The following is an 85,586-nucleotide window of genomic DNA, read 5'->3' as shown; positions in this document are numbered from 1 at the left end:
ACAAAAAATGCTGCTTTCTCCTGATCCGAGTACCTCCGATGGCACTTCGATTCACCACTTAAACGCGACACGGTCGTTGCAACTCCCAATAACGGGTGTTGCAACGACCGCTAGAAGCCGCCCACGCAGGGGAGCGGCCGCCGTCGTCGTTGTACCGCTTGTGGCGGACGCACTCCTGGCCCCGGGTCCTGGTAGCGTGCCTAGACTGGGGCCATGACCCCGGCCGAGAAAGACTTGCATACCCTGCTCGCCTCGATGCATCCGGCGGTCCGCGAAGGCGAGTATGTCTACGTCCGCTGGCCCGAGGGCAGGCCGCTGAGCGGCCACATCGCCGCCGCCGTCCGCGAGGCCGACGGGCTCACCGTGGTGCTGCCCCGCGCAGACGCCGACGCCCAGGACCTGCCCCATGACCATGCGGCGGCCTGGATCACCGCCCAGACCCCATCCGCGGACGGGGCCGCCGGGCTGACCGCCGCCATCAGTGCCGCCCTGGCCGAGGCGAAGATCGGCGTCAAAGTCCTGGCCGGTTTCCACCACGACCACCTGCTCGTCCCGGTCCCCGACGCCGAACGTGCCCTCGAGGTGCTCCACGAACTGTCCGCCGCCAGCCGGTCCGCCAGCGGCGGCACCCCGGCCCCGGAACCGCGGCTGGTGCTGCGCGACGAGCAGCCGGGGGACCGCCCGGCCCTGCTCGAGCTGACCCGCGCGGCGTTCGCGATCTCGCCGGTCACCGGGGAGCCGGTCGAGGGCGAACCCGAGGAGGTGGGGCTGCTGGCGGCCCTCTTCGAGTGCGCGGAGTACCTTCCGGCGTTCAGCGTTGTCGCCGAGCTCGACGGCGAGATCGTGGGCCACGTGATCAGCACCCGCGGCCGGGTGGGGGAGCTGGAGCTGCTGGGGCTAGGCCCGCTGGGGGTGACGCCGCGGCTGCAGCGGCACGGCATCGGCTCGGCCCTGATGAAAGAGACCATCAGCCGGGCCAACGCCGCGGGGGAGCGGGGCATCGCCCTCCTCGGCAGCCCCGGGTACTACGCCCGGTTCGGCTTCGTTCCCTCCACCTCCCTCGGCGTGCAGGCGCCGGACCCGGCCTGGGGCGAGTACTTCCAGCTGCTGCCGCTGGCGCTCTGGCCCGGGGGAGTGAACGGCACCTTCCGGTACGCGGCGCCCTTCGACGCCGCCGGCGGCCACGGCTGAGGGGTGCCGGCGCGATACGATTGTCCGGCGCCCCAGTAGCCCAATTGGCAGAGGCATCGGACTTAAAATCCGCGTGTTGTGGGTTCGAGTCCCACCTGGGGTACCCCGTCGCCGCCCCGGCCCTTCCTTTGTGAAGGGCCGGGGCGGTTTTGTGTCATCCGGGAGCGTCCTCTCGGGTGCTCTTTGCGGCCCGGGGAGAGGTTTGGGGGCGGTTTGGGGCCCTGATTCCCCCTAGGCAACGAGTGTTATAAGGATGTGACCGTAGTCACTTATTTTCGGGCTGAAATTGCACTAGCTTGAAGCTAAATCAGGAACACCTGATCTTTCGCGTCAAAGGCCGTTCGCACCTTTCGATCGAGGAGACCTCTCTATGACTTCACTCCCCCAGGCGGCGCCGCGCATTGCCAAGCTCACCGCGCTTAGCATCGGCGTCGCCCTTCTGGCTACGGCTTGTGGCGGATCGTCCACGCCCTCGTCCAGCGGCTCCGGCTCGGCTTCGGCCTCCAGCCAGGCCGGCGGCATTTCCTGCCCGGCTCCCAGCGCCTCCGCAGCTGCCAGCAGCTCGGCCAGCGCCGCAGGCTCCGTGCCCGCTTCCTCGACCACCACGGATACCCCGCTGAAGATCGGTTCGCTGCTGCCGACCACCGGTTCGCTCGCCTTCCTCGGCCCGCCGGAAATCGCCGGCGTCAACCTCGGCATCAAGGAAATCAACGATGCCGGCGGCGTCCTGGGCAAGCCGGTCGAGGTCATCCACCGCGACTCCGGCGACACCAAGACCGACATCGCCACGCAGTCCACCACCGCCCTCCTCGGCCAGGGTGTCAGCGCCATCATCGGCGCCGCCTCCTCCGGTGTCTCCAAGACCGTGATCAACCAGATCACCGGCGCGGGCGTCATCCAGTTCTCCCCGGCCAACACCTCGCCGGACTTCACCACCTGGGACGACAAGGGCCTCTACTGGCGCACCGCTCCCTCCGACGTCCTGCAGGGCAAGGTCCTGGGCAACTACATGACCACCTGTGGCGCCCAGACCGTCGGCATGATCGTCCTCAATGACGCCTACGGCACCGGCCTGGCCAAGAACATCCAGTCCGCAGTTGAGGCCGCCGGCGGCAAGGTTGTGGCCCAGGAACTCTTCAACGAGGGTGACTCGCAGTTCAGCAGCCAGGTGGACAAGGTCCTCGCCGCCAAGCCGGACGCGATCGCACTGATCACCTTTGACCAGGCCAAGAGCATCGTTCCGCTGATCACCGGCAAGGGCGTCAAGCCCACGCAGATCTTCATGGTGGACGGCAACATGTCCGACTACAGCAAGGACTTCAAGGCAGGCACCCTCAAGGGCGCCCAGGGCACCATCCCCGGTACCTTCGCCAAGGATGACTTCAAGAAGAAGCTGCTCGGCATCGACCCGGCGCTGAAGGATTACAGCTACGCAGGCGAGTCCTACGACGCCGTGAACCTGATCGCCCTGGCCGCTGAGGAAGCCAAGAGCACCAAGGGCACGGAGATCGCCAAGCACCTCAAGGACGTCTCCGAAGGCGGCGAGAAGTGCAACAGCTTCGCCACCTGCGTCACCCTGCTCCGCAACGGCAAGGACATCGACTACGACGGCCAGTCCGGCCCCGTAACGTTCTCCGACGCCGGTGACCCGACGGAAGCCTACATCGGCATTTACGAGTACCAGGATGACAACAGCTACAAGCCCGTCAAGGAAGAGTTCGGCAAGCTCTAAGCCCCGCCTCTGACTGACACACAGGAAACCCCCGTCCATCTGGGCGGGGGTTTCCTGCGTTTGCGGGCGGGTGCTGCCTGGACTCTCCGCAGCGGTTCTGGACTTGCGCTGCGGTTCCGGACTCGGGCACGCCGGATCCGGGGTGCGCAGGTCCGATTCCGCCGCGGAATCCTCGACGCCGGGCGGAAACGGCTGCGCGGAGGGGTGTGGGCACGGGGTAGGCGGGATAAGCGCGGAGCGTCCGGTTCGGCACAGTCGGCTCCTAGGCCGAGACCGAGGCGAATAATTGGTCCGGCTGGGGCGACGGTTCCAGATTTTCGCTACGGTTCCGGACAGGGGCATCGCGGGCCCGGGGTGCGGAAGTCCCAAACCTGCGCGGAAACCTACCGGTGGGTCCGTCAACGCGCAGGCGCCGAGCAAGCGCCTGCGTCCGGAGTCGGAGCCGGGAGAGGAGACACCCGGAGCACGGCGAAGGGCCGCCACCGGTGCGGTGACGACCCTTCGGAGGGGGTGAGCCTGGAACTACTCGACGGTGTCTGCCAGGGTGCCCAGGTAGAGCTGGATGACCTTGGGATCCTTCATCAGCTCCCGGCCGGTGCCGGTGTACGCGTCCTTGCCCTGGTCCAGGACGTAGCCGCGGTCGCAGATCTGCAGGCAGCGCCGGGCGTTCTGCTCGACCATGATCACGGAGACGCCGGCCCGGTTGATCTCGTGGACCCGCAGGAAGGTCTCGTCCTGCTTGACGGGGGAGAGGCCGGCCGAGGGCTCATCGAGAAGCAGCACCGCCGGGTCCATCATCAGGGCCCGGCCCATGGCGACCATCTGGCGTTCGCCGCCGGAGAGGGAACCGGCGCGCTGGGCCCGCCGCTTCGCCAGCTCCGGGAAGAGGTCCGCCACGAACTCGAACCGCTTGGCGAAGTCCTTGGGCCGCTGGAACATGCCCATCTGCAGGTTCTCTTCGATGGTCAGGGCCGCGAAGACGTTGTTGGTCTGCGGGACGAAACCGACGCCCTTGGTGACCAGCTTGTTCGCCTTCAGCCCGGTGATGTCCTGGCCGCGGACCACCACGGAGCCGGAGTGGACCTTGACCAGGCCGAACATGGCCTTGAGCAGGGTCGACTTGCCGGCGCCGTTGGGCCCGATGATGCCGATCAGTTCACCCTTGCGGGCCTCGATGCTGCACCCGTTGAGGATGTTGACGCCCGGGATATAACCGGCCACCAGGTTGGTGACCTTGACGACCGAGTCGCCGTCGAATCCGCTCTGGGCGGCGGGGGCGGGGCTCGTGGCGCTCATTCTGCGTCCTTCACTGTGCTGGGCGGCTGTTCGCCATGGTTCGGCTCCTCGGCGCTCCGCCGCCCGTGCGCCGCACCCGTGGCGGGCGCGGTTCCGGCGTCGGCGGTTTCCGTCGCGATCACATCGGAGGAGATGATGCCGGCGTTCTCGGTGCCGACGATCGATTCGTCGTCGGCCTCGAGCTCGGCGGCGAGCTCCTTGATGCCCTCGGAGTCGCCGAGGTCGACGTCGTGGTGGGCGCCCAAGTAGGCGTCGATCACGGCCGGGTTCTTCATCACCTCGGCGGGCGGGCCCTCGGCGACGATCTTGCCCTCGGCCATGACCACCACCCAGTCGGCGATGTGGCGGACCATGTGCATGTCGTGCTCGACGAACAACACGGTCATGCCCTCGGCCTTGAGGTTCTTGATGTGGTCCAGCAGCGACTGCGTCAGCGCCGGGTTCACGCCTGCCATCGGCTCGTCCAGCATGACCAGCTTGGGCCGGACCATGAGGGAACGGGCCATCTCCAGGAGCTTGCGCTGGCCGCCGGAGAGGGACGCCGCGTAGTCGTCCTTCTTGGCGTCGAGCTTGAACTTCTGCAGCAGCACCTCGGCCTGCTCGGTGATGCGCTTCTCCTCGCCGCCCCAGATTCCCTTGAACAGCGCCTTGTAGAGCTTCTCGCCGGACTGGTTGGAGGCGCCGAGGCGCATGTTCTCCATCACGGTGAGCTTGCCCATGACCTTGGTCAGCTGGAAGGTGCGGACCATGCCCATCCGCGCCACCTTGTAGGAGGAGACGCCGGCCAGGCTGTTGCCCTCGAACTGCCACTTGCCGGTGTTCGGGGTATCGAAACCGGTCAGCAGGTTGAAGAGGGTGGTCTTGCCGGCACCGTTCGGGCCGATCAGGGCGGTGATCTTGTGCCGCGGGATTTCCAGGTATTCGACGTCGACGGCGTTGATGCCGCCGAAGCTGCGGGTGACGTTCTCCGCCACCACGATCGGGTCCCGCTTCTTGCAGCCGGGCGCGATCTCCCCGGCCGCGATCGGACGGGAGTCCGTCATGTAGTCGATGGTCTCGGCGTCGGCCGTGGTGCCGGCGCCGGCCTTGGGTTCTTGGCTGTGCATGCTCATGCGAACGCCAGCTCCTTCTTATTGCCAAAGACGCCCTGCGGCCTGAAGATCATCAGCAGCATCAGGGCGATGCCTACCAGGATGTAGCGCAGCTGACCGGCCTGGACCGTGTTCAGCCAGGTGACGGCGCCGGACTCGATCAGCCCGTAGAGCACGCCCTGGGTCAGGGACAGCACCACCCAGAAGATCATGGCGCCGACGACCGGTCCCAACACGGTGCCGAGGCCGCCGAGCAGCAGGCAGGTGTACAGGAAGAACGTCAGCTCGGTGCCGTAGTTGGCCGGCTGCACCGCACCGCGGGGGAGGGTGAAGACCATACCGGCGAGGGCGCCGAGGACGCCGCCGATGACCAGGGCCTGCATCTTGTAGGCGTAGACGTTCTTGCCGAGGGAGCGGACGGCGTTCTCGTCCTCACGGATGCCCTTGAGGACGCGGCCCCACGGGCTGCGCATCAGCAGCCAGACGAGGACGCAGCACACGATCACGAGGGCCCAGCCGGCGACCCGGATGAAGAAGTCGCGGTTGTTCATGCCGAAGTAGGAGCCCTCGGGGAACGGGTTCATGGCGTAGAAGTCGCCCTCGAAGGCGGCCAGGCCGTTGGCCGAACCGGTGACCGAGGTCAGCTGGTTGGTGGTGACGATGTAACGGACAATTTCCGCGGCCGCGATCGTGACGATGGCCAGGTAGTCGGCCCGCAGCCGCAGGGTGGGGATGCCGAGCAGCAGGGCGAAGATGGCCGAGCAGACGACGGCGATCAGCAGGCCCACGAAGAACGGCACGTGGAAGCTCAGGGTGGAGATGGCGAAACCGTAGGCTCCCACCGCCATGAAGCCGGCCTGGCCGAAGTTCAGCAGGCCCGAGTAGCCGAAGTGCACCGCCAGGCCGAGCGCGGCGAGTGCGTACGCCGCCGTCGTCGGGCTGAAGATTTCTCCGGCAGCGCTGGAAAGAATGAATCCGAAGTCCATGTTTGTCTCCTAACCCACGCGCTCGCGGCGGCCCAGGATGCCCTGGGGCCGGAACAAGAGGACAACGATCATGATGAAGAGGGCTCCCACGTACTTGAGGTCGGCGGCGAGGCCGAACACGGTGGTGAGCTCCACGAAGATACCGACGATGATGGAGCCGAAGAGGGCGCCCCACACGGTGCCGAGGCCGCCCAGGGTGACGCCGGCGAAGATGAGCAGCAGGATCTGGGATCCCATGTCGAACGTGACGCCCGGCCGGTAGTAGGCCCAGAGGATGCCGCCAAGGGAGGCCAGCATGCCGCCGGTGACCCAGACGATGCGGATCACGGAGTCGACGTCGATGCCGGAGGCCGCGGCGAGGGCGGGGTTGTCGGCCACCGCGCGGGTGGCCTTGCCCAGGCGGGTCTTCAGCAGCACGACGCCGAGGACGGCGATGACGATCACGCTGATCAGCAGGGACCAGAGGTTGTTCGGCGAGATGGAGATCGGGCCGATCTGGATCTCGGCGCTCTGCGCGAACGGCAGCTGCTGGGTGGCGCCGCCGAAGTAGAACTGGATGACGTAACGGACCGCCAGGGCCAGACCGATGCTGACGATCATCATCGGCACCAGGCCGGTCCCGCGGCGGCGCAGCGGCTTCCAGAGCCCGGCGTCCTGGACGTAGCCGAAGAGGCCGCCGCCGAGGAGAGCCAGGATGATCGCGAGCCAGAACGGCAGGTTCATGGCGTTGAAGGCGAAGACCAGGACGGCCCCGAGGGTGACCATCTCGCCGTGGGCGAAGTTGGTCAGGCCGGTGGTGCCGAAGATCAGCGACAGGCCAACGGACGCCAGGGCCAGCAGCAGGCCGAAGCTCAGGCCGGCGACGAGGCGGTTGATCAGGTTCTGGCCGAAGTCCTGCTGCTGGACCACGATGCCCTTACCGAAGGCGAAGACCACGGAGAGGTTGGAGGTCTGGCTGAAGGTGACCTTGCGGGGGTTTTCCTGGCCCTCGGCGAGCTTGACGCCCTCCGGCAGGGTCTTGGTGTCCAGCTCGACTTCGTAGGTGCCCTGGGTGGGGACGCCGATGTTCCAGGATCCGTTGGCGGCCGACTTGGTGGTGCCGGTGAAGTTCTCGCCCTTGGCGGTGATGGTGACGCCGGCCAGCGGCGCCCTGTCGTCACCGCGGAGGAAGCCGCTGATGCTGTTCTGGAAGTTGGTGCTCGACGGGGATGGTGTCGGCGATGGGGTCGTGGCCTGCGATGCCGGCGCGACGATGAGCAGAAGGGCTGCGACGGCGGCGAAGACCGCGCCTACAGCTGTCATGATTCTGCCGCGGCGCCGCGGGGGCAGGCCTCGTGTTGTGCTTCTCAAAGGTGAAAACCTCCACGTGGGGATGGTCTGGGTTGCGCCGTTGCAACCGCTGCGAACGTTCGGGGGACGGGTGGAGCCGGTGGTGCGATGCGATGGAGCTGATGGTGAAGCTGGTTGTGATGTCCGTCACCCCGTTGGCCTCATGTTACCGCCCCGGCGGGACGCTAATTACCGCTCCGAGCAGGTATTACGTCGCGATCACATAACAACCGTGAAGCTGGACGCAGGTATCCAATTAGTTCAGCTAATGAAAACTTTTGTTGATCGCCATGCGTCCTAAACAATCCCCGTGCGGGGCGGGCGGGGGAGGTCACGGTTGGGTTGCGACGCCCGACGGCGGGAACTAACCCTGCCCGCGGGCCGTGGGAATTGGTAGCGTGGAAACTACCGAACTCCACCGCAGTTCATCACTCAACCCCCTTATTTGGAGGACACCAGCAATGGCACTTGGCGGAAATCCGATCTTCAACGGAAAGAACTTCCGTGGAGCCACCCAGGCACCGCCGGCCCCGCAGGCGTACGGCCAGGGTTATGGCCAGAACTACGGCCAGGCACCCTATGGCCAGAACTACGGACAGCCCCAGTACGGCCAGAACCAGTTTGGCCGGCCCCAGTACGGCCAGCAGGCCGGCTGGAACGCGGGCCAGCAGGCCATGAGCAGCGAGCAGCTGCAGGACCTGTACAACCGTCCGGCGGCCGGGCCCGCCGATGCGGGCCGGATGACGTTCGACGACGTGATTATGAAGACCGCCGCATGCCTCGGCGCCGTGATCGTCGGCGCCGCCGTGACGCTCGTCGTCGCGCAGGGGCTGGCCTCGATGCTGATGCTGGTCGGCGCGCTGGGCGGATTCGTCCTGGCGATGGTCAACACCTTCAAGAAGCAGCCCTCCCCGGCGCTGATCCTGGCCTACGCCGCCCTCGAGGGCCTGTTCCTCGGCGGCCTGACCCGCATCCTTGACGGCATGTTCCCCGGCGTCGGCCTGCAGGCCGTCATCGGCACCCTCTCCGTCTTCGCCGTGACCCTGGTGCTGTTCAAGAGCGGCAAGGTTCGCGCCACGCCCAGGGCCATGCGCTTCTTCATGATCGCCCTGATCGGCTACGCCGTCTTCGCGCTGATCAACATGGTGATGATGTGGACCGGCGCCGTGCAGTCCCCGTTCGGTCTCCGCACCTCGGTCGAGATCTTCGGCATCCCGCTGGGTGTCTTCATCGGCTTGCTGGCCATCGGCCTGGCCGCGTTCTCGCTGATCATGGACTTCACCAGCATCGAGGCCGGCGTCCGCGCCGGTGCCCCGCAGCGTTTCTCCTGGACCGCCGCCTTCGGCCTGACGGTCACCCTGGTGTGGCTGTACGTGGAGATCATCCGCCTGCTGGCCATCCTGCGCGGCGACGACTGACACGACGCTGGCTTCGGCCGACAGGGCCGACAGGCCACGATGTTTTAGGAAACGGGCCCCGCCTCACGGCGGGGCCCGTTTCGTCTGTCGGCGGTTATCCGCCGCCCGAAGGCCGCGCTAGGAGGGGAGCGCGCGGGTTGGGTACGGTGGTGCCCATGGAACCGACCGCCTCCGCCCCCGCCGACACCTCCTCTGCCGCTGGCTCCGCCGCTGGCCCCGCAGCAACCAGCCCCGCAGCAACCGACTCCGAGGCCCGCCGCTACGCCACCGGCCGGCAGTATGAACTGCGGCGCGGCGACGCGCTCGCCGTCATCACCGAACTCGCCGGCGGCGTGCGGCTCTACAGCCGCGCGGGCGTCGCGCTGACCGAGACCTACGCCGACGACGAGATCGCCCCGGGCGCCGCCGGCATCATGCTCGCCCCGTGGGCCAACCGGATCGAGGACGGGATCTGGTACCTTGACGGCAAGAAACTCCAGCTGGACATCACCGAGGTCAGCTTCAACAACGCCAGCCACGGCCTGCTCCGGAACACCGGCTACGCCCTGGTGGATGAGGACGAATTCTCCGTCACGCTCGAGGCCGCTGTCTTCCCGCAGCACGGCTATCCGTTCCTTCTCCGGCACCGGGTCCGGTACTCCCTCGGCGAGGACCTGGGACTGACCGTCCGGCAGACCCTCATCAACGACGGCCGCGACTCCGCCCCGTTCGTGCTGGGCGCCCACCCCTATCTGCGGATCAGCGACGTGCCCACCGAGGACCTCACCGTCACCGTCTCCGGCGTCACCCGCCTGGTCACCGACGAACGCCAGATCCCGCGCGATACCGAGCCCGTGGCCGGCGACTACGACCTTCGCTCCGGGCGCCGCGCCGGAGACCTGGACCTGGACAGCGCCTACACGGACCTGGAGTTCGACGGCGGCGAGGCCGGCAGCACGCTGCACGCCCCCGACGGGCGCAGCGTCACGCTCTGGCAGGACGAGCACTGCGGCTACGTCCACGTCTTCGTCACCGACCGGCTGCCCGGGCTGAACCGGGCCGTGGCCCTGGAACCGATGACCGGTCCGGCAAACGCGTTCAACAGCGGTGACGGGCTGCGCTGGCTCGCCGCCGGCGAGGAGTTCTCCATGACCTGGGGGATCCGCGCCACGCTGAACGGCTAGCGTTTCCTTTCCTAGGCAAGCTAGGGAATTATGGGGTAATGACGCCAGCTGATGACGCCCGCCCCACCCTCCCGACCGACACCACCGGTCCCGACGACCGGCCCGGAATCACCGTCCCGGGCTACGCAGATCCCGCACTGTCCGCCGCGCCGGCGGGAGTGCCGGTCACGACGGGAACCCCGGGGGAGGGGACCGCCCCGTCCGGAACCGGGCCCCGCGTGCGCACCGACCGCGAACTGGACGAGGACATCCCCTACGGCATCCGGATCGCCGCGTCCTGGGCCTGGCGGGTCGGCCTGATCCTGCTGGTCTCCGGCGCGATGATCTGGCTGCTGAGCAAGATCAGCTTCCTCATCATCCCGATCATGGTCGCCGCCCTGCTCGCCGGCCTGCTCAGCCCGGTCACCCGGTGGCTCCGGCGGCGCAAGGTGCCCAACGGCCTCGCCGTCGCCATCACCCTCCTTGGCTTCATCGGCGTGATCGCCGGCGCCCTGGCCCTGGTCGGCCGCCAGCTGACCTCCGGCTTCGGCGAACTCTGGGGCCAGGCGCTCACCGGCGTCCAGCAGGTCCAGACCTGGCTCTCCGAGGGCCCGCTGCACCTGACCGCCGCCCAGATCGACACCTACATCGAGGAAGCCACCGCCGCGCTGCAGAAAAACAGCAGCAGCATCGTCAGCGGCGCCCTGACCTTCGGAAGCACCGCCGGCCACTTCGCCGCGGGGATGCTGATCGCCCTCTTCGTCACCATCTTCTTCCTGCTCGAAGGCGAGCGGATCTGGCGGTTCCTGGTCCGGCTGATGCCGCGGAAGGCCCGCCCGGCGGTCAACGGGGCCGGGCGGCGCGGCTGGGGCTCCATGGTCAGCTACACCCGGATCCAGATGTTCGTCGCCTTCGTCGATGCCCTCGGCATCGGCGTCGGCGCCGCGATCATCGGCGTGCCGCTGGCCCTGCCGCTGGGCGTCCTGGTCTTCATCGGCTCCTTCATCCCAGTCGTCGGCGCGCTGGTCACCGGTGCCATCGCCGTGCTGCTGGCCCTGGTGGCCAACGGCCTGGTCAACGCGCTGATCATGATCGGCATCGTGCTGCTGGTCCAGCAGCTCGAAGGCCACATCCTGCAGCCGCTGGTGATGGGCAAGGCCGTCTCCCTGCACCCCGTGGCCGTCATCCTCTCCGTCGCCGCCGGTTCCTACCTGGCCGGCATCCCCGGCGCGCTGTTCTCCGTCCCGATCCTCGCCGTAGCAAACTCGGCCGTTCGGTACATCGCGGCCAGAACGTGGGAACATGATGGAGAGCTGGCAGCCGCCAACCAACCGGGCGTTTCCGCCCCGGCCGGCGCCGGCAACACCCCGGGCGACGGGTAGGAAAGCCACCCTCGCGCCGACGCAGGAACCCTAAAAGGAGACTAGTTCGTGAATACCCTCGAGACCCTTCCCGTCACATTGGACGATGTCCTGGAGGCGCAGAAGCTGCTCGACGGGATTATTACCCGGACCCCGGTGGAGTCCTCCCGGGCCCTCGGCGGCCTGGTGGGCGGCGAGGTCTACTTCAAGTGCGAAAACCTGCAGCGTGCGGGTTCGTTCAAGGTCCGCGGCGCCTACGTCCGGATGGCCAAGCTCTCCGCGGCCGAGAAGCAGCGGGGCGTCGTGGCGGCCTCAGCCGGCAACCACGCCCAGGGCGTGGCCGTCGCCGCGAAGGCCCTCGGCATCAAGGCCCGGATCTACATGCCGCTGGGCGTCGCGCTGCCCAAGCTCGCCGCCACCCGCAGCCACGGCGCGGAGGTGGTGCTCCACGGCCACAACGTCGACGAGGCACTCGCCGAGGCCAAGCGCTACGCGGACGAATCGGGCGCCGTGTTCGTGCACCCGTTCGACGACGTCGACGTCGTGGCCGGGCAGGGCACCGTGGGGCTGGAGATCCTCGAACAGATCCCGCACGTGGACACCATCCTGATGGGCGTCGGCGGCGGCGGCCTGCTCGCCGGCGTGGCCGTCGCCGTCAAGGCCCGCGCCAAGGAACTGGGCCGAACCATCCGCATCATCGGCGTGCAGGCCGAGAACGCCGCCGCCTACCCGCCCTCCCTCGCCGCGGACGCCCTGGTGCCGCTGAAACGGGTCTCCACCATGGCGGACGGCATCGCCGTCGGCCGCCCCGGCCAGCTGCCCTTCAGCATCATCCGGGAACTGGTGGACGACGTCGTCACCGTCAGCGAGGACGCCCTCGCCCGGGCCCTGATCTTCCTACTGGAACGGGCCAAGATGGTCGTCGAACCGGCCGGCGCCGTGGGCGTCGCCGCGCTGATGGAAGGGAAGATCGAGAACCCCGGCACCACCGCCGTCGTGCTCTCAGGCGGCAACATCGACCCTATGCTCATGCTCAAGGTCATCCAGCGCGGCCTCTCCGCCGCCGGCCGGTACATGACCGTGCGGATGATGCTGGACGACCGGCCCGGTTCGCTGGCCACCATCGCCCGGATCATCGCCGAGAATGACGCGAACGTCACCGGCCTGGACCACACCCGGGTGGGCGGATCGATCAGCATGGGCGACGTCTCCATCACGGTCAACCTGGAAACCAAGGGCCACGAGCACGGCGAGCAGGTCCTGGCCGCGCTCCGGGCCGAGGGGTTCCAGCCGATCGTGGTGCACTAGGCAGCCGCCGTGCTGGAAGCGCCCGAGGGGGAGCAGCGCCGGGGCACCACCGCGGCCCGCGCCCGGCAGGGACTGGCGGTGGTGGGGTCCTTCGTGGCGTTCCTCTACGCGGTGGAGTTCGTCAACACCCTCATGCTGCATTCCCTGAACCGGGTGTTCGGGCTCCGGCCGCGCACGCCCGAGGGCCTGGTGGACATCCTCACCTTCCCGCTGCTGCACGCCAGCCTGGCCCACCTGTTCTCCAACACCCTGCCGCTGATCATCTTCGGCTTCCTGGTGTTCCTCTCCGGGCTGCGGGTCTTCCTCACCGCACTGGCTGCGAGTTGGTTCGGCTCCGGGCTGACGGTGTGGCTGATCGGCGGCTACAACATCACGGTGGGCGCGTCCGGGCTGGTGTTCGGGCTGTTCGCCTTCCTGCTGGTGCGCGGCTTCCTGAACCGGCACTGGGGGCAGATCCTGCTCTCCGTGGTGCTGTTCCTGGCCTACGGCGGCATCCTCTTCGGGGTGCTCCCCACGGTGGCCGGCTATGTTTCCTGGCAGGCGCACCTGGGCGGTGCCGCCGGCGGGGTGGTGGCGGCGCTGCTGCTGCGCCGGCGCGCCACGTCGAAACCCTGAATCCTGAATACCGTCGCCTTAATCGCCGGCGCGTTAAACGCCGACGCCGGCCCGTCCCCGGGAGGGGAGGGCCGGCGTCGTCCGTTGGTGGCTAGCCGACGTACGGCTTCGCGGAGAGGATCTCCACGGTGATGTCCTTGCCGTTCGGGGCGGTGTAGCTGAGCTTGTCGCCCTCCTTGTGGCCGACGATGGCCGAGCCCAGCGGGGACTTCTCGCTGAAGACATCCAGGTCCGAGTCGCCGGCGATCTCGCGGGAGCCCAGCAGGAAGGTTTCCTCGTCGCCGGCGATCTTCGCGACGACGATCATGCCCGGTTCGACGATTCCGTCGTCGGCGGGAGCCTCGCCCACGTGGGCGTCGCGGAGCAGGACGGTCAGCTGGCGGATGCGGGCCTCGATCTTGCCCTGTTCCTCCTTGGCGGCGTGGTATCCACCGTTCTCCTTGAGGTCGCCCTCCTGGCGGGCGGCTTCGATCTTCTGAACGATTTCCGCCCGGCCGGCGCCGGAGAGGTGGTCCAGCTCTGCCTTCAGGCGGTCAAAAGCTTCCTGGGTAAGCCAAGCTGCAGTTGCGCTGTTGGTGGTCGACACGGACTTCTCCTTTGGTGGATAAACAAGCTGGTCAAACAAAACGGGTCAAACGAACTGGTCAAACAAGCAAAGACCCCGCCACGGTGGCCACTTATGGAACTCAGCAACCAGCTCAGCGGGGTTAAGGTTTTGATCCATTGTAGTCAATGCTGTGGATAAACCAAAGAACCTGAGCGGCGCAGGTCACACCGTGTTACGCGTTGCGTCACACGCTTGGGGCGGTCGTTACTTGTTGGCGGAGGGCAGCCAGCAGTTGTCGACGACGGCGGAGACCGCCTGAGATTCGGTCCGCAGCGTCACCCGCTGGGCGGTGGTGTGGCCGCCGTCGGTCCCGGCCGAGGCGTCGTTCGGGCCGATGGTGACGACCTTCCAGCCGACCACCGCGAACTTCGAATCAAGGGCCTTCACGGCGCATGCGGCGGTGCTGTCCGGGTTCTTCGTGACCTGGAAGTCCAGCTGGGCGAGGGTGGCGTCCGGGGTGCTGTAGCCGATGTCCTTGAAGCTGACGGACCCGGTGGCTGCGGAGGTTGCCACCCAGGCGAGGAAGGCCACCGCGACGGCCAGGGCCGCGATCAGGAGGTTGCGCCTGCGCTTGCGTCCGTCGGTGGTCCCGCCGGTGCTTCGGGCCCTGCCGAAGCTGCCGCCCATGGCGCGCTTTTGACCGCCGTAGCGATTGGCTAGGCTGGTGGGTGCCGGCGCGGGTGCTGCAGGCTGCTCCTCGGAAGTCACCAGTCCAGTTTAGTGTGGATCGGTCAGCCCGAAATCACCCGGCTCGAACCACCCAGAGAAGAAAGAGGAGCCGTCCGACGATGACAGCGTCCCCCAGCCCGTCCGCCCCGCTTCGGCTCCTCGCCGTCCACGCCCACCCCGACGACGAATCCAGCAAGGGCGCGGCGACCATGGCCATGTACGCCGCGGCCGGCGTCGACGTCCTGGTGGCCACTTGCACCGATGGCTCCCGCGGCGACATCCAGAACCCGCAGATGGAGTCCGCGCCGCACCCCAAGCGGGACATGGCCGGCGCCCGCCGGCTGGAGATGGCTAACGCGGCCAAGGTGCTGGGCATCCGGCAGCGCTGGCTGGGCTTCGTGGACTCCGGCCTGCCCGAGGGCGACCCGCTGCCGCCGCTGCCGGCCGGATCCTTCGCGACGCTGCCGCTGGAGCGCGCCGCCGCGCCGTTGGTCCGCCTGGTCCGGTCCTTCAAGCCGCACGTGATCCTCAGCTACGACGAGAACGGCGGCTACCCGCACCCGGACCACATCATGGCCCACCGCGTCGCCGTCGAGGCCTTCGAGGCCGCCGGCAGCCCGGACCGCTACCCGGGCACCGGGGAGGCCTGGACCCCCAGCAAGCTCTACTACGATCGTGCCTTCAGCCCGGAACGGTTCAAGGCCCTGCACTACGCCCTCGAGGAGGCCGGCCTGCAGTCGCCGTACGCCGAGCGGATCGCCGCCTGGCTTGAGGCCGACGCCGAGGGCCACACCCCGCCGGCGCCCACCCACGAAACCACCACCCAGATCCAGTGCGGGGACTACTTCGAAGCCCGGGACAACGCCCTGCGCGCGCACCGGACGCAGATCGACCCGGAAGGCTTCTTCTTCGCCGTCTCCCCGGCGATGCAGCGGCAGACCTGGCCGTGGGAGGACTACTCGCTGATCACCTCCCGCGTCCCCGCAGAACTGCCGGAAACGGACTTCTTCGCCGGGCTAAGATAGACCCAGCAGAGACTTCTATGCCGCGTAGAAAAGCGGCGTCGGAGCCCTGACCCCCAGTTCCTCACAGAAGGTTTACCCGTGCACTCCTTGTTCATTGCCCTGGCCACCGCCCCGGCGCCTTCCCCGACGCCGTCACTGCGCCCCGGGCTCGACCAGGACCAGGTCAGCCCGGGCCTGCTGGGATTCGTGCTCACCGCCTTCATCGTCATCCTCAGCGCCCTGCTGATCGTGGACATGGTGCGCCGGATCCGGCGGGTCCGCTACCGGGCCCAGGTGGAGGAAGAACGCGCCGCGGCCGAGGGCGGAGCTGACAAGGGAGCCGACGTTACTCCCGGCGCCGGGACCCTCGACGGCGGAACCCTCAACGGCGGCAGGGACGGATCCGGACCGGCCCGCCCGGAGGCCAACGGTGACGCGGGACCCGGAAGCCGCTGACACCCCCTCGGCGGGGGAGCCACCGGTGACGGGCAACGCCCTGGCCGGCGAGCCCTCCGCCTACCTGCGCCAGCACGCCGGCAACCCGATGCACTGGCAACCCTTCGGCGACGCGGCCTTCGCCGCCGCCGCGGACCGGGACGTGCCGGTCTTCCTCTCCATCGGCTACGCGGCCTGCCACTGGTGCCACGTCATGGCCGGTGAGTCCTTCGAGGACCCGGAGACCGCCCGGTACCTGAACGAGCACTTCGTCTCCGTCAAGGTGGACCGGGAGGAACGCCCCGACGTCGACGCCGCCTACATGGCCGCCACCCAGGCGCTCACCGGCGAGGGCGGCTGGCCGATGTCCGTGTTCCTGCTCCCCGACGGCCGGGCCTTCCACGCCGGAACCTACTTCCCGCCCCGGCCCATGCCGGGCCGGCCCTCCTTCCGGCAGGTGCTGGAAGCGGTCCACGAGGCCTGGGCGGAGCGCCGGGAAGCCGTGGAAGCCAACGCCGCGGCACTGGCCCGCGGGCTGGCGGACCTGCACGCCCGCTCCGCCGTGCGCCTGCAGCCCCCCGGCACGGGCAGCGACGCGGCAGATGCCGGGCCGGGCACCCCGGACCCGGAGGTGCTCGCCGACGCCGTCCGCGCGCTGGCGGCGGCCGAGGACGCCGGGGGCGGCTTCGGCGCCGCCCCGAAGTTCCCGCCGTCGGCCGTCCTGGAGTTCCTCATCAGGCACGCCGCGGTCCCGTCCGCGACAGCAGACACGGCCCGCGGGATCGCCGGGCGCACCCTGGCCGCCATGGCCCGCTCCGCGCTCTACGACCAGCTCGACGGCGGGTTCGCCCGGTATTCGGTCACCCGGGACTGGTCCCTCCCGCACTTCGAGAAGATGCTCTACGACAACGCCCTGCTGCTGCGCGCCTGCGCACACTGGGTCCGGCTGGGCGGCTCGGCCGAGTACCCCGCCGCGGAGGCCGCCGAGGCCACCGCCGGGACCGCGGACTGGATGCTGGCGGCCCTGGGCCTGACCGGCCCCGACGGCGGACTGGCCGCCCTCGCCTCCTCCCTGGACGCCGACACGGTGGTGGACGGCGTCCATCACGAGGGCGGAACCTACCTCTGGACCGCGGCGGAACTCGCCGATGTCCTGGGCCGGGAGGACGGCGCCGCCGTCGCCCGGCTCATGCATGTCGGCCCGTCCGGGGCTCCGCTGCACCCCGGCGGGGCCGCCGGCGACGGCCTCGCCGGGGAGGACCGCCGGCTCTGGCAGCGGGTGCGCCCGGCGCTGCGTGCTGCACGTTCGGCGCGGCCGCAGCCGGCCCGGGACGAGAAGGTGGTGGCCGGCTGGAACGGCCTGGCCCTCGGCGCCCTGGCCGACGCCGCCGCCGTGCTGGACGGAACCGAACTGGGAACCGAACTGAACCGGGCAGAGCTCCTGGCCGCCGGCGAGCGGATCGCGGAGTATCTGGAACGGGTGCACTGGACGCCGGGGACGGATGGGGAGCCGGGGTTGCTGGTCCGGGTCTCTCACGACGGGCGGGCCCGCGGCATTGGCGGCCTGCTGGAGGACTACGCGTTCTGCAGCGAGGGCCTCTTCGCGCTCTACGCCGCAACGGGACAGACCCGCTGGTACGCCCTGGCCGAGGGGATCCTCCTGGCCGCCTGCGAACGCTTTGCCGCCGGCGGAACCCTGCGCGACGCCGCCGGGGAGTCCGCCCAGGTGGGCAACGCCCAGGGTGGCGGCGCCGGGGCTGACCCGTTCGACGACGCCACCCCCAGCGGCGCGGCGGCTTTCGCCGGTGCGCTGCTCAGCTACGCCGCCCTCACCGGCTCCACCGGGCACCGCAGCCTCGCCGAACAGATCCTGGCCCTCCTGCCCCCGCTGGCCCGGCAGGCGCCCCGGGCCGCCGGCGGCCTGCTCGCCGCCGCCCAGGCCGCCGTCGCCGGTCCCGTGGAAGCCGCGGTCGCCGGTCCGCCGTCGGCCGCCCGCTCCGCGCTGCACCGCGAACTGCTCCGCTCGCCCAGCCCCGGCCTGGTCATCGCCGTCCAGGATGCCGAGCCGGGACCTGGCACCGCGCCGGGCCCGGTCCCGCTGCTGCACGGCCGCGAGACCAAGGGGGACCCGGTGGTGTACCTCTGCCGCGCCATGGTCTGCCACGCCCCGGCGGTGTCCGCCGCCCAGGTGCGGGAGCAACTGGCTAGCATGGCGGGATGACCCCAACCCCCGCTCAGCCAGGTCCCTTCGAGCTCGTCGTCTTCGACTGCGACGGCGTCCTGGTGGACTCCGAGGTAATCTCCGTCCACGTCGACCAGCGGGTCCTGGCGGACCTCGGCTGGGAACTGGAGCGGGAGGAAATCGTCGCCCGCTTCGTCGGCAAGAGCGAGGCCAACTTCGTCTCGAGCATCGAGAACCACCTCGGCATCGAACTGGCCGAGGGCTGGGACAGCGTCTACCAGCACTGGTACCGCGAGGCCTTCGAACGGGACCTCACCGCGGTGGACGGCATCGAGGAGGCCCTGGACCTGCTGGAGCTGCCGCACTGCGTGGCCTCCAGCGGCAGCCACGAGAAGATGCGGCGGACCCTGGGCCAGACCGGGCTGCTGAACCGCTTCGCCGGGCGCATCTTCAGCGCCACCGAGGTCCGCAACGGCAAGCCGGCCCCGGACCTGTTCCTGCACGCGGCGAGGACCCTCGGCGTGGACCCGGCCCGCTGCGCCGTCGTAGAGGACAGCGCCTACGGGGTGCAGGCGGCCCGGGCCGCCGGCATGCACGCCTTCGCCTACGCCGGGGGAGTGACCCCCGCGGAACGGCTGGCCGGCCCCGGAACCACCGTGTTCGAGGACATGCGTCTGCTGCCGGAACTGATCGCCGCCGGCCGCCCCTGACCGGCACCCGGCGGGGGGATGGGCCGCGCGGTCCGGCACCCGCCGGGGAAATTCCCCACGTACGGCGGCGGTGACCGGCGCGCCCGGGCCGCGAACCCGCCGTCGTGCTCCAAAAATGAAGAGATCCGGCGGCCGGGCCAGGCTAGACCCGGTCAGCCCAGGACGGCCATCGCGATGGCGATGTAGTGCGCTGCGAAGGCGAAGACCGTGAAGGCGTGGAACAGCTCGTGGAAGCCGAAGTGGCTGTAGCTGAAGTTGGGCTTCTTGAGGGCGTAGAACACCGCGCCGGTGATGTAGAAGGCACCGCCCACGCAGATCAGGACGGCGGCGGGGATGCTGGCGGCGAAGAAGTCGGGCAGGTAGAACAGGGCCGCGCAGCCCAAGGCAATGTAGATCGGCACGTAGAGCCAGCGCGGCGCGTGCGTCCAGAGCAGCCGGAACAACACACCCAGCACCGCCCCGGTCCAGATCAGCCAGAGCAGGAACACCGCCTTGGGCCGGTCCAGCAGGGCCCACGCCAGCGGGGTGTAGCTGCCGGCAATCACCAGCATGATGTTGGTGTGGTCGAGACGCTTCAGCACGATCTTCACGCCCGGGGACCAGTTGCCGCGGTGGTAAACCGCGCTCACGCCGAACAGCAGCACCCCGGTGAAGGCGTAGACGGCGGAGGCGATCTTCAGTTCGGTTGTGGGGGCCAGCAGCACCAGGACCAGGCCGGCGGCAAACGCCAGCGGGGCGGTGACGGTGTGGATCCAGCCGCGCCACTTGGGCTTGATCATGAGCAGCCCGGCGATCCGGACGGCCGCCTCGTCGACGGCGCCGCCCTTGCCCCGCGGGGCGCCTGCTGGGGGTGCCGGCTCCGCGGCGCGGTCGCCGTGCGGAGACAGGCTCGGTCCGGGTTCCGCTGAGTTGCGTTCCATACGGCAATAATATTCGACGCGCGGATAAGTTACCGACGGGTAGCAAGCGGGCTGGGGTAAATCGCCCGGCCCGGGTGCGCGGCCCGGCCCGCGCGGCGGGTAGCCTAGGAATGCACTCCCGTCAGACCCAAGGAAGCCAGGTGAATCCCCGGATGGAACTGCCCGGATTCCTCTATGGCTTCTACGAGCGCAGCCTGCAGCGCTCGCTGGACCCGGAACGGATCCCCCGGCACATCGGCGTGATGGTCGACGGAAACCGCCGCTGGGCCCGGCAGTTCAACGCCCCCACCAGCCAGGGCCACCAGGCAGGAGCGGACAAGATCCACGAATTCCTCGGCTGGTGCCAGGAGCTCGGGATCAAGGTGGTCACGCTCTACATGCTCTCCACGGACAACATGAACCGCTCCGGCGAAGAGCTTGAGCTGCTGATGGGCATCATCGCCAACACCCTCGACCGCCTGGACGAGGACGAGGACGTCTCGGTCCACGCCATGGGCGCCCCCGAACTGCTCCCGGACTACCTGGCCGAGCGGCTGAACAAGCTCACCGCCCGCACCCCGGCGCACGAGAAGATCCACGTCAACGTCGCCGTCGGCTACGGCGGCCGGCGCGAAATCGTCGACGCCGTCCGCGAACTGCTGCACGACGCCGTCGCCCGCGGCGCCGACATCGGCAAGCTCGCCGACGAGCTCACTGTTGACGACATCTCCCGCTTCCTCTACACCCGTGGCCAGCCCGACCCTGACCTGGTCATCCGCACCTCCGGCGAGCAGCGGCTCTCCGGGTTCCTGATGTGGCAGAGCGCCTACAGCGAGTTCTACTTCTGCGAGGCCCTCTGGCCCGCCTTCCGCAAGGTCGACTTCCTGCGCGCCCTGCGCGACTACGCCGGCCGGCAGCGCCGCTTCGGGGCCTGAAGCGTTCACCCGCCTGTCACCTGATGTCCGCAAGAATCGCCGAAAAATAATCCGGCAATCGACGCGCGGTGGAAGTACGTTAATCCCATCAGCGGGCAAACCGCCGGCTGATCGGGGAGGCCAGTACATGGAGCGGACGTCCGCACCGGGTGTATGGGAGGCCGCGTCCGGCCTCAGGGCCGAACCGCCTCACCACTAACCTTTCCGGGCCTGGGGGCCCGGGGCTGGAGTCGATGTGGCTATTTCCGAAGCACTGCCCACCGTCAGTTCCACCGAGGGCACGCAAGCTACCTCTCGCACCACGCGAGCCAAATCCACCGCCGGCGCGGCCGCCCCGCAGGGCGCGACCACCCGAAGCTACGTCATCGACACCTCCGTCCTGCTCTCGGATCCGCGGGCGCTGCTGCGCTTCGCCGAACACGAGGTGATCGTGCCGATCGTGGTGATCACGGAACTGGAAAGCAAACGGCACGACCCGGAACTGGGCTACTTCGCCCGCAAGGCCCTCCGCCTCCTCGACGACCTGAGGGTGGAGCACGGCGGCCTGGACCGCCCTATTCCGCTGGGGGCCGACGGCGGCACCCTGATGGTGGAGATGAACCACATCTCCGCCGAGGTGCTCCCGGCCGGCTTCCGCGGCGGTGACAACGACAGCCGGATCCTGGCCGTCGCCAAGAACCTCTCCAACGAAGGCCGGGACGTTACCGTGGTGTCCAAGGACCTGCCGATGCGCGTCAAGGCCTCCGCCATGGGCCTGCTGGCCGACGAGTACCGCAACGAGCTCGTCAAGGACTCCGGCTGGACCGGCCTGGCCGAGATCGACGCCGCCGAGGAGGACGTGGCCACGCTCTACGGCCACGAACCGGTCTTCATCCCGGCCGCCGGCGAACTGCCCGTCAACACCGGCCTGGTGCTGCTCTCCAGCCGTGGTTCGGCCCTGGGCCGGGTGGGCTCCGACAAGCAGGTCCGGCTGGTCAAGGGCGACCGGGACGTCTTCGGCCTGCACGGCCGCTCCGCCGAGCAGCGCCTCGCAATCGACCTGCTGCTGGACCCCTCCGTCGGGATCGTCTCCCTCGGCGGCCGCGCCGGCACCGGCAAGTCCGCCCTCGCCCTCTGCGCCGGCCTCGAGGCCGTCCTGGAGCGCCGGGAACACCGCAAGGTGATCGTCTTCCGCCCGCTCTACGCCGTCGGCGGCCAGGAACTGGGCTACCTGCCCGGATCAGAGGCGGAGAAAATGAACCCGTGGGCGCAGGCGGTCTTCGACACCCTCGGCGCGCTGGTCAGCCAGGAGGTGGTCGAAGAGGTGATGGACCGCGGCATGCTCGAGGTCATGCCGCTGACCCACATCCGCGGCCGCTCCCTGCACGACGCCTTCGTGATCGTCGACGAGGCACAGTCCCTGGAGAAGAACGTCCTGCTCACGGTCATGAGCCGGATCGGCCAGAACTCCAAGATCGTCCTCACCCACGACGTCGCCCAGCGCGACAACCTCCGCGTCGGCCGGCACGACGGCGTCGCCGCCGTCGTCGAAACCCTCAAGGGCCACCCGCTCTTCGGCCACATCACCCTCACCCGCTCCGAGCGCTCGCCGATCGCCGCCCTCGTAACGGACCTGCTCGAGGGGGCTGAGATCTAGGCGCACCTGTCGAAGGGGCCGTGGCTCGGTTCGCCGGGCCACGGCCCCTTCGTTTGTCGGCGTGGCCGGGTTCGCCGGGCCACGGCCCCTTCGTTTGTCGGCGTGGCCGGGTTCGCCGGGCCACGGCCCCTTCGCCGTCGCTTAGACACGTCCCATTGGCCCCCGCCGGTCGCTGGGCGACCTCTGGAGGCCAATGTACCGCGATGCGCGACTACGCGAAGAGCCCGCGGCGCGGCTTGTGCGTCAGTCGCCCACGCGTCAGTGGGACCCCCGGATGCGTGGGTCGCGCACGCATCGCTGCGCTACCCGTTCAGGCTTGTGCGTCCACCACCCGCGCGGGGCTGCGGTGGCCCGCTAAGGAGCGCATCGCCGACCAGAGCGAAGCGAAGGTCGCCCAGCGACCGCAGCGCAGCGACGGGAGGTGTCTAAGCGACGGCGGGGCGCCGCCGCCCCGCACCCGACGTGCCTGCAAAATCCAGCCCCTAGACGTCCCGCCAAAGCCAGCCACGGCGGACGGGGACGGCAACCTACGAGATGCCGAGGAACCGGGCGGTGGGTTCGTGGCCATGGACCGTGAGGGTCCAGTCGGGGCGCTTGAACGTGGCGGGGGTGAGGCGGACGCGCTGGGAGTCCTGGAAGTCGCCGCCCCAGTTGACCCGGACGGTGCCGTTCAGTTCGTAGCCGAGCGAGCGAGAGACGCCCAGGGACTGCTGGTTCCAGGCGGCCGCCTCGGACTCGGCCACCTCGGCGCCCAGCCAGTCGAAGGCGTAGAGGGCGACGGCGGCGCGCATCTCCTTGCCGAAGCCCTGGCCGTGGACGCTGCGCTTCAGCCAGGAGCCGGTGCCGACGGTCTTCAGCGTGGCGAAGTCCTTGGCCGCGATGTCCTGGCAGCCGATGAATTCGCCGTCGTGCCAGATGCCCAGCAGCATCGTCCATTCCTCCGGGGTCATGCCGGCCCGGCAGCGCCAGTACCACTTCGCCATGTTCGGGCCCAGTTCCTCGGCGGGCTTCTCGGCCCATGGCGAGCTGAACGGGTTCCGCCCCGGCTCGTGCACGCCGGAGAGGGCCGCATCGATGGCTGCCGGGATGTCGGCGTCCTGTATGGGGCGCAGGGTCAGGCGCGGGGTGTGGAGGCTCAGGGCGAAGGGCGGCCAGAACGCGGCGGTATCGGTCATCGGGGAAGCCTACCCATGCCGGCGGAGTCACACCAGTCACACCAATGCACCGCATCCGCAGCGCCCGCCGGGCAGCATCGAGTAGCATCCGAGGGTGATCCAACGATTGGGCGAGCTGGGAGCGGCGGCGCCGGCCTTCTGGCTGGCGGCCCTGGCGTGCCTCTACTTCCTGGTCCTGGCGGTGCGGCTGACCGTGATCGACGTCCGCCACCACTTGCTGCCCAACCGGATCGTCTTCCCCGCCTACCTGGTGGCCGGGGTGCTGCTGCTGGGTGCGGCGCTGCTGGCGGCGGTGAACGGGCACGACGGCGGGACCTCCGCCGCCCTGTTCGGGGTCCCCGGCCTGCGGGTCTTGGCCGGCGCGGCCGCGCTGTGGCTGTTCTACTTCCTGCTGCGCGCCGTGTACCCGGCCGGGATGGGCTTCGGGGACGTGAAACTGGCCGGGGTGCTCGGCCTGTACCTGGGCTTCCTGGGCTGGGGGCACCTGTTCGCCGCCACCTTCGCGGCCTTCCTCTTCGGCGGGCTCTGGGGCGTGGCCCTGCTGGCCTCCCGGCGCGGGACCCTGAAGTCGGACATCCCTTTCGGGCCCTTCATGCTGGCCGGCGCCGCGGCCGCCATGCTGCTCCTGCCCGCAGGATAGGCTGGCAGGCATGGCCACCCCCGACTTCATCCTGACCCTGCGCGAAAAAGTCGGCCACGACATGCTCTGGATTCCCGGCGCCCGCGCGGTGGTGTTCGACGACGCCGGCCGGGTGTTGCTGGGCCAGCGCGCGGACAACGGCCGCTGGGGCCTGATCACCGGCATCCTGGAACCGGGCGAGGAACCGGCGCCCGGGATGCTCCGCGAGGTGTTGGAGGAAACGGGCGTCGTGGCCGAGGCCGAGCGGCTGGTCTCGGTGGACACCGTGGGCCCCACGGTCTACCCGAACGGGGACAGTTGCCACTTTCTGACCCTGGTGTTCCGCTGCCGTTACGTCTCCGGGGAGGCCCGGGTCAACGACGACGAATCCCTCGCCGTGGGCTGGTTCCACGCGGAAGACTTCCCGGAGCTGCTGCCGGGACACCTGAAGGACATCGAGCGGGCCCGTGAGGCCGACGGCGCCGCTTATTTCCGCCGATAGTCCACGTCCGCCGGTAGGTCCGGGCACTCCAGACACCGCACACGACGGCGGCCGGCACCTTCGCGGGAAGGTGCCGGCCGCCGTCGTCGTTCTACCCCTGCGGGGCCCTCTTGCTGGCCCTGGGCCCTAAGCTTTGTGCGGCGGACGGGTCATGGACATGACGTCCAGGGCGGTGTCCAGCTGCTCCTCGGTCAGTTCGCCGCGCTCCAGGAAGCCCATGGCCACCACGGTCTCGCGGATGGTCAGGCCCTCGGCGACGGCCTTCTTGGCGATCTTGGCGGCGTTCTCGTAGCCGATGAACTTGTTCAGCGGGGTCACGATCGAGGGGGAGGCCTCGGCCAGGAAGCGGGCACGCTCGACGTTGGCGGTGATGCCGTCGATCATCTTGTCGGCCATGACGCGGCTGGTGTTGGCCAGCAGGCGGACGGACTCGAGCAGGTTGGCGGCCATGACGGGGATGCCGACGTTGAGTTCGAAGGCGCCGTTGGTGCCGGACCAGGCGATGGCGGTGTCGTTGCCGATGACCTGCGCGGCGACCATGATGGAGGCCTCGCAGATGACCGGGTTGACCTTGCCCGGCATGATCGAGGAGCCCGGCTGCAGGTCCGGGATGGCGATCTCGCCGAGGCCGGTGTTGGGGCCGGAACCCATCCAGCGCAGGTCGTTGTTGATCTTCATGAAGGAGATCGCGATATTGCGCAGCTGGCTGGAGGCCTCGATCAGGCCGTCACGGTTGGCCTGGGCCTCAAAGTGGTCACGGGCCTCGGTCAGCGGCAGGCCGGTGTCCGCGGCGAGCAGCTCGATCACGCGCTCCGGGAAGCCGGCCGGGGTGTTGATGCCGGTGCCGACGGCGGTGCCGCCCAGGGGGACCTCGGCGACGCGGGGGAGGGAGGCGTTGATCCGCTCGATGCCGTAGCGGACCTGCGCGGCGTAGCCGCCGAACTCCTGGCCCAGGGTGACGGGGGTGGCGTCCATCAGGTGGGTGCGGCCGGACTTCACGACGTCCTTGAACTCGACCGACTTCCGCTCCAGGGACTCGGCCAGGTAGCCCAGGGCCGGGATCAGGTCGTTGATCAGCGCGGAGGTTGCGGCGACGTGGACGGAGGTGGGGAACACGTCGTTGGAGGACTGCGAGGCGTTGACGTGGTCGTTCGGGTGGACCACCTTGTCGCTGCCGCCGGCCTTCAGCGCACGGGAGGCGAGCTCGGCGATGACCTCGTTGGTGTTCATGTTCGAGGAGGTACCGGAACCGGTCTGGAACACGTCGATCGGGAAGTGGCCGTCGTACTTGCCCGCGGCGACCTCGTCGGCGGCGTCGGCGATCGCCTGGGCCAGCTCGCCGTCGAGCACCCCCAGCTCCGCGTTGGCCTGCGCCGCTGCCTTCTTAACCCGGGCGAGGGCCTCGATGTGGGCGCGCTCCAGGGTCTTGCCGGAGATCGGGAAGTTTTCGACTGCACGCTGCGTCTGCGCACGGTACAGGGCGTTGGCCGGGACGCGGACCTCGCCCATCGTGTCGTGCTCGATGCGGAATTCTTCGTTGGTCAAATCTGCTGTGGAAGTCATGGGGCTAGCTTATTGGGCCGGGGCGCCGCTTCGAAAACCGTGAACCGGCGCCACCGGACCCCATGAGGTGCACGCGGAGGACCCTAGAGCTCGCCGATCCCGGAGACCCGGTCGGCCCGGCCCTCGGCGAGGCGGTAGGTCACGCCCAGCACCGCGGTGCTGCCGTTGGCTACGGCGTCGGAAATGGTGCGCGAGCTGTCCACCAGCCGCTGAGCGATCTGCTTGACGTTTTCCTCGACCATGTCGTTGACCTCGGTGTGGCCGTTGCGCAGCGAGGTCAGGACGGCCGGGGTGATGCGCTCGACCAGGCTGCGGACGAAGCCGCCGGGCATCTCGCCCGATTCGACGGCGTCCTTGGTGGCGATGACGGCGCCGCAGCTGTCGTGGCCCAGGACCACGATCAGCGGCACGCCGAGCACGCCGATGCTGTACTCGAGCGAGCCGAGGACGGCGTCGTCGATCACCTGGCCGGCGGTGCGGACGACGAACGCGTCCCCCAGGCCCAGGTCGAAGATGATCTCGGCGGCGAGCCGGGAGTCGGCGCAGCCGAAGATGACGGCGAACGGGTGCTGGTTCTCCACCAGGGAGGACCGGCGCGAGGCGTCCTGGTTCGGGTGCGAGGATTCACCGGCAACGAAGCGCTGGTTGCCTTCCTGCAGGCGGCGCCAGGCGAGGGCGGGAGTCAGTTGAGTGGTCACCCTGCTTACTTTACGTCGAGGGTGCCGCCGTCGCAGAAACTGTTGCGGCGGGGTTGCTGTCCAGCGCCGCGACCACGGCCGCGCCCAGGGTGGAGAACTCGGCCAGGGTCGCCGGTCCGCTGAGCACCACAGTGGTACCGCGGTAGTTCAGGACCATGCTCTTTTCGCCCTTGCCGGTGTCACGCAGTTCCCAGTCCTTGCCGCCGGCGTTCCGGGTGCCGGTGACCGGGGCGCTCTTGGTCTGGTCCCGCAGCCAGGTGGGGTTGGACTGCCTGGTCTGGACCAGGCCGATGAAGGAGTCCTTGGGCGTCAGGTAGCCGACCTCCCAGGTGGCGACGCCGGTGGCGATGCCGGACTCCCAGCGGGCGTAGTTGGCCCGGTACCCGTCGCCGGCCTGCGGGGCGACCGGTGTGAATCCTGCCACTCCGGCGGCGTTGGCGGCGATGCCGGCGACGTCGATGCTGGGACGGTAGCCGTCGCTCTTGGGCGCCGGGTTCATCAGCACCACCGGAAGGAACGCCGCGATGCTCAGCACCAGGGCGATGATCATGCCGATTACCGACGCGTTGGCCCGTTTGGCCGCGGCGGCGCGGATGACGGGTTTGACGGGCTGGTCCGCCGGGGCCGGCGTTCGGGGGGCCTCGGACGGCGTTTCCTGCAATTCATTCACCCTTCTATAGTCGCCCATGGCGCACCGATCTCCCATTCCGCGGCGGCCTTCCGGCGGCCCCCGGCCGCACCCTGCCGGGACCGTACCGGGCAGTAGGTTGAGGTAAGGGTCCGTCATCCTCTGACCGAAGGACGCGGCCGTGACTATGATCGGTAAGAGACGAACGACCGTTGCGGCCGCCACCCGGCCGGGCGGGTTCGATGATTGCCACTCGAAGAAGAGGTTCACGTGTCACCTGCGTCCATCACCCAGCAGTACTCCACGCTTTCCCCGTCGCTTGCCGTCGGCATCGACGAGCCTGACCGCAACCTTGCCCTGGAACTGGTCCGCGTCACCGAGGCCGCGGCCATCGCCGGCGGCCACTGGGTGGGCTTCGGCGACAAGAACAAGGCCGACGGCGCCGCCGTCGACGCCATGCGCTCCTTCCTCCAGACCGTCCACTTCAACGGCGTCGTGGTCATCGGTGAGGGCGAAAAGGACGAAGCCCCGATGCTGTTCAACGGCGAACGCGTCGGCGACGGCACCGGCCCCGAGGTCGACGTCGCCGTCGACCCCATCGACGGCACCCGGCTGACCGCCCTCGGCATCAACAACGCCCTGGCCGTCCTGGCCGTCGCCGAGCGCGGTTCGATGTTCGACCCCTCCGCCGTCTTCTACATGGAGAAGCTCGTGACCGGCCCCGAGGCCGCCGACATGGTGGACCTGCGCCTGCCGGTCAAGCAGAACCTGCACCTGATCGCCAAGGCCAAGGGCGTCAAGGTCAACCAGCTCAACGTCATGATCCTGGACCGCGACCGGCACCGCCCGCTGGTGGACGAGATCCGCGAGGCCGGCGCGCGCACCAAGTTCATCATGGACGGCGACGTCGCCGGCGCCATCGCCGCGGCCCGCTCCGGCACCGGCGTCGACGCCCTGATGGGCATCGGCGGCACCCCCGAAGGCATCGTCGCGGCCTGTGCGATCAAGTCCCTCGGCGGCGTCATCCAGGGCCGCCTCTGGCCCACCAGCGACGAGGAAAAGCAGAAGGCGATCGACGCCGGCCACGACCTGGACCGGGTGCTCTCCACCAACGACCTCGTCTCCAGCGACAACTGCTACTTCGCCGCCACCGGCATCACCGACGGCGACCTGCTCAAGGGCGTGCGCTACTCCAAGGACAAGGTCCTCACCCAGTCCATCGTGATGCGCTCCAAGTCCGGCACCATCCGCTTCGTCGACGGCGAGCACCAGGCCAGCAAGTGGGAGGGCTACGCCCGCAAGCACTAGCGGCCACCCGCTTCGTCATTTCCTGATCCCGGTACGCGCCCGCGTGCCGGGATCAGCTTTACCCCGATAGGGTGGTGCCATGACTTGGCTTGTAACCGGCGGTGCAGGATATATCGGCTCCCACGTGGTCGCGGCGTTGCGCGCGGCCTCGATCCCTTCCCTGGTGGTGGACTCGCTCTCCAGCGGCCACCGCGAATTCGTCCCGGAGGACGTGCCGTTCGTGCACGCCAGCATCCTGGACACCGAGGTGGTGGCCCGCAGCATGGTGGACCACGGCGTCACCGGCGTCATCCACCTGGCCGGCTTCAAGTACGCCGGCGTCTCGGTGCAGGAACCCCTGCTCACCTACGAACAGAACGTCACCGGCACGGCCAACCTGCTCAAGGCGATGGAACTGGCCGACGTGGACAAGCTGGTGTTCTCCTCCTCGGCCGCCACCTACGGCACGCCGCGGGTGGACATCGTCACGGAAGACACGGCCACCTCGCCCGAGTCCCCGTACGGCGAAAGCAAGTTGATCGGCGAGTGGCTGATCCGGGACCAGGGCGTGGCCCGTGGCCTGAAGCACACCTCGTTGCGCTACTTCAACGTGGTGGGCTCCGGCTCGCCGGAACTCTACGACACGAGCCCCCACAACTTGTTCCCGATCGTTCTCCGGGCGCTGACCTCGGGTAAGACGCCGAAGATCAACGGCACCGACTACAACACCGAGGACGGCACCTGCGTCCGCGACTACGTCCACGTCGCCGACCTCGCCGCCTCGCACGTCGCCGCCGCGCAGGCACTGGCCGCTGGCAAGCCGCTGGAGCGGGTCTACAACCTGGGCTCCGGCGACGGCCTGTCCGTGAAGCAGATCATGACCGCCATGGCCACCGTGACCGGCATCGACTTCGAACCGGAGATCGGCCCGCGCCGCCCCGGCGACCCGGACCGGATCGTGGCGGACGGCACCCGCGCCGCCCGGGACCTGGACTGGAAGATGCGGCACACGGTGGAGGACATGGTGGCCAGCGCCTACGAGGCGCAGAAGCGCGCCGGGGCTCAGTAACGGCGCCCTGCGGCCTGGCGACACGCAAAAACGCCCGCGCCCCGGACATTCCGGGGGCGCGGGCGTTTTTGCGTGTCGCACGGCGAAACCCGCCGCGGGGGGTTACTTCCGCAGCCTGCGGAGCAGCCCCTTCAGGACCTGGGCGCCCTTCCGGGCCAGCTGGTAGCCGCCGTAGCGCAGCTTGTTCACCGGCAGGTCCCAGGTGCCCGGGTAGGCGACCTCCCGGCCGCCGAAGGACTTCTTGAAGGCGGTGAACCCGGCCCACTTGTGGTCCGGCTGGTCCGCCGGCGCGACGCCCCAGAGGTCCACGTGCTTCAGGCCCTTGTCCTTGGCGTCCGCCATCAGGGTCACCACCAGCGGGATGCCGGCGCTGAGCTTGCGGTGGGTGTCATCCAGCGCCGCGTGGGCGTAGGTGCGGGTGTCCGCCGAGTCGTACGTCAGGGCCGCCGCGATCGGTGATCCCTCCAGCTCGGCGATGAACAGGGTCGCGGCGCCCGAGGGCATCAGCGTCCGCGCCACCTGCGTCAGGTACTCATCGCTCTGCGGCTTGAAGCCGTTGCGGGCCGCCGTCTGGTGCAGGAATCCCAGCAGGACCGAAATCTCGGCGGGGTCCTGGCTGGCCCGGAAGGTCACGCCCTTCTTGTGGATGTTGCGGTAGAGGTTCCGGTTGACCGGCTTCATCCCGGCCAGGACCTCCTTGAAGTCCTGCTCAAGATCCACGATCCAGCTCAGCTCCGGCTGCAGGTTCGCCGGTGCCGGGCGCAGGCCGCGGCTGCGCAGGACCGCGTCGGCCTCCGCGGCGGAGAACCCGGCGCTGACCGGCTCGACCCGGATGAAGACCGCGCCGGACGCCTTGGCGCGGTCCGTCAGCGAGGCCAGTGCGGCGTCGAAGGCGGCCACCGACCCAGCCACCGGGCCGTAGGGGACGTAGAGGAGCTTGCCGGCTGGGTTGCTTTCCTCGATGGCGAGGTAGCTCCAGCCGTCGCCGGACTCCTCGTGGACGGTGCGGCCCAGGTCGCGCTGGACGCGGGCCCAGTCCGGGCCCTGCAGGAAGTGGTCCATGATCAGGCCTTCATTCCGGTGGTCACGGCAAAGACGACGGCCGGTTCGGCGGTGTCCCCGGCCGGGTGGACGTTCACCGGCGCCTCGGCGGCGGGCACGAAGGCGCTGCCGCCGCGGTCCAGCCGGAGGTCGCCCTTGGGCGAATCGAGCATCACGGACCCGGCCACCACGATCAGCACCGCGGCGCCCGATTGGGCCAGCGGAACGGCCTCGCCGCCCGGGGCGAGTTCGATGCGCTGCAGCGCGAATTCCTGGAACGGCGGCCGGTACAGCTCCTGGCCCAGCATGGTCTGCTCGGCGCGCAGCTCCGGGACGCCCACGGCCTCGAAGGCGATGGTCTGCAACAGCTCGGGCACGTCCACGAACTTGGGGGTAAGGCCGCCGCGCAGCACGTTGTCCGAGGAGGCCATCACCTCGATCCCGAGTCCGTGCAAGTAGGCGTGCACGTTGCCGGCGGGCAGGTAGACGGCCTCGCCGGGGGCCAGGGAAATCCGGTTCAGCAGCAGCGAGATCAGCACGCCAGGGTCGCCGGGGTACTCGGCGTTGAGGGTGCCGACGGTGTCGAGGGCGGTGGCGTCCGGTCCCTCCGGGGTGCCGGCGGCCAGCAGCTCGACGACGGCGGCCGTCGCGGCGGCCACGTCGTCGCCCCCGCCGATCAGCCGTTCGAACGCGGCGCGCAGGGCCTGGTCCTCCTCCGGCCGGGCGAGGTCACCGACCAGTTGCGGCAGCAGGGCCGGCACCTCGCGGCCGGCCTGCTCGAAGGCCCGGGCCAGGTCCTCGAACACGGCGCGGGACGCGGCCGCCGGCCTGAAGCCGCAGAGCGCGTCGAACGGGGTGAGCGCGAAGATCATCTCCGGCTTGTGGTTGTCGTCCTTGTAGTTGCGGGTCGCCGCGGACCGGTCCACGCCGGCGGCCTCCTCGCGCGCGAAGCCTGCCCGCGCTTGTTCAAGGGTGGGGTGCACCTGAAGGGAGAGCGGGTGGTCGGCGGCGAGGACCTTCAGCAGGAAGGGCAGCCGCGGGCCGAACGCGGCGATGCTCTCACTGCCCAGGAAGTGGTCCGGGTCGCCGGCGATCAGCGCGTCCAGTGCCAGCGGTCCGCCGTCGTCCGCTCCCGCCGCGGTGGAGGGGGAGTCCGGGTGCGCCCCGATCCACAGCTCGGCTTCCGGGCCGCCGGAGGCCGGGCGGCCCAGCAGGCCGGCGATCGCGGTGGGGGAGCCCCAGGCGTAGGGGCGGAGGACGTTCTCGAGTGCGTACATGGATCCTTATCCTAAAGCGGGGCGCACTGGCCGTTGGTGGCGACCAGGTTGCGGATCGACTGCTCGTCGCCCTGGCGCTTGAAGTCGTTGAGCATCTCCTCGGTGATGGGTTCACCGTCCGGCGTCGTGGTCACCGGGATGAAATCCGAGGACGACGGCGACGGCGCCGGCGACGTTCCGGGCACCGTGCGGGATGCGGTCTGAGTCGACAGCCCGGCCCCGGCGCCGGCGGCGGAGAGCGGTCCGGGGACCGCGGCCGGGCGCAGCAGCTCATCGGTGCCGGCGGCCGCCTGCGGGGCCGGGCCGAGGAGCTTGTCCACGGCCTGGTGGATCCGGTCGAAGTCCGGGACGGTGGAGAAGTACGCCTCGAAGTCCGGCGGCCCGACGGTCAGGCGGCGGACCGGCTGGCCCTTGGACTTCATGGCGAGGTCCACGAAGCTGCCCAGCTGCCCGGCGGAGACGTTGGAGTCCACCACCTTGGTGCCGGCCTTGACGATGTCCTCGAACTTTGTCAGCAGGGTGCCCGGGTCGAGCTGCTTGAGCATGGCCTGCTGGACGCACTGCTGCCGGGCGATGCGGGCGTAATCGTCGACGAATTCGCGCGAACGGCCGTACCAGAGGGCGTGGTAGCCGTCCAGGGTGTTGTCCCCGGCGGGGATCCAGCCCAGCGGCATGCCGTGGATGCCGTTGGCCTCGTCGATGGTCTCGCCGCTGATGGGGACCCAGCCGCCGGCCTTGATCCGAATCCCGCCCATCGCGTCGATGAGCTTGGCGAAGCCGTCCATGTCCACCAGGACGTAGGCCTGGACCTTGATGCCCAGCGTGCCGGAGACGGCCTCGAGCGTGGCCTGCGCCCCGGGATCCTCGACGCCGGGGTAGAGGTCCTGGTGTTCGTTGGTGACCTCGGTGTTGATCGCGTTGATCAGGCATTCGTCGCCGCAGTTGTAGCCGTCCGGGTAGATCTTCCGCATCGGCGAATCGTCGCTGAACCTGGCGTTTTGCAGGTTGCGGGGGATCGAGATGATCGCGGAGGCGCCGGTCTTGGCGTCCACGCTGATCACCGAGAGGCTGTCCGGGCGGCGGCCGGTCCGGTCCGCGCCGGCGTCGCCGCCCATCATGAGGAAGTTGTAGCGGCCTTCGGAGGGTTCCATCGCGGGGCCGTCGGCGAAGATGGTGCCGATCGCCTCGCGGCCGACATTCAGCAGGTAGGCGGTGTAGCCGAGCCCGCCGGCGCTGAGCACCATCGCGACGACCAGGCCGAGGACGACGGCGGCGCGGGTGCGGGCCGCGGGCAGCAGCACCGGCCGGATCAGCCGGAGCGTGTTCAGGAACAGGGCCGCCCAGCCGACGGCGAGGGCCGCGAGCACGATCACGAGGATCAGCGAGGTGATCGGGTTGGCGACGAGGTTGATCAGCGTGGGCCGTGCGACGGCCAGCAGGATCAGCCCCAGCAGCACCAGGGCCCAGACGGTGAGGGTGACGCGCAGGGCGGCGCGTCCCAGCCGCCGGTCGCCGGCCACCAGCTGCGCGCTGCCGGGAACCAGGAGGGTCAGCAGGATCAGCAGGATCCCACGGCGGGTCAGGGTGGCGGGCGCGGCTCCCCGCGGATACCGGACCGGGTCCGTCAGCCGGGTCCGCCCGGGCCGGGCAGTGTCCGGCGCGCCGGCGGATCCTTCGCTCATGGTGGGAATCCTTACCGGCCGCCCCGCGGCTCGGTGTTCTCGGCGGAGAACACCTCGGCCACCTTGGCGCGCAGGCTGGCGCCCTTGGCGGTGGCGGCGTCGTTGAGGTCCTGGGCGAAGCGCAGCAACTCGGCGCGCAGCTCCGCGGCGAACGCGTCCGTCCCGGCGGCCAGCATGCGCACGGCCAGCAGGCCGGCGTTGCGGGCGCCGCCGATGGAGACGGTGGCCACCGGCACGCCTGCGGGCATCTGAACGATCGAGAGGAGCGAGTCCATGCCGTCGAGGGTCTTCAGCGGCACGGGCACCCCGACCACCGGCAGCGGCGTCACCGAGGCGAGCATCCCGGGCAGGTGGGCCGCGCCGCCGGCGCCGGCGATGATGACCCGGATGCCGCGCTCGTGGGCGGTCTGCCCGTAGCGGATCATCTCGGTAGGCATCCGGTGGGCGGAGACGACGTCGGCCTCGAAGGGGATGCCGAACTCGGCCAGCGCCTCCGCGGCGGCCTCCATGACCGGCCAGTCCGAGTCGGAGCCCATGACGAGCCCGACGAGCGGGGCGGCGGTGGTGTCAGTGGTGGTGGTCATTCGGTCTCCCCGGTGGTCTCGGGCGCGGCGGCCTGGGGCCGGCCGTCCCGGATGATGGCGGCGACGGCGCCGGCGCGCTGCCGGACGGAGTCGACGTCGGCGGTGGAGCCGCCGACAAGGTTGACGTGGCCGATCTTCCGGCCCGGCCGCACGGCCTTGCCGTAGCTGTGGACCTTGGCGGCCGGCTCGGTGGCCAGCGCCGCGGGGTAGGCCGAGTAGAGGTTCTGGTTGGCGCCGCCGAGGAAGTTCTTCATGACCACCACCGGACCCAGCAGGTCGGTGGCACCCAGCGGCAGGTTCAGGATGGCGCGCAGGTGCTGTTCGAACTGGCTGGTGACGGAGCCGTCCTGGGTCCAGTGGCCGGTGTTATGCGGGCGCATGGCCAGTTCGTTGATCAGGAAGCCGGAGCCGACGCCGGGGGTTTCGAACATCTCCACGGCCATGACGCCGGTGACGCCGAGTTCGTTGGCGATCCGCACGGCGGCGTCCTCCGCCGCGGCGGCGACCTCCAGCGGGATCTCCAGGGCGGGGGCGATCACCTCGTCGCAGACGCCGTCGACCTGGATGGTGTGCACGACGGGCCAGGCGCGGCACTCGCCGTCCGGGGTGCGGGCCACCATGGCGGAGAGTTCGCGGCTGAACTCGACCTTGGCCTCGGCCAGCAGCGGGGACATCGACTCGAACCAGTCGGCCGACGCGGCGGCGTCCCCGGCCGAGGCGATGACGCGCACGCCCTTGCCGTCGTAGCCGCCACGCGGGGTCTTCAGCACCACAGGCCAGCCGGCGTCGTCGCCGAACGCCACGAGGGCGTCGACGTCGTCCACCGCGGCCCAGCGCGGGTTCGGCAGTTCCAGCCGGTCGATCGCGGCGCGCATCACGAGCTTGTCCTGGGCGTTGACCAGGGCGTCGGGGCCCGGGTGGACATTGACGCCGGCATCGATCAGGGCGCGCAGGTGGTCGGTGGGCACGTGCTCGTGGTCGAAGGTGAGGACGTCCAGCCCGCGGGAGAACTCCAGCAGGTGGTCCAGGTCCTTGTAGTCACCGACCGGGGCTTTCGCCACCGCGGCCACCGCGGAGACGTCCTCAGCCTCGGCGAGGACACGGAGTTCGAAGCCGAGAGCGGTCGCGGCTGGGGCCATCATGCGGGCTAGTTGGCCGCCGCCAACCACGCCGATTACTGGAAAAGTCACATCGACCAGCCTACCGAACCCGGCGCCGGACGAGGCCCCGGACCCGTGATTTGGGCCGGTGAGTCCCCGTGGCGGGGCAATCTCCGGGGAAACGGCGCTAAAATGGGCCGTCGGCCACCCGGCCCACAGACAGCAACGCCCTCGGAGGGTCATGATCACCACACTTGCAGACCGGATCCGCGGGCTCGCCTCGCTCTTTTGGCGCGAAGTAGCGAAGTTCGGAGCCGTCGGCGGTGTCGCCTTTGTCATCGACAACGGCCTGACCTACTACCTGATGCACGGCCCCATGTCCGACAGCGAGGCCAAGGCCCGCTTTGTCGGGGCGACCGTGGCCACCATCTTCTCCTGGATCGCCAACCGCTTCTGGACCTTCCGGCACCGCCGCCAGGCCAACGTGCTGCGCGAGTTTGTGATGTTCGTGCTGATCAACGGCATCGGCATCGGCATCTCCACCGGCCTGACCGCCCTCGCCAAGTACGGCATGGGCATCACCGACAAGAACATGCTGTTCCTGGCCGGTGTCTTCGGCATCCTTGTCGCAACCGTGGTGCGCTTCTTCGCCTACCGCTTCCTGGTCTTCAACAAGGAACTCGACGACGAACCGGAGTTCTCCGGCGACCACGAGATCATCGAACGCCACCCGCACCCGCACGCCGCCGGATCAGTGCCGGCCGGCCGCGAGACCGGAACCCCGGGCGCGACGCCGGACGGACGCTAGGCCCCGTAGGCCTGCTTCGCGGGCCAGAGCAGAGCACTACGGATCAGCGGAGGCTGATCCGCTCGTCGCCCAGCAGCCGCTCGGTCAGGGCAACGTCCGGGTGCACCAGCACCACCGAGCCGTCCCGGGACCAGGCCCACAGCGCCCGTGACAGCGCCGCCTCCAGGCCGTCCCCGGCCTGCACCAGCAACCGCGGCGCCGCAGCGCTGCCAGCGCCGTCATCTGCAACCCCTGGCAAGGCCCCGAAGCCCTCCACCAGCCGCCCGTGCGGATGGTCGACGCCGGCGGCGTCCCGCAGCGCGGTCCGGTCCGGCTCCGGGTCAACGTAGGCCATAAAGAAGTCCCCGTGGCTGCGGACCTCCGCCGCATAGTCGAGCACGCCGCTGGGGAGTTCGCCCGGCCAGCGCATCGCCAAGGCCGGCAGCGCCACGGCCAGCACGGCGTCGACTCCGCCGGCGGCCGCGGCCGGGCCGGGATCCGCCGTGGCGAGCAGTTCGGCGTCGCCGTCCGCCAGTACCACCTCCATCCCCAACTGCCAGGCGGCCAGGGCCAGCACCAGCGATTTCCAGTGCGCCGGCAGGTCCAGTCGCAGCCGGGTCCCCGGTTCGGCGTCCAGTTCGTCCTGCAGCAGGTTGCTGGTTTTCGCCACCCAGTTATCCAGCACCCGGCCGGAGAGCTCGACGCGCTCGGCGTCCTGGCCGTACCAGGTCAGGCGCGGGGCGGTGGACTGGCCGGAACGCAGGGCCGACATCAGGTCGGCGGCGGGGATGTTCATGGCGTTCATCTTGCCACGGCGGCCGCCGCGCCCGCCTGGCAGTACCCCGGACCTGCCCTCGACCCGCAGCGAGTGATCTCGGTCACGGCGCGCGGCGCCGGGCACATCGGTGCCGTCACATGCCCGGTCACCGCGGGGGAGGGGGCCGCCGCCGATCATGCCGGAATGTCAGCCAAAAGGGAGCAGAAATCGCCGTTAGGCCCCCAAAGGTGGTCAGCATGCTTCCCATTTGGCGGGGATAGGCCGCAGGCCGCGCAAAAAAACACGGGCGTGGCGTGCCTCAGGAATTCCCAAGGAATTGATTATTATCCCTGCTGCCGCTTGACTCCCCCATACTTACACACGTGTAATTAGGGAACGAAAGCCACCGCACAACAGCCGGCGCTCAACCGAGTGTCCGTGGGTCAAGCAGGGGCTGCCAATCAGAGAGGGAAACGCCAATGGGGCTTGCAGAGCGTATCCATGAAGAGGAAGTTGTCGCCGGCCAGGCGACGGCCAAATACCGTTCACGCGGAGTGCCGAGCGACTGGTACGTGGACCCGGCCGATCCGGAGGCCGCGGACCGCTACAACGGCCAGACCAAGGACGCGCTGGAGGACCAGGCCACGGCCTTCCTCGCAGCCCATGAGGCTCTCCTGGCGGGGAACCCGGATCTCGACGACGATCCGCTGGACCCGCCCATGGAGGTGCAGGCCCCCGACGCCGGCACCGTAACCCAGGCGATCTGGATCGGTCTCCCCGCGCAGCAGGACTTCGACGACGAAGGCGAGCTGGGCTGGCAGACGGACGCGCTGTGCGCCCAGACTGACCCCGAGGCATTCTTCCCCGAAAAGGGCGGCTCCACCCGGGACGCCAAGAAGGTCTGCGGCGCGTGCAACGTCCGCTCGCAGTGCCTGGAGTACGCACTCTCCAATGACGAGCGTTTCGGCATCTGGGGCGGCCTCTCCGAGCGGGAACGCCGCAGGCTTAGGAAGCGGGCAGTCTAATTCTTCAAGAAGTACGAGTCACCGCCGTCGTGGTAGCCCACGACGGCGGTGACTACCTCCCCAGAACCCTCGCGGCCCTGGCGGCGCAGACGCGCCCCGCGGACGCCGCGATCGGGGTCGACACCGGATCCCGCGACCATTCGGCGGCCCTGTTGGCGCAGGCGCTCGGCGCCGGTAACGTCACCGCCGTCGAACACTCCCGGACCGGCATGGGCGGAGCGGTGCAGGCCGGCCTGGCCGCCCTGGCCCCGCGCCGGGAGGGCATGGCCGCCGACGCCGAATGGGTCTGGCTGCTCCACGACGACGCCGCCCCGGCCCCCGAGGCCCTCGCGGAACTGCTGCACGCCGTCGAACGCGCGCCCTCGGTGACGGTGGCGGGCTGCAAGCAGCTCGACTGGCACTCCGAGCGGCGCCTGATCGACGTTGGACTCTCCATCAGCCGTTGGGCCGAGCGGCTCACCCTGATCGAGGCGGACGAGCTCGACCAGGGCCAGTACGACGGCCGCAGCGACACCTTCGCCGTCAACTCCGCCGGCATGCTGGTCCGCCGGGACGTCTGGGAGCAGCTGGGCGGATTCGACCCGGCCCTGCCCGGAACCGGCGACGACGTCGACTTCTGCTGGCGCAACCGCCTGGCCGGCCACCGCGTGGTGGTGGTCCCGACGGCACGCATGTTCCACGTGGCGCACCGCCCGCACGGCCAGGGCACCCCCGCAGCCGCCCGCAAGGCCCAGGTCCACCTGCGGCTCAAGCACGCCTCGGCCTGGAAGGTGCCCCTGCATGCCATCGGCGCCCTGCTGGGAAGCCTGTTCAAACTTGTCCTGAGCATCGCGCTCAAGGACCCCGGCCATGGCCTGGCCCAGTTGGTCGCCACCCTCGGCGCCCTCGCCCGGCCCGCCGCCGTCCTCCGCGGCCGCCGCAACGCCGCGCGCACCCGCCGGATCCGCCGCTCCGTGATCAAGGGCCTGCAGACCCACCGCCGCGAGGTCTGGGCCCACCGGCGCTCCCTGATCGAGTCCCTCGGCTCGGACGACGCCGAGGGTATGCCGGGCCACGACCCGCTGGGCGAGCAGCCCAGCGGCGACGCCGCCGACGACTTCGCCGCCCTGGCCGCAACGGACCGCGGCTGGGTGGGAGCCGGCGCGCTGCTGGCGGTGCTGCTCGCGGCCGCGGCCTCGGTGGCAGGGCTGCTGAACATCTTCCGGGCCGACGCCGTCACCGGCGGCGCACTGATCCCGCTCTCCACCGGGCTGGGCAGGATCTGGGACCACGCCACCGGCTGGTGGGTGGAACTTGGGGCCGGGCTGCCAGGGCGCGGGGATCCCTTCGGTTTCGTGCTCTGGTTCCTGGGCGTCCTCGGCGCGGGGAACGCCAACGCCTCGGTCGTGTGGCTGCTGCTGCTGGCCATGCCGCTGGCGGCCCTGACGGCCTGGTTCGCCGCGGGGGCCCTGACCCGGCGGCGCCGGCTGCGGTTCATCGCCGCGCTGGCCTGGGCCGGCGCCCCGGCGCTGCAGGTGGCCCTGAACCAGGGCCGACTGGGTGCCCTGGTGGCCCACGTGATGCTGCCGCTGCTGGTCCTGGCGCTGCTGCGCGCCACCGGCACCGTCCCCGGCCGCGGCCGCTTCGCGGTGCCCGCGCCGGGGGAGCGCCGCTTTACCGAGAAGCCCCCCATCAAACCCGGCATCAACGGGACGCCGTCCTGGACCGCCGCGGCCGCCGCCGGGCTCGCCCTGGCGGTCGTCACCGCCGCCGCCCCATCGCTCCTGGTGCCTGCCCTGGTCCTGATCGTCCTCGGCGCGGTCCTGCTGGGCCGCCGGGGACGCACGCTCTGGTGGTCGCTGCTTCCCAGCCTGGCGCTGTTCGTTCCGTTCGCCCTCTCCGCCATGGACCGCCCGCGGGCCCTGCTCGCCGACCCGGGCCTGCCGCTCGGCTTCGACGCTGCGCCGCTGTGGCAGCAGGCGCTCGGCCAGCCGCTCCGCTTCGACGCCGGCGCGGGCCTGACCGGGCTGTCCCTCTTCGGTCCCGGCCCCGTGCCGTGGGCGCTGCTGCTGGTCCTGCTGGCAGGGGTTCCCGTCCTGGTGCTGGCGCTCGCCGCGCTGTTCCTTCCGGGCCGCCGCGGCACCGGCCGCCGGCCCCGCCTCGCGCGCAGCCTGTGGGCCGCGGCCCTCGTACTGCTGGCCGGAAGCTGGCTCGCCGGCCACCTCGCCGTCGCCGCCAGCGCCGAGGTGCTGGTCTCCCCGTTCTCCGGACCGGCCGTGTCTGCCGCCGCTTTCCTCCTGCTCGGCGCGGCGCTGCTCGGTGCCGAGGCCCTGCTGGACGCCGCGGCCGCAGCCCGCACCCGGTCCGTCACCGTTGAGGCAGAGTCGGGGGCCGAGTTGGGGGCCGAGTCGGCCGCCGACACCGCAACGGAAGGGCCCACCACCTCCCGGGCACTTCCGGCCCGTGCAGTCGCGGTCCCTGCCTTCCTGGTGAAGGGCGCCGCCGCGGCCGCCGTCGTGCTTCTGGTCGCGGGGCCGCTTGCAGGGCTGGCGGCGTGGTCCGCGCACAACGTTTTGCAGACCACGGCCGCCCCCGCCGGAACTGCCTCAGCCGGGGCCGCCTCCACCGGATCCGCGGGAACCGGAACCCCGGCCACGGGACCTGCCGCCGGCACCGACGCCGCAGATGCCGCCGCCGATGACGGTGCGCTCGGGGTTTCCCGGCTGCTTCAGCCGGGCCGGGCCACGGCGCTGCCCGCCACCGCGATCGACCGCGGCGAGGGTCCCGAACAGGCCCGGACCCTGGTGATCTCCGCACAGGACAACGGCGGATTCGCCGCCTCGCTGATGCGTGGCTCCGGGACCACCCTGGACGCCCTGTCCGCGATCGCCTCCGCCCGGCCCGTCATCGGGGCCCCGGGCGAGGAATCCGTCCGGCTGGACGACGCCGTCAACGGCTCACTCCGCTCCGTCGTCGCCACCATCGTCGCCGGCCAGGGCGTGGATCCGCGCCAGCAGCTGGAGGAATTCGGCATCGGCTTCGTGGTGCTCTCGGCCACGGACAGCTCGGCCCAGCTGACGGCCAGCCGCATGGACGCCGTCCCCGGCCTCGTCGCCGTCGGGCAGACCGACGTCGGCTGGCTGTGGCGTATCACCCCGCTGCACCGGAGCCAGCAGGGCCCCGCCGACGCCGCGGAGGTGGCACACCGGCTGCGGATCGTCGACGGCTCCGGCGCCACCACCGGACTCCTGCCCGCCGGACCGCTGGACGCCGAGGCTCCGGTTCCGGACGGTCCCGAGGGCCGGCTGGTGGTCCTCAGCGAACGGGCCGACCCCGGATGGAGCGCCTTCTTGGACGGCAAGCGGCTCACCGCCACCACCTCGGACTGGGCACAGGCCTTCACACTGCCGGCCCGCGGCGGCCAGCTCAGCATCCGCTACGAGAGCCCTTGGGCGCTCTGGACCGGCATCGGGCAGGCGGTCGTGATCGGCCTGACCGTGCTGCTGGCCATCCCCATGCCTGCCCGCCGCCGCAATGCCGGCATCTCCCGGGACGAAGCGTCCCTGCGGAAGGAACACCAGCATGCCTGACGAACAGCACCCCGCGGCCCGGCCCGAAAACTCCGGCGACGGTCCGTACGACGGCAAACGGGACCGCAGCGCCCGCGGCAAGGAATCCCGGCCCACTGATTCCCGGCCAACAGCCCGGCGGCTGAAGACCCTGGCCCGCCCGCTGGGCGGGATCCTCGCCGGCGTGGTCATAGTGGCCGCCGGCGGCGGACTGGTGGCCGCCACGGCACTGGCGCCCCGAACCTCCGGCAGCAGCCCGCTGACGGCACCTCAGGCCGCCGTCCCGGCCGGTAACCTCGTGGCCGTGTGCCCCGCCCCGGCCCGGCTGCTCCAGGCCACCCCGGTGGGGACCGACCCGCAGTTCAGCCCCGAGTCCGCCACGGCCAAGAGCGCCGTCTCCGTCCTGGTCCTGGGCAACGGGTCCGGCGTGCTCCCCGGCAGCCGCCTCGCCGGCCTCACCGGCAGTCCGCTGGTGGAACTGGCGAAGGCCCCGGCCGCGCCCGCCACCGCCAGCCCGGCTCCGGCCCCAGCGGGCACACCGCCGGCACCCCGCGCCGCCGTCGCCCAGCGCGGGATCGACGCCGTGAGCGTCCTCAGCGCGGACGCGTTCGGGGACCAGCAGCCCTCCGCCGCCGCCGCCATGAGCTACGCCGCGGACGACGGCGACCTCCGCGGCACCGCCGCCGCGGCCTGCCAAAATCCCGCCAACGATCTCTGGCTGGTCGGCGCGGACACCTCCCTGGGCCGGACCGCCGTGCTGAACCTGAGCAATGCCTCGGGCACCCCGGCGACGGTCAACCTCGACCTCTTCGGCGCCAAGGGCGTCATCCAGGCCCCGGGCAGCCGCGGCCTGCTGGTTGCCCCCGGCACCACCCGCTCGATCGTCCTGGCCGGCCTCGCCCCGGGACAGGACAGCCTGGCCGTGCGGGTGCGCAGCACCGGCGGCCCCGTGGCCGCCGTCATCCAGCAGAGCGTGCTCCGCGGACTGACGCCCGGCGGCGTCGACTTCATCACCCCCGGCACCGGCCCCGCCACCCGGCAGGCCATCACCGGGCTGGACATCCAGGACCCTGCCGCCCTCGGCCCGCTCACGGCCAAGTCCGGCTTCGGGGACGCCGGCCCCGCGCTCCAGATCGCCGTCCCGGGCGCCGCGGACGCCGTCGTGGAGGTCAAGATGTACGGCCGGGACGGGCAGAAGCCGCTGCCCGGCGGCGGCGTCGTCACCGCCAAGGCCGGCTCGGTCACCACCGTCCCGCTCGCGGGGGTCCCGGCCGGGCACTACACCGTCTCGGCCAGCTCCGACGTCTCCTTCACCGCGGCCGCCCGCGTGACCCGCGGGCTCAAGGCCGAGGACCCCACCGACGTCGCCTGGGCGCCGTCCGCCATCCGGCTCGGCAGCCAGCACCTGGTACCGGTCCCGGCGGCCGGCAGCCGCTTTCTGATGTTCGGCGCCCCGGACGGGCGCGCCACCATCTCCTACACGCCGGTCACCGCGGACGGCAAAATCCGCAGTGCCACGACGGCGGACATCGCCGGCGGCACGACCGCATCGGTCCAGGTCCCCGCCGACGTGGAAGGCTCCGCTGTGGTGGGTTACCTGGTGTCGGCGGCGGGGGAGGCGGCCTACGGCGCGGTCCTGCTCGAACGCGACGGCAAGGCGGACGTGGCCACGGTACCGGTGTCCCCGGGCGCGGCCGGGCAGGAAAAGGTCGCCGTCACCCTCGGCTACTAGTAGCGGCGGCGGTAGACGGGGTCGAGCGTCTCGGGCGGAACGCCCAGCATCTCTGCGGTGCGTTCGACGACGACGTCGTGCACCAGGTCCGCGAGTTCCTCCCGGCTCCCGCACGCCTGCTCCACCACGCGGCGGTAGAGCGTGATCACCGGGCCCTCGCCCGCCGTCGCCGGCGCGTAGGCACCCATCGGCGCGGGCGAGCCCTCGGCCACGAGCTGCTCAAGCTGCGGCGGGATGTCCTCGACCGCGAACCGGACCCCGTCCAGCGGCTTGCCCCAAATGTCGTGCAGGCGCTGGGCCGAATCGAGGACGAAGTCGTCGAAGCGCTCCGCGCGGGTCCGGTACCCCGGCAGGGTGGGCATCAGCAGCTCGCCGCGCAGGCCGCGGCCATGGCGGTTCCTGCGGCGTTCGCGGAAGCCCCGGACACGGCCGCCCGCGGCGGCGCCGGGCTCCGTGAGCCGCACCGTAAAGCCGGAATCGTGGGGCAAAGACTGCATACCTCGACTCTAAACCCGGCGCCCTGATTCCGCGATATGACGGGCCGTACGCGGGCGCGGGCCCCTCCTGCGGTGTTTCAATGCGGCCCCGGAACCGTGCAGGGGAGTAGTCTGTGGTGTCGTGGGTGCAATTCGTCTCTGTTCAAGGTCCGCCTGCCGGAATTCGGCGGTGGCGACTTTGACGTACGTTTACGCCGACTCCACCGCCGTTCTCGGCCCGCTGGCCACCTACGCCGAACCGCACTGCTACGACCTCTGCGAACAGCACGCCGGGTCCCTGACGGTGCCCCGCGGCTGGGAAGTCCTCCGCCTGGCCATGCCCGCGACGCCCGCCGGGCCCGGCCCCGACGACCTGCTGGCCCTGGCCCACGCCGTCCGTGAGGCCGCCGGACGCCCGGCCGCCACCGGCCAGGGTAACGACGCGGCCCAGGCCCCCGGGCAGCGTGCCAGCCATCCCGCCCTGGAGGCCCCGGCCGCCCCGGAGGGCGCCCGGCGCGGCCACCTGCGCGTCCTCCGCGAACCCTCCTGAGCCCCGAATCAGCGGTAGGCTGGGGAAGAACTTTCCGTAAGCCACCGGCGCCCGACGCGGCGCCCCCAGGGAGCCTTCGCCATGCCAGGTCTTAACGTGCCATTGATCAGTTCCGAACTTCTCTCCGTGCTGCGCTGCCCGGTCACCGGCTCCACCCTGGTGCAGGAGGGCGAGGAACTCGTTGCCACCAGCCCCGACGCGCAGGGCCGCACCCTCCGTTACGGCATCGAAGACGGCATTCCGCTGCTGCTCCCGCCCGAACTCCTGGCCGCCGCCGGCTCCGCCGCGTCCGACCAGCACGACGGCGGCGCGCCCGCCGGACCCCGCCACGCCGCGGACTAGCACCTGCCCCAGGGCGGGCGCGGCACCCCACCAAGGGTGCCCCGGCCGCCTCCCATCGGAACCGCCCGCGGCTCCGAACCCCTGACAGCCCCGTGCTTTCAACCCGACGCTTCCAACCCGGCTACTCCAAAGGATTTTCATGACCTTCGATTACAAGATTGCCGACATCTCCCTGGCCGAGGCCGGCCGGCACCAGATCCGCCTCGCCGAGCACGAGATGCCGGGCCTGATGGCCCTGCGCGAGGAATTCGGCCCCAGCCAGCCGCTCAAGGGCGCCCGGATCGCCGGCTCCCTGCACATGACGGTGCAGACCGCCGTGCTGATCGAGACCCTCACGGCGCTGGGCGCCGAGGTGCGCTGGGCCTCCTGCAACATCTTCTCCACCCAGAACGAGGCCGCCGCGGCCGTTGTCGTCGGCCAGGGCACGGTCGAGGACCCGCAGGGCGTCCCCGTCTTCGCCTGGAAGGGCGAGACGCTCGAGGAATACTGGTGGACCGCCGAGCAGATCCTGACCTGGCCCGGTGCGGACAGCAACCCGGATCTGGGCCCGAACATGATCCTCGACGACGGCGGCGACGCCACCATGCTGGTGCACAAGGGCGCCGAGTTCGAGGCCCTGGGCTCCGTCCCGGCCGCCGGCGACGACGAGTCCGAGGAGGGCCGGGTCTTCCTGTCCGTCCTGCGCGCCTCGCTCGAAAAGGACCCGCAGAAGTGGACCCGGATCGGCTCCCGCCTGCTGGGCGTCACCGAGGAGACCACCACCGGCGTGCACCGCCTGTACCAGCTCGCCGAACAGGGCAAGCTGCTCTTCCCGGCCATCAACGTCAACGACTCCGTCACCAAGAGCAAGTTCGACAACAAGTACGGCATCCGCCACTCCCTGCCCGACGGCATCAACCGCGCCACCGACGTCCTGATGGGCGGCAAGGTCGCCGTCGTCTGCGGCTACGGCGACGTCGGCAAGGGCGCCGCCGAGGCGTTCCGGGGCCAGGGTTCCCGCGTGATCGTCACCGAGATCGACCCGATCTGCGCGCTGCAGGCCGCCATGGACGGCTACCAGGTGGCCACGCTCGAAAGCGTGCTCGCCGAGGGCCACATCTTCATCACCACCACCGGCAACAAGGACGTCATCCTGGCCGAGCACATGGCCGGCATGCGCGACAAGGCGATCGTGGGCAACATTGGCCACTTCGACAACGAGATCGACATGGCCGGCCTGGCCCGCATCCCCGGCGTCAAGAAGGTCGAGATCAAGCCGCAGGTCCACGAGTGGGTCTTCAACGAGGGCACCGACGGGGAGAAGTCGATCATCGTCCTCTCCGAGGGCCGCCTTCTCAACCTCGGCAACGCCACCGGCCACCCGTCCTTCGTGATGAGCAACTCCTTCGCGAACCAGACGATCGCGCAGATCGAACTGTTCACCAAGGCCGGCCAGCCCGAGGGTGAGAAGGAGTACGAGAAGCAGGTCTACGTGCTCCCCAAGATCCTGGACGAGAAGGTCGCCCGGCTGCACCTGGACGCCCTCGGCGCCACCCTGACCGAGCTGAGCAAGGAACAGGCGGAGTACCTCGGCCTCGACGTTGCCGGCCCGTTCAAGCCGGAGCACTACCGCTACTAGGAGCTCACTGGGAACATCCCCTGAGTCTCCCGGGAAGGCCCCGGGCCCACGGCACCCGCCGCGGGCCCGGGGCCTTTTTGTGACCGTATCGTGCCTCGGTCCGGCCCGGTCCGGCGCCCGTTTGCCCCTATGCTGGCAAGGTGACGTCTGGAAGGACCCGAGTATCGTGACCGTCTCAAAAACCTGGAGCACCCGCCGCAAGGCCATCGTCCTGGCCGCTGTCTGCGTGCTGGGAGCCGGCGGAGGAGTCTTCGCCGCGGCCGGGCCGCTGGCCCACCCGTCCTTTGCCTCCGAGGCTTCCTCGCCGGAGCGGTCCACCCCGGGACTGGCCTACCCGGTGCTGCCGCCGGTCCAGCTGACCGCGGCCCCGGCGGACGCCGCCACGGCCGTGAACCCTGCCTCGCCGGTGACCCTGAAGGTCGGCAACGGGCGGATCGACCGGGCATCCCTGACCAGCGAATCCGGCGGCTCGGTGGATGGCACGCTCAGCGCGGACGGTTCCAGCTGGACCGCGTCCGGGCCGCTGAAGTTCAATACCCGGTACACCTACACCTACACCGTCATCGACGCCGCCGGCCGGAGCACCACCTCCACCCGCAGCTTCACCACGGTCTCCACCGCGAACGAGGCCGACGCCGCGATTTACCCGCTGGACGGGATGAAGGTGGGCGTCGCGCAGCCGATCCAGATCACCTTCAGCGAACCGGTCCTGAACCGCGACGCTGTCGAGAAGGCCATCAAGATCACCTCCACCTCCGGCCAGCCCGGGGAGTTCCACTGGTTCAGCAACACCATGGTCCGGTACCGGCCGGAGAACTTCTGGGCCGCCAACAGCACCATCACCATGGACATGCAGCTCTTCGGCGTCGACCTCGGTAAGGGCCAGATCGGCAATTTCAACAAGAAGGTCACCATCCACATCGGGGACAAGAAGACCGCGATCGCCGACGCCACCGCCCACACCTTCAAGGCCTTCGTCAACGACCAGCAGGTCGGCGAATGGCCCACCACCATGGGCGACACCCGGTTCCCCTCGGCGCGCGGCTACCTGGTGCTGATGGAGAAGTACCGGGTGGAGCACATGAGCGCCGCCTCGATCGGCCTCAAGCCCGGTGACCCGGCCTACTACGGAGAGCTGGACGTCAACTTCGCCACCCGGCTGACCCCCAGCGGCGAGTTCATCCACCAGGCCACCGACTCCGCCCTGCCCTTCATCGGCAAGGCCAACCTCTCGCACGGCTGCATCGGGCTGGGACCCGACGGCGCCCAGTGGGTCTTCGACAACATGACCGCCGGCGACGTGGTCCAGGTGGTCAACACCGAGGGCGACTTCGCCGCGTTCGACGACGGCTACGGCGACTGGAACATCCCATGGGCCCAGTACGCCAACTAAAGCGCCGGAGCAGGCTGCCCGCCGTCGCGGGCATCTGCCTCCTCCTGGCCGCGGCCGGCATCGGATCCGCCACCGCCCCGGTTTGGGCTGAGGAAAAGCTGCCGTCGGAGGCGTCCGCGCCGATGCGCTCGGTCAGCGGACTCGCCGTCCCCGTGCTGCAGCCGCTGGAACTTGGCGTGACGCCGCTGGACGGTGCCACCGGCGTCAACCCGGCCTCGCTGCCCGCGGTCAAGGCCGTGAACGGCCGCGTGCTGGAGGTGACGCTGCGCCCCGAGAACGGTGGCGGCCCCGTCCCCGGCAGCCTCAGCGCCGACGGCTCCACCTGGACGGCGGAGCAGCCGCTCGACTTTGACACCGTCTACCGGTATCGCTTCACGATCGTCGACGGCGCCGGGCGGACCACAGTCCGGGCGCAGCGGTTCACCACGGTGGCCGCCGCCAATGAGGCCGACGCCGCCGTCTACCCCCGCGTCGGCAGCACCCTCGGCGCCGGCCAGCCGCTTGAGATCATCTTCAGCGAACCGGTGAAAAACAAGGAGGCGCTGGAGCGGGCCGTGACGGTCACGGCATCCTCCGGCCAGCCCGTGGCCTGGCACTGGTACTCGGACCGGCGCGCCCGGATCCGGCCGGAAACTTTCTGGGCCGCCAACGCCACGGTCAGCGTGGACCTGCGCCTCTTCGGGGTGGACTTCGGCAACGGAATGGTGGGGAACGCGGACACCCGGATCGGCTACACGGTGGGCCCGCAGCGGATCGCCGTCGTGGACGACACCACCAAGACCATGAACGTCTACATCGACGGCGCCCTCGCCCGCACCGCGCCGGTGACCCTCGGCGGGGAGGACTGGCTGTCCCCGACGGGGTACGCCGTGATCATGGAGCAGGAGCGCAGCTCCCGGTTCAACGCAGGCAGCATCGGGCTCAAGCCGGGGGACAAGGGCTACTACCCGCCACTGACGGTCGAGTACGCCAACCGGCTCACGACGTCGGGCGTGTACGTGCACCAGGCCCTGGAATCGGCCTGGGGCGCGGTGGGCCGGGCGAACGTCTCGCACGGCTGCGTGGGGCTGTTGCCGGCGGACGCCGCGTGGTTCTTCGCCACGATGAAGCCCGGCGACGTGGTCCAGACCCTGAACACGGGCGCTCCGCCGGTGGAACCCCTCGAGGGCTTCGGCGACTGGAACATCCCCTGGAACGTGTATGCCAAGCGGTAGGGGAGCGCGGGGAGTTTGGCCACGAATCGGTGACGGTCCGGGGTGGCACCTCCCCGGGGCCGAAACCCTGACGGTAGGCTCGAGAACAGATATGAGGCGCGGCCCGGCTCGACGCCCGGACGCGCGGAATCCGACGGAAGCGAAGCAGCAGTGACTGAGAAGAGTGCCACCCCTCCGAACCGGCCGGAGCCCGACCTGGATCCCGCCGGGGACACGGACGAGCCCGCCTTCGAGTGGATGAAGCCCTCCGGCGCCGCCGCCTCGAAGCCGGCCCCGGGCAATGACAGCGTTGCAGAACCCGGTGAACGCCAAGGCCGCCGCGCCGATCGGCTCGCCGCCGAACGCCGGACCGACGAACGCCGCACCGACGAGCGCGCCGGCGGCGCCACCGCCGTCGGCCGTCCCGCGGGGGAGGAGGCCTACCACGAGGCGCTCCCCACCTCGGCCCTGCACGTGCGCCCGCCCCAGGAAGAGGTCGAGCGCCGCAACGCCGAACGCGAGCAGGCCGCCAACGCCAAGCCCGTGGCCCCCCGGGTCATGCAGGTCCTGCTGGCCGTCTGCTTCCCGGTCATCCTGCTGGTGCTCGCCGTCCGCGCCGTGACCAGCCCGCTGTTCCTCTGGGCCGAATACAACCGTCCCGGCTTCCCGGGCGACGGCTACGGCTTCAACATCGATGACCGGATGACCTACGGTTCCTACGCCGTGGACTACCTGGGCAACTGGTCCGGCCCGCGCTACCTGGGCGAACTGGTGAACCGCAGCGGGGAGAAGCTGTTCAAGGCCGGCGAGGTCAGCCACATGGCCGACGTCAAAACCGTGATGCTCTCCTCCTTCGCGGCCGGGACACTGCTGGGCATCGTCAGCCTTGTCGCCATCCTCTACCTGCGCCGCCGCAGCACCGGCGGGGTCCGCCGCGGACTCTTCGCCGGCTCCATCGCCACCCTGGTGATCATCATCGGCCTGGGCGTCCTGGCGGTGCTCGGCTGGGAACAGTTCTTCACAGAGTTCCACCAGATTTTCTTCGCTAACGGCACCTGGACGTTCTCGCTGCAGGACACCCTGATCCGGCTCTTCCCGGCCCAGTTCTGGAGCGACGCGGGGATCGCGATCGGCGCACTGGTGCTGCTGGCCTCGCTGCTGACCCTCATCCTCACCTGGCCCACCCGGCGCCGCCGCGGCCTGCCGCCCCGGACCGGGAAGGCGAAGGACAGCGTTGCCGGCGACGCGCCGGCGGCCGGCGGCCTGACGGACGCCGACACGTCCTCCCAGGCGGCGCTCAAGGGCCGCCGCTTCAAGCGCCGCGGCACCCCGGCCACGGAGGCGCCCGCAGAGACTACGGCCGTGCCGAACGCTGCGTCGGAACCGTCCACGGACGCCGCCCCGGAAGCGGCATCCAAGGGCGCAAGCGCCCCCGCCGGACCCGCGCAGTCCTAGTCACAACCTCCGCGGCTGCCACGCACGGCCACAGCGTGCGGCGGGGCTCCCGCCCCGCCGCACGCTCAGCCGTAGATGCGGTTGATGTGCTCCTCGTAGTCCCGGACGACGGCGGCGCGCTTCAGTTTCAGTGACGGGGTCAGGTGGCCCGACTCGACCGTGAAGTCGGCGTCCAGGACCACGAAGCTGCGGATCGACTCGGCCTTGGAGACCAGCCGGTTCGCGTCGTCGACGGCGGCCTGCAAAGCCTCCCTGACCAGTTCGGATGAGGCCGCCTCGGCGGCACCCATCACGGGGATGCGCTGCGCTGCGCACCAATTCTCCAGGCCCTCGGGGTCCAGATTGATCAGCGCGGACACGAACGGCCGCCCGTCGCCCACCACCACGGCCTGGGCCACCAGCTGGTGCTCGCGGATCTTTTCCTCCATCGGCCCGGGTGCCACGTTCTTGCCGCCGGCGGTGACCAGCAGGTCCTTCTTGCGGCCGGTGATGGTCAGGAAGCCGTCCTCGTCCAGGGCGCCGAGGTCGCCGGTGCGGAAGAACCCGTCGGTGAAGGCCTCGGCGTTGGCCGCCTCGTTCGCGTGGTATCCCTTAAAGACGCCGATGCCCTTGACCAGGATCTCGCCGTCGTCGGCGATCCGGATGGTGGTGCCGGGGATCGGGATGCCCACGGTTCCCACCTTGGTCAGGGACGGTGTGTTGGCCGTGCAGGGGGCCGTCGTCTCGGTCAGTCCGTAGCCCTCCAGCACCGGGATCCCGGCGCCGCGGAAGAAGTGCGCGTCGTTGGCGCTCAGCGGGCTGGCGCCGGAGACGGTGTAGCCCAGCTGGCCGCCGAACGCCTGCCGCAGCCGCGGGTAGAACACCTTGTCGAAGAGCCCGTGCCGGGTGCGCAGCAGCAGGCCGGGTCCCCGGCCCTCGCCGCGGGACTCGGCGTCGAGCGCCCGGGAGTACTCGACGGCGGTGGCTGCGGCAGCGTCGAACAGTTTGCCCTTGCCCGCCTCGGCGGCCTTGTACGAGGCGCCGGCGTAGACCTTTTCGAAGATCCGCGGCACCACCAGCAGGAACGTGGGCTTGAAGGTGCCCAGATCCTCAAGGAGTTCCTTGGCGCTGCCGGTGTGGCCCAGGGTGGTGCCGGCGGCCAGGCAGACCACCTGCACGGCGCGGGCCAGCACGTGCGCCAGCGGCAGGAACATCAGCGTCCGGTTGGAGGGGTTCAGCAGTATCTCGGGCAGGAACAGGACGATGTTCTTGGCCACGAGCGCGAAGTTTCCGTGCGTGATCTCGCAGCCCTTCGGCCGGCCCGTGGTGCCGGAGGTGTAGACCAGGGAGGCGACGTCGTCCAGGCCCGCCGCGGACCGTTGCCGCTCCAACTCGGCGTCGGTGACGCCGGTGCCGGCGGCGGCCAGGCTTGCCAGATTGGGGGCGGCGCCGTCGAAGTCCATCCGGACCACGCCGAGGACGCGTTCGGCGAGCAGGGCGGAGGAGTCCAGGACGCCCTGGACCAGGTCCGCCTTGGCCTGGTCCTCGACGAAGACGCGGCGGGCGCCGGAGTCGTGCAAAATCCATTCGACCTGGCTGGCGGAGGACGTTTCGTAGATCGGAACGGTCACGCCGCCGGCGAACCAGATGGCGAAGTCCACCACGGTCCATTCGTAGCGGGTGGCGGACATGACGGCCACGGTGTCGCCCGGGACGATGCCGCCGGCGATCAGGCCCTTGGCCAGGGATCGGGCCTGCTCCACGAACTGCCTGGCCGGCACGTCCGTCCAGCCGTTGGGACCCTTGCGGGCGTACAGGGCGCGGACCGGGTCCTCGGCGTACTGCTCCAGCAGCAGGTCCGTGACATTACTGTCCGGATCCAGCTCCACAAGCAGTCCGGTGCTGGCTTCTCTCACGTCGCGTCTCTCCCGTTCCGGGTCGGCCGGCCGGTGACCGGGTGTCCGCTAGTAATCCTGCCCTAGATCCAGGACGGCATCCACATCCGGGCCCGCCAGTCCTGGTAGGAAATCACTTCGGCCGTCCAGACCGGATAAAAGAACGCCGAGAGCAGCACCGCGCCGACGACAAAGACGGCCACCACCAGCAGACCGGAGCGCCGCCGCCACAGCGGGTCCGTCCGGCGGCCCAGCACCAGCCCCAGGCAGTAAACCAGGGCGAGGACTAGGAAGGGCTCGAAGGAAACCGCGTAGAAGAAGAAGGTGGTCCGCTCCGGGTACATGAACCAGGGAAGGTAGCCGGCGCCGACGCCGGCCAGCACCGCCCCGGCCCGCCAGTCGCGGCGGCCGATCCACCAGAACAGCAGCACGCCGAGGGCGACGGCGGCGCTCCACCAGATCAGCGGGTTGCCCACCGAGAGGATGGCCGAGGTGCAGCTGGGCAGCTCGCAGCCGCCGGTGCCTTGCTTGGGGGACTCGTAGAAGAACGACGTCGGCCGGCCCATCACCAGCCAGCTCCAGGCGCTGGCCTTGTACGGGTGGTCAGCGCTGAGTCCCTGATGGAACTTGTACGCCTCCAGGTGGTAGTGCGCCAGGGACCGCAGCGCGTTGGGGATCCAGCCCCATTGTGCGGACGGGTTAGCCTCGGCCCAGTGCCGGAAGTAGGCGTTGCTTGACTGGAACCAGCCGGTCCAGGTGGCCAGGTAGACCAGCCCGGCGACCGGGACGATGCTCAGGAACGCCGGCAGTCCGTCCTTGAGGATGCCGCCGGCGATCCAGCCGTGCACCCCGGCGATCCGGCGCGCGCTGAGGTCCCAGAACACGGTGAGGAGGCCGAAGCCGGCCAGGAAGAATAGCGCGGACCACTTCGTGCCCACGGCCAGGCCAAGGCAGACCCCCGCGGCGAGGCGCCACCAGCGCACCCCGAGCCAGGGGCCGGCGGCCAGCTGCAGCCGCGTGGGGACACCAGCCTGCAGGGTGGATGCTTGCGAGGCGGAGGCCTGCGCTGCGAGGCGTGCCGCAAGCCGGCGCCGGCCGTCGTCGCGGTCCATCAGCAGCGCGCCGAACGCCGCCAGGATCCAGAACATCAGGAAGATGTCCAGCAGCGAGGTCCGGGACATCACCAGGTGGTGGCCGTCCACCGCCAGCAGCAGTCCCGCTACCGCGCCCAGGGTCAGGGAGCGGAAGAGCTTCTGGGCAATCAGGGCGAGCAACAGGATGGACAGGGTGCCGGTCAGGGCCGCGCCGAAGCGCCAGCCGAAGGAACTCTCCGGCCCGAACAGCCACATGCCCGCGGCGATCATCCACTTGCCCACCGGCGGGTGCACGACGTATTCCGGGCTGTCCAGCAGAACGCCCGGGTTGCCGGCGATGAAGGAATCGTTGGCCTTGTCCGGCCATGCCCGCTCGTACCCGCTGACCAGGTAGGAGTAGGCGTCCTTGACGTAATAGGTCTCGTCGAAGACCAGGTTGTGCGGGGTGTCCAGCCGGACGAAACGCAGGATGCCGCCCAGCACCGCGGTGAGGGTGGGGATCAGCCAGTACCAGAGACGCAAAGACGGCGGGTAGTCCCGCCAGCTGCCGAGGTCCCCGATCAGCCGCCGCGTGAGGGCGGGGAGGGTGTACGCCTCCTTCGGCCGGGCAATCCAGCGGTGCCCCTCGAGGTTCCGGCCGCCGCCGGCGGCACCGGCCGAACGTCGGCGGGATGAGGCGGGCTGCTGCGTGCTTGCGTCGGCGGGGGTCGGCGCGGCCCCGGCTGACCGCATGGGGGTCTGCGTCACGAAGCCCATGCTACCGGCGGCAGCCGGCCGGGTCGGTCCCGCGCGCCGGGCGGCAGTAGGCTGGTGCTGTGGAATCCGAGCCGAGCAGCCCCCAGTCCGATGCCCCCGCAGGCACGTCCCCCGGGAGCTCTTCCGGCAGTTTCGCCGGCAGCTATTCCGGCAGCATCTCCGGCCAGGGCCGGGTCGTCCTCGCGGCCACCCCGATCGGCAACGTCGGCGATGCCTCCGCGCGGCTGATCGGGCTCCTGGAGACCGCGGACATCGTCGCGGCCGAGGACACCCGCCGCCTGCACCGCCTGGTCCAGAGCCTCGGCATCACGGTGGCCGGACGGGTGATTAGCTACCACGAACACAACGAGGTGGCCAAGACCGGCGAACTCCTGGACCAGGTCCGGTCCGGCAAGACCCTGGTGATGGTGACCGACGCCGGCATGCCCTCGGTCTCGGACCCGGGCTTCCGCCTGGTCGAGGCGGCCGTGGCGGACGGCATCACCGTCACCGCGGCCCCCGGCCCCTCCGCCGTGCTGACCGCCCTGGCCCTCTCCGGCCTGCCCACCGACCGCTTCTGCTTCGAGGGATTCCTGCCGAGGAAGGCGGGGGAGCGGGCTGGCAGGCTCGCCGAGCTCGACGACGAGTCCCGCACCATGGTGTTCTTCGAGGCCCCGCACCGGCTGGAGCCGATGCTGCGGGCCCTGCACGAACGCTTCGGCGCCGCTCGCCGGGCCGCCGTCTGCCGCGAACTGACCAAAACCTACGAGGAGGTCATCCGCGGAGACCTGCGCGAGCTGCTGCGCTGGGCCGAGGCCTCCGAGATCCGCGGCGAGATCGCCGTCGTCGTCGCCGGGGCTCCCAAGCGCGAGCCGGGGAAGCCGGAAGACCACGTGGCGGACGTCAACGCCCTGGTCGCCCAGGGCATGCGGCTCAAGGAGGCCGTGGCCGCGGTCGCGGAGGACACCCGGGTCAGCAAACGCGAACTCTACGCCGCCGTCCTGGCCGCCCGCTGAAGCCCCAGCGGCTGCCCGCCGCACCTTGTGCAGCTGCACAGCGGCCTGCCCGGTTCCTAGTGCGCGGAAGCGTAGACACCCCCGAGAAACCGGCAGTACCGTGGGCAGTAGTTCGGCCCGGCCGCACCCGCTGCTGGGCCCGCCCCACCGGCCTGACGGAGCCACCAGTGCGACGCCAGTCCCCGGGCCCGCCATCCAATCTTTTCCATCCAATGCCGACGAGGGAGTCATTGTGACTGTAACTGCCCAGCCCACCGTTACCGCCGAACGGGAGGCCGCGCTGCTGGCCTCCGTGCCCACCGGCCTGCTGATTGACGGGCAGTGGCGTCCCGCCGCGTCTGGCAAGACCTTCGACGTGGAGGACCCCGCCACTGGCAAGGTGCTGCTGAGCCTGGCCGACGCCGGCCCCGAGGACGGCGCCGCCGCCCTGGACGCCGCCGCCGCGGCGCAGGAGTCCTGGGCCAAGGTCCCGCCGCGCGAGCGTGGCGAGATTCTCCGCCGGGCCTTCGACATGGTCACGGAGCGGGCCGAGGACTTCGCCCTGCTGATGACCCTGGAAATGGGCAAGCCGCTGGCCGAGGCCCGAGGCGAGGTCACCTACGGCTCCGAGTTCCTGCGCTGGTTCTCCGAGGAAGCCGTCCGCGCGTTCGGCCGCTACTCGGTGTCCCCGGACGGCAAGTCCCGCCTGCTCGTGGCGAAGAAGCCGGTGGGCCCCTGCCTGCTGATCACCCCGTGGAACTTCCCGCTGGCCATGGCCACCCGCAAGATCGCCCCCGCCGTCGCCGCCGGCTGCACCATGGTGCTGAAGTCCGCGAACCTGACCCCGCTGACCTCGCAGCTGTTCGCCGCGGTGATGATGGAGGCCGGCCTGCCCGCCGGCGTCCTGAACGTCATCCCCACCTCCACCGCCGGCGCCACCACCGGCCCGCTGATCAAGGACTCCCGGCTCCGGAAGCTCTCCTTCACCGGCTCCACCGAGGTGGGCCGCCGGCTCTTGGCCGACGCCTCCGAGAACGTGCTCCGGACCTCCATGGAGCTTGGCGGAAACGCCCCGTTCCTGGTCTTCGAGGACGCCGACATCGACGCCGCCGTCACCGGCGCCATGCTGGCCAAGCTGCGGAACATGGGTGAGGCCTGCACCGCGGCCAACCGCTTCATCGTGCACGAGTCCGTCGCCGACGAATTCGCGGAGAAGTTCGCCGCCAAGATGAAGGAGATGACCCCGGCGCGCGGCACCGAGCCGGAGTCCAAGGTGGGCCCGCTGATCGACGCGAAGAGCCGCGACAAGGTTCACGACCTGGTCGCCGACGCCGTCGCCGCCGGCGCCGAGACCGTCATCGGCGGAGCCGCGGTGGACGGCCCGGGCTACTTCTACCAGCCCACCATCCTCAAGGGCGTCACCGAGGGCACCCGCATCCTGAACGAGGAGATCTTCGGCCCGGTCGCCCCGATCATCACCTTCGACACCGAGGACGAGGCCGTCCGGCTCGCCAACAACACCGAGTACGGGCTGGTGGCCTACGTCTTCACCAAGGACCTCAACCGGGGAATCCGGATGGGCGAACGCCTCGAGACCGGCATGCTGGGCCTGAACGCCGGTGTCGTCTCCAACGCCTCGGCCCCGTTCGGTGGCGTGAAGCAGTCCGGCCTGGGCCGCGAGGGCGGCCTTGAAGGCATCGAGGAGTACCTCTACACCCAGTACATCGGCATCGCCGACCCGTACGCCGGCTAGTTCCGGCGAAGCCTGCGGACGGCGCCGCGGAACCCTGAACGGGTCTCCGCGGCGCCGTTCGGCGTTTGCGGGGTCGCCCGGTTGTCCGGGGCCGGCCGCGGCACGCGGCGCAGCGGGCGCGTGAAGGGCCGGGCCAGGGCGTTGCGCCAGCGGGTGAACAACGACGGCGGCAGCCACCCGGCGCGCAGCCGGGCCGCCCAGCGGGCATTGGCCCGCAGGCTGCCGCGGATCAGGGCGATCCGCTCCGCCGTCTCATTCCCGGAAGCACTTCCGGACCCACCCCCTGCCGCACCCGGTGACTGGCCCTCGACCCCGGGGCGGCCGTAGCGTTGCCGTTCGCGCTCCGCCGTCAAGGTCTCCACCGCGCCCCGGGCCGGGGCGTCCACCCCGTCCGGAACGCCCAGCAGGGGAGAACCCAGCAGCCGGGCGGCGAACAGCCGGGGCGAGTCGCTGCCGCGCGGCGGCAGGCCGTAGTCCGCGGCGAGGTCGCGCAGTTCCGCCCAGGCCGGCCCCGCGGCGGCCGCCGGATCCTCCGCCGCGGCCCGCAGCCGCCGCCGCCGCAACCCGGCACGGGCCAGGGCGGGCGTGGCCAGCAGCAGCGCCGCCAGCAGCACGCCCCCGGCGCCGTAGAGCAGCGGCCAGGGGATCTCCGGGCCCGTGGCGGTTCCGCCGGCCGCGGCGGGGACGGGTACCGGGAGGGGCGCCGCCGACGTCGTGGGCTTCGGATCGGCCGAGGGCACCAGCCCGTCGTTGTTCTCGTTGGTGCTCGCCCCGCTCGGGGCCGCCGCCTCGGTCGCATAGCCCGGGACGACGCCGCGGGAGGGCGTGGGTTCGAACGCCACCCAGCCCAGGCCCTGGAAGTACAGCTCGGGCCAGGCGTGGGCGTCGCGGGCGTCCACCTCGTACTCCGGCAGCGCCCCCAGGCCGGCGAGCGACACCGTCGAACCGGTGGGCCGGCCCGGGGCGTACCCGACGGCGATCCGGCTGGGGATCCCCTCCAGCCGGGCCATAACGGCCATCGCCGAGGAGAAGTGGATGCAGTAGCCGCTCTTCTGGGCCAGAAAGTCGGCCAGGACGGAGAGTCCGTTGCCGTCGTAGCCGTTCTGGACCGGCGCCTGCAGCGAGTAGGTAAACGCCGGGGAGCGCAGGTAGGCCTGGATGGCCATCGCCTTGGCGTACTCGGTGCCGGCCCCGGCGGTGACCGTGTCCGCCGTCTGCCGCACGATCGCCGGGACGTTGCCCGGAACCCGGGTGAAGAGGTCCGGCAGGCCGCGGGGCTGCTCCGTAGCCCGGTCCAGGACGGCCGGGGTCAGCTTCGGCGCCACCGACGCCACGACGTACTGCTGGTCGCGGGAGTTCACGTCGATGCCCTTGATGCTGAGGGTCGCCGGATCCCAGTTCCACCGGCCGGTGAGGCCGCTGACAGACGCCGGGGCGTACGGGACCGGCAGGTAGGGGCTGGTGAACTGCCCGGTGTTGACCGCGGTGACGGTCCGGACCTGCTCGTCGGCGGTGACGTCGGTCCCAGGATCGATCGCACCGGTGCCCGGCCGGCGGGTGGCATCCCGGTCATCCGGGGACCAGGAGTCGCCGTCGAAACTGTCCACCGTGACCGAGCGGAGATAGGGCGCGGACCCGGCGTTGCTGGCATAGGTGATCCGGCCGACGCCGGAGGGGCTCCGGAGGCTGTTGCCCAGGCTGATCATCGGGTTCAGGCCGGTGGCGCCGCCCCACGGGGTGAGCCTGGAGCCCTGCGGGAAGGCGCCCTGGTCGAAGCCCGGCACCACCGCCTGCACCAGCAGCGTCAGGGCCAGCGCCATCGCCCCCAGGACACCCGCGCGGCGAAGCTGCCCGGGGGTCCGCGCGGTGTCCCCGCGCAGGCCCGTGCCGGGGTGGAACCAGTGGCTGCAGGCCAGGATCATCAGGTAGCCGGCGGCCGCGGCGGTGAACGCCGGCCAGCCCACGCTCTGCGGCTTGACCAGGGCGGGGACCACCAGGACCGCCAGGATGCCCAGCCCGCTGGTGGCCGGCAGGGCCAGCGGGCCGCAGAGGGTATCCACCAGTACCACCAGCAGCCCCAGCACCCCGCAGATCAGCAGCACGATGCCCGCGTTCGGCGCCACGGGGGTGCTCTCGCCCAGGATCGTCTCGTTGGCGCGGCGCAGGTAGGCCTGCAGTTGCCCCAGCGTCTCGGCCGAGGGGATGAACCCGGCGATGCTGGACGGTCGGAAGAACGTACTGGTCAGCACCGCCGCGAGGGACAGGAACCCGCCGAGGCTGACCACCACCCCCGGCAGGCGGAGCGACCGCAGGGCGGCGGTGGCAAGGGCGACGGTGAAGACGGTGGTCAGCACGGGCGGGTACCAGGCCCAGCCGCGCAGTACCCCGTTCATGCCCAGGGCGGCCCCGGCCAGTGCCACGGCGACGGAGAGGGCCATCGCCCACGGTTCCAGGCCGGCGCCGCGGATGCGGCCGGCCGGGCCGCCCGGGGTGCCGCCTGTTTCGCCACGACCGGCGCCGTCGCGGCCGGCGTCGGGACCGTCTCCGGCGGAGCCGGTGCCCCCGCCGCCCCGGGCCGGGGTATCCGTCAGCGTCATTGCCGGGCCCCCGCGCCGCGGCGGGCGTCGGCGGCCGTCGCCTCGGGGGCGGCGCCGTCGTCGTCGAACGCGGACCACGCCGCGGGCAGGGCGGTGGCGGGGGAGACCGCCACCGCCCGCCAGCCCCCGCGGCGCAGCACCGCCATTATTTCCTCCGTCTCCGCCCCGCGCCCGGCGGCCACAAGGGCAAAGGCGTTGGCGCCGAACGCGGCCGCCGGGGCCAGATCCCGGGCTTCGGCCGGGGTGAGCCGGCCAAGGATCGCCAGGACGGGACCGCGCAGGCGGTGGGCGGAGAGCTTGTCCAGCAGCCGGTCATCGAAGGGTCGGGGCCCGGCGTCCCCGCCGGGATGCCGGGGGCCGGTGAGCCCGATCGCGGCCAGGCTCTCGGCGATGGACTGCAGCCCGGCCGCGCCCAGGAACTCCTCGGTGTGCGGTTCCGGGGCGGAGGGGGAGTGGAGGAAGGCGGGCTCGCCGGAGGGGTCGAGGCAGCGCAACGCGTAGCTGCGCTCGCCGAGGTGGGCGCAGACGGACATCGCGGCCGTCACGGCCCACTCGAACGAGTCGCTGCTCACCGGCTCCAGCCCGTCCGAGGGGCCGGCGTACCCGGTGCCTTGGGAGTGGGCCAGATAGCGGTGGTCCAGGATCACGGTCGCCTCCGGGGTGGTGACCGACTCCTCCTGGCGGACCATCAGCTCCCCGTGCCGGGCCGTGGCGGCCCAGTGCACCCGGCGCATCGGGTCGCCGTGCCGGTACTCGCGGGTCATGACGTCGTCGTCGCTGGGGTTGGCCCGGCTCCGGGTGGCGGTGACGCCGTCGTGGCCGCGTGCGCCGGCGAGCGAGGTGGGCGGCAGATAGACCGGGGCGGGCGTGACCGTAAGGACGTCCCCGGCGTCGATCGCGTGCCGGTGGACCGAGAGCCCGAACGGGTCGCTGAATTCGGCGGTGACCGGGCCGATCACGAACTGCCCGCGCGTGGCGCTGCGCAGCTGGTATTCGTAGCGGCTGCTGCCTGCCGTGGCGGTGCGGGCCGGAAAGCGGAACACCGGGGACTGGCCGAACCGGGGTGGGAGCTGCTCCTCCATCAGGGCGTGCCCGGTGCCCGGTCCGGTGCGGGCCACCGCCAGCCGGACCGTGACGGCGGCGGAGGTCTGGACCGGGGACGGGTCGAACTCCCGGTAAACGCTAAACCGCGGCTTCAGCACCCGGGTGCCGGCCAGGGAAAGCAGCGGCAGGATCAGCAGCAGCAGGGCCAGGGAGAGCAGGTCCCGCCGGCCGAGCACCTGGGCGGCCAGCAGGCAGAGCAACCCGGCGGCCAGCAGCCCCCAGCCGCGCGTGCTGAAGATCTGCTTCGGGATCCGGTCCCATACCCCCATGGCGGCCGGGTCCTAGCGGCGCCGGCCCGCGGGCGGACCGGCGGCCCCTTCGCCCACCGGAACCTTGGCCAGGATGGAGCGGATGACCGACTGCGGAGTCTCGCCGGTGCCGGCGGCCTTTCGGTCCAGGATGATGCGGTGCGCCAGCACCGGCTCGGCGACGGCGACGACGTCGTCGGGCAGGACGAAGTCCCGGCCCTCCAGCGCCGCGGTGGCCTTCGCCGCGCGCAGCAGCTGCAGCATGGACCGGGGGCTTGCGCCTAGCCGCAGCAGCGGGCTCTCCCGCGTGGCGCGGCCGAGCGCCACCGTGTACTCCTTGACCGCGCGGGAGACGTAGACCTGCTGGACCGTGGCGATCATCGCGGCCACCTGCGCGGCGGTGACGACGGCGGACACGGCGGCCAGCGGGGACGCGGACTGGTGCGTCTCCAGCATCTCCAGCTCCGCCTCCCGGTCCGGGTAGCCCATCGAGATCCTGGCCATGAACCGGTCCCGCTGCGCCTCGGGCAGCGGATAGGTGCCCTCCATCTCGATGGGGTTCTGCGTGGCCACCACCATGAACGGCTCGTCCAGCCGGTAGGAGGTCCCGTCGACGGTGACCTGGTGCTCCTCCATGCACTCGAGCAGGGCGGACTGGGTCTTCGCGGAGGCCCGGTTGATTTCGTCGCCGATCACGATGTTGGCGAAGACCGCGCCGGGACGGAACTCGAACATCCGCGTCGCCTGGTTGTACACGGACACGCCGGTCACGTCCGAGGGCAGCAGGTCCGGGGTGAACTGGATCCGGCTGACCGTGCAGTCGATGGTGCGTGCCAGGGTCTTGGCCAGCATGGTTTTCCCGACGCCGGGCACGTCCTCCAGGAGCAGGTGGCCCTGGGCCAGGAGCACCGTCAGGGCCAGCTTCGCCGCCTCGGCTTTGCCGTCGATGACCGTGTTGATGCCGGCCAGGATCCGGTCGCAGGCCCGGCTGAACTCTGCCGGATCCATCGGCTCCTGCCCGGTGCGGGCGGCGGGGACATGGGCGGCCTGCTGCGGCGCGGCCATGGCCTCGTCAACGGTCTCGTCAAAGGTGGTGCGGCGGTGGAAATCCATCGGCAGCCTTTCAGCCCTGGGGCGGCCGGAAATCCGCGGCAGGCAGATGCTGCCGGGCACCACGGTGGGCCGCCTGTGTGATATCAGCGTACTCACACAACTCTCAGCGCAGACAGAGAGTTCCGGTAATTCTCCGATCCGGGCCGCCGCTAGGCTGGAAGCATGTCCTCTTCCTCCCAGGCCCCGGCCCCGTTCCGCGCGATCAGTGACGAGGGCACCGGTACCTCCGGTCGCAAGGCCTACCCGCCGGCACCGGAGCCGCTGCCGGTCCCGGTCATGGACAACCACACCCACCTGGACTTCCCGGACGCCGGGGCGTCCGCGGACGGGCCCGCCGTCGGCATCAAGGACGCCCTCGACGCCGCCGCCGCCGTCGGCGTGCAGGGCGCCATCCAGGTCGGCTGCGACCTGGAGTCCTCCCGCTTCACCGTCGAAGCGGTCGACCTCGACGCGCGGCTGCTTGGCGCCGTCGCCCTGCACCCGAACGACGCACCCCACTACGCCGCCCGCGGCGAGCTGGAGGAGGCGCTGGCCGAGATCGAGGCGCTCGCCGCCCACCCCCGGGTCCGGGCCATCGGGGAGACCGGCCTGGACTTCTTCCGCACCGAGGGGGAGGGTCTGGCCCACCAGCGCTACTCGTTCCGCCGGCACATCGACATCGCCAAGCGGCTGGGCCTGACCCTGCAGATCCACGACCGGGACGCCCACGACGACGTCGTGCAGGTGCTGCGCGAGGAGGGCGCCCCCGAGCGGGTGGTCTTCCACTGTTTCTCCGGCGGCGAGGAGCTGGCAAGAACCTGCAACCGGGAGGGCTGGTACATGTCCTTTGCAGGGACGGTGACCTTCAAGAACGCTGCCGACCTGCGCAGCGCGCTGGCCATCGCCGAACCGGAGTTGCTGCTGGTCGAAACCGACGCGCCGTTCCTGACCCCGCACCCGCACCGGGGCCGTCCGAACGCCAGTTACATGGTGCCGTACACGGTCCGCGGCATGGCCGAATTGACAGGCCGGGACCTCGCCGGACTCTGCGCCGGCCTGGCCGAAAATACCGTGCGGGCATACGGATCCTGGGACTGACGCCGGGATTTTTCGCGCTCTCCGATGTGACGTCCCATGAATACCCGGTATGCATAATTTCTTGGCCGCTTTATAACGCTCCGGTTACAGTGGTCAACTATTAGCCGGGGTCGGGGAAGGCCTTCGGATAATTTCACTCCTTTCGGACGCGCGCTGCAGTGGTTGATCCACGTGCGCGCTCTCGTTTGGTGGTGTGGCGGTGCCCGCGTTTTCCGCAAGCATCCGGACCCGGTCCGGACCAGCCCTCGAGGGTGTTTGACGGGACACGCCTGTGCACTTTTCCCCGTGCCCGGATGGTCCAAGAGATACGGGCAATCGTGGTCAAGTTCTTCACAACGGACGGCAAGGTCAGCGTCGTCAAGGTCGGTTCACAGCTGGTGGTCCTCATGGCCCTCGTGCTCGGCCTCGTCGCCTTCGTCGGCAACAACAAGACAGTCACGCTCAACGTTGACGGCAAGGTCAGCTCCGTGCAGACCTTCGGCGGCACCGTAGGCCAGGTTGTTAAGGCCGCCAACGTCGAACTGCAGTCCGCGGACAAGGTCACGCCCGCCGCCGACGCCCATGTCCAGGACGGCTCCGTCATCAACGTCAACCTCGCCAAGGCCGTCAAGGTCAGCGTGGACGGCGCCGAGCGGACCGTGACCACCACCGCCCCCACCGTCGAGAGCCTGGTCTCCGAGCTCGGCGTCGCCAGCGCCTCCGAGGTTTCCGTCCCCAAGGACGCCCAGCTGGCCGTCTCCGGCTCCTACGTGAGCATCTCGACGCCGAAGACCGTCACCCTCGTGGCCGACGGCAAGGACACCAAGACCACCACCACCGCCGCCACCGTCGGTGAGCTGCTGAACGGAGCCGGCATCAAGCTCGGCGCCAGCGACCGTCTCTCCCAGCCGGCCAACGCCCCCGTCGTCAACGACATGGTGGTCAAGGTCTCCCGGGTGGACACCACCAAGACCGACGAGACCACCGAGGCCGTCCCGTTCGAGAGCCTGAGCTCCGACGACGCGACCCTGTTCAAGGGCGATTCCAAGGTCCTGCAGGCCGGCGTCAACGGCAGCATGAGCAAGAGCTTCAAGCTGATCCTGGTTGACGGCCGTGAAGCCTCGCGCACCCTTGTCTCGCAGAACGTCACGCTCCAGCCGGTCACCGAGAAGATCGCGGTCGGAACCAAGGAAAAGCCCAAGCCGCAGGCCGCCGCCGCGCCGGCCGCGTCCGGCAACACCGGTGCCGCCGCCCCGGCCATGATGAACGAGGCCATGTGGGACAAGATCGCCCAGTGCGAGTCCGGCGGCAACTGGTCCATCAACTCCGGCAACGGCTACTACGGCGGCCTGCAGTTCGACATCCCGTCCTGGCTCGCCAACGGCGGCGGGGCCTACGCTCCCAACGCCAGCCAGGCCAGCAAGGCCCAGCAGATCGCCGTCGCGAACACGTACTACGCCAAGGCAGGCCTCGGCCCGTGGGGCTGCGGCTGGGCGGCCTCGCGCTAACCTGACCGCGTAACACAGCACGATCCCGTCAAGGCCGGCCCCCGCTCTGTCCAGCACAGAGCCGGGGCCGGCCTTCGCCTTAACCTGTGCCATTTCCTTCGCCGTCTGCCGCGCCGTCCCCCGTCGGGGGCGGCGGCACCGCGGGATAGGATACCTAGGTGACTGAACCGACCTCCGCCGGGCCCGACGCGGCAACTCCCGCGACCGCCGCGACGCCTCCCGTGACCGCCCCTGCACCCCTGCTGGGCGCCACCGACATCCGCCGGATGGCCGAGGAGATCGGGGTCCGTCCCACGAAGACGCTGGGCCAGAACTTTGTCATCGACGGCAACACCATCCGCCGCATCGTCTCCGTCGCCGACATCGCCCCGGACGAGACCGTCCTCGAGGTCGGCCCCGGGCTCGGGTCCCTGACCCTGGGCCTGCTGGACGCCGCCAAAACCGTCGTCGCCGTCGAAATCGATCCGGTCCTCGCCGCGAAACTCCCCGCTACTGTCGAACGCTGGCGCCCCGGCGCCGCGCAGGACTTCCACCTGGTCCTCTCCGACGCCATGAAGGTCACCGAGCTGCCGGTGGAGCCCACCGCGCTGGTGGCCAACCTGCCCTACAACGTGGCCGTTCCCGTCGTGTTGCACCTGCTCCAGCACTTCCCGAGCCTGCGCCACGGGCTGGTCATGGTCCAAGACGAGGTGGCGGACCGGCTGGCCGCGGCGCCCGGCTCCAAGACCTACGGCGTCCCCTCGGTCAAGGCCGCCTGGTACAGCGGGATGCGCAAGGCCGGGGTCATCGGCATGAACGTCTTCTGGCCTGCGCCGAAGATCCACTCCGGCCTGGTGGCCTTCACCCGCCGCGAACCACCGGCCACGACGGCCACCCGGGAAGAGGTGTTCGCCGTGATCGACGCCGCGTTCGCCCAGCGCCGGAAGACTTTGCGCGCGGCGCTGGCCGGCTGGGCCGGCAGCGCCGCCGAGGCCGAGCGGTGCCTCCGCGCCGCGGGCGTGGACCCCACGGCGCGCGGCGAGGTGCTGGACGTGACGGCCTTCGCCCGGATCGCCGAGGCGCGCAACGCCCCGGCGCCCGCGGACGCCTGAGCCCTGGGCCATCTAGCGCGGAGCAGACCCCCGGGCCGCGTGGATATCACCTGCGCCGGCGGCTTGGAACCGCACCGCCCATGCCATAGCGTGGAGCCATGAACGCAGTGAGAGGGCGCTTCCCGGCGCGGACCGTAAGGGTCAAGGCGCCAGGCAAAGTGAACGTCTCACTGGATGTAGGGCCGCTGCGGCCCGACGGGTACCACTCGGTGGCCAGCGTCTACCTGGCCGTCTCGCTCTATGAAGAGGTGGCCGCCACCAGCACGGAGACGGGTGAAATCACCGTCGGCATCAGCCCGGCCAGCACCCTGGACCTCGACGGCGTCGACATCCCCCTCGACGAACGCAACCTGGCCTACAAAGCCGCCGCCATCATGGCCGACGTCTCCGAGCACTCCACCGGCGTGCACCTGGAAATCACCAAGCGTGTACCGGTAGCCGGAGGCATGGGCGGTGGCTCCGCGGACGCCGCGGCGACGCTGCTGGCCTGCGACGCGCTCTGGAACAGTGGACTCTCCCGCGAGGAACTCGCCCACCTCGCCGCCGAGCTCGGCGCGGATGTGCCGTTCTCCCTGCTCGGCGGCACCGCCGTCGGCCTCGGCGTCGGGGACGAACTCTCGCCCGCGCTCGTCAAGGCCCAGACCGACTGGGTGCTGGTCACCGCGGACTTCGGCCTCTCCACCCCCGAGGTCTTCCGCACCCTCGACCGGCTCCGGGCCGAGAGCGGCGAGGCCATCGAGGAGCCCACCTCCGTGGATCCCCGGGTCCTCGCGGCGCTGCTGAGCGGCGACGCCGACGCCCTCAGCCGCGTCCTCGTCAACGACCTGCAGCGCGCCTCGATCGAACTCGCCCCCGAGCTGCGCGATGTGCTGGGCCTCGGCGAATCCTGCGGCGCCATCGCCGGGATCGTCTCCGGCTCCGGCCCCACCGTGGCGCTGCTGGCCCACAACCCCTCGGCTGCCGACGGGCTCGCCACCGAACTGCGCCACCACGGCCTGGACGCCATGGCCGTCCACGGCCCGGTGCACGGCGCTCGCATCATCTCCGATACGCTCCTTTAAGTACGTTCGCAGTACGGACCCCGGCGGGGTCCTTCAGATCCAGGAAAGCAGTTCCCCGTGGCACACCTGCTCGGCGGCGAAAACCTCACGGTTTCGTACGCAACCCGCACCGTCCTCGACGGCATCACCCTCGGCCTCGAAGAAGGGGACCGGATCGGCATGGTGGGCCGCAACGGCGACGGTAAATCCACCCTGATGCGGTTGCTTGCGCTGCGCTCCACCCCGGATTCCGGCCGCGTCACCAAACGCGGCGACGTTAACGTCGGCTACCTGGACCAGAGCGACGTGCTCGACGGTGACCTTACCGTCGGCGCCGCGATTGTCGGCGACCAGGCCGACTACGAATGGGCCCGCAATCCGCAGATCCGCGAGATCATGGGCGGGCTGGTCTCCGACGTCGACTGGCACGCCAACGTCCACTCCCTCTCGGGCGGCCAGAAGCGCCGCGTGGCGCTGGCCAAGCTGCTGATCGAGGACCATGACGTCATCATGCTCGACGAGCCCACCAACCACCTCGACGTCGAGGGCGTCGCCTGGCTGGCCCGGCACCTGAAGTCCCGCTGGCGCGCCAACCAGGGCGCCTTCCTGGTGGTCACCCACGACCGTTGGTTCCTCGACGAGGTCTGCACCAAGACCTGGGAGGTCCACGACGGCATCGTTGACCCGTTCGAGGGCGGCTACGCGGCCTACGTCCTGGCCCGCGCCGAGCGCGACCGCACCGCCGCCGTCGTCGAATCCAAGCGCCAGCAGCTGGTCAAGAAGGAACTGGCGTGGCTGCGCCGCGGCGCACCGGCCCGCACCGCCAAGCCGAAATTCCGGATCGAGGCTGCCAACGCCCTGATTGCCGACGTCCCCGAGCCGCGCGACACCACCGCGCTGAGCAAGATGGCCACCGCCCGGCTCGGCAAGGACGTGCTGGACCTGGAGAACGTCTCCCTCGACCTGCGGGGCGACGACGCCGGTCGGAAGCTCTTCGACAACATCACCCTGCGGCTGGCCCCGGGCGAGCGGCTGGGCCTGGTGGGCGTCAACGGCGCCGGCAAGACCACGCTGCTGAAACTACTCAACGGCGAGATCGAACCCACCACGGGCAAGGTCAAGCGCGGCAAGACCGTCGTCACCGCCGTCCTCACGCAGGAGGTCAAGGAGCTCGACGACGTCTCCGACCTGCGCGTGATCGAGGTCATCGAGCGGGAGAAGCGCTCCTTCAACGTCGGCGGCAAGGAATTCACCGCCGGCCAGCTCGTGGAGCAGCTGGGCTTCACGAACGAGAAGCAGTGGACCCCGGTCAAGGACCTCTCCGGCGGCGAGCGGCGCCGCCTGCAGCTGCTCCGCCTGCTGGTGGGGGAGCCGAACGTCCTGATGCTCGACGAGCCCACCAACGACCTGGACACGGACACCCTCGCGGCCGTCGAAGACGTCCTCGACGGCTGGCCGGGCACCCTCGTGGTGGTCAGCCACGACCGCTACCTGCTCGAACGCGTCACCGACCACCAGATGGCACTGCTGGGCGACGGCAAGCTCCGTGCCCTGCCGCGCGGCGTGGACCAGTACCTGGAACTGCGCGAGGCAGCCCTGGCCGGCTCCACGGTGTCCGGCGGCGGCAACCCGGTCACCTCCGGCGCCGGCGCGGCGGCATCCGCGGCGTCGGGCCCGTCCGAGGCGGAGAAGCGCGAGGCCCGCAAGGCCAAGAACCGGATCGACCGCCAGCTGGGCAAGCTGCAGCAGCAGGAGGACAAGATCCACGCCCAAATGGCGGCCAGCGCCGGCGACGCGAGCAAGTTCGACGAACTCGCCGCCCTGAACGCCAAGCTCCAGGAACTCGCCGCCGAACGCGAAAGCCTCGAACTCGAATGGCTCGAAGCCGCCGAAACCCTCGGCGAGTAATTCCGCGCTGGCCGTCGGGTTGGGATGGGTGCCGGGTTCGGCCTTCCACGCCGCGGTCGGGTTGGGTGCCGCAGGCGGCCCTTCCGCGTCGCTTAGACACAACGTTCCGGAGCCCTACGGTCGCTGAGCGACCTCCGGACCCCGGAGCGTCGCGATGCGCTCCTTTCGGAAGGACCGCCTCCGGCGATGCGTCTCGCCATCGCGCGTGGCCGAGAACACGCCGTTCTGCCGCACAAGCGGCGCCGCGGTCTTTCGCGTAGTCGCGCATCGCGGCACAACGGGCTCCGGAGGTCGCTCAGCGACCGCAGGGGCCTGTTGCGCCGAAGCGTGTCCCGAGGGCCCCGACGCGAGCTTGCGAGTGTTGGGACGGGACTAAGCGCTAAGCGACGGCGAAGGGCCGTTGCGCCGCGGTGGTGACCACGACATCGCAGGGCAACCGCGCCGCGAAGGTGACCACGACGGCGAAGGGCCACCGCGCCGCGAAGGCAACCACAGGCTCAGCCGTCGATCTGCAGGCCCGGGTCCTTTTGCAGGCCGGTGAGGCCGTTCCAGGCGAGGTTCACCAGGTGCGCGGCCAGCTCGTGCTTGTTCGGGGTGCGGGTGTCCTGCCACCACTGTCCGGTCATCGCCACCATACCCACCAGCATCTGGGCGTAGATGGCGCCGTCCGCGGCGCTGAAGCCGCGGCGGGAGAATTCGTCGGCCAGGATGTGCTCAACCCGGGTGGTGACCTGGGCCAGCAGTGCGGGGAAGGCTCCGCCGGGCTGGGCCGGGGGAGCGTCGCGGACCAGGATCCGGAAGCCCTCGGCCCGGTCCTCGATGTAGCCCAGCAGTGCCAGGATCGCCCGCTCCACCAGGACCCGAGGCTTCGCGTCGGCGGAGAGTGCCCCGCCGACGGCGCCCAGCAGGATCCCGAACTCGTGGGAGACGACCTGGCTGTAGAGGCCCTCCTTGGAGCCGAAGTGCTCGTAGATCACCGGTTTGGAGACCCCGGCGGCCGAGGCGATCTCCTCGATGGTGGTGGCGTCCCGGCCGCGGGCGGCGAACAGGCCGCGGCCGACGTCGAGCAACTGCAGCCGCCGCGCGGCTCCGGTCATCCGGGGCCGCGGGATGTGGCCCGGCGCCCGCACCGGCATGCCGGTGCGGTGGTCCGCCCCTCCGGACCCGCCTGCGTTCTCACTCACAGCATCCATCATGCCCTAATCCGCGCGGCCCCCGCGGACCGCCGAGTCGCACGAGCAACATGCTTCGTGGCAGAATTGGCTCTCGTGCCAGGGCCTAACCGCCGGGCATGGTCCGCTCTGGTGTAATGGCAGCACCCCGGCCTTTGGAGCCGTGGAGTATAGGTTCGAGTCCTATGGGCGGAACTGCGGCAGCGGGTGGGGGCCCTGTGGATTCCAGTAGGATGGACAGGATGCCGAGATCCACCGAGCAGCGGCCACGAGTCGGGCCGCTGAGCAAGGAGAGCCCGTACGTGAGCCCCGAGAACACCGGCCCAGCCGCCGTCATAGTCCTTGCAGCAGGCGCCGGTACCCGGATGAAGTCCCGTACCCCCAAGATTCTCCACGAGATCGGCGGCCGTTCCCTGGTCGGCCACGCCCTGAACGCCGCGCGCGCCCTGCACCCGGAGGAGCTGGCCCTCGTGGTCCGGCACGAACGTGACCTCGTGGCCGCGCACATCGCGGCGCTGGATCCCGAGGCGCTGATCGTGGACCAGGACCACATCCCCGGCACCGGCCGCGCCGTCGAGGCGGCCCTCGAGGCGCTCGACGCCCGGCACGCCGGCGGCCCGCTGACCGGCACCGTCGTCGTCACCTACGGCGATGTCCCGCTGCTCACCGGCGGCCTGCTCGCCGAACTGGTGGCCGCGCACGAGGCCGGCGGCAACGCCGTCACCGTGCTGACCGCCGTGCTCGACGACGCCACCGGCTACGGCCGCATCCTCCGAGCCGAGGACGGCACCGTCACCGGCATCCGCGAACACAAGGACGCCTCCGAGGCCGAGCGCGGCATCCGCGAGATCAACTCCGGCATCTACGCCTTCGACGCCGCCGTCCTCCGCGACGCGCTGGCCCACGTCACCACCGACAACGCCCAGGGCGAGAAGTACCTCACCGACGTCCTGGCCCTGGCCCGGGCCGCCGGCGGCCGCGTCGCCGCCGTCGTCACCGAGGACCGCTGGCAGGTCGAGGGCGCCAACGACCGCGTCCAGCTCTCCGCCCTCGGCGCCGAGCACAACCGCCGCACCGTCGAGGCCTGGATGCGCGCCGGCGTCACCGTCGTCGACCCCGCCACCACCTGGATCGACGCGACCGTCACCCTCGACGAGGACGTCCGCCTGCTGCCGAACACGCAGCTGCACGGCGCCACCCGTATCGCCCGCGACGCCGTCGTCGGCCCCGATACCACGCTCACCGACGTCGAGGTGGGGGAGGGCGCGAAGGTCATCCGCACCCACGGCTCCGGCTCGCGCATCGGCGCCCGCGCCTCGGTGGGACCGTTCACCTACCTCCGCCCGGGCACCGACCTCGGCGAGACCGGCAAGATCGGCGCGTTCTATGAAACCAAGAACGTCACCATCGGCCGCGGCTCCAAGCTCTCCCACCTGGGCTACGCCGGCGACGCCGAAATCGGTGAGGACACCAACATCGGCTGCGGCAACATCACCGCCAACTACGACGGCGAGAAAAAGCACCGCACCATCATCGGCTCCGGCGTCCGCACCGGCTCGAACACCGTCTTCGTCGCCCCGGTCCAGGTCGGCGACGGCGCCTACAGCGGCGCCGGCGCCGTGATCCGCAGCGACGTTCCCGCGGGCGCCCTGGCCCTCTCCCTGGCCAAGCAGCGCAATGCCGAAGGCTGGGTCGCGGCGAACCGCCCCGGCTCCATCTCGGCGACCCTGGCCGAGGCGGCCGGCACCACAACTTCCTCCACTACTCCGGCACCAACAGAAGAGGGCTAGCAAACATGAGCGAAATTACGGCACACGGCGAGAAGAAGCTGGTGCTGGCCGCCGGGCGGGCGCACCCGGAGCTGGCACGGGAGATCGCCAAGGAGCTGGGCACCGAACTGCTGCCGCTGGACGCCTACGACTTCGCCAACGGCGAGATCTACGTCCGCGCCGGCGAGAGCGTCCGCGGTACCGACGCCTTCGTGATCCAGGCGCACCCGGCCCCGCTGAACAACTGGCTCATGGAACAGCTGATCATGATCGATTCGCTCAAGCGGGCCTCCGCCAAGCGCATCACCGTGGTCTCCCCGTTCTACCCGTACGCCCGCCAGGACAAGAAGGGCCGCGGCCGCGAGCCGATCTCCGCCCGCCTGGTAGCCGACCTGTACAAGACCGCCGGCGCCGACCGGATCATGAGCGTGGACCTGCACACCTCGCAGATCCAGGGCTTCTTCGACGGCCCCGTGGACCACCTGATGGCCATCCCGCTGCTGGCGGACTACATCCGCACCCGGGTCGGCTCCGACAACATCACCGTCGTCTCCCCGGACACCGGCCGCGTCCGGGTCGCCGAACAGTGGGCCGAGCGCCTCGGCGGCGCCCCGCTGGCCTTCGTGCACAAGAGCCGCGACCTGACCGTGCCGAACCAGGCCGTCTCCAAGACCGTTGTCGGCCAGATCGAGGGCCGCACCTGCGTGCTGATCGACGACATGATCGACACCGGTGGAACCATCTCCGGTGCCGTCCAGGTGCTGAAGAACGCCGGGGCCAAGGACGTCATCATCGCCGCCACGCACGCCGTGTTCTCCGACCCGGCAGCCAAGCGCCTCTCCGAGTCCGGTGCCCGCGAGGTCGTCGTGACCAACACCCTGCCGATCGCCGCCAACAAGCACTTCCCGCAGCTGACCGTGCTCTCGATCGCGCCGTTGATCGCCCGCGCGATCCGCGAAGTGTTCGACGACGGCTCCGTTACCAGCCTGTTCGACGGCAACGCCTGACAGCCCGCTTCACCACGGCAGTGCCGGGCCCCGTTTAGCACATCGGGGGCCGGCACTGCTAGACTTTTTCCCGATACCTTGGCGAGGGAGAGCGCCGGCACAACAGCCGGTCTCCGTTATCGACTGGGTCTGAATCTCCTTCTGAAGTGGGCCACGCGCCCGGCGTCGAAGGTCGCTGACAGACCTCCGCCCTTGCTGAACCACCGTTCCACCAGAGGAGACGCTATGTCTGAGCAGAAGCTCGCAGCAGAAGTACGCACCGAATTCGGCAAGGGCTTCGCCCGCCGCGCCCGCATGGCCGGCCTCATCCCCGCCGTCATCTACGGCCACGGCGCCGAGCCGATCCACGTGACCCTGCCGTCGAAGGCCACCACCCTGGCCGTCCGCACCCCCAACGCCCTGCTGAACCTGGACATCAACGGCGAATCCCACCTCGCCCTGGTCAAGGACATCCAGCGCAACGCCGTCAAGCAGATCGTCGAGCACCTCGACCTGCTGACGGTCCGCCAGGGCGAGAAGGTTTCCGTTGACGTCCCCGTCACGGTCACCGGCGAAGTTGCTCCGGGCAACGTCCACAACCTGGAACTGACCACCGTTCCGCTCGAGGCCGAGGCAACCCACCTGCCGACCGCCGTCGAGGTCAGCGTCGAAGGCCGCGCCGCCGGCGAGCACGTGCTCGCCTCCGACCTGGTCCTGCCGAAGGGCACCACCCTGCTGGCCGACGCCGATACCCTGGTCGTCAACGTCTCCGAGGCCGTCGAGCTCGAGGTCGAGGAAGAAGAGACCGGCGAAGAGGCTCCGGAAGCCGGCGAGGAAGCTGCCGAGGAAGAGTCCTCCGAAGCTGCCGCCGAGTAATTACGGCGAAACGTCCGGCGGCCGGGTCCCACAGGGGCCCGGCCGCCGTCGTCTGTGCCCACCCCGCCCCGGCGGGCCGCCCTGAAAGGATCCACCCATGAGCGAAACCTGGCTGATCGTCGGGCTCGGCAACCCCGGCGCCGAATACGCCCACAACCGGCACAACGTCGGCCAGATGGTCCTCGACGACCTCGCCGCGCGGGTGGGCGGGGGCTTCAAGTCGCACAAGGCGGCGCGGGCCCAGGTGCTGGAGGGCCGGCTGGGCATCGGCGGCCCGCGCGTTGTGCTGGCCAAGCCGCTGACGTATATGAACGTCTCCGGCGGGCCGGTCTCGGCGCTGACGAAGTTCTACGACATCGACCCCGCCCACGTGATCGCCGTCCACGACGAGATCGACATCCCCTTCGACACCATCAAACTCAAGCTCGGCGGCGGCGAGGGCGGCCACAACGGCCTGCGCGACATCTCCAAGGCCCTCGCCACCAAGGATTACCTCCGGGTCCGCGTGGGCGTGGGACGGCCGCCGGGCCGGATGGACACCGCCGACTTCGTGCTCCGTGACTTCGCCGGACCCGAGAAAAAGGAACTGCCCTTCCTGGTGGGCTCGGCCGCCGACGCCGTGGAGGACCTCATCCGCGAGGGCCTGCTCGCCGCGCAGCAGAAGTTCCACCCCGCGAAGGCCTGACCGCCGCACCTCCCGGCCATAGCCGCGGGGCCCCCGGCTGGCAAGGGCCCTAGTCTCCTTCCCGAGCCTTCCGGCGCGCCGTTATGATCGCCATACTTCCGTGTCGCGGGGTAGGGTTACGCTACTTCCATGCCGACGGCGCGGGATAAGCCGTCCGCAAGCGGTAAGAGGGGGCTTGATGTCGAGGGATACGCTGAATTGGGGGGACGTCTCCGTGACGGTGCCTCCCGCTCCGGCCAGGGCCGGCGCAGCCAGCGGCGACGACCGGGGCGCGGCCGCGCCATCCGCCGGGCGGCATTCCTGGTCAGGCCTGGCACGCGGGGCCGACGCCGACCGCGTGGTCCGTGCCCTGACCGCCCCCGAGGGCATGGGGGTGGTGATCACCGGCGACCGCGGGGTGGGTAAGTCGCTCGTCGGGCGCAGCGCCATCGCCGCCTTCGGCGCGGACGTCTACACCCTCCAGCTCCGCAGCCCGGGCAATGGTACCGCCACCCCCTACGGCTGCCTGTCCTTCACCCTGGCCCGCCTCCCGCAAAGCTCCCTGGGTTCACCGACGGCCATCCTGCACGGGATCACCTCGTTAATCCGGGACGACGCCGCGGGCCGCAAATGCGTCATCCTGCTCGATAACGCCGGCGCCCTGGATGAGCAGAGCACCGGGGTGCTGCTGAACCTGCTGCAGACCGGCACCGCCCGCCTGGCCGCCACCGCGCAGCGCACCACCGACCTCCCGCCGGACTTCTACTGGCTCATCACCTCCGGTCAGCTGGCCGAGGTCAGGCTCTCCGCCATGACCGAACTGGAGACCCGGAAGGTGCTGCAGGCAGCCCTGGGGCACCGCGTATCGACTGCCCTGGCGAGCCAGCTGCACGAACTGGTCGGCGGCAGCCCCACGCTGCTGCAGGCCGTGGTCTCCGAACAGATCGAGCGCGGCAACCTGGTCCTCGCCGGCTCCGTGTGGACCTTGGTGGACGAAGTGGTCCTGGACGGCCGCACCGCCCTGGAGGACATCGTCCGTGCACGCTACGCCCGCGAATCCCCGGAGGCCCGCGAGGTCATCGAGGTGCTCTCCTGCGCCCGGAGCATGTCGCTGTCCCGCCTGGCCCGGATGTACGGCCCGTCCCCCATCGCGGACATGGAGGAGGCCGGCCAGATCGTTGTCGACCGCACCGACCGGCACTTCGTCACCCTCGGCGACCGCTACCTGGGGGACATCGTCCGGAACTGGCTCAGCGTGGAGCGCCGCCTGGAGCTGCGGGACAAGGTCCCCGGTCACCGGGAAGAGGAGCTGGGCGAGCTCACCGTCCAGGACCTGCTGGCCTACGCCGCCTGGACCCTCGACTGCAACGCCGAACTCGCACCCGCCCACGCCCTGGCAGCGGCTCAGGCGGCCGTGCGGCTTTTCGACCCCAAATTCGCGCTGAAATGTGCCGGCAGCATCAGGTCCCGGGACCGCGAATGGCCCGAGGGCCAGCAGCAAAAAGCCGCCGCCTACCTCCAGCTGGGCCTGCCGCTGCAGGCAATGTCCGCCTTAGACGACATCTCCGAGGCCCAGCTGATGGCGCTGCCTCCGCGGGCGTTCGCCAACTTCATCGCCTCGAAGGCCGACTGCATGGCCTGGCTCGAGGACCGCTCCGGAAAGGTCCCGGAACTGCTCCGGCAGGCCCGGCTCCGGCTCCAGGAGTCCGGCCCCGACACCGAGGCCGACGGGCTGGCCTGCGCGGGCCTCTGCCTCGAGCTGTGCGAATTCAATTACCTGTCCTTCATCGGCGACTACGCGCCCATGATGCAGCGCCTCAGGGACGCCGCCGAGAACACCGCCGCGGATGCCGTCGACCCCGACTTCCGGCTCCGCGCCGCCATCATTCTGATGGAGGCGCTCGGCATGACCGGCCGGGAACTCGAGGCCCGGTCCGTGATGCGGGACATCGCCGGCCAGCTGGGTGAGCGGGCCAACGTTCCGCGGCTTAGGGAAAACTTCGCCTGGCGGTCCTTCAACGTCCTGCTCCTGGCCGGGCAGTGGCGCCAGAGCATCGACATGCTCAAGGACGCCAGCGGCCGGGCCGGGCACGGCCTGCACTCCGGCAGCGCCGCCACGGACCTCGCCGTCGGCCTCGCCTATGTCTACGCCGGCCGCGGCCACCTGGCCCTGGACCCGCTGCTGGCTGCGATAGCCCAGTTGGAGGTCCGGCCCAGCCTGCAGTCGCTGCGCCAGGCCTATGCCGCCGCGGCCTTCGCCTACGCCCAGATGGGCAACTCGGTCCAGGCCACCATCTACCTGGACCGGGCCCGCTCCGCCGACGGACCGGGCCGGTTCGTCGTCAGCAGCTCCGCGGACTTCTGCATGGACATGGCCTCCCGCTGGCTGGGGGACCCGGACGCCAAGGACCGGCTGGTCCGCGCGGCCGAACGCTACGACCGCGACGGCCTCTACACGCTGGCCGGCATCAGCATGCTGGGCGCCACCGTGAACGGCACGGTCAAGGACTTCCTGTTCATGGAGGAAATCGCCGGCCGGCGGCAGGGCCAGCTGGCCGAACTGTCCCGGGTGGTCGCCGTCGGGAGCCGGAAAAAAGACGCCGAAACCATGCTCGACGCCGCCGCCCTGGCCGCCGCGCTGGAGCTCGACGCGGTCCAGGCCCGGTGCGCGGCGCTGGCGTTCGACTTCGCCCGGGGCGCCGGCCAGGCCAGCCTCGCCACCGCGGCGCACAGCATGCTGGAGTCCCTCACCGACTCGGTACCGTCGCTGCCGGTGATACCCAGGAACAAGGGGCCGCTGCTGACCGACCGGGAACGGCAGATCGCGTCCCTGGCCGGAAACGGCGTCACCAACAAGGACATCGCCCAGGAAATCGGCATCTCCGTCCGCACCGTCGAAGGCCACCTGTACCAGGTCTTCACGAAGCTCGGGGTGTCCTCGCGGAGTGATCTGCTTGGACTCATCTAAGGCCACCACCGCCTCCCGGGAGACCCGGAGCGCGGGCCTGACCGGACGGGCCGAGGACCTGCGCGCCGCGGCCGAGGCCCTGCGGGGCGGCATGCACGTGGCCGTGTTGCTGGTGGGCGAGCACGGCATCGGCAAGTCCACCCTTATGGAGGCCGTCGCCACCGAACTCCGGGACGAGGTCACCGCCGTCCGCCTCCACGGCAGCCCGGCCCTGGGCAGCGTCCCCTACGGTGTCCTCGCGCCCTACATTGTGGAGCTTCCGGTGGAGGAAGCCACGTCGCAGCTGGCCGTGCTGCGGACCTTCTGGAGCCACCTGGAGGCCCGGCGGCGGGTCACCGGCCAGCCGCTGCTGCTGATTGTGGACGACGCCCATGACCTGGACGAGGCCACCGCCTCGGTGCTGGTGGAGCTCGCGGCCGCCGGTTGGGCGAAACTGCTGGTCAGCGCGGCCGTCCGTCCGGGACTGCCCACCCCGCTGCTGGAGCTGTGGTTCGAGGGCATCGCGGAACGGCACGACCTGCGCCCCCTGACCCTCGAACAGACGCAGGACTTCCTGGCCGAGAGGCTGGGCCCGCAGGTGCTGCCGAGTGCCGCGGAAATGCTCTGGCACGCTTCCGCCGGAAACCCGCTGCTGCTGACCTGCCTGATCGACGACGCCCGGAACGACGGCACGCTGAAGCAGCACAACGGCGTCTGGCTCCTCACCCGCGCCCTGAACAGCCACGGCGAGCGGCTCACCGACGTCGTGCGCCGGCAGCTGCTCCGCCTCTCCGCGGACGAGCGCACGGCCCTGAACCTCGTGGCACTCTCCGAGCCGGTGTCCCGGAAACTCATCGAGGCCATGGTGGACGAGGACACCGTCGCCGGACTGGTCGAACAGGAACTGCTCCGGGTGACCGACGCGGCCGAACCGGAGCTGCGGCTCTGGCACACCACCTACGGCGACACCCTGCGGAACCTCGTGTCCCCGGCCCGCAGCCTCCAGCTCCGGCAGGGCCTGCTCCGGCTGATGGACCGGGAACCGGCCAGCGCCGAAGGCCTGCTCCGCCAGGTGAGCTGGTCGCTGGAGTGCGGCATGGAGGTCGGCGACCGTCAGCTGCTGCGCGCCGCCGCGCTGGCCAGCGGACTCTTCGAGGACGAGCTTGCCCGCCGCGCTGCCGGCCAGGTCAAGGACCCGGACCTGCGCATGGCGGGACGGGCAATCGTGGCACGCACGTACTACAACACCGCCAACCACGCCGCCGCCCGGGACATCCTGGAGGCGGACTTCGGCCGGGGCGGCACCGTCACGAGCCTGCTCTCCGGCACGCTGCTGTGGGCGGCCGTCCTCACCGCCCTGGGTCACAAGCCGGCCGAGATCGTCCGGCGCTCGGAGGAGTTGTTGGCCGCGGGCGAGCGGCTCGCCGGGGAACGCCCGGCCGAGGCGGAGAGCATCCGGGCCGCCACCGCCGCGCGGGTCCGCTCCCTCCGTGCGCTGGCGCGGGCGCTGGCGGGGGAACGCGAGGACGACGGCGGTGCGGAGCCCGGCGAATCCTTCCCCGCCGCGGAGACCGGTGACGGGCTCCCGGACAACCACCTGGAGCGCGCCTTCGAGCTGGCCCTGGAGGCCGAGCAACTGCTGGTCCGGGGCAAAACCGAGGACGCCTACGCGGCCGCGACCCGGGGGATCGAGGCCGCCGGGAAGGCCGATGAGGAGGTCTCCTTCCTCACCGACTTCCTCGCCGTCCGCGCGGCCACCCCGCTGGTGCACGGGGGAAACTGGAGCGGCGCGGAGGGAGTGCTTGGCGGCTTCTCGGCCAGTTACGGGGCCAGCCTGATTGCCTTTGGCGGCGGCGTCCACACGGCGGCAGGGATCATGCTGCTCTACCAGGGCCGTGCCGCCGAGGCGAAGAAGACCCTGCGGGTAGGCCTGGAGGCCCTGCGGATCGCCGACGCCCAGCAGCTCTTCGCCCTGACCGCGGCCATGGCTTTCGCCGCCGCAGCGGAGGTGGGGGCCAAGAGCAAGGCCGCGGGGCTGCTGGCGGACTACGAATCCGCCAGGCCGCCGGCCTCCCGGTACCTGCGCACCCTCGCCGCGATGGCGGTGGTCTACGGGAAAGCGAAACTGGAAGACCACCCGGATGCCCTCGGGGAGCTGCGGCGGCTGGGGGAGTCCGCGGGACCCGACGGCGCCGGACTCGAGTTCGAGTCGCTGGCCTGGCGGCTGGCCCTCGGTGACAAGAGCGCCGCGGGCCGGCTGCGGGAACTCGCGCCGGACCTGGACGGCCGGCGCCCGGCGGCGGTCTGCGCCTATGCGGCGGCGCTGGGCACCGGGGACGCCGGGGAACTGCTGGCGGCGGCCAAGAGCTGCGAGCAAGCCGAGCTGTGGGGGTTCGCGGCGCAGGCCTACGACGACGCCGCCGCCGCGTACCGCGAGGCGGGGGACACCCTGCGGGAACGGGTAGCGACCGCGCAGCGCCAGCGCTGCCGTGACCGCGCGTCCAGCACCCCGGGGCAGGAGCCGGACGCCCAGGACGGTGCCCTGGCGCTGCTCACCCGGCGTGAACGGGACATCGTCGCCCGCGCCGTCCGCGGCCTGAGCGACCGCCAGATCGCCGCCGAACTGCAGGTCTCCGTCCGCACCGTGGAGGGCCACCTCTACCGCAGCTACGCCAAGCTGAATATCAAGGGCCGCGAGGACCTGCGCCGCCTCGCCGCCGACGACTGACCCGGAATCCGCTACAGTTTTGCGTGCGGCCCGCCCCTGCCCGCAATTACCCGACCACGCACAGAACAGGCCGCCGGAGCCGCCTACGCCCGGATGCGTACCCGGTGACGCGGACCGGCGGGGGACTACTTGGTCCATCCCGGAGCCTCCGGCCAAGGAACTGAGTACACCCAAGTAAAGGCCTCCGAATACCTGTCTTCCAATCGGGTACTACCTACGGGTGTCATCGCCGGGGCTCATCCATACGGTGGAGCTATCACTGGCTATCCATTGATTGCGAAGGTCTCTCCCATGTTTCAGCATGACACCGGCGTGCCCGCCGGCAGCGGTAAAACAGATGTGATTCCACCCGCGCACCATGCCGCCGGCGGGCGGCCCGACAAACAGCAAACCCGCCAGCACATTATTGACGACGTCGTGGAAACCTTGACCTCCGGGTCCGGCTGCGGCGTCGTTTTGGTAGGCGAGCACGGCGCCGGCAAGTCCTTCATCGCCCAGCGCGCGCTGGAGCAGCTGGGGGAGGACTACCTGGTGGTCCAGGTCCGCGGCAGCTCGATCTCCTCGAAGCTGCCCTACGGGGCGCTCAGCGTGCTGCTCAACGACCTCGACTCCTCCCACCTCGAACACCCGCTCATGGTCCTGCGCGGCCTGACCCAGCTGCTGCACGCCAAGGCCCAGGGCCGCACCATCGCCCTGTTCGTGGACAACGCCCACGACCTGGACGACCTCTCCTGCATGATGGTCGCCCAGCTCAGCGCCGGCGGCCACGTCACCCTCCTGGCCGCCTGCGTGGACCTGCCGCATGTCGGCGGCGACATCATGGGCCTGTGGAAGGACGACCTCCTGCGCCGCGTGGATCTGGAGCCGTTCGACTTCGCCGAGACCTCGGCCACCCTCAACCAGGAGTACGGCGGCCACTTCTCGCACGCCGCGGCCCGCGCCCTCTGGACCGCCAGCGGCGGCAACGCACTCTTCCTGCACTCCCTGGCCCGCGAACAGATCAAGCTGGGCGCGATCGCCAAGCAGGACGGCACCTGGGTCCTCGGCCGCCGCCCGATCTCGCTCACCGGCGAGGTCCGGGACGTGGTCAAGGCACGCCTGAACCGCCTCAGCCCCGGCCAGCGGGACGTGTTCGAACTGCTGGCGCTCGCCGGTGCCGTGTCCCTGCAGACGCTCATGAACATCTTTAACCCGCACGACATGGACACCCTGCAGGAACGCGGCCTCATCCAGGTCAGCCACGAGCACCCGCCGACCGTCCGGGTCTCCAACACCGTGACCGCAGCCATCGTCGGAAGCGTCGTCCCCCCGGGCCGCAGCGCCGAACTGCGCCGCCGCCTCACCGCCGTGCAGGAAACCGCCAATAGCCTCGAACCCGGCGGCCCCACCGGGGTGGCCTGGGCGCTGGACTGCGGCGAGCAGATCACCCCCGAGCTGGCCCTCGCGGCGGCCCGGCGCGCCAACGACTCCTCCGATCCCGCCGCCGCCCTGCGCTTCCTGCACGCGGTCGAGGAACTGGCGGAGATGCCCGCGGCCGTCATTGAAGCCGCCAGGGCCCACCTGGGCCTCGGCAACGACGAGGCCGCACGCCGGCTGCTGTACCCGCTGGTTGGCGGCCAGGGCTCCGACCTCACCGCCCCCGAGTGGGTGGGGGTCAACATCCTGCTCGCCGACCTGGAACACCGCGGCCCCGGGACGGCCCCCGCCGCCTCCGGACGGGTGCTGGACCTGCGACCGTCGCTCGCGGCCCGGCCTGACGCCGACACCGACGCCGGACGCCGCGCGGCGGCGCAGCTTCGGCTGGCCGAGGCCAGGCTGGCAGTCCAGGAGGGCCGGTACACCGACGTGCTGGCCATGCGCGAGGACCTCGACGTCGCGGACCTCAGCACAGAATCCGGCGTCGTCGCCGGCGGCCTGCTCTGCGAGGCCATGGCGGTGACCGGCAACGTCCTGGGCGCCACCGGCCTGGCCAAGCAGGTCCTCTCCGCCGCGGCCACGGTCCCCATGACGGACCGGAACCTGCGCGAACTCCGCGGCCGGATGCTCCTGCTGATGCTGCTCTCCGCCCGGTTCAAGGAGGCTGGCGAGTTCCTGACCCTCACCTCCGAGGTGCCGGACCCGCATTCACGCCTGGGCGGCATGTTCGAGATCGGTGAGGGACTCATCAGCCTGCACGCGGGCCGGCTCGAGGAGGCCCTGCACAGCCTCGAGGCCGGGCTCTGGCAGCTGCGGACCAACGACCGGGACGCCCTCACCGGACTCGCCACGGCGGCCTGCGCCTACGCCAACGGACTGCACGGCAACGCCGACGAGGCCGCGGTCCAGCTGGCGGAACTCTCCGCCCTGGAACACCCGGCCCCGTGGCTCACCGCGCGGCTCACCCGCTACTTCGAGCTGGGCGCCACCGCGGAACTGGGCCAGCGGGCCGCCGCGATCCGCGCCCTGGCAGCCGAGGCGGACGCCGACTCCGAGGCGGGAGCCGTGGCCACCGCGCTGTTGTTCCAGTCCGCCGCCGCGCGGCTCGGCGACCGCCAGGCCAGCCAGAAGCTCGGCGGCCTGGCCGGCAGCGTCACGGGCCAGTTCGCGATGCTCTGCCTGCGCCTGGCCAACGGCGTCAAGGACGCCGCCAGCGAGGCGCTGCTGACCGTGGCCAAGGATGCCGACGCCGCGGGCGACGCCGTCTTCGCCCGGGACGTGGCGCGCAAGGCCGTCACCTGCGCCAACGACGCCGGCAACCGGATCGCCCTGCGGGTCGCCCAGCGCACCGAGCACATGCTGGACGAACGCTTCGGCGGACCCCGCAACGGCGTCCAGGCCCTGACCTCGTCCATCCTCACAGCACGCGAGTGCGAGGTCGCGGTCCGGGCCGCGGCCGGGACGTCGAACCGCAAGATTGCCGAACAGATGCAGGTCTCGGTCCGGACCGTGGAAGGCCACCTCTACCAGGTGTACGCCAAGCTCCATCTGGCGAGCCGGTCCGAACTTAAAGATGCCATCGCCGGAACCACCGGCAACGCCCGCATCGGCTAGCGGGGCGCCACAGCTCATCGGGCCCGGCGGCCGCCAGCCGCCAGCGGGGAAAGGACCTGGGTGGAAAGCCTCACGGACCAGATGGCGCTCATCGGCAGGTCCGGTGTCGTCCGGGACGCCGTGGCGTGCCTGCGGGACGAGGAACGCTCCGGGGCGCTCCTCGTCGGTGTCGCCGGGTCCGGGAAAACCGCCGTCGTGCGCGAGATCCTGCGTGAACTTCCCGGCCGCGGCGAGGTGATCCGGCTCGCCCCGACGGCGATGCTCTCCGCCGTGCCGTTCGGCGCCCTCGGCCCCGTCCTGACCGACCTTCCGGTGCACGATCTCGATTCGTCCGCCGCCGTCGCGCGGGCCTTCACCAAGCGCCTGAAGAACAGCCCCGCCCCGCCCCTCTTCGTCATCGACGACGCCCAGGACCTGGACGCCGGGACGGTCCGGATGATCGCCCAGGCAGTGGCGACCGGGGCCGCCCGGCTGCTGGCCGCCTGCCGGACCGGCCCGTCCACGCCGGAGGAATTCCTGGCCCTCTGGGACGACGGCCTGATCGCCAAGTACGACCTCGCCCCGCTCACCCGCTCCGAGGTGCACCAGTTCTGCGAGCAGGCGCTGCGGGCGGACGTCTCGCCCTGGCTGAGCGAACTCTTCGGCACCGTCACCGCCGGGCTGCCGGCCCTGCTCATGTCCCTGCTCCGGTATGCCCAAAAGACAGGCTCCATCGGGCTGCGCCGGGGAACCTGGATCCTCCTGGCGCCCCCGGATCTGGCCCGGGTACCGGCCGCGGACCTGGTGGACCACCGGGTGCGGTCCCTGCCCGCCGAGGAACAGACCGTGGCCGCGATCGTCTCCCTCGCCGGGCCGCTCTCGCTCGGCGAGATCCTGCACTTCAGCAACCCCAAGACCGTCGACGCCCTCGAGATGGCCGGGATTATCGCCGTCTCCCGTGACCAGGAGCGGCTGGTCCGGCCGGCCAGCCCCATGGTGGGCGAGATCGTCCGCGGCAGGGTCCCCGCCGGACGGAGCGCCGGGCTGCGGGCCAGCCTGCTGCAACTGCCGGGCTTCAGCGACGGCCACCCCGAGGCCTACCTCAACCGGCTCCGCTGGGCGCTTGACGCCGGCGCCGAGCTCGCCCCCGCCGAGCTGGTGTACGGCGCCGCACGGGCGAACGCCGCCCTCGACGCCGTCACCGCGCTCCGTGCCGCCACCGCCGCCGCCGGGGGTGACCGCGCGCCGGAGGCGAAGATCCAGCTGGCCTACGCGCAGTACCTCCTAGGCCGGACGGAGGCCGCCGCCGGGCAGCTGAGGTCCGCGGGGGCCGTTCCCTACGGCCGACCCTCCTACCTGGCGGCCCTCCTGACAGCGCGGCTGGGAAATGCTGCCCCGGAGACCGGCCCGGCGGGCCAGGCGGGCCCGGCAGGCGACGACGACGGCATCAGCCCCGGCGCGGGGGGCCGGGATACCGCAGCGGAGTGGTCCGGTTCGGCGGCGCCCGGCCTGGCCGCGCGGCTGCTGCTGGGCCCGGACGACGAGCCCGCGGGGGAGCTGCAGCGCCGCTGGGCAGCCCTGGCCAACCTCCCCGGCGTGCCGGAGGAGCTGGGCGTCCCCGCGGCATTCCGGGTGGCGGAGCTGCAGTCGGTGCGGGGGCAGGTTGTGACCGGGCTCGGGACGGACCGGCAGGCATGGCCCCAGGCGGGCCCGGCGACGGCCGCGTTGCCGCTGGTGCGTGAGGACCTGCTCGCCCGGCACTGCCTGAACCTGGTCCGGGCGGGGGAGTGGGACGAACTCGCCGCCGCGGTGGACGGCTACGCCGCGGCCCTGCCCTTCCGACTGCTCTACAGCGGCGGGCTGCTGCACTTGGTGCGCGGATTCTCCCGCCTGCGCCAGGGCCGGTTCCCGGAGAGCCTGGCCGAACTGCTGATCGGCGTCGAGGAGCTGACCGTCGCCGACCCGTGGCGGCTGCGTCCGCTGGCCCACGGGCTCGCGGCCTACGCCGCCTTCGTCGTCGGCCGGAACGACGACGCCGCCGCTAATGCGCGTGCCTACCGTGCGGAACCGCTGGGCGGGCCGGCCCCGCTGCGGTTGCTCGCCGATGCCTACTGCACCGCCGCGGACGACGGCGGTGCCGGCCCGGCCGCCCGGCAGCACCGGCTGGACCGGCTGGCGGACGGTGCACGGGACCGTGGCCTGTTCGGTGTCGAGACGGAGATCCGGCGGCTGGCCGTGCGCGACGGCGACCCGGCCGCCGCGGAGGCGCTGGCCCTCAGCAGCGCCGCGATCGAGGGGCCAGAGGGCTCCCTGCTGCGCGCCTTCGCCCGCGCCGTGGCCGACTCCGACACCACCGCGCTCAGTACCCTCAGCGACGAGGCGCTGGCGGCCGGCTACCTGCTCCTGGCCCTGGAAGCCGCCCAGCAGGCCGCCCGCTGCCTGGAAAACGATCCGCACAAGTGGAAGCTGACGGTGGTCCAGCGCAAGGTCCACCACCGCATGGTCGCGGCCGGGATGTCGGAGAGCATCAACATTGTCCATGGGGACCACCACGCGGACCTGACGGCCCGGGAAGCCGAAATCCTCAGGCTCGTCAGCCAGGGCGCCAGCAACGTCGAGATCGCCGCCGCCCTGACCCTCTCCACCCGCACGGTGGAGGGCCACCTGTACCG

Annotated in this window: 66 protein-coding genes and 2 tRNA genes (1 of these 68 running past the window's edge); 44 read left to right on the top strand and 24 right to left on the bottom strand. The window is 70.7% G+C overall.

Annotation, left to right across the window (positions count from 1 at the left end):
- Positions 1-213 precede the first annotated feature (213 nt).
- The 3 genes from QWJ39_RS14580 (at position 214) to QWJ39_RS14570 (ending at position 2,923) form a co-directional block, all read left to right on the top strand.
- Positions 214-1,191 (top strand): ACT domain-containing protein, encoded by a 978-nt coding sequence (locus QWJ39_RS14580; RefSeq protein WP_290258568.1) that lies wholly within the window; start codon positions 214-216, stop codon positions 1,189-1,191.
- Between the two features lie 29 nt (positions 1,192-1,220).
- A tRNA-Leu gene (locus QWJ39_RS14575) sits at positions 1,221-1,294 on the top strand.
- A gap of 267 nt (positions 1,295-1,561) precedes the next feature.
- On the top strand, positions 1,562-2,923 hold the full coding sequence (locus QWJ39_RS14570) for an ABC transporter substrate-binding protein (RefSeq protein WP_290258567.1): 1,362 nt from the start codon (positions 1,562-1,564) through the stop codon (positions 2,921-2,923).
- A 522-nt stretch (positions 2,924-3,445) separates the two neighbouring features.
- On the opposite strand, the gene QWJ39_RS14565 is transcribed toward QWJ39_RS14570, so the two are convergent.
- From QWJ39_RS14565 to QWJ39_RS14550, 4 genes are read right to left on the bottom strand one after another with little or no spacing between them, the layout of a single operon-like run.
- Positions 3,446-4,219, bottom strand: a complete 774-nt coding sequence (locus QWJ39_RS14565) for an ABC transporter ATP-binding protein (RefSeq protein ID WP_290258566.1) — start codon at positions 4,217-4,219, stop codon at positions 3,446-3,448.
- Complete coding sequence (locus QWJ39_RS14560; protein WP_290258565.1) at positions 4,216-5,331, bottom strand: ABC transporter ATP-binding protein; 1,116 nt, start codon at positions 5,329-5,331, stop codon at positions 4,216-4,218. Before QWJ39_RS14560 ends, QWJ39_RS14565 begins: the two co-directional genes overlap by 4 nt.
- The gene (locus QWJ39_RS14555; protein WP_290258564.1) at positions 5,328-6,296 is read right to left on the bottom strand and encodes a branched-chain amino acid ABC transporter permease; all 969 of its coding nucleotides are present in this window, start codon (positions 6,294-6,296) and stop codon (positions 5,328-5,330) included. The genes QWJ39_RS14560 and QWJ39_RS14555 overlap by 4 nt, the downstream gene beginning before the upstream one ends.
- 9 nt (positions 6,297-6,305) lie before the next feature.
- Positions 6,306-7,598 carry a branched-chain amino acid ABC transporter permease gene (locus QWJ39_RS14550; RefSeq protein WP_290258563.1) on the bottom strand — a complete coding sequence of 431 codons (1,293 nt, stop codon included), beginning with the start codon at positions 7,596-7,598 and terminating at the stop codon, positions 6,306-6,308.
- A 488-nt stretch (positions 7,599-8,086) separates the two neighbouring features.
- On the opposite strand from QWJ39_RS14550, the gene QWJ39_RS14545 reads away from it, so the two are divergent.
- The 5 genes from QWJ39_RS14545 to QWJ39_RS14525 all read left to right on the top strand — a co-directional run bounded on the left by QWJ39_RS14545 (position 8,087) and on the right by QWJ39_RS14525 (position 13,469).
- A complete protein-coding gene (locus QWJ39_RS14545; RefSeq protein ID WP_290258562.1) occupies positions 8,087-9,043 on the top strand; it encodes a Bax inhibitor-1/YccA family protein in 957 nt (318 codons plus the stop codon).
- 155 nt (positions 9,044-9,198) lie between these two features.
- Positions 9,199-10,206: an aldose 1-epimerase family protein gene (locus tag QWJ39_RS14540; protein WP_290258561.1), complete on the top strand. Its 1,008-nt coding sequence runs from the start codon at positions 9,199-9,201 to the stop codon at positions 10,204-10,206.
- A gap of 38 nt (positions 10,207-10,244) precedes the next feature.
- Positions 10,245-11,567, top strand: coding sequence for an AI-2E family transporter (locus QWJ39_RS14535; RefSeq protein WP_290258560.1), 1,323 nt, complete (start codon positions 10,245-10,247; stop codon positions 11,565-11,567).
- Positions 11,568-11,615: 48 nt separating this feature from the next.
- Positions 11,616-12,854: a threonine ammonia-lyase gene (gene ilvA, locus QWJ39_RS14530; protein ID WP_290258559.1), complete on the top strand. Its 1,239-nt coding sequence runs from the start codon at positions 11,616-11,618 to the stop codon at positions 12,852-12,854.
- Between the two features lie 9 nt (positions 12,855-12,863).
- The gene (locus tag QWJ39_RS14525) at positions 12,864-13,469 is read left to right on the top strand and encodes a rhomboid family intramembrane serine protease (RefSeq protein WP_290258558.1); all 606 of its coding nucleotides are present in this window, start codon (positions 12,864-12,866) and stop codon (positions 13,467-13,469) included.
- Positions 13,470-13,560: 91 nt separating this feature from the next.
- Here the strand turns inward: QWJ39_RS14525 and greA are convergent, their stop codons facing one another.
- Complete coding sequence (gene greA / locus QWJ39_RS14520; protein WP_290258557.1) at positions 13,561-14,055, bottom strand: transcription elongation factor GreA; 495 nt, start codon at positions 14,053-14,055, stop codon at positions 13,561-13,563.
- Between the two features lie 225 nt (positions 14,056-14,280).
- Entirely contained in the window at positions 14,281-14,784 is a 504-nt protein-coding gene (locus tag QWJ39_RS14515) for a DUF4307 domain-containing protein (RefSeq protein WP_290258556.1), read from the bottom strand.
- Positions 14,785-14,864: 80 nt separating this feature from the next.
- Here QWJ39_RS14515 and mca point away from each other — a divergent pair, with 80 nt between their 5' ends.
- From mca to QWJ39_RS14495, 4 genes are all read left to right on the top strand, one after another.
- Positions 14,865-15,770 carry a mycothiol conjugate amidase Mca gene (mca, locus tag QWJ39_RS14510; protein ID WP_290258555.1) on the top strand — a complete coding sequence of 302 codons (906 nt, stop codon included), beginning with the start codon at positions 14,865-14,867 and terminating at the stop codon, positions 15,768-15,770.
- A 78-nt stretch (positions 15,771-15,848) separates the two neighbouring features.
- Positions 15,849-16,205, top strand: a complete 357-nt coding sequence (locus QWJ39_RS14505; RefSeq protein ID WP_290258554.1) for a hypothetical protein — start codon at positions 15,849-15,851, stop codon at positions 16,203-16,205.
- 25 nt (positions 16,206-16,230) lie between these two features.
- A complete protein-coding gene (locus QWJ39_RS14500; protein ID WP_290258553.1) occupies positions 16,231-18,405 on the top strand; it encodes a DUF255 domain-containing protein in 2,175 nt (724 codons plus the stop codon).
- Positions 18,402-19,076, top strand: coding sequence for an HAD family hydrolase (locus QWJ39_RS14495; protein WP_290258552.1), 675 nt, complete (start codon positions 18,402-18,404; stop codon positions 19,074-19,076). Before QWJ39_RS14500 ends, QWJ39_RS14495 begins: the two co-directional genes overlap by 4 nt.
- A gap of 152 nt (positions 19,077-19,228) precedes the next feature.
- Here the strand turns inward: QWJ39_RS14495 and QWJ39_RS14490 are convergent, their stop codons facing one another.
- Positions 19,229-19,870: a hemolysin III family protein gene (locus tag QWJ39_RS14490; RefSeq protein WP_290258590.1), complete on the bottom strand. Its 642-nt coding sequence runs from the start codon at positions 19,868-19,870 to the stop codon at positions 19,229-19,231.
- A 278-nt stretch (positions 19,871-20,148) separates the two neighbouring features.
- On the opposite strand from QWJ39_RS14490, the gene QWJ39_RS14485 reads away from it, so the two are divergent.
- Together QWJ39_RS14485 and QWJ39_RS14480 are read left to right on the top strand one after the other, a co-directional pair.
- Entirely contained in the window at positions 20,149-20,910 is a 762-nt protein-coding gene (locus tag QWJ39_RS14485) for an isoprenyl transferase (RefSeq protein ID WP_290258551.1), read from the top strand.
- A 235-nt stretch (positions 20,911-21,145) separates the two neighbouring features.
- On the top strand, positions 21,146-22,546 hold the full coding sequence (locus QWJ39_RS14480; RefSeq protein ID WP_290258550.1) for a PhoH family protein: 1,401 nt from the start codon (positions 21,146-21,148) through the stop codon (positions 22,544-22,546).
- 527 nt (positions 22,547-23,073) lie between these two features.
- Here the strand turns inward: QWJ39_RS14480 and QWJ39_RS14475 are convergent.
- The gene (locus QWJ39_RS14475; RefSeq protein ID WP_290258549.1) at positions 23,074-23,721 is read right to left on the bottom strand and encodes a GNAT family protein; all 648 of its coding nucleotides are present in this window, start codon (positions 23,719-23,721) and stop codon (positions 23,074-23,076) included.
- A gap of 94 nt (positions 23,722-23,815) precedes the next feature.
- Between QWJ39_RS14475 and QWJ39_RS14470 the strand changes: the two genes are divergently transcribed.
- Positions 23,816-24,361: a prepilin peptidase gene (locus tag QWJ39_RS14470; RefSeq protein WP_290258548.1), complete on the top strand. Its 546-nt coding sequence runs from the start codon at positions 23,816-23,818 to the stop codon at positions 24,359-24,361.
- Between the two features lie 10 nt (positions 24,362-24,371).
- Positions 24,372-24,842: an NUDIX domain-containing protein gene (locus tag QWJ39_RS14465; protein ID WP_290258547.1), complete on the top strand. Its 471-nt coding sequence runs from the start codon at positions 24,372-24,374 to the stop codon at positions 24,840-24,842.
- A 126-nt stretch (positions 24,843-24,968) separates the two neighbouring features.
- Here QWJ39_RS14465 and QWJ39_RS14460 read toward each other — a convergent pair whose 3' ends face one another.
- The 3 genes from QWJ39_RS14460 to QWJ39_RS14450 all read right to left on the bottom strand — a co-directional run bounded on the left by QWJ39_RS14460 (position 24,969) and on the right by QWJ39_RS14450 (position 27,773).
- Positions 24,969-26,405: a class II fumarate hydratase gene (locus tag QWJ39_RS14460; protein ID WP_290258546.1), complete on the bottom strand. Its 1,437-nt coding sequence runs from the start codon at positions 26,403-26,405 to the stop codon at positions 24,969-24,971.
- A gap of 83 nt (positions 26,406-26,488) precedes the next feature.
- Positions 26,489-27,103 carry a carbonic anhydrase gene (locus QWJ39_RS14455; RefSeq protein WP_290258545.1) on the bottom strand — a complete coding sequence of 205 codons (615 nt, stop codon included), beginning with the start codon at positions 27,101-27,103 and terminating at the stop codon, positions 26,489-26,491.
- 10 nt (positions 27,104-27,113) lie between these two features.
- Positions 27,114-27,773 carry a DUF4245 domain-containing protein gene (locus QWJ39_RS14450; protein ID WP_356903547.1) on the bottom strand — a complete coding sequence of 220 codons (660 nt, stop codon included), beginning with the start codon at positions 27,771-27,773 and terminating at the stop codon, positions 27,114-27,116.
- A gap of 228 nt (positions 27,774-28,001) precedes the next feature.
- On the opposite strand from QWJ39_RS14450, the gene glpX reads away from it, so the two are divergent.
- Together glpX and galE are read left to right on the top strand one after the other, a co-directional pair.
- Entirely contained in the window at positions 28,002-29,039 is a 1,038-nt protein-coding gene (gene glpX / locus QWJ39_RS14445) for a class II fructose-bisphosphatase (RefSeq protein WP_290258543.1), read from the top strand.
- Positions 29,040-29,118: 79 nt separating this feature from the next.
- Positions 29,119-30,087 carry a UDP-glucose 4-epimerase GalE gene (galE, locus tag QWJ39_RS14440; RefSeq protein ID WP_290258541.1) on the top strand — a complete coding sequence of 323 codons (969 nt, stop codon included), beginning with the start codon at positions 29,119-29,121 and terminating at the stop codon, positions 30,085-30,087.
- A gap of 102 nt (positions 30,088-30,189) precedes the next feature.
- On the opposite strand, the gene QWJ39_RS14435 is transcribed toward galE, so the two are convergent.
- The 5 genes from QWJ39_RS14435 to QWJ39_RS14415 are packed head-to-tail and all read right to left on the bottom strand — an operon-like array spanning position 30,190 to position 35,813.
- Positions 30,190-31,149 carry a peptidoglycan bridge formation glycyltransferase FemA/FemB family protein gene (locus QWJ39_RS14435; RefSeq protein WP_290258540.1) on the bottom strand — a complete coding sequence of 320 codons (960 nt, stop codon included), beginning with the start codon at positions 31,147-31,149 and terminating at the stop codon, positions 30,190-30,192.
- A gap of 2 nt (positions 31,150-31,151) precedes the next feature.
- A complete protein-coding gene (manA, locus tag QWJ39_RS14430) occupies positions 31,152-32,405 on the bottom strand; it encodes a mannose-6-phosphate isomerase, class I (protein ID WP_290258539.1) in 1,254 nt (417 codons plus the stop codon).
- An 11-nt stretch (positions 32,406-32,416) separates the two neighbouring features.
- On the bottom strand, positions 32,417-34,087 hold the full coding sequence (locus QWJ39_RS14425) for an LCP family protein (RefSeq protein ID WP_290258538.1): 1,671 nt from the start codon (positions 34,085-34,087) through the stop codon (positions 32,417-32,419).
- An 11-nt stretch (positions 34,088-34,098) separates the two neighbouring features.
- Entirely contained in the window at positions 34,099-34,671 is a 573-nt protein-coding gene (gene purE, locus QWJ39_RS14420; RefSeq protein WP_290258537.1) for a 5-(carboxyamino)imidazole ribonucleotide mutase, read from the bottom strand.
- Positions 34,668-35,813 (bottom strand): 5-(carboxyamino)imidazole ribonucleotide synthase, encoded by a 1,146-nt coding sequence (locus QWJ39_RS14415; RefSeq protein WP_290258589.1) that lies wholly within the window; start codon positions 35,811-35,813, stop codon positions 34,668-34,670. The genes purE and QWJ39_RS14415 overlap by 4 nt, the downstream gene beginning before the upstream one ends.
- A 199-nt stretch (positions 35,814-36,012) precedes the next feature.
- On the opposite strand from QWJ39_RS14415, the gene QWJ39_RS14410 reads away from it, so the two are divergent.
- Complete coding sequence (locus tag QWJ39_RS14410) at positions 36,013-36,579, top strand: GtrA family protein (protein WP_290258536.1); 567 nt, start codon at positions 36,013-36,015, stop codon at positions 36,577-36,579.
- 43 nt (positions 36,580-36,622) lie between these two features.
- On the opposite strand, the gene QWJ39_RS14405 is transcribed toward QWJ39_RS14410, so the two are convergent.
- On the bottom strand, positions 36,623-37,354 hold the full coding sequence (locus QWJ39_RS14405) for a TIGR03089 family protein (protein WP_290258535.1): 732 nt from the start codon (positions 37,352-37,354) through the stop codon (positions 36,623-36,625).
- 440 nt (positions 37,355-37,794) lie between these two features.
- Between QWJ39_RS14405 and QWJ39_RS14400 the strand changes: the two genes are divergently transcribed.
- From QWJ39_RS14400 to QWJ39_RS14390, 3 genes are read left to right on the top strand one after another with little or no spacing between them, the layout of a single operon-like run.
- Positions 37,795-38,340 (top strand): WhiB family transcriptional regulator, encoded by a 546-nt coding sequence (locus tag QWJ39_RS14400; RefSeq protein WP_290258534.1) that lies wholly within the window; start codon positions 37,795-37,797, stop codon positions 38,338-38,340.
- Complete coding sequence (locus tag QWJ39_RS14395; RefSeq protein WP_356903563.1) at positions 38,340-41,909, top strand: glycosyltransferase family 2 protein; 3,570 nt, start codon at positions 38,340-38,342, stop codon at positions 41,907-41,909. Before QWJ39_RS14400 ends, QWJ39_RS14395 begins: the two co-directional genes overlap by 1 nt.
- Positions 41,902-43,620: a DUF5719 family protein gene (locus tag QWJ39_RS14390; RefSeq protein WP_290258532.1), complete on the top strand. Its 1,719-nt coding sequence runs from the start codon at positions 41,902-41,904 to the stop codon at positions 43,618-43,620. The genes QWJ39_RS14395 and QWJ39_RS14390 overlap by 8 nt, the downstream gene beginning before the upstream one ends.
- On the opposite strand, the gene QWJ39_RS14385 is transcribed toward QWJ39_RS14390, so the two are convergent.
- Entirely contained in the window at positions 43,617-44,117 is a 501-nt protein-coding gene (locus tag QWJ39_RS14385; RefSeq protein WP_290258531.1) for a metallopeptidase family protein, read from the bottom strand. The two genes, QWJ39_RS14390 and QWJ39_RS14385, sit on opposite strands and share 4 nt — an antisense overlap.
- Positions 44,118-44,238: 121 nt before the next feature.
- On the opposite strand from QWJ39_RS14385, the gene QWJ39_RS14380 reads away from it, so the two are divergent.
- From QWJ39_RS14380 to QWJ39_RS14355, 6 genes are all read left to right on the top strand, one after another.
- Positions 44,239-44,646 (top strand): DUF3499 domain-containing protein, encoded by a 408-nt coding sequence (locus tag QWJ39_RS14380; RefSeq protein WP_290258530.1) that lies wholly within the window; start codon positions 44,239-44,241, stop codon positions 44,644-44,646.
- 96 nt (positions 44,647-44,742) lie between these two features.
- Positions 44,743-44,988, top strand: a complete 246-nt coding sequence (locus QWJ39_RS14375) for a hypothetical protein (protein ID WP_290258529.1) — start codon at positions 44,743-44,745, stop codon at positions 44,986-44,988.
- A gap of 139 nt (positions 44,989-45,127) precedes the next feature.
- Complete coding sequence (ahcY, locus tag QWJ39_RS14370; RefSeq protein WP_290258528.1) at positions 45,128-46,606, top strand: adenosylhomocysteinase; 1,479 nt, start codon at positions 45,128-45,130, stop codon at positions 46,604-46,606.
- 166 nt (positions 46,607-46,772) lie between these two features.
- Positions 46,773-47,999, top strand: coding sequence for an Ig-like domain-containing protein (locus QWJ39_RS14365; protein ID WP_290258526.1), 1,227 nt, complete (start codon positions 46,773-46,775; stop codon positions 47,997-47,999).
- Positions 47,978-49,213: an Ig-like domain-containing protein gene (locus QWJ39_RS14360; protein ID WP_290258525.1), complete on the top strand. Its 1,236-nt coding sequence runs from the start codon at positions 47,978-47,980 to the stop codon at positions 49,211-49,213. The genes QWJ39_RS14365 and QWJ39_RS14360 overlap by 22 nt, the downstream gene beginning before the upstream one ends.
- Positions 49,214-49,363: 150 nt before the next feature.
- A complete protein-coding gene (locus QWJ39_RS14355) occupies positions 49,364-50,647 on the top strand; it encodes a TIGR01906 family membrane protein (RefSeq protein WP_290258524.1) in 1,284 nt (427 codons plus the stop codon).
- A gap of 65 nt (positions 50,648-50,712) precedes the next feature.
- On the opposite strand, the gene QWJ39_RS14350 is transcribed toward QWJ39_RS14355, so the two are convergent.
- Both QWJ39_RS14350 and QWJ39_RS14345 read right to left on the bottom strand, forming a co-directional pair.
- Entirely contained in the window at positions 50,713-52,542 is a 1,830-nt protein-coding gene (locus QWJ39_RS14350) for an AMP-dependent synthetase/ligase (protein ID WP_290258523.1), read from the bottom strand.
- Positions 52,543-52,604: 62 nt separating this feature from the next.
- Entirely contained in the window at positions 52,605-54,371 is a 1,767-nt protein-coding gene (locus tag QWJ39_RS14345) for a phospholipid carrier-dependent glycosyltransferase (RefSeq protein WP_290258522.1), read from the bottom strand.
- Between the two features lie 155 nt (positions 54,372-54,526).
- On the opposite strand from QWJ39_RS14345, the gene rsmI reads away from it, so the two are divergent.
- Together rsmI and QWJ39_RS14335 are read left to right on the top strand one after the other, a co-directional pair.
- A complete protein-coding gene (rsmI, locus tag QWJ39_RS14340; RefSeq protein ID WP_290258588.1) occupies positions 54,527-55,366 on the top strand; it encodes a 16S rRNA (cytidine(1402)-2'-O)-methyltransferase in 840 nt (279 codons plus the stop codon).
- Positions 55,367-55,598: 232 nt separating this feature from the next.
- Positions 55,599-57,098, top strand: a complete 1,500-nt coding sequence (locus tag QWJ39_RS14335) for an NAD-dependent succinate-semialdehyde dehydrogenase (protein ID WP_290258521.1) — start codon at positions 55,599-55,601, stop codon at positions 57,096-57,098.
- Here QWJ39_RS14335 and QWJ39_RS14330 read toward each other — a convergent pair.
- The 3 genes from QWJ39_RS14330 to QWJ39_RS14320 are packed head-to-tail and all read right to left on the bottom strand — an operon-like array spanning position 57,095 to position 62,160.
- Positions 57,095-59,695, bottom strand: a complete 2,601-nt coding sequence (locus QWJ39_RS14330; protein WP_290258520.1) for a DUF3488 and transglutaminase-like domain-containing protein — start codon at positions 59,693-59,695, stop codon at positions 57,095-57,097. The genes QWJ39_RS14335 and QWJ39_RS14330 overlap by 4 nt on opposite strands.
- Entirely contained in the window at positions 59,692-61,068 is a 1,377-nt protein-coding gene (locus QWJ39_RS14325) for a DUF58 domain-containing protein (RefSeq protein WP_290258519.1), read from the bottom strand. The genes QWJ39_RS14330 and QWJ39_RS14325 overlap by 4 nt, the downstream gene beginning before the upstream one ends.
- 12 nt (positions 61,069-61,080) lie before the next feature.
- On the bottom strand, positions 61,081-62,160 hold the full coding sequence (locus tag QWJ39_RS14320; protein WP_290258518.1) for a MoxR family ATPase: 1,080 nt from the start codon (positions 62,158-62,160) through the stop codon (positions 61,081-61,083).
- A gap of 162 nt (positions 62,161-62,322) precedes the next feature.
- Here QWJ39_RS14320 and QWJ39_RS14315 point away from each other — a divergent pair, with 162 nt between their 5' ends.
- The 5 genes from QWJ39_RS14315 (at position 62,323) to QWJ39_RS14295 (ending at position 68,763) form a co-directional block, all read left to right on the top strand.
- The gene (locus tag QWJ39_RS14315) at positions 62,323-63,237 is read left to right on the top strand and encodes a TatD family hydrolase (protein WP_290258517.1); all 915 of its coding nucleotides are present in this window, start codon (positions 62,323-62,325) and stop codon (positions 63,235-63,237) included.
- A 293-nt stretch (positions 63,238-63,530) separates the two neighbouring features.
- Positions 63,531-64,724, top strand: a complete 1,194-nt coding sequence (locus QWJ39_RS14310; protein WP_290258516.1) for a resuscitation-promoting factor — start codon at positions 63,531-63,533, stop codon at positions 64,722-64,724.
- A 266-nt stretch (positions 64,725-64,990) separates the two neighbouring features.
- Entirely contained in the window at positions 64,991-65,815 is an 825-nt protein-coding gene (rsmA, locus tag QWJ39_RS14305; protein WP_290258587.1) for a 16S rRNA (adenine(1518)-N(6)/adenine(1519)-N(6))-dimethyltransferase RsmA, read from the top strand.
- A 98-nt stretch (positions 65,816-65,913) separates the two neighbouring features.
- A complete protein-coding gene (locus QWJ39_RS14300) occupies positions 65,914-66,876 on the top strand; it encodes a 4-(cytidine 5'-diphospho)-2-C-methyl-D-erythritol kinase (RefSeq protein ID WP_290258515.1) in 963 nt (320 codons plus the stop codon).
- 57 nt (positions 66,877-66,933) lie between these two features.
- Positions 66,934-68,763: an ABC-F family ATP-binding cassette domain-containing protein gene (locus tag QWJ39_RS14295; protein WP_290258514.1), complete on the top strand. Its 1,830-nt coding sequence runs from the start codon at positions 66,934-66,936 to the stop codon at positions 68,761-68,763.
- Positions 68,764-69,260: 497 nt separating this feature from the next.
- On the opposite strand, the gene QWJ39_RS14290 is transcribed toward QWJ39_RS14295, so the two are convergent.
- The gene (locus QWJ39_RS14290) at positions 69,261-69,899 is read right to left on the bottom strand and encodes a TetR/AcrR family transcriptional regulator (RefSeq protein WP_290258586.1); all 639 of its coding nucleotides are present in this window, start codon (positions 69,897-69,899) and stop codon (positions 69,261-69,263) included.
- 159 nt (positions 69,900-70,058) lie between these two features.
- Between QWJ39_RS14290 and QWJ39_RS14285 the strand changes: the two genes are divergently transcribed.
- The 9 genes from QWJ39_RS14285 to QWJ39_RS14245 form a co-directional block, all read left to right on the top strand.
- A tRNA-Gln gene (locus QWJ39_RS14285) sits at positions 70,059-70,130 on the top strand.
- Positions 70,131-70,237: 107 nt separating this feature from the next.
- Positions 70,238-71,725: a bifunctional UDP-N-acetylglucosamine diphosphorylase/glucosamine-1-phosphate N-acetyltransferase GlmU gene (gene glmU / locus QWJ39_RS14280; protein WP_290258585.1), complete on the top strand. Its 1,488-nt coding sequence runs from the start codon at positions 70,238-70,240 to the stop codon at positions 71,723-71,725.
- Positions 71,726-71,730: 5 nt separating this feature from the next.
- The gene (locus QWJ39_RS14275; protein WP_290258513.1) at positions 71,731-72,711 is read left to right on the top strand and encodes a ribose-phosphate diphosphokinase; all 981 of its coding nucleotides are present in this window, start codon (positions 71,731-71,733) and stop codon (positions 72,709-72,711) included.
- Between the two features lie 225 nt (positions 72,712-72,936).
- On the top strand, positions 72,937-73,566 hold the full coding sequence (locus tag QWJ39_RS14270; RefSeq protein WP_290258512.1) for a 50S ribosomal protein L25/general stress protein Ctc: 630 nt from the start codon (positions 72,937-72,939) through the stop codon (positions 73,564-73,566).
- A gap of 97 nt (positions 73,567-73,663) precedes the next feature.
- Complete coding sequence (pth, locus tag QWJ39_RS14265; RefSeq protein WP_290258511.1) at positions 73,664-74,251, top strand: aminoacyl-tRNA hydrolase; 588 nt, start codon at positions 73,664-73,666, stop codon at positions 74,249-74,251.
- 214 nt (positions 74,252-74,465) lie between these two features.
- A complete protein-coding gene (locus QWJ39_RS14260) occupies positions 74,466-77,198 on the top strand; it encodes a LuxR C-terminal-related transcriptional regulator (protein WP_290258510.1) in 2,733 nt (910 codons plus the stop codon).
- Positions 77,185-79,905: a LuxR family transcriptional regulator gene (locus QWJ39_RS14255; protein ID WP_290258509.1), complete on the top strand. Its 2,721-nt coding sequence runs from the start codon at positions 77,185-77,187 to the stop codon at positions 79,903-79,905. The genes QWJ39_RS14260 and QWJ39_RS14255 overlap by 14 nt, the downstream gene beginning before the upstream one ends.
- A 417-nt stretch (positions 79,906-80,322) precedes the next feature.
- Positions 80,323-82,935 carry a LuxR C-terminal-related transcriptional regulator gene (locus QWJ39_RS14250; RefSeq protein WP_290258507.1) on the top strand — a complete coding sequence of 871 codons (2,613 nt, stop codon included), beginning with the start codon at positions 80,323-80,325 and terminating at the stop codon, positions 82,933-82,935.
- Positions 82,936-82,995: 60 nt separating this feature from the next.
- Positions 82,996-85,586, top strand: partial view of a LuxR family transcriptional regulator gene (locus QWJ39_RS14245; protein WP_290258506.1) — the 5' portion only. Its footprint extends 121 nt past the window's final position; 2,591 of the gene's 2,712 nt are visible here — the first part of the coding sequence; it begins with the start codon at positions 82,996-82,998; its stop codon lies off the right edge, out of view.

This window comes from Arthrobacter sp. YD4, assembly GCF_030410515.1.
Classification (GTDB): domain Bacteria; phylum Actinomycetota; class Actinomycetes; order Actinomycetales; family Micrococcaceae; genus Arthrobacter.
The sequence above is the reverse complement of the archived record's forward strand: the minus strand, read 5'-3'. Positions and strand labels throughout refer to the sequence as shown.

Coding starts and splice junctions, on each gene's coding strand:
- QWJ39_RS14405 (WP_290258535.1), bottom strand. CDS start 37,354: ATGAACATCCCCGCCGCCGACCTGATGTCGGCCCTGCGTTCCGGCCAG.
- QWJ39_RS14415 (WP_290258589.1), bottom strand. CDS start 35,813: ATGATGGCCCCAGCCGCGACCGCTCTCGGCTTCGAACTCCGTGTCCTC.
- QWJ39_RS14310 (WP_290258516.1), top strand. CDS start 63,531: ATGGTCCAAGAGATACGGGCAATCGTGGTCAAGTTCTTCACAACGGAC.
- QWJ39_RS14275 (WP_290258513.1), top strand. CDS start 71,731: ATGAGCGAAATTACGGCACACGGCGAGAAGAAGCTGGTGCTGGCCGCC.
- QWJ39_RS14330 (WP_290258520.1), bottom strand. CDS start 59,695: ATGACGCTGACGGATACCCCGGCCCGGGGCGGCGGGGGCACCGGCTCC.
- QWJ39_RS14550 (WP_290258563.1), bottom strand. CDS start 7,598: ATGACAGCTGTAGGCGCGGTCTTCGCCGCCGTCGCAGCCCTTCTGCTC.
- QWJ39_RS14385 (WP_290258531.1), bottom strand. CDS start 44,117: ATGCAGTCTTTGCCCCACGATTCCGGCTTTACGGTGCGGCTCACGGAG.
- QWJ39_RS14580 (WP_290258568.1), top strand. CDS start 214: ATGACCCCGGCCGAGAAAGACTTGCATACCCTGCTCGCCTCGATGCAT.
- QWJ39_RS14325 (WP_290258519.1), bottom strand. CDS start 61,068: ATGGGGGTATGGGACCGGATCCCGAAGCAGATCTTCAGCACGCGCGGC.
- QWJ39_RS14485 (WP_290258551.1), top strand. CDS start 20,149: ATGGAACTGCCCGGATTCCTCTATGGCTTCTACGAGCGCAGCCTGCAG.
- QWJ39_RS14555 (WP_290258564.1), bottom strand. CDS start 6,296: ATGGACTTCGGATTCATTCTTTCCAGCGCTGCCGGAGAAATCTTCAGC.
- QWJ39_RS14300 (WP_290258515.1), top strand. CDS start 65,914: ATGAACGCAGTGAGAGGGCGCTTCCCGGCGCGGACCGTAAGGGTCAAG.
- mca (WP_290258555.1), top strand. CDS start 14,865: ATGACAGCGTCCCCCAGCCCGTCCGCCCCGCTTCGGCTCCTCGCCGTC.
- QWJ39_RS14435 (WP_290258540.1), bottom strand. CDS start 31,149: ATGGACCACTTCCTGCAGGGCCCGGACTGGGCCCGCGTCCAGCGCGAC.
- QWJ39_RS14270 (WP_290258512.1), top strand. CDS start 72,937: ATGTCTGAGCAGAAGCTCGCAGCAGAAGTACGCACCGAATTCGGCAAG.
- QWJ39_RS14320 (WP_290258518.1), bottom strand. CDS start 62,160: ATGGATTTCCACCGCCGCACCACCTTTGACGAGACCGTTGACGAGGCC.
- QWJ39_RS14535 (WP_290258560.1), top strand. CDS start 10,245: ATGACGCCAGCTGATGACGCCCGCCCCACCCTCCCGACCGACACCACC.
- QWJ39_RS14425 (WP_290258538.1), bottom strand. CDS start 34,087: ATGAGCGAAGGATCCGCCGGCGCGCCGGACACTGCCCGGCCCGGGCGG.
- QWJ39_RS14410 (WP_290258536.1), top strand. CDS start 36,013: ATGATCACCACACTTGCAGACCGGATCCGCGGGCTCGCCTCGCTCTTT.
- QWJ39_RS14565 (WP_290258566.1), bottom strand. CDS start 4,219: ATGAGCGCCACGAGCCCCGCCCCCGCCGCCCAGAGCGGATTCGACGGC.
- QWJ39_RS14570 (WP_290258567.1), top strand. CDS start 1,562: ATGACTTCACTCCCCCAGGCGGCGCCGCGCATTGCCAAGCTCACCGCG.
- QWJ39_RS14345 (WP_290258522.1), bottom strand. CDS start 54,371: ATGGGCTTCGTGACGCAGACCCCCATGCGGTCAGCCGGGGCCGCGCCG.
- QWJ39_RS14315 (WP_290258517.1), top strand. CDS start 62,323: ATGTCCTCTTCCTCCCAGGCCCCGGCCCCGTTCCGCGCGATCAGTGAC.
- manA (WP_290258539.1), bottom strand. CDS start 32,405: ATGTACGCACTCGAGAACGTCCTCCGCCCCTACGCCTGGGGCTCCCCC.
- QWJ39_RS14495 (WP_290258552.1), top strand. CDS start 18,402: ATGACCCCAACCCCCGCTCAGCCAGGTCCCTTCGAGCTCGTCGTCTTC.
- QWJ39_RS14465 (WP_290258547.1), top strand. CDS start 24,372: ATGGCCACCCCCGACTTCATCCTGACCCTGCGCGAAAAAGTCGGCCAC.
- ahcY (WP_290258528.1), top strand. CDS start 45,128: ATGACCTTCGATTACAAGATTGCCGACATCTCCCTGGCCGAGGCCGGC.
- QWJ39_RS14460 (WP_290258546.1), bottom strand. CDS start 26,405: ATGACTTCCACAGCAGATTTGACCAACGAAGAATTCCGCATCGAGCAC.
- QWJ39_RS14540 (WP_290258561.1), top strand. CDS start 9,199: ATGGAACCGACCGCCTCCGCCCCCGCCGACACCTCCTCTGCCGCTGGC.
- QWJ39_RS14475 (WP_290258549.1), bottom strand. CDS start 23,721: ATGACCGATACCGCCGCGTTCTGGCCGCCCTTCGCCCTGAGCCTCCAC.
- QWJ39_RS14400 (WP_290258534.1), top strand. CDS start 37,795: ATGGGGCTTGCAGAGCGTATCCATGAAGAGGAAGTTGTCGCCGGCCAG.
- galE (WP_290258541.1), top strand. CDS start 29,119: ATGACTTGGCTTGTAACCGGCGGTGCAGGATATATCGGCTCCCACGTG.
- pth (WP_290258511.1), top strand. CDS start 73,664: ATGAGCGAAACCTGGCTGATCGTCGGGCTCGGCAACCCCGGCGCCGAA.
- QWJ39_RS14360 (WP_290258525.1), top strand. CDS start 47,978: ATGGGCCCAGTACGCCAACTAAAGCGCCGGAGCAGGCTGCCCGCCGTC.
- QWJ39_RS14390 (WP_290258532.1), top strand. CDS start 41,902: ATGCCTGACGAACAGCACCCCGCGGCCCGGCCCGAAAACTCCGGCGAC.
- purE (WP_290258537.1), bottom strand. CDS start 34,671: ATGACCACCACCACTGACACCACCGCCGCCCCGCTCGTCGGGCTCGTC.
- QWJ39_RS14545 (WP_290258562.1), top strand. CDS start 8,087: ATGGCACTTGGCGGAAATCCGATCTTCAACGGAAAGAACTTCCGTGGA.
- rsmA (WP_290258587.1), top strand. CDS start 64,991: ATGGCCGAGGAGATCGGGGTCCGTCCCACGAAGACGCTGGGCCAGAAC.
- QWJ39_RS14560 (WP_290258565.1), bottom strand. CDS start 5,331: ATGAGCATGCACAGCCAAGAACCCAAGGCCGGCGCCGGCACCACGGCC.
- QWJ39_RS14290 (WP_290258586.1), bottom strand. CDS start 69,899: ATGCCGGTGCGGGCGCCGGGCCACATCCCGCGGCCCCGGATGACCGGA.